The organism is Leucogemmata humicola (assembly GCF_055379415.1).
Map to the genome: position 1 here is coordinate 2,300,541 of NZ_AP040875.1, position 114,807 is coordinate 2,415,347.

The following is a 114,807-nucleotide window of genomic DNA, read 5'->3' on the forward strand; positions in this document are numbered from 1 at the left end:
GTTCAGGAAGCGCTCGACGGCAAGGCGGTCGATTGGATGGAAAAGGTTAGCGACGAACAGTACGCGTCACGGCAATCCAACACACGGACCAACTATGTTGACCACACGAAAGCTTGGAACGCAGGGCCTTACTGTTTCGTCGCTCGGTCTCGGACTGATGGGAATGAGCCACTCGTATGGCACCCCGGAGCAGCGTGACGAAGGCGAGTCGATCGCCACGATCCAACGCGCACTCGAACTCGGAGTGACGTTCTTCGACACGGCCGAAGCATACGGTCCGTATGCGAATGAAGAGCTGTTCGGTCGAGCGCTGAAGCAGCTCAAGGCTGCGCGCGACAGCGTCATCATCGCCACCAAATTCGGCTTCAAGTTCGACGAGAAGGGCATCGCTGGCCTGGACAGCCGACCGTCGCACGTACGCGAAGCGGTCGAAGGTTCGCTGCGCCGACTGCAGACTGATCATATCGATTTGCTCTATCAGCACCGCGTCGATCCCACCGTCCCGATCGAGGACGTCGTTGGTGCGATGGCCGATCTCGTGAGCGAAGGGAAGGTGCGTTTTCTCGGTCTCTCCGAGGCGGGCGAAAAGACGATTCGTCGCGCGCACGCCGTGCATCCGATCTCGGCGCTGCAGAGTGAGTATTCTCTGTGGGAGCGAAACCTCGAGCCGCACATCATCCCGCTGCTCCGTGAGCTCGGGATTGGCCTCGTCCCGTTTGCGCCGCTCGGCCGCGGATTTCTGACAGGCGAAGTGATGCGCGCCGAGGAATATCCGGAGGGCGACTTCCGTCGCAACGATCCACGGTATCAGGGCGAAAACTTCGACGCCAACATGCGAGCCGCGTCCGCTGTGCGCGAAATCGCCGAGCGAAAGCATGCGGCGCCCGGACAGATTGCGCTGGCGTGGCTGCTGCACAAAGGCCCGGACATCGTGCCGATCCCAGGCACGAAGCGCCGACGCTATCTCGAGGAGAATGTCGGCGCAGCGGACCTATCGCTCACTGCCGATGAGGTGGTGACACTCGACGCGACGCTGTCGCCCGAGAAGGTGGCTGGCCCGCGATACAGTGCGAAGCAGATGGCGACGGTGGATCGCTGATGCCGCGAGGCTGGATCGCGATCCTCCAAAGCAACAACGGAGAACTACTGTGAAAGTCGGAATCATTGGGTCAGGGCTGATGGGTGGCAAACTCGGAACAATCTTCGCCCGGACTGGCCGCGATGTCGTGTTCAGCTATGCGCGCGATAGGGAGAAGCTCGAGCGCCTGGCGCGCGAGGCGGGTGGTGCTGCTCGTGCGGGCACTGTGGCCGAGGCTGCGCAAGACGCAGACGTCATACTGCTCGCTGTGCACTGGTCGCGCATCGACGACGTGCTGACGCAGGCGGGCGACCTGACCGGAAAGGTCATCGTGAGCTGTTCGCTCCCGATGAACGATGCGAACACAGAGCTGATCATCGGTCGAACCTCTTCGGGCGCGGAGGAACTGGCGAAGAAGGTTCCTAACGCGCACGTCGTCTCGGCGTTCAACACACTTCCCAGCGAGGTGCTGTTCAGTGTCTTCGAACGCGCTAGCGCCGAGTTGCGGCCCAGCGCGGTGTATTGTGGTGACAATGCGGACGCGAAAGTCGCGGCCGTTCGTCTCATCAGCGATGCCGGTTTCGAGCCGCTGGACGTTGGTCCGCTGCGCATTGCCCGATACACGGAGCCGTTCGCGCTACTCGTCGGGCAACTTGCCTACGAGGGAGAGAAAGGGCCGGCGATGGCGTATCGCTTCGATTGGTTCGAGGAAGTCATCGCTCCCGCCGACGCGCCGAGATAAATAGCATCGCCCCGATCGATCCGACGAGCCATACGACGGACGCCGCCCACCTCCAGTGAGGTGCCGGGAACTCGAGTTGCTCGACCGTCGCCGGCGTCTTCGACGCCGAGTCGCTGGTCGTGACGGTCACGACGTAGGTGTCGCCACCCCAGGTGGTGATCGAATTGGCGGTCGCGTCCTCGTGCTTGTCACCGCTCGATCCGGCGCCGAGCGTTGCCCAGAACAAACCGTAGCGCCCGACGATCGGCGCACCCCATGCTCGGAACAGCCACTTCGGTGCGGAAGCGACCGACATCGGCGCCCACACGAGCGCGTATACAGTGAGGCAGCCGAAGAACCAGCGGGCGGGATGTGCGGAGACGAGCGTGACGACGGAGGCGACGCAGTAGAGCGTCAGGAGTCCAACAGCGTATGCGGCGACGTCGGCGAACGATTCTGCATGGGCCATCATGCCGAGCGGCCAAACGGAGACGTAGTCGCCGACGAGCAGCATTCCGACGACAACCATCAGCCAGAGTCCGCCCGCCGCGATGCGCGCGAGATCGTGGGTGCCGCGCGCCACCGGTAGTGACCAGTGATAGTATCGTCGTCCAAGCGCCTCGCCGCGCCAGAGCAGGGAAGGCCAGATGGCGACGAGCAGCAGGCAGTAGAGAGCCCACTGTGCCCACGATCTCCCACTCCCGCCGCCGTCCCCCCACGCTGGACCGAAGAGCGCGAGCACGTATAGCGCGGCGGTGCCACCAATGAGCTCAACCCAACGCCCGCTGCGCGCAATCAGCTTGAACTGAATGGCAACCAGCCGTAGCCACGACGGAGTTGTACGGGGCGGCGTGCCGAGTGCGATTGATGTCATGCGGCCACCTCGGTGGACAGGAGTGCAACCACGGCGTCGGCGAGCGTGAGCGGTGCAACTGATCGAAGATCGACGCCGGGTGTATCGAGCATCTGTCGGATGGATTCAGGTTCGCCCCAAATCGTCCATTCCTTCTCGGTTCCCGATCCCGCTCGATCTACGACCGCGACCGAGGTGTGCTCAGGAATCTGCCACGAGTCTGGCGCGTCGAAGCGATACCTGTTGAGCGTTCTGCGCAGATGGTCACGCGGCATCTGTCCAATCAGGCGTCCGGCTTTGATGATCCCGACGCAATCGGCGAGACGCTCGACCTCGTGCACGAGATGCGTCGAGATCAACATTGTCGTTGGCGATTCTGCCGCGTGCTCGGCGAGCAGATGAAGTGCGCGCTCTCGTACGACCGGGTCGAGTCCGTCCGTCGGCTCGTCGAGCAGGAGTAACGCAGGACGGTGAGCGAGTGCCAACACGAACGCGATGCGTCGAGCCTGTCCGCGCGACAGGGTGCGCACGCGTGGTGTGAGGTCGATTTGCAGTTCGTGTATCAACTGCGCGGCGTACTGTGCATCCCACGTCGGGAAGTATTGTGCGTGGTGCGCAATCAATGCGCCGACTCTGAGCCAGCCGTACGGGGTGATATCGCCATCCGAGAGGTATCCAATCTCGGCGCGTGCTCGGACAGCGTCACGTCGAACATCATGCCCCAGCACCATGATCGCGCCCGCGTCGGGCTCCTCGAGATGCAGGATGTGGCGAATCGCAGTGCTCTTTCCCGCGCCATTCGGGCCGGCGAGTAGGTAGATGGAGCCGTCTGGCACGGCGAGGTCGAGGCCGTCGAGCGCCACGCGCTTGCGGTAGCGCTTGCAGATTCCGGTCGCACGAATTGCCGTCGGACCATCGATGAACGTCGGCAGTAAGCTCATGACTTTCTCCCACGTGCGTTTCGTTTCGCGGTGCGCTCGAGTGCGTCGATCAATTCATCTGCGGTCAGGCCATTTCTCGTTGCGTCGCGCAATGCTCGCTCAGCGACGCCGGCTGCGAGCGACGCTCGGTCCTCACGCAGGGCGCGGCCACCGGCGACGTACGTTCCGTTGCCGCGCTCGACGTACGTAACGCCGAGTCGTTCGAGCTCCTGATAAGCTTGCTTGACCGTGTTGGGATTCACCCCTAGCTCGCCGGCCAACTGGCGAACCGATGGTATCGGCTCGTCCGGTTTGAGCGTTCCGACGACGACGGCACGCCGCACCTCGTCCACGATCTGGACGTAGATGGGGCGTGGGTCTGAGACGTCGATCGCGATGAGAGGCATGCCGTCGTATAGTGGGCTAGTTAGCTAGTACACTAATTCACCGGTCGTGGGCGTCAAGTGGTGCCGGCCCTTACCTTTCAGGTCGTCCACTGCCAACGGCCCGCATCCCGACCTTTCGCGACCTGGTATGAAGCACGCCGCTCTGAGCACAACCAAAGAGTATTTCGCGACAGTCGTCGACTCGCCAGTCGGCAAGCTTACGCTTGTCGCGGCTGGCGACGCGCTGACGGCGATTCTGTGGGACAACGACCGACCGCACGGGATTCCGCTGGATCTGGTGAACACGCAGCCAGACCATCCCGTGCTCGTCGATACGGCGCGGCAGCTCGAGGAATACTTCTCCGGCGCGCGCACGCGCTTCGACGTGCCATTGGATTTGGTCGGGACGGAATTTCAGCGCAAAGTCTGGAACGCGCTGCTCACCATTCCCTTCGGCGAAACTCGCTCCTACGGGCAGATCGCAACGCAGATCGGACATGCGGATGCTGTTCGTGCCGTCGGCGCGGCCAACGGACGAAATCCGATCTCGATCATCGTGCCCTGTCACCGCGTGATCGGCTCGACGGGGAAGCTGACAGGTTTCGGCGGCGGGCTGCCGGCCAAGGCGCATTTGCTCAGCCTCGAAGGCGCGTATCCTCCGCTCCTCTAGTCGCCTGTGTTCCTATTGACAATCTAGAGGACCGCCCGTAGACTGGCTCCTATTGCCGATCTAGAGGAGCCGATGGCCGAGCGGAAAACGGATCTGTTGCAGGGAACCCTCGACTTGATCGTGCTCAAGATGCTGCGCGCCGGTCCGGCGAACGGCTGGGACCTGACGCAATCCATTCAGGTCGTCTCCAAGGGAACGCTCGACGTCAACTACGGATCCCTCTATCCCGCGCTCCGTCGTCTCGAGGCGCACGGATGGATCAAGGGCCGTTGGGGAATGTCCGAGAACAATCGGCGCGCGCGTTTCTACGATCTCACATCATCTGGCGCGACGCAGCTCGACGCGGAGCGACGCGACTGGGAGCGATTCCAACGCGCCCTGACGTTGATTCTTCAGACTGACTGAGTGCCGATGTTGTCCAAGATGTTGACGCGCCTCGGCGCGCTGGTCCGTCGCGAAGCGACGGATGCAGAGCTCGACGAAGAGATTCGCTATCACCTCGAGCGCGAGATCGATCGAAACGTCGCGAACGGCATGTCCGCAACAGAGGCTCGTGATGCTGCGCGCCGCGCATTCGGAAATGTGTCGGTGGCGACGGAACAGGCACGCGACGCGTCGCGCTGGCGGGCATTCGAAGAATTCCGACAGGACATCGTCTATGCGCTGCGGACGTTCCGCCGCGCGCCGACGTTCGTGCTCACCGTCGTCGTGACGATCGGTCTCGGCCTCGGCCTTCTGTGCTCGGCGTTCACGTTCTTCAACGCGTATGTCCTGCGGCCAATCGCTGTCCGCGATCCGTATTCTCTGTATGATTTGCAGTGGGCGTCCGCAAATGGCAGCGGACACCGTTTCACGTGGAACCAATTCCAGCGGCTCTCGGCGGCGAAAGAGGTATTCGCCGAGGTACACGCGTACAACAGGATTTCTCCGCGCGTCCGTGGTCGGACGACTGGCGCGCAACTCGTCAGCGGGAACTACTTCGACATGCTCGGTGTGACGCCGGCGCTGGGCCGAACGCTCGTTCCGGCTGATGCGGAGCGCGACAGAGCGAATGCCGTGATGGTGCTCAGTCACCAGACTTGGTTGGACATGTTTGGCGGCGATTCGTCGATCATCGGTAAGCGCACGAGTGTGAATGGCGTGTCGCTCGAGATCGTTGGCGTTGCGCGAAAGGGGTTTGGAGGTCTGACGGATTCGCCGTACAACTTCTGGCTGCCGATCACGATGGCTCCAGCAGTCGGGCTCGCGCCAACTCTGTTTCAGCGACGCGATACTGAAGGCGTCGGCATCGTTGCGCGATTGGCGCCGGGGGTCACTGAGGCGCGAGCAAAAACCTGGCTCCGCGAATGGCTGCGCGCAGAGACCGCGGAGCGTGCGGAGCCGGACCGTGCGCAAGGCGTTTGGCTGATGTCGAAAGCGACGTCCATTCCACCGAGCTCGGAGACAACGGGAATCTTCGCTCCGGTCATCGCGGCGTTTCTTCTCGTGATGCTCATTCCGTGCGCGAACGTCGCCAACGTAATGTTGGCGCGTGGCATGGCTCGGCAGCGCGAGATTGGGATTCGCTTGGCGTTGGGTGCCGGCCGAGCCAGAATCGTCCGACAGTTGCTGGCTGAGGCGTTGCTGCTGGCTGTGCCCGCGGGCGTCGCTGGATTGCTGCTGTCGCGATTCACGCTCTGGGGCGCGGTGAAGGTGCTGTTCGCCACCATGCCCGCGGATGCCGCGGCGTTCGTGCACCTGATTCCGCTCGACGTCGACGTCCGCGTCGTCGCCTTTGCGATGCTAACGGTCCTCGCGGCCGCCGTTGGCTTTGGTCTCGTGCCAGCCATCCAGGCGACCCGGCCGAACATCGTGCACGCGTCGCGCGGGGACTTCGATACGCCGTTCCGTCCGTCCAAATTGCGCAACGGCCTTGTCATCGCTCAAGTGGCGATGAGTGTTCTCTTACTCGTGTGCGCCGGTCTACTTCTGTCAGCCGCGCGCAACGTAGCGCGCCTCGACCCGGGCATTCGAACGACTGGCGTCATCCAGCTCGACTTGCTCCCTTCGTTTCGACAGCGCGGCCTCGACGCTCTGCGCAATGAGCCGCTGGTCCGCGAACTGGCCGGCGCGAGCGCCACGGTACTCGATGCATGCTGTCGCAAGGTCTCCGTCACGGCCGGAACTATGTCGATCTCGCGGACGAATGTGCTTTCGGTATCCGACAGCTGGTTCTCGCTGCTCGATCTGCCGATCGTTCGCGGCAGAGGCTTCACCGCAGACGAAGCGAGAGGTCGCGCTCCAGTGGCGGTCATCAGCCAATCGGCGGCAGCTCGTCTCTGGCCCGGGCGCGACCCCATTGGTGAAGCGCTGACGATTCCGCCGACGGATCCGGAAGCGCGCGCCCTCGAATCGTATCGCAACGCGCGCGTGATCGGCGTTGCGCGAGACGCGGTTGTCGGATGGGTAGGGCAGGACAGAAGCACCCCGGTGGTGTTCTTCCCCGAGCCACTCGACTCGAGTACGGCCCACCTCGTGGTTCGCGTGTCTGGTGACGCGGCGGCTGCGAAGGTAACGCTCGATCGAATGCTTGCGACCGTAGATTCCGCGGCCGTGGTCCAGATCCATACGCTCGACGACGCAGCCGCCCTTCAGGGATATCCATTTCGCGCGATGTATTGGGTTGCGTCGGCGCTGGGTGTCATTGCCTTGGTTCTGACGCTGATCGGCGTCTACGGAGTCGTGTCGTACCTCGTCGTACAGCGCCGCCGCGAATTCGGAATTCGGCTCGCACTCGGTGCCGCAAAGCAAACGCTCATCGCCCTCGTGCTCCGGGATGCGATGCGTCTGGCGGCGCTCGGATTGACGGTCGGCGTCGCACTAGCGCTCGGGGTGTCGCGCCTCTTCGCCAGCTTCATTCCGGGTCTCGACACGTACGATCCTATTGGATATCTCATCGGGATCGGGCTCGTGCTCGTCGCATGCGTCATCGCGACGCTTGGTCCATCACGCCGAGCGGGCTCGATCGATCCGGTAGAGGCGCTGCGCGCAGACTCGTAGCGGTGGCGTTTCTGAAATAGGTTTACCGCACGCCAACGCAACCGCCTCCGATCTAGATTGGAGTCTGCTGTTCTCGCGGCCCTCGCTCCCCTATCGACATGGCGACTCAGCGCAAACACGTGACGAAGAAATCAGTTCGCAAGAAGTCCGAGCAGGTCGCGCGGAAGTCGTCGCCAGTCCCTCGGGCCAGGCGCTCTCCCGCGGGGAGGCCTGGCCCTGTGAATCAGTGGATGGAACTCCGCGGCTCTCCAATCGACGGACTCGGGGCATTCGCGGCGAGGGACATTCCCAAGGGCACGCGTGTGATCGAGTATGCGGGCCAGCGAATCTCCAACGCGCTTCTCGAACGGCGATACGGCGATGAGTCGTCGGATAAGCATCATACGTTCATCTTCATTCTGTCGAGCCGAACGTGTATCGACGCGGCGTACAATGGGAACGAGGCGCGCTTCGTCAATCACTCATGCGAGCCGAATTGCGAAACGACGATGCGAGGCAGTCGCATCTGGATCGAAGCGATCAAGGACATTCCCGCAGGGACCGAGCTTGCGTACGACTATATGTACGACGACGATCCGGCATACACAGAGAAGGATCTGCTGTTTCAAGCCTGTCGATGTGGCTCGGCGATGTGTCGCGGCACGATCGTCAATACAGACCGGCTCCGGAAGTAACGTCTCGGCGACAAACGGCATCGAACTAGCAACCGTTCAGGTCGCTAGAGAGATTAGAACTGTCTAATGTAACCGCGCGCGCCTATAGCTCGTCCACGAATTTGTAGCCACCAATTCTACACTTTCGGATGAGCAGTAGAGCCATCTAATGGAATTCCTCAAGAGATTCGCGCGCGCGCTCGAACCGTACGGAGACTACGCACACTCGCGCCTTCGTCGCTTCCTCGTGCCGCTCCTCGCCATCATCGTCGGGTATACGCTCGGTTATCAGGACGCCTTTCGCGGACCGGCCTCGCTCGGATGGAAGCTCAGCGAGTGGGTGGACAAGTTCACGCCGGAATCCGTCATCGACGCGCGGAAGCGCAACGCCGAGGCGATTCGGGCGCGGGCGCAGGAAGGGTTGGCCCTGCCGCAGTAGGGCCGGGGCGCTCGCGGGTCGCGAAATTGGGTGAAGCGATATATTCGTTACGGTATATCGACTCCACATCGACCACAGGTCGGTCTCGAATGAAGCGATTCCTCCTCTGCGTCGCGTTGGCTTTCGCCACGCCGCTCGTTGCTCAGCAGCCCACGCCGTCCCTCGCGGTCACCGGAGCAGTCACTCAGCCGCTGACGCTGACCGCTACTGATCTGGCGGCGATGCCTCGTGCAACGGTCTCGACGAACAGCAATGGCATCGCGACGACGTACGAAGGTGTGTGGATCAGCGACGTCCTGAAAAAGGCTGGCTTGCCGCTCGGATCTGGGATGCGCGGTGCGGCCCTTTCGTACTACGTCGTCGCATCGGCGTCCGACGGCTATCAGGTCCTCTTCTCGCTCGGCGAGCTCGATCCGGATATGACCGACGGCCAGTTCCTCCTCGCCGACAAGGCGAACGGAAAGCCGCTGTTCGGTGAGAATGGTGCGTTTAGGCTGGTCGTGCCAAAAGACAAGCGCGGCGCGCGGTCGATTCGAATGCTCACGGCGCTGAACGTCGTACAGGTCAAGAAATGAGGGGCAGGTGGGCGCCGATCGTCGCGCTCGTATCGGTCGCGCTGCTTGGTGGCGCAGTCGTGCAGGAGTCGGCGTTCCAGTGGGACATTCCGGCGCCTTTTCCAAAGCCACCGGTGCCGTCGGACAATCCGATGAGCGCCGCGAAGGTCGAGCTCGGGCGACGGTTGTTCTACGACAATAGGATGTCCGTCACGCGCGATCACTCGTGCGCCAGCTGCCACCGTCAGGAGTTGGCGTTCACCGACGGACAGCCGCGCTCCGAGGGAGCGACCCGCGAATTGCATCCGCGCGGGAGCATGACCCTCGCGAATGTGGCGTACAATCCGGCGCTGACCTGGGCGAATCCACAGGCCACGTCGCTCGAAGATCAGATGCTCGTGCCGATGCTCGGCGACGATCCCGTAGAGTTAGGACTCGGTGGGAACGAAGCACGGTTTCTCGGCGAGGTCAGTCGCGACACCCTGTATCGCAGGCTGTTCGCGCGCGCCTTTCCCGATGGCGCCAACCGCTACTCGATGACGAATGTCACGCGCGCGATTGCCGCATTCGAGCGGACGATGATCTCGATGCGCTCGGCGTACGATCGATACCGATATGGCGGCGACCAGACCGCCATTTCCGAATCGGCCAAGCGCGGGGAGGCGTTTTTCTTTTCTGGCCAGCATGGCGGCTGCTTCCAATGCCACGGCGGCTGGAACTTTAACGGCGACGTTCGCTACGAAGGCCGGCCTGACGTTCGAGCGGCATTCTTCAATACGGGCTTGTACAACATCGCTGGCGAGTTTTCATATCCGTCGCCAAATACCGGAGTTCATCAGATCACACACCGCGCGGAAGACATCGGAAAGTTTCGAGTGCCGACGCTGCGCAACGTGGCGGTGACCGCTCCCTATATGCACGACGGCAGCATTGCCACGCTCGGAGAGGTCCTCGATCACTATGCGGCAGGTGGCCGCACGATCACAACGGGTGCGCGCGCGGGCGTCGGGCACGACAATCCGAACAAGGCGCCGAACGTACATGGATTCTCAATGACCGCGGCCGAGAAACGCGATCTCATCGCGTTTCTCGAGACCTTGACCGATAGTGCGTTCCTGCGGAATCCCGCGCTATCGAATCCCTGGAAGCCGCTGCCGCCGTGAGGGCGAAGATCACCATCGTGATGCACCACAGCATCCACCCGTGGCGCGCGATCGGAAGTTGATCGGCCCGGGAACTGATATGGCCATCGTGAAGCCGGAGTTCTTCGACTGCCCAGGACCACCATTGGGCGACCGCCAGCCCAGCGCCGGCAGCAAGCGGCGTTAGCACGGCAAGCAGAACAATCGCGATCGCGCGATCTTCCGGGTCGAAACGGCTCCCCACGCGTTGGGCGACGTAACGACTGACGACGACGAACAACACCGTCATCGGGAGGAACACTGCCGCGAGATCGACCCACAGCTCGCGCGATCCTATCAGCGCCTGAACCTCGTCGGCAGACGCGCCGTGCAGCACCATGATTGTGCGCATCGACTGCGACGTACACTCCGATCGCAATCGACTGTGCATGGGCGTGTTGACGTGCCCGGCGACGGCGTCGGCGTGGCGAATGCCGAGTTCTTGCCCGAGTCGAACGTCATCGACCAAATGCGCTCGCCTAGCCGGGGCACCAGGCTGTGAGAGTGCTGCGGAGTCTCCCGTCCAAATGCACGCTTCGTTGAGTCGCTCTGTCGGAATGCAGCCGATCGCGAGAAGACAGAGACCGACAACGAATATGCGATGTATCACTGCGTCGCCCCTCGAAACCGGAGTCGCAGAATCTTGTCGTCGCCTTTCCGCGGTCGGCCGCGACCGTCGCGATTGCTCGTGCTGACGTACACGCTGCCGTTCGGCCCCGCTATCACGTCGCGAAGACGCCCATAGCCGACAAGAACCGAGTCATCCGCCACGGAGATGTGATCGCCATCAATTGCGAGGCGGATCAGCCGCCCGCTGAGAGTCGCCACCAGCATAGAGTGCTGCGCGGATGCACTGTCGCCGACGAAGAGTGCGCCGGTGGGCGCGACATGAAACACTAAGGCCGGGTCGACGAATCGCGAATCGCCGGCTTTCCCTTGGACATTCGGCCAGCCGTAGTTTCCTCCGCGAACGAGAATGTTGATCTCGTCGATGACGCTGTCGCCGTGTTCAGTGAGGTAAGCGGTACCGGATCGCGAATCCCACGCGAGTCCCTGCGGGTTGCGATGCCCGCGAGACCAAACCGGAGAGCCCGGCGTTGGATTGTCAGACGGAATGGAGCCGTCGCGGTTGATGCGCAGAACCTTGCCAGCGAGTGACGAGAGATCCTGCGCCGGTGCTTTGCGATAAGCGTCGCCGGTCGTGACGTACAGCTTTCTGTCTGGCCCAACCTTCACTCGGCAACCGTTGTGATAGTTGCCGCCGGGAATTCCATCGACGAGAATCGTCAAGTCTTCGCCACGGCCATTGTGTTCGCGCAGTCTCGCGACGCGATTCACGAACGTTCCGGATTCCGATCGCTGGGTATAGCAGAAATAGACGTACGGCGTCGATGCAAAGTCGGGATCGAGGGCCAAGCCCATCAACCCGGTTTCCGTGTTGCTCCTAGCTCCGTCGAACGCCTGAATGTTGGCCCAAGGTTCGGCGACGAGACCGTCGTTGGCGACGACACGAATGCGTCCGGGGCGCTCCGCAACGAACAGCCGACCATCAGGCGCCAATGCCATCGACCACGGAGTCGCAAGACCAGTCGCGATCACGTCGACGTGAAGATCTCCCCGCTGCGGGGGCGACGGGTCTGGTGCACACGCAACCGTCGTCACGGCGGTCAGCACGCCGACGTGCCGAGCGACGCGGAGCTTATTCCGCACGAAGACTGCGCACGGGGTCTGATCTCGTCGCGCGCAGGGCCGGCGCCACGCACGCGGCGAGACCAGCGATCGCGAGCGTCGCAATCACGACGGCGATGATGCGGGGATCGTTCGGCTGAACTTCGAACAGCACCGCGCCGGCCAACCGTCCCACGCTGATGCCGAGGAGCGTGCCGAGCGAGACGCCGACAACGAGCTGTATGGCGCCATCACGAAACACCAACCGCACAACGTCCATCGTGGCGGCGCCGAGCGCCATGCGGATTCCCATCTCGCGTTCGCGTCGGCTGACGGAGAAGGCGAGCACCGCGTACAGACCGATCGCGGCTAGCGCGAGCGCGACGATGCCGAACACGACGAACAGGCCGCCGAATACACGTACGTCCCATCTGGCCAACGCCAGAGCGTCCGTCATCGGTGACAGCGCAAAGACCGGAAGATCAGGGTCGAGCGATGCGATCAACGAACGCAGCGGCTGTGCGAGTGCCGTTGGATCGCCATCGGTGCGAATGGAGATCGTCGCAGCGGCGTTCGACTGCTGTCGGAACGAAGTGAGCATCTCGGCGGGCCAAGGCGTTTTCCGATTGATCGAACCCTGGTCAGTCGCGTAGAGATTCGGCATGACGCCGACGATCGTCACCCAAGTCGCGACCGAATCCTCCGGCGTGATGTTGACTCGTCGGCCGATCGGATCCAAGTCGCGGAATTGCAGGTCGGCGAACCGCTGATTGATCACCGCGACCGGCAGCGCACCTGCGCGATCTTCGACGCCAATCGCTCGGCCGCGCGATACGTTGATGTCGAACGTCTTGAAGAACTGGGGCGACACCGCAAGATGTCGAGTCGCTGGAAAGCTGTGCGGGCGAGAGTAATCGCGTCCTTCGATGGCGATGGCGCGTCCGCTCCATCCGCTTCCGAGCGGATTCGAGCTGAGCGCGGCCGAGTTCGCGCCGGGAAGGCGCGAGAGTTCGTCCTCGACGCGATCAAAGAAGGCCGCTTGCTTCGCTGAGTCGCGAACGGAGAGAGCGACTCGTCCAGTGAGGATTCCTGCCGTGCGAAAGCCGGGTTCGATCGAACGGAGATTGAGGACGCTCTTGGTGGTCAGCGCAGCGACGACCAGCAGCGTGGATGCGAGTACGAGCTCGAATACGACGAGACCGCGACTCAGCTTGCCGCCGCGGAGCGAGGACGCTCCGAGCGACTGATCCTTCAGGACGTCGGCAACGTCGCTTCTGGATGCGACGAGGGCCGGAAGCAGTCCGGCGACAAGACTCGCCAGGAGGGCGATGAGTGCAACGAACAGAAATACTTGCGGGTGCAAACGAAAGTCCGCCCAGAACGGAGTCTGTCCCGCAATCGCGCTTCGGAATGCGGTGACTCCCGCCTGCGCGATCAACGCGCCGATGGCGGCCGAGATGACGGCTAGAACGAACGCCTCGACGAGGAATTGCCGAGCGATCGCGCCGCGGGATGCGCCGAGGGCGACGCGAACGGCGACTTCTCGCGTGCGGTGCATGGCGCGAGCGAGCAGCAAGTTGGCGACGTTCGTGCACGCGACGAGAAAGACGAGGCCAACCGCGCCGAACATCGCATACAGCAGCGCGTAGACGCGCGTTGGGATCGTCGCGCGAATGTACGGCTGCACGACAGCACGAACCCCCTTGTTCGACTCGCCGTGCTCGGCTTCGATGCGCTTGGCGATCGCGATCAGATCGGCGTTGGCTTGATTGTACGTCACACCAGCGCGCAATCGGCCGACGCCATTCATGTGCGTTCCCGCACCCCATGGCAACGCCGAGGGATTGAGCCGAAGCGGGACCCACAACTTCGTGTCGCGTGGAAACGCGAAGCGGTCGGGCATCACGCCGACGACCGTCGCCGGTTGCCCATTCACCCGCACGGCGCGCCCCACGATTCCAGAATCGCCGGAGTAATGGCCGCGCCAGAGCGAGTGAGACAGCACCACGACTAACGCACCGCTCGGGACTTCGTCTTCGGCGCGCAACGTGCGACCGAGTTCCGGACGCACCTTCGTAACCTCGAGCGCCGCGGCGGTGACTCGCGCTGCGTCGACGCGTTCGGGACGGTCGTCTCCGCTGATGTTGACCGTCATCGGCGACCACGCGCCGAAGCTCTCGAACGAACGCTGTCCGTCGCGATAGGCAAAAAAGTCGTGCATCGACAGCGAGAGTTCCGGCTCACCCTGTGATGGATTCGCTTCCATGACCATCGCAATGCGCTCGGCCTTCTCGAACGGCAGGCCGCGAATCAGCAAGGCGTAGATGACACTGAACATCACCGTCGTGAGGCCGATGCCGAGCGCCAGCGCGATCGTGGCCATTGCAGTAGTGCTGCGGCTGGTTCGCAGCGAGCGCCAGCCGAATCGAAAGTCGCGAGCGATGGCCGACCATCCACGTGCTCGGGACCGCGAGGCGTCGACCGTTGGTGACGGTCGATGCCGCGGTTCTACCGAGGCGTCGCGAAGCGCCGGATCGTTCACCTGCGCGAGAATACGATCCCGCCCCGCAGCTTCACCAATCCGCGGTTGCAGCTCGGCGAATTCCTCCTCGAGGTGCTGCTCGAGCTCATCGACGATTCCTGCTTGCTCTTCGGGCGACAGACCCCAGCCAGAGACGACGATGCGAAGTCGTGCGCGCCAATCATCCATATCGCACTCCGGTGACTTGGGCGACGGCTGCGGCAAAGGCGAGCCAGCCATCTCGTAGCTCGTCGAGTGCGCGGCGGCCAGCCGCGGTGATTGAATAGAAGCGGCGTCGCCGCTCTCCGGCCTTCTCTACCCATCGGCCCGCGATCCAGCCTCGACTCTCCATGCGATAGAGCAGGGGATAGAGCGAGGCGATGTGAAACGTCAGGACACCGTTGGACCGCGACTCGATGAGCTTGTTGAGCTCATAGCCGTGTCGTCGTTCGTGCTCGAGCAACGACAACACAAGGAATTCGGCGCTTCCTTTCTTGAGATCCGGCGCGAGCATGACGGTATATGTAGTGGTGACGTATATACGGCGCAGACGTATATGCTGTCGCCTGTCGTCGCGGGCAAGACGGGCTCCGTCGACGTAATCGACTCTTAATCCGCCACCGGTCGCGCTTGACGGCGGCTGAACCGAGTGCGAAGCTCGTCGCTTCCAGCGCGGTACGTCTGGCGCCGGCCCCATCTCGACCGTCTTCTCGATCCGGAGTTACACGATGCGCGTACGCCCGTTGCCACTTGCCGTCGCACTGTTGGCGTTCGCCGCGGCGGCGACCTCGGCGCAGCAATCGGCGACCGATCTCGATGCGACGGTCAAGCGAGTCATGGCCGAGCAGCATGTGGTTGGCGCGTCGGTACTCGTGGCGCGCGATGGTCGTGTGCTACTGCATCAAGGCTACGGCGTGGCCGACCTCGGCCTCGAGGTGCCCACGAAGAATGAAACGGTCTACCACATCGTGGGGCCGATGCTGCCATTCACGGGCGTCGCCGTGATGCAGCTCGTCGAGCGGGGCAGCATCAAGCTCGACGACGACATCTCCAAGTACATCCCGGAATTTCCGTTGCAGGGTCGGCGCGTCAGCGTGCGACAGCTACTCGACCATACCTCGGGCATCGTCGACTACCACTACCTCGGCGATCCGATCGAGGCGACGAGCCGGCAACCGAAAGCGCTCGATGAAGTGATGGCGCTTTACGCGGGAAAGACGTGGGTCAACGAACCCGGGGCCAAGTGGGACTGGTCGATCTCCGGATTCCAGCTGCTCGTCACGATCGTGGAGCGCGTGTCGGGTCAACGCTTCGCGGACTACATCCAGAAGAATCTCTTCGCGCCGGCGGGCCTCGAGCACACGACCTACTGCGACGACTACTCGCTCGTGCGCGGGCTATCGCACGCGTATCGCCGATATCAGGACGGGTTCGTGTTGGCGAACGAGAACGACATGGCGTACAACGCGGACCTTCGCATCTGCAGCACCGTCGGCGATTTCTATAAACTGTGGTCGGCGCTCAAGGCCAACAAACTGATTCGCGCCGAGACGTTCAAGATGATGGAGACGCCGCAGGGTGCGGCGGCGCACATGAGCGCAACCGATCCGAAGTCGCAATACGGCCTCGCGCTCACGATCAACCACGAGGACGATCACCGACGGTACGGGCAGAACGGCTCCCTGTTTGGATACAGTGGTAGCCTGTACGAATTCCCCGAAGACCACCTGACGATTGTGGTGTTGAGTAACACCGAGGGGCAGAACGCGTTTGCGATTTCCCGCGCGCTGTCGCGACAGATTCTCGGATTGTCGCCGCTTCCTGCCGGCCCGACGCTCGCATCCTCGCCGCGACCACTCGACGATGCGGCGACCACGCCGGCCGAGCGTCGGCAGCTCGACGGGACGTTTGTTCTCAAGCTCGATCGCTTGTCGGCAGACTTGCACGACTCGTACGCCCAATACCGCCGCACCTTTCGCGTCTTCGACGAGAACGGTCGGCTCATGATTCAGGCGCTCGGCGAAGGGCCGGAGCAGCTACTCAAGCAGTTAGACGGCAGCTTTCTTCGCCGTTCGGCGCCGCGAAATCGGGTCACGATTGCGGTTGAGAACGGTAGAGCAGCGTCGCTGAAGATCGAGTCAGCGTCGATGCCGCTTTCGGGGGCACGAGTTGGAGCCGGAGATCCGGCGACCTTTCATGCGCAGCTGAAGTAGGCCAGCGCGCGTCGAGCTGTTGTACCGCGGAGTCGCTTCTATATAGAAGCGACTCGCCTAGCTCGCGTTGGACGTGCTCGCGCGCTGGTTCGCATCGCCACGCAGACGATCCATCAGCGCTCGCATCGCACGTTTGTGCTGGATGTCGAGCACGCGGGCGTACTGACGAAGCTTCGTTGCCTCCTTCAGGATCTGGAGTGCGAGGCGTTTGTCGGTTGGACGCACCTGCGCAGCTTGATCCTCGAGTCGGTCGGCACTCGCGGCGATTTGTTCGGCGGTATCGAGAGCAAGCCGATTACGCGGCGTGAGCCTGCGCGCCTGGCGCGCGCTGTCTGAATCCATGTTCTCCTCCTTCCAGGCGAAACCCGCGACGGTGTGCCTGGTATGCGTGCGTGGCCGGGGCAGCGTCGTCCGTGCCCGTCGAGCGATCGTATTCGCTCGACGACGCGCATGCGTCAAATCGATCGCGGCAATATGATAAGTTTTATCGCAGCGGCCTGTGCGCGCGATCACGTCATGCGTTCGTTACGGACGAATCCACGGCATTCGACGGAAGATTTCTGCTTCCGTGCTGTACGTGCCGCGTTGTCTTTCGCGATTCGCGCTTTGTTCTGCAGACGTTGGTGGCAACGGCGCGGGATCGGGCGCTCGCTCACTCGTTGTGTGCGGCGCTGGCGCGGGCGTCGTTGCAACGACTGATGCGTGCGGCGCCGGAACTTCAGGCGGCGCGACTGAATGCGTTTCCGCACGCTGCGGAGCCGGATGCGACACTGGCTTCGCGACCGGCGCGTGGGTCGCGCGCGTCGGTGCTGCTTGCGGTCCACCTTCGAGTGCGGAAACGACGACCTGCGAGGGCGCAGCGTGCGGCGCCAACTCGAGGCCAGAGCCCTTTACTGCGGCAAGATCGCGCGCCAATCCATCGTCTCCCGGCGCGCTGCTCTTACTGCACGCGGCCACTGTGATGACCGCTAGTGCTCCGATGAGTCGTCCCGCGGTGTGTTTGGTTGTCATTGTGGTTCCTCCGGGGTCAACATCGTCGCAATGTTCAACACCGCGGCGGTCACAACGATCCGCCTCGACGAGCTCAGCCTTGTTACAGCGGCGGGGCGCGGCTCCCGCGCCCCGCTGAAAGGCATCATCAGTGCGCGACGAACGGGATCGACACGGTACCAAGGCGCGACCCAGAATTCGCGTCAGCGACCTCGACATTGAGCGTAAGCGTCTTCGCGTCGCGATGCAGCGCCTCGAAATAGACGAAGCCCTCCGCGCGACCTCCAGGCGAGAGCACTCCTTCCGGCAAGGCGCGTTGCACCATGTCGGTCGTCGGGAGCGCGACCTGTCGGTACCGCGTCACGTACGGCGAGTAGTACGATGCATCGTAGCCGAAGGTGCCGCCGTAGCGTGAGAAGCGCGGATACCACCGCGACAGATACGGAGCGATCGCGAACCGATTGAACCCATACACCGGATTCTCGACTGTGAATGACTGGCTCACCGTTCCGTCGATATCGTACGGTGGCATCACGGCGAATCGGTGGCCGTCAGCGTCGGTGAGCGTGATGCGGTTGTAGCGAACGAGGACTGGCTGATCGCCATTGTTATCCAACTCGATCAGGATTGGCGTGACCTTGTTCGTGAGGTCAGTCGGCTGCCACTTCCACGCTTGCGCGCGCGCCGTGACGACGACTCCCGCGGCCGACGCCCGTGCCCCGTCGCCGATTCCCGAGACACTGTTCGCCCCGGGTGCGGGGCTCAACGTCGCGATCGTCCGCGAGCACGCTGTTCCGGCAAGGGCGCCGGCGGCGCCGAGTACCATGAGTGTTTTGAGATGCATCTCCCCTCCTTCTCTCTGTGTGATCCGCCGGTGTTGTCGCGGCGGGGAACTTCACAACCACAGGGTGGGATGGTGCTGCACGATCGATACATCGCATCGTCCATGCCCGCCGAGCTGATTCGCGACGACAAGCGGGCGTGTCGCGATCGAATGTGCGGGAGAATTGGTGATTGACAGCGAGGCCTGTCGCGCGGTAGGCTCACGCATCCACTCCCTCCGAATGACATGACGACAAATCGCCGTGACTTCCTCAAGACCGGAGCTGTCGCTGCCGCGGCCCTCGCCGCGCCGCGCGTGCTCTCGGCTGCGGGTTCACCCTCCATTCTTGCGCCGCTTCCGGGCGAGACGTTCGCTGACGATCTCGTTGCGGAGGCGCTCAATGCGGCGCGCGACGCTGGGGCATCGTACGCCGACGTCCGCATTGGCCGATATCGGCGCCAGACCATCAATACACGCGAGCGCCAGATCACGGGCGTCGCCGATACGGAGTCATATGGAATCGGCGTGCGCACGATCATCAACGGCGCGTGGGGGTTTGCGGCCACCAACAACCTGACCAAGGACGGCGTCGTGAAAGTCGCGCGCGAGGCGGCTCGCCTGTCGCGCGCAACGAAGATGAAACGGCCCGTCGAATTGGCGCCAGCGCCCGTGGTCAAGGGCACGTGGATGACGCCGATCACGCGCGACCCGCTCGACGTGCCGATCGAAGAGAAGGTCGCGATGCTGTTCGCAACGAACGAGGCGGCGCTCAAGGTGAAGGGCATTCGCTTCGTGACGTCGGGCTTGCAGCTGCTTCGCGAAGTGAAGCAGTACGCCAACTCCGAGGGCACGGCGACCACGCAGACGTTCGTACGCGTCGGTCCATCCTTCGCGGCCACCGCGGTCGGCAGCAACGGCTTTACGCAGTACGAAGAAGAGCTCGCGCCGCGCGGCGCCGGGTGGGAATACGTCGCGTCGCTCGACATGCCGGGACACGCCGGTGAATGGGCGCAGATTGCCGTCGAGAAGCTCGGCGCGAAGTCCGTCGATCCGGGGCGGTACGACGTCATCATCACTCCGCAGAATCTCTGGCTCACGATCCACGAGTCGATCGGCCATCCCACGGAGCTCGATCGTGCGATGGGCTACGAAGCCAACTTCGCGGGCACGAGCTTCGTTGCACCGCCGGAAAAGATGCTCGGCAAACTCAAGTACGGATCCGAGCTGCTGAACATCCAGTGCGACCGCACGCAGGAGCAGTCGCTGTCGCGCGTGGCGTGGGACGATGAAGGCGTTGCCGCAGACAAGTGGCTCGTGATCGAGAAAGGAATCTTCAAGGATTACCAGACGACGCGCGAGCAGGCCGCATGGATCACAAAGCTGAACGGTGTGAATAAGTCGCACGGCTGTTCGTTCGCCGACTCGTGGGACAGCGTGCAGTTCCAGCGCATGCCGAACGTCTCACTGCTTCCCGGGACGAAGGAGCAGGGACTCGACGACATCATCGCGGCGACCGACCGCGGCATCGTGATCAAGAATCGCGGCTCGTGGTCGATCGATCACCAGCGATACAACTTCTCGTTCTCCGGCCAGGCGTTCTATGAAGTGCGTGGCGGCAAGATCGTCGGGATGTTGAAGGACGTGGCGTATCAGTCGAACACGCTGCAGTTCTGGGGCGCGATGGACATGATCGGCGGACCGAAGTCGTACTGGCTTGGCGGCGCGTTCACCGATGGCAAGGGCGAACCGTCGCAGTCGAACTCGATCAGTCACGGCTGTCCGCCGGCGCGCTTCCGCAACATCAACGTCGTGAACACCGGGAGGGAAGGCTGATGACGAAATCCCTCTTTGCGGCTGATACCGATTTCCTGAGTCGCGAGCAAGCGAAGGCGTTGGCCGATCAGATCCTCGCGCTCGCGAAGGCCGACGAAACGCGTGTGACCATCGCAAGCTCGTGGTCGGGCAACACGCGCTTTGCCGGCAATCAGATCACGACGAACGGCGGAACGACCGACACGATCGTCACCGTCACGTCGACGATCGGGCGTCGGCGCGCGTCGGCGCAGACGAATGTCCTCGACGCCGAGAGCCTCAAGCGCACGGTGGCGTTCGCGGAGTCGCTGGCGAAGTTGAGTCCCGAAGATCCGGAGATCATGCCGGAACTCGGGCCGCAGCAATACGCCACCGTGAACAGCTACTTCGACACGACGGCGAATCTCGGTCCGGAGACGCGCGCGTCGGCCGTCGGTCGCGCGATCGCCGCTGCCGAGCAGAGTGGAAAGGCGGCTGGTGATGTCTTTGTCGCGGGCTTTCTTCAGGCGAATGCAGGCGCGCAAGCGATTGCCACGAGTCGTGGACTATTCGCCTATCATCGTAGCACGACGAGCGACCTCGGCGTGACCGTTCGGACTCCCGATGCAACTGGTTCTGGTTGGGCACGCGGAGGTTCGCGCGACTGGACCACAGTCGATGCGGTGTCCGTTGGTCGCGTCGCAGCGCAGAAGGCTGTGAAGAGTCACGCGCCGAAAGCGGTGGAACCGGGACTGTACACGGTGATCCTCGAACCAGCGGCCGTCGGGCAGCTCATTCCGCAGTTCATTGGCGCATTCAACGCGCGCGCCAACGATGAAGGTCGCGGAACGTTCAGTAAGCAGGGCGGAGGCACCAAGCTCGGTGAGAAGATTGCCGACGAGCGCGTGACGATCTTCTCAGACCCGACCGATCCGGATCTCCTCGCGTCTCCGTTTGCGCCCGACGGCACGCCGATGAGCCGGCTCGTCTACGTCGAAAATGGCATTCTCAAGAACTTCTCGTACGATCGGTACTGGGCGCAGAAGCAAGGCAAGACGCCGACGGGCGGCGGTGGAGGTCGTGGTGGTGGCGGCGGCGGTGGAGGAGGTGGCGGTGGCGGTGCGGGTATCAAGTTCGTCGGCGGCACCAAGTCGGTCGACGAGCTGATCGCCGGGTGTACGCGCGGCATTCTCGTGACGCACTTCTTCTATATCAACTCGCTCGATCCGCGTACCGTGTTGCTCACCGGCCTCACGCGCGACGGAACGTTCCTCATCGAGAAGGGCAAGATCACGCAAGCGGTGAAGAACTTCCGTTGGAATGAGAGCCCGCTGTTCATGCTCAGCAAGATCGAAGAGATCGGTAAGGCTGAGCGTACGGGCGCGGGGCAAGTCATGCCGTCGCTTCGCGTGAAGGATTTCAACTTTGCGTCGCTGTCAGACGCAGTGTGACGTGAGTCACTAGTGCGTGAGGGATCTGCATTTAGAATTCTATATATTGCAGATCCCCACGCCCGGATGATCCATGCTCGTGAAGCAACCAGCCGACAGTCTGAATCGCCCGATCCTCCGCGGCGCGTGTGCGGTTCTCCTCGCCCTTGGAGTCGCTGGATGCGGTCTGATCACCGGGCTCCAGGGATGTAAGGCGTACGCGGCTCCGTCCTTCTCAGTCACGGTGCGGGATTCAATCACCCGCGTGCCGATCGCGTTCGGGGCAGAGGTGTCCTGGACCGGGCCTGTCTCTGGCTCAAGTCAGATTCAGTGGAATGATCCCTCGGGTCAGCCGCCGGCAGCTGGCCTCGATTCCATCTCGATCACTGGTCCGTTCGAGGCCGCTGGGAAATTTGATATCACGGTGCGAAAGACCGGATATCGCGACTGGACTGGGAGTATCAAAGTCACGGACGATGGATGTCACGTTCGACCGGTCTCAGTGACCGCACTGCTTCAGCGCATCCTGTCGTAGCCACCGCATAAGGATTCCTTGATACGCTTAACGGCGCTCCCGAGCGCGCCGTCAAAGTTGGTACCAAGTCGAAGTCCGGCCGCTGTCGATGTCGACGCCACCCGAGCCGGGTCAAGGAAACTTTCTTGTCAGCGGAGGAGTGGCACATGCAGCATCGTACAGTGAGCTCGCGCTCTCTTGGGCGCGCATTTTCGGTCGTCGCCATCAGCATCGTCGCTCTCGCCGGCGCGGCGTGCAGTGATTCGGGCAACACAGAACCGCTCGTCGCGACCAACATCGTTGTCGGCGCTGGCAGCAACGCGCAGACAGGTGTTGTCGGGCAACCGCTCGCGACACCGATCACGGTGACGATCACCGATCAGAATGGAGCGCCAATTCCCAGTGCGGTCGTCGGATGGACTGTTTCGGCGGCCGACGGAACCGTGAGCGTACCGACGTCGCAGACTGACGCCAATGGCGTTGCATCGATCACGTGGACATTGGGCACGACAGCAGGAATCGATTCGCTCATCGTGGCGCTTCCGGGCGGGACGACGACCACGATCACGGCAACCGCGGCGGCCGCAGGTCTCGCGTCGCTCTCTGTTCTGAGCGGCAATGGGCAAAGCGTGACCGCCGGTTCGGCCACGGCACCACTCGTTGTGAAAGCGGTCGACCAGTTCGGCAATCCCGTACCCAACGTGAGCGTCGGATGGATGGTGGCCGGAGGTGGGACGCTGAGTGCATCGACCTCGATCACCGATGCGACTGGCCAAACGCAGGTCACGCTGACCACTGATCCATCTCCTGCGACGTATGCGGTGACCGCGACATCGGGTGGCGCGGCGATCGCTTCGTTCACGATAAGCGGAACCTGAGTCGCGTCGAGAACGCTCGCGACGGAATGGGTCGTATATTCCCCGAAGCCCATTCCGTCCGAGCGTGATATGAAACTCCTTGTCATCAGGCACGGCATCGCTGGCGACGCCGAGGAATTTGCCGCGAGTGGACGCAGCGACGACGAGCGTCCGCTCACGGATGAGGGCATGCGCGAAATGGCGCTCGTGGCAGCAGGGCTCAGGTCGATCATCGATCAAGTCGATATGCTCGTGCCGAGCACACTCGTGCGCGCGCGACAGACGGCAACGATCGTCGCGAACGCCTATCGCATGGACGTCGACGAACCGATCAACATTCTCCAACCCACGAGCCCGCTCGATGGATTCGCGAAGTGGGCGAGTGCGCTATCCTCACGGAATACGATCGCCATCGTCGGACACAATCCGCATCTCTCGCGACTCGTCACCTGGCTGATCAGTGGTGAGGACACCGAGGGCATAGCGCTCAAGAAGGGCGGAGCAGCGCTATTGAAGTTTGATGATACCGTGGCCCCCGGTGCCGCGACGCTGCGCTGGCTCATGACGCCGGCGCAGCTCATCGCGTTTGGCGAACGTGGACGACTAGCGACTAGCGCGCTCAGCTAATAGCGCCTGCGCAGCCTCGATCGCCTGGCTCCGCTCGAGCAGTGCGCGCGCAACATCCGGCGCACGTTGCTGCGCGAGAGCCGTGAGCGCGGCGAGATACTCCATCAGGTCCGACGCTGATAGACCGTGCACGCCGTCTTTCCACAGCGTGACGAGGCGCCAACGTCCCCGCCATGTGCGGTGCGAGAGGATCTTCACCTGATCGTGCTCGTCGAGCACCAGCGCACCGCTGAGTCCGCGAATGCTCGGCGTCTCTGCTTCCGCGAGATGACGGCCGGTCAGCGCCCAATGACCAATGCGTCCCTGTCGCGCGGGAAGCGTATCGGCTGAGACCGGTACGAGCTCGAGCACATTCCGCATTACGAGTACTGCCGCGGCGAGCGCGGCTATTCGCAGCTCTTCAGCCGCGGTGAGCTCGGTGAGATACCGGTTGATCTGCGTGCAGCGCGCGACCAGGTCGGCAAGGGCGCGAGGAGTAGGGGCAAGAACCGGATGCTGCATGACGACTCGGCTGCTAGAAAAAACAGGGGCGCGTCGGCGTACCGTCGCACATCGAAGACACTACCCCGAGGCGCATCATGAGTGCCGCGAGAACAGCGCGCGTCAACGTACCGATCGGGCAGAGCGAGGTCGCGCGTAGGGGTCACAGGGCTCGCGTGACTGATATCACAATCGTGATATCGGTGCTCGCTTTTTGCTTTGTACACGCTCAGACCACTTCCGCCAACCCAATAGAGGAGATTCAACACATGCGTTATCACGGCGGATCGATGCTCGCCTGTGCCGGCACCCTCGCGCTGCTCTCCGGATGTGCGACATCCGGCGCGCTACGTCGCGCCACGGAGCAGCAAGAAGCGGCGCTGAACGCCGAACGGGCGCAACGCGTCGAGAGTGACAGCGCGCTGCGACGAGAGCTCGCGCAACAGTTGGGCGAAGTACGCGGCGACATCGTTGCGCTGCGCAACGAGCTCAAGGCAATGCGTACGGACTTCGGTGCGAAGATCGCCGCGCTCGAGAACGGACTGCAGTTCGCGATGCCGGTGAACTTTGCGTTCAACGATGCGATGGTGCGACCGGAGGACGTCCCGGTACTCACGCGCTTTTCGCAGATCGTGTCGAAGTACTATCCAGGATCGAAGGTCACCATCGAAGGCTTCGCCGATCCGGCGGGATCAGCACGGTACAACGTTGCACTGTCCGAGCGTCGCGCGGTCTCTGTACGTGACTACCTCGTGACCAAGGGCCTGACGAGCAATCAGCTCAACGTCGTCGGCTACGGAAAGACGCGACTCGTCACGCCAGGCGCATCGGGGAATACTCCGGGCGCCGAGTTGAACCGACGTGTCGTGTTCGTGATCGAAACGCGTCCAGTGAAGAGCGTGGCGCTCGCGACGCCGGCTACCAAGTAACAGCCTGCTCGTGTAGCGTGGTCCCGCGCTCACTGCATTGCGCAGTGGGCGCGGTTCGCGTTTACTCGTGTGGCGACGCGCGCTCTGCCGTCCGTCCCCAGTCGGAGACGAAGAACCGATAGGGCGCCGTGGTCGGCATCTGCGTTCCGCGAGCCATCGCTTCGACGACAGGAAGCACGAGCTCGAGGTTGCCTCCTCTCGCGGTCGTTTCCATCACGTTGTGTGGAAGGCGCAGCGCCCCGGGAAACTGATACACCGAAACGAGGGACGGCCCTTCAGTCCAGCGACGCGCAAGATCGAGCGATGCCGCGTCGTTCACCGTGTGATCGTTCTCATTGAGCAGGAACATGATCTGGTGCGCGCCCGCTGGAAATGTCGCCGCATCGGCGCGGATGGCGTCGCCAAGACGAAGTACCTGAGCGAGACCGCGCGTTGTGATGCCTTGGATGTAGTCGGGGCGCTCCGAGTCCGGCGCCTCACTGCGCGTGACATTGGGCAGGCGCGTACCGGCGACGAGGAGCACCCGGGCGATCTCATCTGACACTCGTCCAGGGGCAATCGCGGGCGCAATCAGCACAACGCGATGCACGTCGTCGCGTCGCTGCGCGATCGATGCGGCAACGTTTCCGCCAGCGCTCAGCCCGACGACGATGATCGTATCGCCAAGCCCACGCGCAATGTCGATCGTCGAATCGCCGAACGCTGCGAGCTCGCCGGCCGTGACGCGAGTGAGTGCGCGCATGCGCGCCTGCACTTCTGCGTGATGCGGCAGACGCGGGATGTAGACATTGTCGCCCGTCGCAAAGAGCCGCTGGCCGAGCGCGGCGAATTGTGTTGGCGAATCGGTGAAGCCGTGCAACAGCACGTACACACACGACGTGCGATCGCCATGACCAAGAAGGATCGAGCGCCCGCCGATCGCGACGACGCTGTCGTCCTCTGCCTGTCGAAGCTGCGCTCGCGCGACAGCGGTCGAATAGTCCTGCGCGGGCGACGACGGCCGTTTAGCCGGGCCGAATGCAACGGTACCGAGGAGTGCTGCGCCAGCAACCGCGGAGATGAGGGCGTACATGGTGCGCGTTGAGAGTCGTACAAGAACGGCCGGTCCCTGAGTACTACGGGCCGGCCGTTCCCATGTTTCGCACCCCGAGCTACCCCCGATCAGAAACCGTAGCGAACCGCCAACTGTAGCTGATACGGGTTTCCGCCCTTTTGCAGCACACCGAAGTTCTCATTCACGGTGTACGTGTACTGCTTCGTGGCCTGGTTGAAGCCAACGACGTTGAGCAACGGAATTCGCTGCACCACAGGGTTCTGATTCGAGATCCCGACCGGCAGCTGATATTCGGCGCCCCAGTTCTTGTTGAGCAGGTTGGCAACGTTGAACACGTCGAGGCCAATCTCGGCGTACTGGCCCCGAATCGATTTGATCGTCTTGGCGAAGCGCAGGTCGATTCGTTCGGTCCACGGGGCGAACGCGCCGTTGCGCGATGCAATCTGGCCGAGGTTCGCGCGCAGATAATCGCGGGCGACGTTGTTTGGATTGTCGAGGACTTTGCGCATCGACGCCGCCACGGCCGCCGGAGTCGACGGATCATTCGGATCGAAGACGAACGCGAGGTCGTTGCTCGTCGCTTCGTCGCCGTTGATGTCGCCATTTACGATCGCCGAGAAGGGGCGGCCGTTCGAGCCGACGTATCGTCCGCCAACGAGCACGCCCCAACCGACAGGAATAGAGCCGGCGACGACGAACTTGTGCCGGAAGTCGAGATCCGATGGTCCCCACGAGCCGGAGAGATCGCGCGGATCGCTCTTGATCGCCGTGTACGTCGTCGACGTGCGCGCGAGGCAGCAGCCGAAGCTCGTGTTGTCAACGGCCCGGTTGTGAGTGTACGACGCATCGATCGTCGCGTTCAGCGGAAGCCGTGCTGTGGCTTCGACAATTGCGGCGTTGTCGTGTCCTTCACCCGTGCTCGTCAACTCCAACACACGGCCGAGTGCCGGCGCCGCGAGCGCATTCGCGTTGAGCGTGCGCCCTGCGGCGTCGATCGTCGTTGCCGGAACGAACACGGCGCGATTGCTCTCGTTGCTCAGCGTGAAGGCCGGCGATGTGCGCAGATTGCGATCGACGTACATGTAGTTGTCCGTCGTGCGCGAGTAGAGCAGGGTACCGGTGAGCGTGAGTCGTTCCCCAAGTTGCCGGCGATACGTCGCGTTGGCCTTCCACACGCTCGGCGTGCGGAAGTCGGGGTCGACGAGATTGACGTACGGCGCCGGCGCCGCTGAACCGGCAGGCAATCCCGGGTTAGTCGCCGAGTTGGCGCGATACGATGCGTAGTCGGGGATCGGAATCGCCGCGCCGCTGAGCGTGATGTCGGCGATGCGCGCACCGTTGTTCAGTAGTTGATTGTGCTGCACGTAATAGGGCGCTTGCTCGGCGAACCGTCCCGCGCCAACGCGGATGACGTCGCGCCCCGTACCGTTGATGTCCCACGTGATCTGCGCGCGGGGCTGGAACTTGGTCCAGTCGGTTGGACTGCGATCGGTGCGTTCGCCGAGCACCTGTTCGACGAGCGGAGTGCGCGCCGGCTTTGTGAGGAACGCGGTGCCGTCCCAGCGAAGACCGAGCATGGCGCTGATGTTGGAGCGCGGGCGCCACTCTGCCTGCGTGAACGCGCCCAACTCGAGCACACTCTGATGCGTTGTCGGCTGCGCCTCGGCGAGAGGCAACGTACGGCTGTATCGAAAGGCGCGCTTAGCCTCGAGATCGGCGAGCGAATTGAACTCGAACAGACCGCTCTGCGACTCGGCGATGTAGGTGGACATACGGCTCAGCGTGTTGTCGGTGCCGATTGTCCAAAGGACGTCGCCGCGCTGGATGTAGGCGTGATCGATGAGCTGTGTCTCGAATTCGCGGCTGTCGTCTGGCGCGAGGCGATTGCCGCCGAATTGCACGCGAACGTCGCCGTTGGTGCCGCCGGCGAGCTTGGACTGAATGCGTACGAAGCCGCGCGGCGCCGAGCTGTTCGGCGTGAGCTTACGGTTCGAAGTAGAGACGCCGATCTTGAACTCATTCTGCAGCCCCGACGCGAACGTCGAATGCAGCGACGCGAGCGACAGGTTTTCCGACGTTCGATAGTTCGAGCGTCCGTCGTAGAGCGTGATCGGTTGATCGACGCCGCCGCTGAGCGGACTGTCCCACCCGCTGTAGTCGTTCGTGAGACTCAGCGTATGATGATCATTGAGGCTCCACGTGAGACTTGCGAATGCGGTGTTGGCGACGGGCTGGCGATCGAGTCGCCCGACTTGCGACCGCGTCGTATCGAGTGCGTAGCTGGTGCTCAGGATCTTCACTAGGCGGGCGAGCGAGTCGCGCGCGATGCCACTCGAGACTTCATCGCCCGGCGTCTGCACGAAGCCAGAGAAGAGCGGCTCGTTCGAGTTCCAGCGATCGAGCGCGATGAACATGTGCACCTTGTCGCGCACGATCGGACCGCCGACGCTGCCGCCCCACTGCGTTGCCGAGAATTGGCGCTGCGCACGCGAACGCGATTGAAAGTCCTGGCTCGCCGTGAGGTCGCTCGCGCGATAGTACGTGAACGCCGAGCCCGACCACGTGTTCGTTCCCGTCTTCGTTGCGGCACGCACGGAGCCGCCGCCCTGTCGACCCTGTGTCACGTCGTATACGGACGTCGTGACTTCGAATTCGCGGATCGCTTCCATCGATAACGTGAAAGGCCCCGCGCCGAACTCGCCTGCGCGAAGCATGTTACGCGCTTGCGCTCCGTCGACGCGAATGTCCGTCGACGTCCAACGTTGTCCGAGGAGCGACGACTGAACTCCGGTCGTTGGCGCGAGCGCGGCGAGATCGGTGAAGTTGCGGTTGACGGCCGGCACCGCCTCGAGCTGTTCGCCCGTGATATGCGAATTCGCCCCCATGCTCGGCGCGCGCCGTTCTCCCGCGCTGCCAATGACGACAACGGGCGCGAGTTCGGCGGCCGCACGTCCCATGATCACATCGACGACGATGCGGCGTCCGAGCGTGAGTTGATACCCGCTACGCGTTTCGGAGCGATAGCCGACGTGCCGCATGGTCAGCGTGTACGGTCCGCCGAGCGGAAGTTGGAGAAACGCGAAGCGGCCGGTGGATGTTGTCTGAACGGTCCACGACACGCCGGTTTCGAGATTCTTTGCCGTGACTGCGGCGCCGGTTAATCCCGTGCCGCTGGAATCACGAACGCTGCCGAGAATCGCGGCATCGACGGTTTGTGCACGGCCGATTGTCGGGACGAGGAGGCTGGCGACAGCGACAGCAAGGACAAATACGCGCATTGGGTGGATGCGAGAGGGGAGTGGGGCGCCTTCTATCTTGGCGAGCGATGTACCGGCGTGAATATATCGCGCTGCGGTCTCGCCGCACGCCGCACGCGCCACGCCACACGCCACTCCTGTTGACTTCCTACAGGACGATTTCTACGTTCTGTAGAAACTCGACAGAACCCCATGGGCAACGACCAAGCTGACGTCCTTCGCGGCACGCTCGATCTCCTGATTCTCAAAACTCTGACGCTCGAACCCATGCACGGGTGGGGCATCAGCGCGCGTATTCAACAATTCTCGCGCGGCGTTCTCGACGTCAATCAGGGCTCACTCTATCCAGCCCTGCAGCGCCTCGAGCAGCGCGGTTGCATCGAAAGCGATTGGCGCACGACGGAGAACAACCGTCGCGCCAAGTACTACCAGCTCACGACTGCCGGCCGTCGTGCCGTCGGTGCAGAAACCGCAAGCTGGCGGCGCTACGTCGAAGCCGTCGAACTGATTCTCGATATCGCGTAGAGGGACGTATGGGTGTTCTTAAAGGATTGCGGGCGCGCATTCGCGCGTTGACGCATCCCTTGTCTGCCGATCTCGAGCTCAGCGAAGAAATTCGCTTTCACATCGAGCTCGAGACGGAAAAGAACCGGCGCGCTGGAATGTCGGAGTACGAAGCGAGGCGGGTGGCGATGGTACACTTTGGCGGAGTGCAACGAGTGCGCGAAGAACATCACGATGTCCGCAGACTGCAGTGGCTCGAGGACTTTGCCAGCGACATGCGCTTCGCGTTGCGATCGCTGCGACGCACGCCCGGTCTTGCGATTGCCGCGATTGTCACGCTCGCCCTCGGCATCGGCGCGAACGTCGCCATTTTCTCAGCGGTCAACGCCGTCGTGCTGCAGCCGTTGCCGCTGCCGCAGCAGGATCGCCTCGTGATGATTTCCGAGGAGAATCCAGAAAAGGGATGGCACCTCAACGTTGCCGCGCCGGCGAACTATCTCGATTGGCGTGAGCAGGTGCCGGCGTTTCAAGACGCTGCCGCATATGCTTCGTGGCAATCGCATCCCGTGCTCACGGGCTACGGCGACACGCGTCTCCTCTCTGGCGCTACGGTCACCGGCAACTTCTTCACGACGCTCGGCATCAAGCCGCTGCTCGGCCGTGGACTACGCGATGAGGATACGTGGATCACGCCGACTCCAACGGTCATTAGCTATCGAGCGTGGCGCGACGTATTCGGCGGTGACTCATCAGTAGTTGGACGAACGATTCAGATCAACGGACGCGGCGTTCCAGTGGTCGGCGTCATGCCGCCTGGCGTCGAGTTTCCCTATGAGAAAACCGATCTCTGGTCGTCGATTGGCTGGACACCATCGCAGCGCACTGACGTGTCGTTTCGCCGAGCGCATTGGCTGCGCGTGATTGCGAAATTGAAGCCTGGCATCACCGTCGAAGCCGCCGATGCGCAGTTGCAAACCGTCGTCGAGCGACTCAAGAAGCAGTATCCGGCCACGAATCGCGTGATGGGCGCCGGCCTCATGTCGCTCCATCGCTTCCTTGTCGGCGACACTCGGCTCCCGTTGCTCGTCCTGCTTGCGTCTGTCGCACTGCTTCTATTGATCGCGTGTGCAAACGTTGGAAGTCTCTTGTTGGTGCAGGCCGCAGCGCGTGAGCGCGAAGGTGCGGTGCGTCTCGCGCTCGGCGCCGGAACATTCCGGTTGGTTCGACAGGCATTGGCCGAGAGTCTGGTGCTGTCGCTGGCGGGCGGAGCGTGCGGTCTGTTGCTCGGTTGGGCAGGGACGCACGTCCTTGAAGGAATGCAGCCGCCGAACATGCTCCGCGTCAGTCACTTCAGCGTCGATCGAACAGTGCTGCTGTTCGTCACGCTCATCTCATGCGTGAGCGGAATGCTGTTCGCTGTCGCGCCGGCACTGCGTGCGCGTCGACGCGACCCGGCGGACGCGCTCTCTGGCGGCGCGCGCGGCGGCACGCAGGGCAAACGTGCGCGACGCTGGGGCGACGCACTCGTCATTTCCGAAGTCGCGATCGCGCTGATGCTGACGATTGGCGCGGGTCTGCTCGGGCGCAGTCTGTGGCGCTTGCGACAGGTCGAGCCCGGCTTCGATCCGAATGGTGTAATAGCGGTACAGATCGGACTGAATCGCACTTACGACAGCGCGACGGTCGCGAACGCGTTTTGGAATCAGGTCATGGAGCGCGCCAAGGCGATTCCTGGCGTGACGAAGGCGGCGCACGCGAGCAGCCTGCCGCTCATGGGCTTCTCCTATACGAGCGACTTCATTGCGGCGGATCGTCCGGCCGACGGTTACGGAGTGGAAGTCGCGCATCGCAGCGTGTCGCGCGATTACTTCGCCGCCATGAAGGTGCCGGTCATTCGCGGACGCGCATTCACGGCCGAAGATCGCATCGGAAGTCCGCGCGTCGTGCTGATCAACGAGCGTCTCGCCAAGACGTACTTCAAGAACCAGGATCCGATTGGCCAGCGCGTCACCTTCGACAAGGTGCCGAACGAGCGCTCCACATGGCGGACGATCGTCGGTGTTGTTGGCGACGAGCATCAGGCCGCGCTCGACGCAACGCCGCAGATCGAGTTCCTCGATCCGATCGAGCAGGAGCCGTGGGGCTCGGACTATCTCGTCGTGCGTACGACGGGAGACGTGGCCCAACTGGCGCCGGCAATTCGACGAATCGTCCACGACATCGACGCGTCGCTCGTGATCACGTCGAGCAAGCCGATGACCGAGATTCGTGATGCATCGCTCGCACGCGCGCGCTTCCTCACGACGCTGCTCGCATCGTTCGCCGTCGTGGGGCTCGTGCTGTCGATCGTGGGTGTATACGGCTTGCTCGCGCAGCTCGCCCGCAATCGCACGCGCGAAATGGGCATTCGTCTCGCGCTCGGATCGCCGCGTTCGCGCGTGCGCTGGCTCGTGGTTCGCCGAGGGTTGATCGTCACCGCGGCAGGACTGTGCATTGGTGGCGCCGCCGCGCTGCTTGCGACGCGCGCCATGAGCAAGCTGCTCTTCCAGACGCCGCCGAACGATCCGGCTACAATCGTTGGCGTTGCGCTATTGCTCGCGGCCACGAGCGCGCTGGCGTCGTGGCTGCCGGCAGTGCGCGCCAGCCGTGCCGACCCGGCGAGCGCGCTGCGCGCCGACTAAGTCGGCGGCGGAATTCGATCGTCGGGCGGCACGAAGTTCGAGAGAAACAGCCGCTCCTCGGGTGTGAGACTGTTCAGGCCTTTCGCGCTGATCTTGTCGAGGATGCGGTTGACTTCGTCGCGATTCACTTCGTGGATGGACGTCGTCTTGATCTGCTTGTAGTTCGAGAGAACATCCTTCCCAACGGGCGCAACGGTCTTCGTTCGGAACTTCTTCACACCCGCGCGCCGCTCGATGTACTTGAGGTAGAGCCAACCGCCGACGAATCCGCCGAGGTGAGCGAAGTCGGCGACGCCGCCACGTGAGCCGTTGAAACCGCTCCACAGCGCCATGGCAGCCATGAGCATCACGGCAAAGCGCGCCTGCAGCGGAAGGAAGAAGAAGAACAGGATCTGGACGTCGGGCCAGTAGCGCGCGAAGGCGAGCATCACGCCGAACACGGCCGCTGATGCGCCCACGACTGACGCGAACGGCGCGAAGATGAACGAGAACGCCGCGCCGAAGACGCCGCTGATCAGATACAGCGTGATGAATTTCTGCGATCCCAGCCGCTCCTCCACGCGAGGCCCAAAGAAATACAGGCCGAGCATGTTGAACAGGATGTGCGTGATCCCGTTCGGGTCGTGGAGGAACATGTACGTCAGAATCGTCCACGGCTGATAGAGGACGGCCCGCGGAGTGAACTCCAGCAGGGGCACGAGTCCCCGAACCGTCTGCTCGAGAAAGAAGACGATGACGTTGGCGATGATCAGTCGTTTGACCCAAGGGGTCACGGGCGAGGCTCCTTCAGAGAGGAATCGTCGTTAAATTACCAGCCGTGGCCGAGGGCGTGATCCTGCGGGATCAGGCCCTCGATGCGTTCTACTCCTCCAATGAAGGTAGTTCCGTTGTCGCTCGAGCTCGATAGCCGATTGCAGGAGGCGGTTCGAACCCGCCGGACCTTCGCGATCATCAGCCATCCCGACGCCGGCAAAACGACCCTGACGGAGAAGCTCCTCCTGTACGGCGGAGCCATCCATCTGGCAGGGTCGGTCAAGTCGCGTCGAGCGGCGAGGCATGCGACGTCGGACTGGATGAAGCTCGAGCAGGAACGCGGCATTTCGGTCACGTCGAGCGTGATGCAGTTCGAGTACGAAGGCTACCACATCAATCTGCTCGACACGCCTGGCCACGAGGACTTCTCCGAGGACACCTATCGGACTCTCGTCGCCGCCGATAGCGCGGTCATGCTGCTCGACAACCGCAAGGGTGTGGAAGATCGGACGCGGCAGCTGTTCAACGTCTGCAAACGGCGCCGGACGCCGATCTTCACCTTCGTCAACAAATGCGACCGCGTCGGCGAAGATCCGCTCAAGCTCGTCAGCGACGTCGAGGCGGATCTCGATATCGCCTGTCATCCCATCACGTGGCCGATTCACCGCGACGGTGCGTTCGTCGGCGTGTATGACCGCCGCCTGAAGCAGGTGCACCTGTTCGAGCGCTCCGAGGATCACGGCGCGCGTCGCGCCGAAGAGCACACCGGTTCGCTCGAAGATCCCGCGCTACGCGAACTCCTCGGCGAAGAGGCGCACGCGCGTCTGGTCGCGGATATCGGCTTGCTCGACGAAGCCGGTCATCCGTTCGACGAAGCGGCGGTGCTGTCGGGCGAGCTGTCGCCGGTGTTCTTCGGAAGCGCGCTCACGAACTTCGGCGTCGAGCCGTTTCTGCGCGAGTTTCTCGAGTTGGCGCCCGAACCGGCGCCGCGCGAATCGACGACGGGAACGATCAATCCGACCGACGAACAGTTCACGGGCTTCGTGTTCAAGATCCAGGCGAACATGGACGCAAAGCATCGCGATCGCGTCGCGTTCGTTCGCATCTGTTCGGGGCGGTTCGAGGCGGGAATGCCCGTGAAGCACGTTCGCACCGGCAAGATGATGCGCCTCGCGTCGCCGCAGCAGTTCATGGCGCGCGAACGCACTGCGGTCGAAGAAGCGTGGCCCGGTGACGTGATCGGCGTGATGGACCGCGGCACGCTGCGCATTGGCGACTCACTCTCGACGGGCGCCGATCTCTCGTTCAGCGACATTCCGCGCTTTGCGCCGGAACACTTTGCGCGCATCATCCTGTCCGATCCGATGAAGCGAAAGCAGCTCGACACGGGGCTGCGACAGCTCACCGAAGAAGGTGCGGCGCAGGTGTTCTACACGTCGGGTACGGAGACGTCGGGACCGACGCCAATCGTTGGCGCGGTGGGAATGCTGCAGTTCGACGTCATGCTGCACCGTCTCGAGCACGAGTACGGCGCCGCGTGTCGCATCGAGAAAATCTCAGCGCGCTATCCGCGCTGGGTCACCGGGCCGCAGGATGAAATCGAACGCATCGCGCGCGATCGCGGCCGCATGTTGCTGTACGATGCCAAGGGCTATCCGCTGATCCTGTTCGAGGATTCGTGGGGACTTCGTTGGGCGCTCGAGCGTGAGAAGGACGTCCAGTTCCACGAAGTCTCGCCGTAGGCACCGCGCTCTCACCGTCCCGCGGTGAGTAGGAACTCGAGTTCTTTGCCGTCGCGCCGCACTGTGAGCCGAACCGAGTCCCGCTTGTCGATGCGCGCGAGCGCCAATGCGCCGTCCGCGTCGACGAGCGGTTTCCCGTCGATCTTGAGCAGCACGTCGCCAATCTTGACGCCCGCGCGCTCGGTCGGACTGCCGGGACGAATCGCGGCGATCGACGGCGGCGCGTCGTACCTGTAGTACGTGTAGATCAACGGACCATCGTTGTCAGTTGCCGCGGTGCACGCTGGCTCGCACGACACTGCAAACCCATATCGGCCGATCCTACCCGCGCCAGCACTCGCCCAACTACCGTCCGCTCCGTTCTGCACGACGCCGTCGACGATGATCAGTGGTACTGTATCGATGCGCGCCAGACCGCGAATGGACAGCCGTCTCTCGCCGGCGACTCCAACGAAGCCTCCGCCGCTTGCGCCGCTGCCAACGCTCACTCCGCTTCCTGCGCCGGCGGAACCGGTGGCCGTTCCGACTCCGACGCCCGTACTTGCTCCGACGCCCGTACCGCGGCGCACGGCCCCGCCTAGTCCCTCACACATCGATGCGGATACGATAATACGAATAGTCTGATGCTCCCGCCCACGACGCACCGTGACGTTGTTCTCGCCGAGGGAGGGATACGCGAACAGGTCGCTTCCTCCGCGCGTCGTGATCGGTTGGCCGTTTACCGCTTCGATCACGTCGCCGGCCGCGAGCTTGCTCCCCTCTGCCGCTTCGAGCACCACCGGCTCGGCGAGAAACGAATACGACGGCCGCTGTCCCTTCGCGCGACTGAAGCTACAGTTGGCGCACTGATAGCCAACGATGCCGAAGGGCACGCCCGGGCCCGCTGGGCAGCTCGTGTCCTGCGCGGCGATTGGAGCTGCAGCGAAGACGAACGCCGCTACCTGTAGAACACCAGTGTGCAGTCTCATTGTCAGAACCAGATCACGGGTTTGCGTGTTGCCGACACGGGCGTAACAGCGCCGGGCTGGAGCGCCGACGTGAGTCGCGCCGAGAGTCCGGCGTCGAGGCTGTTGCGAGCGACGGCGTGCGCTGCGCCGATCAACACGCGGCTCGCCACGTCCACAGCGTTCGAATCAACCTTTGCTGTTGCGTCGGCGTAGCTCTGCGCGGCGCGCACGTACGCTGACCCCGCACGCTGGAGCAGCAACACGCGATCGTTCGCCGTGAGATCGCGTCGCGACAGCAACTCTTCGAGCGAGTTGCGCCGAGCATACGAAACACCAACGGCCGTTCCGAGCACGAAGAAGAGAAGGGCAGCGGCGGCTGCGAGGGGCCAGACGAATCGTCGACTGCGCTGCACAAAGAACCCGGCGGATTTGAGCCGTTCGACCGTACGATCCACTTCGCCGGGCGTCAGCGCCGCTTCGCGCGGAAGCTGCGCGAACAGCGCCGACTCGTGGTCGTCGTACGAATGTGGGTTCTGCTCGTCATCGAGTTGCATTTGATACTCCAGTCGTCAACATCTGTCGCAACGCTTGTCGCGCGCGAGAGAGCGCTGCCTTCGACGATCCCGGCGCCATACCGAGTTGCTCGCCGATTTCTTCATGGGTGAAGCCTTCGACATCGTGTAGCACCACGACCAATCGCTGCCGATCGGGAAGCTCGGCCATTGCACGCTCGAGATCGATCGTCGTTGCCGGCGCGGCGTTCGGTGAAGCCACGATATCGTCGTAGAGCGCGACATCGTCATCGACTCGGCGAGTGAGCGACGCATAGGCGGCGCGCACGCCGATGGACGTCAGCCAAGTCGACAGCTTGGCGTCGCCGCGATACTGCTGCAGCGACCGACACGCCGCGAGCCAGGTTTCCTGCAGCACGTCATCCGTGTCGTGCGCGCGGTGTCCGAGCAATCGCCGCACGAGCATCTTCAGTCGCGGCGTGTGTCGATCGTAGAGCGCACGGAAGGCCCGCTCGTCGCCGTCGAGTATGCGGCGCACGAGAGTGAGATCCGACGGTTGGCTGTCCAGCGGGGCAACGGTCACGCGCATTGAGAGGGCCGATATGCGGAAAGGGTTGCAAATCCCTTGATCCGATGATGCGGCGTTGCGCGGGCCGTCGCGAGGGCGCTACATCGAGCGCTCGTCCTCGTAATAGTGCTGGATCGTCCAGGCGATCACGTCGCGATACACCTCGGTTTGGGCGCCAATGGGCGGCCGCGGTTCGGCGGGTGTTGCGTACGTGGCCCGAAGGCCGGCGTCGGCGAGAATCGCCTTGACGCGTAAGACGATCTGTTCAGGCGGAACGCTCTCGCTTCGCCAAAGCGCGACAAGCTCGCGCACCGCCGGTTTGAATCCGTCGCTCGGGCCGGTGCCGTCTGCTGCTGCGGACACCGCAAGGCGCATGCGTTCGGCGGCGCCCTGAAGCCCGGCATTTCCTGGTGTCAACGCGATCGGATTGTCTGGGGTTTTTCCTCGTGACTCCATGGTTGTTTGTCCGTTCTGGTTGTCTCGATTCGTCGATCTAAGTGCCGGTACCGAAAGGTGATCGAGGTCCCCCGCTGCTCGGGTCGGCACCCTGCTAAAAGGCAAGCAGCGGACCAGCGAATCGAATGGTCTCGGAACCAGTGGCGTGATTCTTTCATTCTCGTGATCGGTAGTCACCTCGCTGGAATCGACATGACCTCCCAAATCCAAAAGACAGTACTCCTCGTCGAAGACAACGAGGACAACGCGATCATCTACACCACCATCCTTCGCTACGGCGGGTTCGACGTCATCGTCGCACGCGACGGGCAGGCGGGGATCGAGGCAGCCAAGCTGCATCAGCCGGCGCTCATTCTGATGGACGTTTCCATCCCGATCATCGACGGTTTGGAAGCAACGCGCCGCCTGAAGGCGGATCCCGATACGGCCGACATTCCGATCATTGCGCTCACCGCGCACGCCCTGGCGTCCGATCAGGTGCGGGCGATGGAAGCCGGATGCGACGGGTACATCCCCAAGCCAGCCGAGCCGCGTCTGGTCCTGGATACGGTCGTGCAGTACCTCGGGATGGCCGCGGCGGCATAAAGGCTCCGTGAGACGGGCGTCGCGCCCTTCCACGGCGCGCCGTTTCTAGCCAGCTTGAGTCATCGCTTTCCCCAAGCCGATGACTGATCGCCCAGCTCCACGCTTGTCCACGCTGTCCCAGACCCTTCGCGGCTCCGCGATTCTCGCGATTGCCGGAGAGGTTCGCGCCCTCGTGAAAGAAGGGCGCCCTGTTCTCGACCTGACTGTTGGAGATTTCTCATCCAAACAGTTCAGGATCCCGCGCGAGCTCGAGGACGGTATCGTCGACGCGCTCCGCGCCGGCGAGTCGACCTATCCGCCGCCGATCGGACTCGACTCATTGCGTGCCGCGGTTCGCGAGTTCTACAAGCGACGCCTCGGACTCGACTATCCGATCGAGTCGTTCCTCATGTGCGCCGGCGCGCGCCCAGCGATCTACGCCACGTATCGCGCGCTGATCGATCCAGGTGACGCGGTCGTGTTCGGCGTTCCGTCATGGAACAACGACTACTACTGCGAGATGATGGGCGCCGAGGCGCGCACGGTGGAATGCGATGCGCGCACGCGCTTCCAGCCGACCGCCGACATGCTTCGCCCGCTCGTGCGCGGCGCACGGATGGTCGCGCTCAACTCGCCGCTCAATCCAACCGGCACTCTGTTCGACGCCGCGCAGCTCGGCGAGATCTGCGATCTCGTGCTCGAAGAGAATGCTCGGCGCGGTCCGAACGAGCGTCCGTTGTACATGATGTACGATCAGGTGTACTGGATGCTCACGTCGGGCGACGCCAAACACGTCGACCCGGTCACGCTACGGCCAGCAATGTTGCCGTACACCGTGTACGTCGACGCAATTTCCAAGGCATTTGCCGCGACGGGCCTTCGTGTGGGCTGGGCTGTCGCGCCGCCGGAGATCATTCGGCCCATGAACGCCATTCTCACGCACGTTGGCGCCTGGGCTCCGCGTCCCGAACAGGTCGCGTCGGCAAAGCTGCTCTCGGATCACGCGACCGTCGACGCATACATCGACAACATGCGCCACGAAACCGGTCTGCGTCTCGACGCGGTATACGATGGACTGAGCGCCATGCAGCGTGACGGTCTGCCGGTGGAATGCGTGCGGCCCGAGGGTGCGATTTACGTGAGCGCTCGCTTCGCGCTCCACGGCATGAAGACGCCCGACGGGACGACGATCGAGTCCGATGAAGGCGTTCGAAAGTATCTGCTGAATGCCGTCGGTCTCGCGGCGATTCCGTTCAACGCCTTCGGCTCGCAGAGCGATGCGGGCTGGTTCCGTCTGTCGATCGGCGTGGTGTCGGTCGAACAGATCGAAGCGGTGCTGCCAAAGCTACGACAAGCGATCGAAGCGCTCGAACCAGCGCTCGCCTCTCGCTAGTCGCTGTTAGAAGCTGAAGCTCACGGAAAGAGGAATCGCGCGTCCGGTCACGGGCGCGCGATTCGCTTTTCCGAGAAAGACGCGATCGACCGGCGTGGTCGGGTGCCCGTGCGAGTACTGCACGATGCGCCATCCGTAGAACGTGCCGACCGCGGCGCCGGAGAGAATGTCGCTCGCCCAATGTTGGCCGAGGTACATGCGCGACAGCCCGGGTGTGAGCGCGAAGGCGTACGCCGGAACGCCAACCCACCACGTCGCACCCGGACTGCGCTGGTGCACCTCGGCAACGAGTACCGACGCCGCAGCGAAGCCAGACGATGAGTGGATGGAAGGGAAGGCGCGATTCTGAAAGTGCGTGAATCCCTTCATGAACTGGAAGTCATACTGATTCTCGAATGCCGGTGTCGCATCGCGCGGACGCGTGCGGCCGAGTGGTCCGCGAATCAGTTGATTGGAGATGCTCGCGGCGGCCACGGCTTCCGACACGTGGAACGCCACCGTTGCCACCGTATGCGCCCGAAACACGCGTGCGATCGTGTAAACGGCGAGTCCGCCGACCGTGAGCGTCGACTCGTTGACCCGCGTGAAGATGTCGTCGAAGCGTTCGCCGGCGCGAACGTGCAGGTGCGAGGTGTCCTGGAAGTTGCGGGCGATTCGCGCGTCGAACGCGCTGAGCCCTGCGCTGGCGCCGAGGATTCCGAGGCCGATGAGACCATCGCGCCCGGTGAAGAACGTCTTGTTTCCTCCCGGGTCGTTCGCCTGTGCCGACGCCGAGTGCCACGCCAGCAACAGCGCGAGTACGACCTTCGAGTGCCTTCCGATCACGCCGACGTCCGGGTTTCCGTTGGCGGCGCAGAGTGCAGCGACCGTGCCGACGGCAACCACGACCCCACCGACCGCCAGGCAGCGGCCGGGTTGGTCACATCCAAAAAAAGAGCGCCGCGGTCAACCCGCGGCGCTAATCAGCATCGAGACTCGGTCGCGAACGGCCCGCCCTACTGGCTGGGCAATCCGGCCGGCGATCTCGGGGATTCTCCGGCCCTGCCTCGCGGCGTCCGCCGCCGCAACGAGCAGCGTCCGGAGCTCGCGACGGCGTCCGTCGGCCCCCTCACTTCGATTCGAGCTACTGTGACCGCCAGTTTGATCCCGCATAACGCCCTCTTCCACTTGGCTTGGTTCGGTAGAACTTCTTCGTCCTAGGAACCCCTTGGGCAAACGGAGTGCCGTTTTTTAGTATCGGTTGGTTTGCCCGTGGCTTTAACTTTTCCCTATGAAAAGCCAGGAGAATCCGCGCTCCCACCCCCCTGAGACCCTCGAGGGCTGGTATGCGTTGCATCAACTTTTTACAGTCGACCGCACTTCGCTCGCGCACGAGGGCGACAGTCGTAGTGTGGACGCCACGCCGCACTCTGTGTCGGCGGCCGAGTCACATCCGAATGGCGGCTGGACGGCTTGGGCGCGTGTCATCGGGTCAAAGGTCGACGTCATGGCCGTGCACTTTGCGCCGACGCTCGACGCCATTGGCGCCGTGCAGGATACCTTCCGCGCCTCGGCGGCGGCACAAAGGCTCACGCTGCAATACTCCTTTTTGAGCGTGACCGAGGCGGGCCTCTATCATCTCACCTCCGAGCTCGCGCGCGAAACAACGGAGCGGGGAGGGGTGGTGGGCGACGAGGTGTACGCCGAGGAGCTGGCGCGTCGCGTCGCCAAGGAACGCGAGAACTCGCATGTCCAGCGGCGACTGTATCCGCCCCTTCCTGAGGACATGCCATACATCTGCTTCTATCCAATGTCCAAGCGACGCGGACCGGAGCAGAACTGGTACGCCCTCTCGCTCGCTGAGCGCAGCCGCCTGATGCAGGCGCACGGCAAGACGGGACGACGCTACGCGGGTAAGGTCGTGCAGATCATCAGCGGCGCCATCGGCTTCGACGCGTGGGAGTGGGGCGTCACCCTGTTCGCCAAAGACCCGCTCGACTTCAAAAAGCTCGTAACCGACATGCGCTTCGACGAGGTCAGCGCGAATTACGCCGATTTTGGCGACTTCTACGTCGGCAAGGTCGTGCCGGCCGGCAGCCTGGAAACACTGCTCGAAACCCTCTGAGCCTGGCGCTCGTAGGGCAATCGGAAACAACACCGAGGCAGAGCGATGTGGTCGGCAATTCGTTGGATCGTGTTGCAGTTCGCGGCGATTCGCTGGCTCTTCAAGCTCGGCTGGCTGGGAACGCTCATCCCCATCGTGCTGCTGCTCAAGACGATCGGGCTGCCGCTGCTCGCCATTCTCTCGGTCGTGGCGATCCCGCTGCTCATCCTGCTGTTTCTGTTCGGCCTTCCGATCATCCTGGTGCTCGTCTTCGGCAGCCTGATCATCGGCTTCCTCGGCATGCTCCTCACGCTCGGCGTCGTCGCGCTCAAGTTCGCGCTGTTCGTCGTGCTGCCCATCTGGCTCATGATCGTCGTCGGCCGAAAGCTGTTCTGCTGGATGTTCAAGCGTGGCGACGGAGACACTGGGAGCAGCCCGTCGGCGCCAAGTGAGCCGCCACCGCCCCCGCCGACTCCGGCGATGGATTCGGCAGACGGATTCGACGCAGCCTAAGCTCGTCAACGTCGTTCACAGTCGTCCTACGTCGTCCTCATCGAGGCTGACATGTTTGCCCTACTGCGTGGGCTGTTCTTCGGAGCGCTTTCGCTAGTTCTGCTGATTCCCGTCGCGATCGTTCTGGCGACTGTGGGTCTGCCAATCGCGCTCGTCCTGTGCGTGCTCGCCGCGCCGGTTCTGCTGGTGCTGTTCCTGGTCGGCTTGCCGTTCTTCATCATCTTCGCGACGGTGATCGGCCTGCTCGGCGCCGTGTTCGGCGTTCTGATGGCGTTCCTTTCGGTGGGACTCGTCGCGCTGAAGATCGCGATCGTGGTCCTCATCCCGCTGGCCATTCTCGCGTGGATTGCGCGGCGAGTGTTCGGCGGGCGCGAGGCAGCGCACTACTAAACGGAACGTGAGGCGTGAGGCGTGCCGCACGCCTCACGCGCTCTTACGGATTGAGTCGCGGACCAAAGGCGAGACCGATCGCCGTTCCGGCGACGCACGCGATGACGCTCAGCGCGATATAGGTCAGCGCCTTTCCCCATTCGCCGCCGTTGATCAGGCCTACGGTCTCGAGGCTGAACGTCGAGAACGTGGTGAAGCCGCCGCAGAATCCGACCACCAACGCGGCGCGCGCGTAGGGCTCCGTTTGGCTGTGCAGAAAGAATCGCGTCAGCATGCCGATGGCGATACTGCCAACGACGTTCACGGCGAGCGTGCCGAAGGGAAAGCCGGCGTGCGCTTGCCGGCTGACGAACTGGCCGAAGAGGTACCGAGCGACGCTGCCTACGGCGCCGCCGAGGGCGATCAGTAAGAGAATCATCAAGCGTGTGGGTCGTGAGTCGTCCAAGTCCGGGCCCGCTGCGCCCTGACAGAAGCTACGAGCACCCCCGCGCGGCGACCAGCGTTTGTCGCCATCATTAGCGCGTATGACACTCTCCACGACCACGCTCCTGCTCATCGCCGCGATCGCGGCGGTGCGCATCATGCTCCACTTCTGGCCGCGAATCTTTCCGCGGTCGACGACTGCCCATGTGCTCCGCGCACTCGACGCGGATCGCACGGAGCGCCATGGCGACGTCGAGCTACTGGCTGCGTATCATCGCCTGCGAACACCGCTGGCCGATGACGAGTCGCTCCCCGAACGCACGTGGCGCGACCTCGATCTCGACGACGTCTTCGCGTCGCTCGACTACGCCGAGAGCGAGCCTGGCCGCCAATACCTGAACCACTTGCTGCGGACGCCGACGAACTCCCGCGAGCGGCTGGCAAAACTGGAGCGCGCAGTCGCCAGACTTTCAGCAGACGAGGCGACTGCTGCGGCAGCACGCACGGCACTGCGACGATTGAGCGATCGTCGCGCTGCGCGCCTCGCACACCTCCTCTTCAGCGATCTCCCCGCTCGGCCCAGCGGCTGGTGGATCTTTCCACTGCTGACGGCGACGTCGATTGCTTGTCTCGCACTGATTCCGGTGTGGCCGCGGAGTCTACTGATCTGGGTTGGTGTGTGCGTCGCGAACATCGGCGTGCAGCTCTTCTACAAGCCGCGGGTGAAGGAATTCATTCCGGCGATCCACGAGCTCCCCGCGTTCCTCGCCGCGGCCGACACACTCGGCGCGCTCGATGCCGAGGAGTTGGCCGAGGAAACCTCCGTGCTCCGGCGCAGCGGGCGGCAGTTTGCCGTGCTGCGACGGGCGAGCTGGTGGCTGATGTTCGAGCCCGATCAGGTGAACGCCGAGCTCGCGTCGTTCTTCGAGTACGTGAACATGCTGTTCTTGTTCGACGTCAACGCCTTCGTGTTCGCGACGGGAAGCATTCAGCGCTCGAACGCCGAGTTGCGCGAGATCTTCGAGGCGATTGGCTACATCGATGCGGCGCAGTCGATCGCGAAGTGGCGGTCCACGCTGCAGGAATGGAGCCGGCCGCAGTTCACCGATACGAAGAAGGCGCTCGATGTCGTGGACGTGGTACATCCGCTCCTCGATGAGCCAATCGAGAATTCGCTGCGCGTCGAGCAGAGTGTGCTCATCACGGGCTCGAACATGTCGGGCAAGACGACGTTCGTGCGCACGCTTGGCGTCAACGCGGTGCTCGCACAATCGCTGAACACCGTATGCGCCAAACGATGGTCGGCGCCGATGCTACGCGTGCGCACGTCGATCGGTCGCGCCGACAGCATCATGGAAGGGAAGAGCTACTATCTGGCCGAGGCCGAGTCGGTGTTGGGCCTCGTGCGAGCGGCGGGGAGCGACGTTCAGCATCTCTTCCTGCTCGACGAGATCTTCCGCGGCACGAATACCACCGAGCGCGTTGCGGCGGCGTACGCCGTGCTCGCCCATCTCGATCGCGGCGAGGATATCGTCGTCGTCGCGACGCACGACCTTGAAGTGCTTGACCTCCTCAACGATTCGTATGCAGCGCGTCACTTCCGGGAGCAGATCGAGAACGAGGCGCTCATGTTCGACTATCGCATTCAAGATGGGCGGTCGTCGACGCGGAACGCGATTGCGCTGCTTCGGTTCATGAAGTATCCGGACGACCTGGTTGCCAACGCGCTCGAGCACCTTGACTGGAACGCGCGCAACGCGCTAGACATCTCATGAGAATAATGGAAAGGCCCTTTCTCGTGCGGAGGTCTCGCGTTGATCCTGTTTCGTCAAATTGTTGGGTTCGGTGTTGTGTTGGGGTTGTCGGTCGCTCGGATGGTTGGTGCGCAGAACGCGACGGTCGCTCGGGCTGATTCACATCGTTGGGCAATCGCGCCGGCGCTTGATTTCGGCACGGTGCCCGACGAATACTCGGTTCGCTGCGATGACGGCATTGTCCCGTCGTATGGCGGCGGTGTCGCCGTCCTGTTTCGGCCGAAACGTTGGCTCGTCGTCGAGGGCGATACGCGACTCAGTACGATTCCGCGGATTCGGTGTCGAGTCGTCATCCCTCCTGGCAGTTCGATGTTTCCGCCGGGCTACATCTTTCCGGGCACACAGGAATACCCGGCGCATTCACCGCACCTGTCGCTGATTCGGAGCGCCGCGCGCTTCGGTATTGAGACTCCATCGGACCTCCCGCTCTTTCGTGCGACTGCGGGCGTTGGCGCCATTTGGACTGGCCGAGTTACGCCGTTCGAGACGGTGGCGATCGGCACTGGATCTCGTGGGCCCAACGCGCGGTTCTTCGCCGAGTTCGAGCTGAGCACCAGCCAGTTCCGTCTGTCGGTCGCACGATCTTTACCGCTGGACTCAGTGTCGCACGTCGGATCGACGCGATTTGTGTCCCACGTCGCGCTGCCGACGTGGGCGTCGCTGCGCCTTGGCGTGGAATTCCCACTCGGTCCAAGCGATGACGGCTCACGGTGAGCCGATCCGGGGTGCGACGCAGCTGCCAGAACAGCGTGCCACTGGCGCGTGACCCGCTTAGGTGGCAAATCATTGGAACGTGAAGAAAACAGCACCGTACTCAAAGCCAACTTCAGACTACGCGGCTCCCGCGGAGCACGCGGCCGCCGGGTCGCACGCTCCTGACGCCGGTGGGCGGAAGCGAATCCCAAGGTTGGCGATTGAGAGTTTGCTCATCGTCCTCAGTGTGCTGCTCGGATTCGCCGCGAATCAATGGCGCGACCGTCGTGCGGAGCGAGAGCTGTCGGCGCAGGCGCTGGATAGCTTTCGCCGCGAACTGAGGCGAAACCTCGCGCTACTCGACAGCGTCCAGCCGCGGCACGAAGTGATGGCCGATCGGTTGGATTCAGCTGCGAACGTACGACACGCCGGCGAAACGGCGTTCGCCGCACTCGTCGCTGCAATGCCCGGCGGCGGTGTCTCGACGCCGCTCGTTGGCGACGCGGCTTGGCAGACAGCGGTCAGCACCGGGGCGCTCCGGCTGCTCGGTTACGAGCGGGTCGCGCGCCTGTCGGAGACGTACGAGGCGCAGCGTTCAGCGATCGGGTCGACAGGGCAGCGACTCGAGGATCGGCTTAGCAGTCCGCAGAACTTCGACCCGGCGTATCGCGAGCAGACAGATGTTTCGAGCGCAGAGTCTGATTTTTCGAGAGCTGAGCGGGCAGGAGGGGTTTTTGACGGGCGTGTATCGCAGTACGCTGGCGGCGCTCGATTCGGCGGCGAAGTAGTGGCCGGCTCGGTAAGCCACTGAGGGGCGGCCGGTTGTTCGGGGGCGTTCGGCCGACTATAATCCCTGTTCTGTCCGTGAAAGCGGCGGGCGGGACGTAGCGCAGTCCGGTAGCGCACCTGAATGGGGTTCAGGGGGTCGCGGGTTCAAATCCCGCCGTCCCGATTATGTAAGTTGTTGCCCTGCAGTTATTTAAAAATGTCGACCGATTCTAGGATCGGTCGACATTCTGTTGTTTGGTGCCAAAATGGTGCCGAGATTTGTATCGCCGCAGAGGCACCGCCTCCGCGATATAGTCTCTACTCTGCGTCCGGGACTGACGTAGGACGCCTCAGCGTCGTTGACGGGCCTCCGGCCCTGGGAACGTTCGCCTTACGGCGCGGTCGCCGTTCAGGCTCGCCTCGCTCGCGACCCCGGGTTCATCTTCGCGGAAGAAGCGACCGGGGCGCCCCCCACCCGCGCGGTAAGAAGCTCCTGGCCATCGCTGTGTTCTGTCGCTCATTGCCCGGCGGTCACCGCGCCAGCGTATGGCGAAGCGCTCGTTGTACTCCTCTAATACTGCTATCTTGATGAGCACGGTGTCGTGGCGGGAATAGAGCCGAGGCGCGCCGTCCCTATGGTAGCTCAAATTCCCTCCCATACGAATGCCTGGCGCTCAAAAGCACCCGACCCCATTCCTTGAAGTGCGCGTCAAGGAGTTCGCGCTAGAACCGCCGCTAACGGCTCTGTGCGCCGGGTATGAACTTGGGGAGTGGCGATCCAGGCAACTCTCAAAGCACCTACTTCAGTGGCTTCCGGAATTCGCACTCAAATACAGCGAATGGAAGGGACTTGATGCGAGTACAGCGGTGGAATTGATCGGGAAAGCCGCGCAGTCTGTTTATCAATCCGATCACTACAAGACGCGGGGGGAATTCGGGGAAATCCTCCTACACGCCATCGTTCGCCAATGCGAAGGGTCAGTCCCGGCTATTTCGAAATACTTCTACAAGGACAGCCGCAATGATACGGTGAAGGGGTTTGACGCGGTCCATGTCGTCCCCACTGCGGGTGGTTGGGAATTGTGGCTTGGGGAAGTGAAATTCTATGACGACTTCAAGCGAGCTGCGGCCGATGTGCTCAAGGAGTTAGAAGACCACCTCAAACGCGACTATTTGAGGTCGGAGTTTACGGCAATCACTAACAAACTGGACGATGAATGGGATGGTGCGAAGCCGCTTCGGCAGCTCTTGAGCACGCGCACGTCGTTGGACAAGATTTTTTCCGCAGTGTGCATCCCTGTCCTCCTGACGTACGACAGCGATGCTGTCCAAGGCAATGAGTCGGTGTGCGCCCAATACGAGGCTGCATTCGCGGCGGAAGTAGCGAAACATCGGGAATACTTCGAGCAAAAATATAAGAAACTCACTGCGGCGAATCGGCTTCCCGGAACCCTTCGCGTGCGGCTCTACCTCCTTCCGTTGCGGAGCAAGGCCACGCTTGTTCAGCAGATGGATGAGGCGCTCAAGCAATGCCAGGCGATTATATGACCTTTGAGGAACTGAAGCGGCGTCTAATCGATAAGGCAGAAGTACAAAGCTCCAGCTTCGAAATCATGCATGCATTATGTGAGTACGCGAATACCCGCCCGGCGGACGCGGACTTGCAGGAGCTGGTGCTACGAGCGCTTGAGCACCGCGAGGTGCTCGGGGGCAGCCGTCCAATTCTAGATGCCCTCGTACGGGAAGTCGGGCTGTTTCCCTATCTCGACGATCCGGACCGACTAGGGCTAGCCGATCGTCTCGCGTACGAGTTTCATCGCCCCGCCAACATGGAAGATCGTGGCATCGTCTTCCACCGGCCGCAGGCTCACGTATATCGCGAGTTGATGGCCGGGCGAAGCGTCGTTCTCAGCGCGCCAACGAGTTTCGGGAAGAGCTTAGTTATCGACGCGGTTATAGCGTCCGGTAAGTACAAGAATATACTCATCATCGTACCGTCTATCGCCCTCATCGATGAAACGCGTAGGCGCTTGGCGTCATTCGCGCGACAGTACAAGTTGATAACGCATCCATTTCAGCGTGCGGACGAACGCAATATCTATATCCTCACGCAGGAGCGGGTGCTCGATCACCCTGATCTGAACGCCATCGAATTCTTTGTCGTGGACGAGTTCTACAAGTTGTCGCCAGCTACGGGCGACGATGACCGGTCCGCGTTGCTCAATCAAGCGTTCTATGAGCTAGCAAAGCGTCGAAAGCCATTCTACATGCTTGGTCCTAGTATCACCGGGGTGATGCCCGAGCTGAAGAATCGGCTTGAATTCACGTGGATGCATGAGCCGTACAATACTGTCGTATCGGAACTCCATCGTGTGAATGTCGGTGAAGACGAGATGGCGACGCTCGCTGAGTTGTGTTCCAACCTTGAGGGCCAGACTATTATTTTTTGCCGGTCCGTTCCGCGTGCCACCGAGGTGGCGCAGGCGCTGGTTGAGCGCGGCGTGGGTGCTTCCGTTCCGGATCTCGACGCGGCGGCGAATTGGATCGCCACAAACTATCACGAGGAGTGGCATTTCGTTCAGGCGTTGCGGAACGGCATCGGCGTTCATCACGGCCGCATTCCACGCGCGTTGGCTCAATTCGTCGTGCGAGCCTTCGATTCAGGCCTGTTGAAAGTGCTCGTGTGTACGTCAACGCTAATCGAGGGCGTGAATACAAAGGCCGAGAACATGGTCATTCTTGACAACAAGATTGACCGAACGCGATACGACTTTTTTACATTCAACAATATTCGTGGCCGCTCTGGCCGAATGTTTCAACACTTCATCGGCCACGTCTATCTCTTCCATGACCCGCCGGAGGAGGCGCTACCGCTGGTAGATATTCCGGCATTCTCCCAAGCAGAAACGGCCCCTGACCGCTTGCTCGTCCAGCTAGATGACGCGGACCTCGAAGAGCGGTCAAAGGAGCGACTTCAGAAGTACCGCAACGATCCATTGCTCTCCTACTCTGTTCTTCGGGAAAATGTTGGAATCGAGCCCGAAGCACAGCTAGCGATCGCTCGTCGAATAACGAGCGACCTTCAGAGCTGGCATGGGCTGCTGTACTGGAGGCAGTTTCCTAAGTACGAGCAACTAAAGGCAACGTGCCAACTCATATGGGAGGAGTTCGGCGGCGGGCGTCTTGGGGCGAGCAGCATACGCAGCTACTCTCAGTTGGCATATCAAATCAACGCGTTGAGGAATTCGCCGCGGCCGCGAGATATGATTCGCGAAAGGGTGGAGCGAGGTACGACAGCCGACGAGGCAGTTCAGAGCGTCCTCGATTTCTTGCGGTTGTGGGCCAATTTCCACTTTCCGCGACTCCTCCGCGCAGTCGATCGCATTCAAGGCGATGTGTTTGAGCGGGTCGGACTGCGATCAGGCAGCTATGAAGTCTATGCGGCGCGCGTGGAGAGCTACTTCCTCGACCCGGCTTTGGTCGCGCTCGACGAGTACGGAGTTCCAATAGAGCTTGGTCGACGACTTGCGAAGCCCCTTCATGCGGATGGCGATCTTGACGCAGTACTGGAACGACTGAGAGAACTCAACGTTGGCGCCTTGGACGTCAGCGCGTTTGAGAAGGAGCTATTGCTAGACGCGAAACGGCATCTATAGCCCCAGTTAGTTGGCCGGGTTTTCGATGCGCCGCCATCGGCGCCAAGCCCGTGTGTGTCGCTTCCGCAGCGTCACATACATCGAAGGTAAGTTGCGGGCGAGTCGCGCTCCCAAATGCGCTCATTAGACGAGTTAGCCCGTTCGTAACTTGCGCCAGAGTCGCACCAATCGTCGGATGGGAGGCTATGGGTCTACCGTTTAAGCTGGATTTAAGCCTTCTAACGCGGTTTACGCCACCCGGCGTATTCACGCGCATCGATCCGCAAATTGCTGCGCAACTTGCTCCATTGCCGGAAGTGGAGGAGCGAGTCAATGGCTGCGTGACCTTCTGCCATGCAATCGGAGCGTCCATCAATGCGGACGATATGCGCGACGTAGCGTACCGTAGGAGGTACCTTCGCGCGGCTCTCTCTGAGTTTGCTTCGCTGGACGACGCAGCGCAGCTCGATTTTGCCCGCAACGGCCGATCTGATCCACCGCGAATGCGGGACTCGCTCGATCCGCGCATCCATTCGGTGCGATTGCTCAGGCACGCCAACGTTCATCTGTCGGCGTCAACGTTGACGAGTGAGCAGCGCGAAGCCGCATGGAACGGTCCTTTGGGCCGTCAGGACTTTATCTATCACATGATTCTAGTGAACGACCTCCCTGCGTCCGTTCGGGGAGTGAGGGACGCCAGCTCATACGGCGACTCTACTCTGGCCTCACTGATTGATTGGCTGGACTACGAGCAGCACCAGTGGGGGATAAACAATGTCGTTCTTCGGACGGCCGAACTATACGTGCGCGCGATTGTGGACGCACTCTAGCTGCTGCTCGACTGGAGGCGCTCCGAGCGACTGGGCTCGGAACTGGGGATCGCCGCTCGCTCGGCAATGCCTTCGGCGCCAGAACCACCGATTAAAGGAGCCAAGAAATGAGAGTCATCTTTGATACGAACGTTGTCGGGCCGTTGGTGGCGCCTACCCGATATCCTGATCACCTCCATGCGGAAACTCTCGCTGCCATCCATCCTCGAATTGCATCCGGTGCGATACAGGGTTTCGTGTCACAGAGTACATATGGCCTTGAAGCGTTGGAGCGCCACGTCAGAATTGACGAATTCTTTCGTGCGTGGGCCAAGAACTCTGGTAACGTCAAGCTGCCGAGCCCCGAGCCAGTGCGCGTTGCAATCCTTGAGGAGTCTATAAAACTAGGCCTAAAAGTGTTGCGCGTACCGCGAGTTGCCCTTGGGCCGTTCATAGATGTTCCAGAATCAGCGTGGGCCGAAGACACTGAGGTTTCTCGCGAGCAACGACAAGCGCGAACGTCTGCCTTTGCTCAGATATTTGCGCACAAGGGACCGTACGCGATCAAGACGCTCGGTTCCGATCTTGTCAAGTTGCATACCCTTGACACGTCATCGATTCCTTCGTTCCCAGGATTGCCCCCCGCCGAAGATGTTCTATGGCTTGACGGGCTAGTTGCGGAGTATGACAACCCGAAGAGATTTCCAACAGCCGAAAAATTCTCTCGCGCGCTCCGGGACCTTATGGGCGAGTGGGCCGATGTCGACGCATTGGCCTCAGCATACGGGTACGATATTCACCTGTTCTGCACGCTTGATCGATCTGCGAACTCGGGCACTGGCGGACTGCTTCACCCGGTCAATGCGCCTTTCCTCCTCAGCCGGTTCGGAATCGTCGCGGTGACGCCAGACGAGCTTCTGGCCCGGTGTGGGTAGTGACGGTCAAACCCAATGGCGATGCGCGGAGGCGTTATCCTCATTCGGAGCGGGACAACCCGAAGGCTTCGCTGAGCGTTTGCGTGGCTTCATCCTGCATCGTCGGTAGAACGTGCGAGTAAGTGTCGAGCGTTTGCTTGATGCTGGAATGACCTAGTCGCTCAGCGGAGACTTTCGGGTTCACGCCACGTGACATTAGTGTCGTCGCCATCGTGTGTCTCAAATCGTAGAGCCTTATATCTGGTAGCTGAGCCTTTTTCAGTAACGGGCGAAAGTGACGCCGCTTGAGATTGCGCGCGTCGAGCGGGTCGCCGGTTTGATCCGCAAACACGAGTGAGTTTGGCGCGTAGGATTTCCCGCTGCGGACTGTCTCGGCAATGAAGGCATCTTGGTTCCGGCGATGAACGGCCAACGCGTCGCCGACTGGGGCATCGAGAGGCACCGTGCGGCGACTGTTCGTTGTCTTGGGTTCGTTGAAACTCCAAGCTTTGCCGACCCATGAGAGCGAACGCTGGATGCGAACGCGACCGCCTTCGATATCGGACCATTTGAGCGCCATCGCCTCACCTGGCCGCATTCCGGTCGTGAGGAGCACCAACCACAGGGCGTATGTCATTTCAGCGGTTGCCTGAAGATGCCGTTGATGCCGGGCAGACGATTCGAGTCGCTTTGCTGCGTCTTCTCGTCGCTCAGCGATCGCAGCCTGTCCGCCGTTGCGAAATTGTTGAGCTGCGCCTCTCAAGATCTCGGCGCGTCGCTCGCGCGTTGTGGCTTCGGCGGACAACTCCTCGACTTGCTTCCGCGCCGTTGCGACTAGCTTCGCAGACTGTTCTTCAGTCAGCGCGTGCATCTCCTTCCGCTGCTGTCTTGGCAACTCTACATCTTCTGCGGGATTGCGAAGGATTAGCCCGCGACGCACCGCCCGCTTTAACGCCTTATTGAGGAGTGCATGGATTATGTGGATCGTACGCGCCGACAAAGGGTGCGTGCGGTCGTCCGATCGCAATGAGGCGTAAAGGCGGGAAATGTCCCCCTCACTGACACGTGCGAGGGGTATTGAGCCAAACGATGTCTTTCCGATGTGTCGCGCGAGAAGGGAACGGTAGTCCGCGAACGTGCGCGGACGCACAGAGTCGGCAGCTTTCAATTCATCGAGCCAGGAATCGACGTATTCCCAAACCGTCTTGCGACTAGGTGCGCTGGGCAATCCCCCTTCTACGGCCTTGAGTCGTTCGCGCAATACACGCTGCGCGTCTCGCTTTGCGCCATGCACGACTTCGGACGGATAGACTCGCTTCCCGAGTTGATTGCTTGTGATAGGATCGAACCAACGGACGCGAAATCGTCTCGGACCCAGCTCCGTGATGCTGCCATTAGAACGGCCCGCCATAGCGTCTCCTGTCGTGGTCTCCGAGAAAATTAGGGATCGCCGTGATGCTTCGCACCGGTTCTCGCACCATACCGGGATGTGTTGTCAGTTAAGCTATTGGTGAAACGTCGGTTACAAATCAACGACCCCCTGAAGTCCTATCAGAGGCTAAGCTCTCGATCGTCCGGCGAACTGTACCGTGGCCAGCGAAGACAGAGTCTGCTACCACTGGGGCCGAATCCAGTGATAGACAGAGCGGCACCCAAACCGCACGCGGGAGAAGGACCGCGCCCCTTTTACGTCTCACAGCTACCACGCCTCGGTCTCGTCGTACGTGACGAAGCTCGATGCCAGCGGAACCGAAAACGCTGCGACGATCAGCGGTGAATCGGGAATCCCAATCCCGTCACCCAGTGCGAGCACCAGCGCATCGGCACGGTCCGGTGAACGGCCCAGACGTCGTCTTGCTTCGTCCTTCGCTTCGATCAACACCTTTCCGGATTGATCGAACGTGTAGCGGATAGCGGCGAGGTCGGTAATCAGTTCGTCGTCGTCGGGAAGTGCGACCGTTCCGGCTTCCAGTAGTTCGCGGAGCGTCCAGTACATTTCTGCCCGCTTGTTTCGGAATCGAGTCGGGTCCTTCGCCGCACCACCGAAGTGAACTTCTTCCACGTCGAAGCGAAGTTGTCGTAGTCGATCGACTACACCGCCGCCGACGCCACCAGCATCGACGTAGACGCGTTTTGGTTTCGGATTCGCGCTGGACGCCTCGTGGACAACGCGTGCGGTGGTCGCCATCAGATCAGGCGATCGCCAGAGCGAAAAGCGCTCTACGCGACCATTGCGAGCGATGCACACGCAATTCTGGTCACCTGCAACGCTGCGCGCGACATCGACACCTAGCTTGGTAACGCCTTCGCCGCTGATCGTTCGTTGAGTCGCTGCTTCCAGTAGTGAGAGACCGAAAAGCTGTCCGTCGGCCGCGTCAGCGAAGATCCCTTGCACCCTAGTCTGATACAGCGCCGAAGTCGGAGACCATTCCGCTTTACGGTCCTCGATCCATTCCGGCGAGACGAGTGAACTGTCCTCGCTCGATAGGTGGATAACGTTCCAGCGGTGCGTCGTATCGCTACATGCTCGATAGAATGGTCCGCTTGGTCCGCCGGGAGTGCTCGCAACGACAAGCCGCGAGTCATCACCACCCGTCAATGCTCCTTGCAGCGCGTCGAATACATCTTGGGGCACAGCCTTCGTCTCATCGAGTACGAGAAGCAGGCCGCCAACCGCGTGCATTCCTTCGATTCGCCCGGGTTCTGTGGCAGGCAGGCCGGTTAGTGACCAATCCGCACCGTAGCCGTTAACGACGACGCTACCCGTTTGCACGTCGACCGGTAGTCTGGTCTTGGCTTTCCGAACGAGTCGACGAAGCTCGGCGAAGATCACGCCTCGGATTTGCCGGTCGAACTGTGGTGCGACGATCGCCACCTTGGACTCTGGACGTGTCACGAGCCACCACAGGCCGAGCGCCGCGAGCGTTCGAGATTTTCCAACACCGTGTCCGGCTACGATCGCTGTTCGCGGGTTGTTCTGCGCCGAGACAAGAATCTCGTCCTGATACGCTGAGCCGTCAGAACGTCGCGCTGCAGAGGGAAATCCTAGAACATCCTCACGGAATCCGACTGGATTGTCTCGGTAGACCGTGAAGTCGAACGCCTCAACGGTCTCGACGTTCTTCTCTGTGAGTCGGGCAAGTCGCTTCTCGGCGGCCAAGATTCGACGGTCGTCCTTCATCGGCGCGTCACTGACAGCTGTTTCTCAAGCTCGCCGATCTGTCGTTCGAGTTCGCGCATACGGGTGCGGTCGGCTTCGGCCGCGTTCGCACGAATCCAAATGTCGATTGCCTTCACAGCTGCACCGGCTTGCGAGCCTGTCAAAACTCCCGCGACAGCCAGCCACTGAATGACGGCGAGATTGTGTTTCGCATCGTCTAGCGTGTTCAGCTCGTGAAGTTCCATCGCGCCGGTCAGCATATCGGCGTTCCTGTTATCCCGTTTAGCGAGGCCACCCAATCGGCCAGCGGCTGCTTTGTCGTTGTCGGTCATCGGTCATTTCCTCCTGCTATATCGTTCACGCGCGGGGACGCGCGTTTGAGTCGGGGGTTTGGGCTCTCATTCGGAGCCTGAAAGGCGGTGTCCTAGGATGCATCATTTATCGAGTAGCGTCGTCTTCCGCCTCGGCGGATAGGTAGTCATCGTATTCCGTCGCACTGAAGGTGTCGGCGAACGCGCGTTCCGTCGTGATATCTGCAGCACGATTCGCAATCGACTTCGCGCGGTCGAGTGCCTTCCTCACGAGTGGATCACTCTTTCTTCGGGCGCGAGGTTCTGGCTTTTCGCGGTCGTCACCGGGTTTGACGCGCAGGCTCGCTTCGTAAAGTGTTCGTCCCTCTTCGGTCTGAAGCGCGGCGACGATGGATTGAGCATCCGTCAGTGCTGCGTTCCGCTGTCTGAGGGTTTCGGCAATCTCTTTGATCGCGGTGGTGAACTGTTCTGCCGTCAGATGGTCCGGCACCCTGTCGGCCTTCAGGACGGCTTTGGCGACTGCGATAGTCAATGCTGTCGTCATGGTCTAGTTCTCCGCTGCTAGGTGTTTCACGATCGTCAGTTGCTCGGCGAAGGTGTCGTAGCAAACCGGCTTGAGGTCACATCGCTCAATAATCGTTCGGCCGTGCGCAGCAAGCGCTGCGGATACGCTCCATCGGGGATCCAGAGTTTCGTGCGACATGGCGTGCACGTCGGTGTAGGCCGCGAGCAATCGGCGGATTTCAACGACCTGAGTGACGTAGTTCGCCAAGTCACGCGCTGCCTTATCGGCTCGATGCGAAACGGTTGTTAGATCGCGAACAAGCGTCGCGACCTCGCTCTTTCGTTGGGCATGGCGAGTGGCGGCTACCTGTTTAAGCGCACTCGCCTCGTGGCGCTCGGCCGCTCCAATGGCATCGTGAATCGCAGCCTGTCGTTCCTTCGTGATCCGGATTTCGTTTGCAACGTCTTCGAGCGCTTCAGCGGCTGCGGCGTCACCGTTAGCCGCGCGGTATGCCAACTCTCCCCTCTGAAGCTCTAGACTCGTGATGCGTGAGGCAGTTGTGAGTGCGGATTGGCGGAATTTTTCGAGAACGCGCGCCGGTTCAGAAGTCGGCGTCGCCTCGTCGGTCGGCGTTGTTCGGGTCTTGGTCATAAGGCTCCTTCGGATATCAATTGGTCGATTGCCGAACGCAGGAAGCGCGGACGGCCACTAATGCGGTACGAGGGGAGAGTCCCGTCTTTCGAGAGACGATAGGCTCGCCACGTCAGACGTTGACGTTCACTCGCATTGGTCGCCCGCCAAACGGAACGAGCAATCAGATACGAGACGAGTTGTGCGATAGTGAGGCTGGTGTCCGTGTCAGGCATTGTGCACCGGCGAGTCCGATGTGAATCAGTGTGCAACAAAGGTTTCACCAATTGGTAAACGGCGCCACGATCACGTTAGGCGAACAATGAGTGATGTCATACAGCGATGAACGCGGTAGCGAAATGCGCGTTGTTGCACTCCGTTCGACGATGAAGCGGCGGCTATTCACGTCGCGTATACGAAAACGGGCGCCCCGTAACAGGGCGCCCTTTTTCGGACGATGGTCTCGTGCGAAATCTGAATCAGTACGCGTCTCTAACTATCGACGCCAACCGCCTCCGCTTCCTCATGGTACTCTTCGCTTCGTTGAAACTCACGAATGATCTCCCACTCCTCCTCGGTAAGCGTATCCGTGGACGGCTCACCCCCACCACGATCTTCCCCTTTAGGGGGAAGATCGGCGGTGGTGACCGAGATCCTTCCGTCTGAGGCCGTTATTGAGTCGCCCCCACTGGGGGTTACCGATGATTTGGCAGAATCACCAAGGAAATACCGTTTCAGCTTCTTTTCTCCTGTCGAAGAAACCAAGCCACTCTTGACGAGTGATTGTGCTACCCGATCAAACGTGGAATCCGCGAGTCCGGAACGACGCCGCCACTCGATGTTGGACAAGCCGTTGGGATCTTCTGCATCTACGAGAATGGTCAGTGCTTGACGTTCGTTGTTCGACAAGCCGGTCGCCGCGACCTCACACGGAACTAGCACGCACGACCCGTCGATGGCTTCGAGCCGACAGGTAACGTCAGGGCATTCCGCAGCATCGCGCTGTTTCTGCCAACAAAACGATACTTCGCCGCCCTTCTTGCGTACGCGGATAACCGTATCAGCCGCACCTCGGAGCGCGCTTGATCCGCGCTCCGACGTGCCACCCTTTCCTGAGTGGTGCACAATGAGAATGCAGGCGCCGTGATCGGTGCGCAGCGGATCCAGGTTGGAGATCAACTTACTGATGTCGCGCGCATCGTTCTCATCGACGTCGGCTCCGAGGCAACGAGCGAGGGTGTCGATGACGAGAAGGGAGAATCCGCCTCGGCCGTTGCTCCGTGATTCCTCGAACAGCTGCGAGATCGCCTCTGCTACGGCTGTAGTGTGAAGGGGCAGTGCACGCCCAACGAAATTGAGCTTATCGATGGCCCGCCCAGCGATACCGTGATAAGTCTTCCAAGCGTCGCACCGCTGCTGTAAGCCCCCGACGCCTTCCGCCGAGATGTACAACACGTTTCCGGCTTCCTTATGTACCGAGCGGCCAAGAAACGCGCCGCGCGTCGCGATGCCGAGAGCCAGATCAAGCGCCGCGAAGCTCTTGGCCGACGCGGGCTCTCCGTACATAAGTGCCAGCGATCCAGAGGGTAGCATGTTGTCGACGAGCCAACTGGGCGCTGCGAGGCTCCCGAGCTTAGACTCGGGCACCATGAGCCGTTGCAGCTCCGCAGCGCCAAACGTATTAGTCATTGCTCTCGGTCTCGGCTTTGATCTGCCGCCACAGTTCGGGATCACGAACGTCGCGTAGCAGTGTTGCTTCTTCGGCTCGAAACCGATCAAACGTCGTTTGCTCGACTGGAAGTGCTTCGGTGGCAATCGCGTCTCCGGCTTCTGCGTCGACGATGTCACTCCCGATGGATTGAGCGAGCACTCGAATCGCTACCTGCTTTTGTTTGAGATCGATGAGCAATTGATGAAGCCGCGAGTTAGCTGCGGCCGGGCTGGTCAAGCGCATGAGGCCTCCTTCTTCCAGCCGCCAGGGAATGCTTTGCCGCCGTCAGCTATCCACTTCTCTAAAGCGGAGCGTCGGAACATGACTCGGCGACCGAGCCGAAAACTCGGAATAATGTCCATGTGTGCGTACCTGTAGACGGTCTTGTGCGCACGGCGCGCGGCCGTGTCGTCGTCGGCATCGAAACCCATGCCGGGGAATTCCACCGCTAACAGCCTACGGACGTCTTCGACGTCTCCGGCTTGCCAGCGGTCAGTGCGTAAGCGATCCATTCTCGAAAAACTCAGGGTTAGGGGATAAAAAAAACTGGACACGAACAGGCGTCGCGCATTTGCGAGACGTGTTCGACCCAGGTTGATTTCAGTGCATGTCTCCGTTCATCTCCGGCGGAGTACCGGCGTTGTCATCGTTGGCTACATGGGAGGACTCTCAGAGTTTGGGTCAAAACGCTCGGGCGGGCAGCCACCGACGTCGATCGCTGCAGCCCTCTGAGAGTTAGACGCGGCAAGCATAGAAAGGTCACAAATCTGCTTGCGGATTTCGTGGCAGAGACCGCACAATCGCCGAATTTCGCGTCCTGTCTCGACACATCGCAAGCCAGCAGGCAACGCCACGAGGGACAGTGATGAGTAAACGCGAAAATGTCAGGATGTCGAGGATCGGCGCCGGTCGTGTTCCTTCGGTGCTTGAGGATATCCAACCGGCTCGCTATGGGGTGAATGAGTCGCCGCGTGAATACCTTGCAGCGGTCCTCGGTCATTCGGTCGCGATTCTGTGCGGGAGCGCGCTTGCGCTCGCACTTCTATTGTACGGCCTGCTGTCTCGCCAGAGCGTTCCGCTCTGGATCGGCGTTCCGTCACTTGCGATTACGCTAGTCGCCGCGCCGTATCGCGCATGGCGTGAAGAGCGCCGCCGACGTGAGGCAATTCGGAGCAACGCGATCATGGCAATTGGAGAACGCGATGCGCTGATTGCACAGTATGAGGATTTGACACCGACGATGGTTATCGAGGGAATCAACGTGCGCGAGTCTCGCATGGCGTACGTGCGGTTCAGAATCAACAATCCTGACGGCGTACGTGTCGCATTTCAGGAGTCTCGATTGAGAGTGGAACGGGACGATATTCTACCGTTCGATGTCGTGGGATCGTCTGCCCCCGGCCCTGTTGACACCGGGATTCACGGCAAGGCAGCCGGCTTTCTTTACGACGGGTCCTTCTCAGGGCCCAACGTGCTGGAGAATGCGAAGCTGACGCTTACTCTCGTCGATGGCCGTCGCCGTTCCATCATCGGAACGTACGAAACTGCTTCGATTACGAACGGAGAGCTGTGAGAACCCGAATGGTGCGAAAGATGGTGCGAAACTCGCCGGACGTCCCTTGAACTGTGCGAGACTCGTCGAGACCGGTCGTTGGTCGCTCTCAGCTTAAGGCGCAGAGTCATAAGGAGTTCCGACGACTTGCTAGGACTGGCGCTGATTCGCTAGAAAATTGAAAAAAGAAATGGGGTTCAGGGGGTCGCGGGTTCAAATCCCGCCGTCCCGATGGCGTAAGAGATTGAAAAATCGTAATTTACGGGAGCGGTGTCGGGATTGCCCGGCACCGCTCTTTGCATCGGGGACCACATAGGGACCACGCCTCCATATTCAGCCACCCGGGATTCCTCGACCGTGATTGGATCGCGCGTGAATGTCTGGACGCCGCCAGGTTTTGTGTGCGGTGACATCAGCGGTGACGAAGACGGCATTCTTACTGCCGGCTGCTACCTCGGCCTAGATGATCAATGGGCGCGGGCCGTCGAAACCTGGAACGCGATCCTTGCCGACGCCGGCGTCAGCGTGTTTCACGCAACCGACTTCTACAACGCTCGGGGTGCGTTCAACGACGACCGGTGGAGAACGGAGGTTCCGGGTCGAGGGGTGGTGGTCGGTGGTCCGCTGCACGTGGAATTCTCGCAGCGGTTTTCGTCCGCAGCGGTAGATGCTGGCCTTATAGGCTTCGCGTTCGGGATGGACTCGCCGTCTTTCCGCGGAATCCTCGCGCCAGAGTTGGCGCGGGAGGACAGGTTCTACCGGTCGACTCACCCAAGGACGCACGCCGTCATGAGCGGTCTGGCTGCGGTGTCGGACTACCTGACCGGCACGAGCTATAGGTTCGATGGCCGCATCCCTGTCATTTTTGAACACGAACAAGGCGCCGGAAAGTTCAAGGATTTCTTTGAGGAATCTCGAAATCGACGCGAGCGATGGACCTATTGGTTCATGAATTTCACCACCATTGGAAAGGACTTCGCGCCCGTTCAGATGGCTGACCTATTGGCCCACGAGGCGTGGAGGCGGGTCAAAGAGCACGTCGCCGAGACTCCGCGGCCTCTTCGTAAAAGCTTTGTACGGATGCTTGCGGGACAGCAGATCGACGTAAGGTGGCACGGTCCCGATTACGCCAGCCGTAACGCACAACACGTTCGAGATCTGCTTACGCGCTACCCCGATGGGCGGATTCCGCCAGAGGAAGTGCGCGAGGTCTAGCGACAATCGCCTGACTCGCCTTAGCATCTCCGTATCGGCGACGCGCCTCTCCGCTAACGATGCGCCGCTTAGTTCACGGACGCCAATCAGCAATTCATGACGCAGACACCAGCGCCAAAGGCGTTTCTCTCCTACAGCTGGTCGTCGGAGGAGCACGCAGAGCGGGTCGTGCAGCTGGCGAATCGTCTACGGGTCGATGGCATCGACGTAGTCCTTGATCGCGCGCACCTAACGGAGGGCCACGACATCGACGCCTTCATGGAGCGCTCGGTCAATGACCCCACGGTTACTCATGTTCTGCTCCTTTGCGATCCACTGTATGTAGAGAAGGCCGACGGTCGCTCTGGGGGTGTTGGTAAGGAGACGATGATCGTTTCGTCCGAGGTATATGCGTCGGCGACACAGTCGAAGTTCATTCCCGTAATCCTGGCACGAAGAGACGATGGGAGTGTCCCACGGCCCGCGTATCTAAGAACGCGCCTCTACTTCGACTTGTCGGATCCACTCACTGAGGAAGAGCAGTATCAGCGTCTCAAGCGGCGGTTGCATGGGAAACCCGATCTCGAGCTCGCGCCCCTCGGCAAGCGACCGGCGGATCTTGACGATACCGCGCCGCTCAAGTTGACCGCACACACCGCGAAGGCCTTCATGGCTGCGGCGGTTGGCCACCGACCGCAGCGATGGGCGCTTCTTGAGGATTATTCAAACAAGGTTGTGGAAGCTGTTAGCAGTCAGCGCATCGGGCCTGGCCTCAAGAACGCCGAGGAGATACGGACTCTCCATTTCGTAAGCATCGAGTCATTTCGCCCGTACCGCGATGAATTCTTCGAGGTCATGCGAACAATCGCACGCCATTGCGACGACAGCGAGGCCTACGACCGACTGCATCGCCTATTCGAAGAGCTCGCGGTTGTCGTCTGGGACGAGCGCGTCAATGACTATCGGGAGGAGTTTGCGCGCGCCAATCTCGTGTTTATCGTGCGCGAGCTCTTTATGTATGCCGTTGCAGTCCTCCTAGAGGCATCGCGACTGGACGGAGTGCGTCGCTTGCTGTCAAGGTACTACGTCGCGTCGACTCTCCACGACGGTGGCACCTTGCGCACCGTTGAGGTCTTTGACCCGGCACCAGGATGCCTCGAGCGGTCACACAGCGGGAGCGAGAACAACACCGCAAGGTTGCTCCGCGAGCGCGCCACTCTCCCGCGCGTCGATATTGCCGCGCTGCGCGACGTTGAATTTGTCTGCGCTGTCCGCGCGCGGCTTGACACATCGTACGACAGTGGGCAACCCGTGCGTGCCAAGCTCTGGTGGCCGCGACTGCAAAACGACTTTGGCTTCGCGGGTGGTGAGTTGCGGCTAGTCACGCGACTTAGAGATCCAGACTTTCGCGAGCGTCTTGCGCGAGTCTTCGATGCCGATTCGGCTGACGCGTTGCGATTGCGAATCACTGCACTGCCGGACTTGCCGTCCGGGCTGAGTTCTTTCGCGTGGATGAACGCGACAACGCTTCTCGCGTTGTTCGGCTTCGGCGAGGGGCGCAGGTGATTTTCGTCGGGTGTGAAGCGTGAATCGAGCAGGAACCTAGAGGCCGGCAAGGTCGGTCAACCGGCTTTCGATATGCGCATCGTTTGGTGCCGTCCCTCCCCGGTGGCACGTCGGGTTTTGCGCGTGAGGGCGTTACCATCCTGGTCGTGGGTTTCATTCACGGTCGGTGCAGCCTTCTTCCCGACTTCACACCCAATGCCTCAAATGCTCTAGTCGCGCGAGTTCGGCGCCGCGGTGCTTCCTATTCCGAGAATCGTTCAGGTTTTTTGCGAAATTGGCCAAGCAGGTTCATTCCCGCCGTCGTGAGGAAGTTCGCTACGACCCCTGTGGCAACGGCGACTACCAACGGCATGTTCCCGTAAAGACTGTACAGCACCGCGAAGGCGACCAGAGTCAGCCCAACTTGGAGCCAGACTTTATGAGAATAGTACTGAAGCCTCTGCTCGATAGAGCTGATGACCGGTCCGTAGCTCTCCTCTACCTGCGCAACGTCATAGTTTCCCAATAAGCTGCGTTTTAGGCCCTCGTCCGCGTAAAGATGCGTCGGGACTGGCCAAATCTTCGTCGCGTATCCGTGCTGTCCGTTGTATGGCCTGTCAACGTGCTTCGGGAGGACTGTGAATTCGATCTTTGCAATTGGTTCTCCAGGACGGATGATTACGGACCGATGCGAGACGTTGCAAAGTGTTATCCCCAGCTGACCATCAAATCCAGGATCGGCATACGTGTTTACGGGGAGAATGCCAACGGAAAAGAGCTGCCCTTTGGTGAGGACGCGCGCTAAGACGTTCGATGGAAGCTGAATGCTCTCCTGCACGATGCACGTGACGTATGTGTGAGGATGTAAGACGTAGCCATTGCCCGGATCGGTTATCTGTATCCGCCGTTCCTCCTCGCGTGCTCTGGTGTTGAAGAATGTTTGGCTCGCGCGGAGCTCGTAGCATGCCTGTTTCACTCCTGCTGGCGCGAAGCCCTCGGGAATCAACTCGCCAGCCGCTACCAACGCTCTAATGTCGGAGTCCACCAGAGTTCCGGGGCCGATGCCGGCCCATGGTGATACGCGTGCGGTCGTCATGAGCCTAGATGTTGGGGTTGACCGCGCATTCTAGATGGGCGGCACCGCGGCTGAAGTAATGACACTTGTTACGGAGCTCGCAATGAACAACGTCTTCGGACTGGCCGCTGAAACTTTTCTCGGCCACTCTAGGATCAGCAATGAGCGGGCGGCCAAGCGCTATGAGGATTCGCGGATCCAGAGGCACATCGAGTTGCTCGAGATTTGTTATTCGGCCTGCGATGATGAACAATGCGTCTAGTCCATCCATAAGCGCCGGCAAAAAACCGGGCGTAGACTGGTCGACTGTGTTCGGCTCCTGGGTAGATCAGACGCCGATCTAAGGTGTAGAACCCCGAGGAATAGTCGACAGCGTCGAAGCCCTCACTGACAAAACGTTGGGCGAGCGTATGTGTTTGCTCTACCTCATCAAGAGGATCGCCTAGGCCCGTGAGCACACTGAGGCGGACGCTTAGCAGCGACGATGGCACTATCGCGCGGGTTGCGGCTGCGAATGCTTGAATCCACGCGCCATCCCAACGGTATGCATCGGGTCGCGAGTTGGTTAGCGGATGCGTTAGTAGGGACAGTAAATACCCGTGCGCGGCATGAACTTGAACCACGCTGAAGCCTGCATCGCTAGCCAACCGGCAGCTTCGCGTGATTCGCTCGAGTTGTGCGGCGATCTCCTCACGTGATAAGGTGCGAATCAAGGAGCGAAGGCGCTCAATCTCCTGTTGTTTGTCCTTTGGTTTCCAACCACGCGGCGGGTTCAACGAGGGGAGGGAATGCGCCAGTTGGATACCCGCGAGACTCCCAGCTCGCTCGATCGCTCGAGCGAGTGCTGCAAACCGGGGACAGTCGGCCGCGTCGCGCAACATTGGTGTATTGGGGTTGCTCCGCGCGCCTTCGTGGACGGCAACGTTGCCGACCATACTAATTCCGATTGATCGTCCGGAGCGCTCCTTGTGAAAAGCGAGGAGGCGCCCCGTCGGAACGCCATGTCTCGCGAACCCGGTGTTGATCGGCGCAAGAGTAATACGCGACGGAATGGTCCAGCCGCGGCGAGAAACGGGTTGCATCGCCCACCGAATTGCGTCAGTCAGCATTTTGTTATCCTTAGGCAGAACGCTGGTTGGCCGAGGTGCCCGATCGGCTATGCCGACCCGGTGCTGCCCATTCCGCCCGACCGACCAGTATCTTGGGCGACTGCGCCCGCGCTCCAACGGACTTGAGGTACCTCCGCGAAAACGATTTGGGCGAACCGTTCATTGTGTCGAATGGTGGCTCCACGGACGCCGGCGTTCAGAACCACTACCTGCCACTCGCCACGGTAGTCCGGGTCAATGGTGCCTGGGGCATTGGGAATTGTGAGTCCGCTACGGAACGCAATTGAGCTGCGCAGCCGTATTTGGGCCTCCAGGCCGCTCGGCAGCGCAGCCCGAAAGCCGAATGGTATAATGGCCCGATGGCCGGGCGCGATATACATCGAGTCGTCGCCGTGCAGGGCCGCTCCTTGGGTGGTGTCCACACCGTCCGTAATCATGACGGCTCCGGACTTCAAGTAGGCTCGCACGTCAAAGCCAACGGAGCCGACGGTGGCTCGCTGCGGTATTTCTACCTCGTCGTACAGAGGTTCGAATACAACATTCCAGCTAGACATTGAATCTCCGCATCGCGTGTTGTCCGGGGAGGCCTCGATTTTCTACATAGGTGCATTCGATCGGGCGTACGGTGCCTCAAAGAAATTTCGATCGGCGGCAGTTCACGAGTAGCACGTTCTGACCCGTGTACGAAAGATCGGTTAGATAGAAACCCCCGCGGCGCCAATAACGATTACGGACTGGCGCAATCGCAGCCTTTTTCACTCGGCATGGGGGAGGGGAACCAGCCAAGCGGACGCTTGGAATGCGCGAAGGCGCTGCCGGAGTCGGCTGATGATACTTCTAGCCAGGGCCGCAGCTTCCCCTGCAGTCGGGTTGCTCGTCATAAAACGATGGACTTAGCTTTTTGCGGATCAGCACCTGTCATTTTTTCCCACGGAACGTACGATGAAGCCAGAAGAAGCCCACGTCCGGAAGTACCTGGAGGGCCTCAAGATGGGATCGGTCGACTATGAGCCGATCAAGAATGAAACGCCAGACTTTCTCGTCGGTGGCCGAATCGCCGTCGAGGTGCGGCGTCTCAACCAGAACCACTCATCGGGCCCCGCCGCCAAGGCCGAAGGGTTGGAGGTCCAATCGATTCCCTTGTTGCAGCGCTTGCGCAAACTTTTGGAATCGTATGGACCTCCCGTTGGAGGTAGCGCCTCCGTGATCGTCCGTTTTAGCCGACCATGGAACTGGAAGGCCCTCGAACCAAAGCTTCGCACGGAATTGGAACGGTTCCTGGCGAACGAGCCGCGGGTCGTAGTTCGTGCGCAGATAGATTCATCATTCTATGTCGGGATTCAACCTCTATCCGTGCCGCTGGCGAGCCAGTTTCGACTTCACGTCACATCCGATCAGGAGTCTGGTGGGATGGTAGTCGATCTCGTAAAGCGAAATCTGGAAATCGTCATTCCCGAAAAGGAACGGAAGATCACAAAGAACCGCGCCCTCTACCCCGAATGGTGGCTTGTTCTGGTCGACTACATCGGGCTCGGCTCCGATCCGATTGAGCGATCTAGCCTTCGTGAGGCGTTCGACCTGCCGCACTCGTTTGACAAACTGGTTATTCTCGACGCCGCTAACGCCGAGAGCGCGTTCGAGCTCTAGTGAAAAGCGGGCCGTCGTCGACGCGCGTCAATGGAGAACGGGCGGATCGACGTATGGTCTTTATCGAGGCCGTTGAGTCGAATCGTCGTGCTATGGTTACGAATCGGCGAGCGCGCCACCGTGTGATTCTAGAATGCGCTTAAATCGTTGGGGTCGGACTTCTCGTACCGATGTCGATGCACAGTGTATGCGTGAGTTATGAAATCGACGCGCGCGATTTCGTGAACCACGACAGAGTCGAGAGCGACCCGCAGTGACTCGAATCGAGGATCGACTCGTTCGACCGGCCACCAATCCCGCGGATCTGGGTTAAGCAGCGAGTTCTTGGGCGAAGCGGCATCGACCTCGGGTGCCGGTGAGCTGCGAGGCACTTCTTCCCAGACCGAGTAGTACGGTTCCCACCCGTCTTCGGTCGTCAAGCTTGTATCAGCCGTTATTTCTGTTCCGTCAGGGATCTCTAACTGCTGAACTCTCGACGCCTTATGAAAAAGGACGACATTCACTGCGCCGTTCGCCGCCTGAACCGATGGAAACATGATGCCGTCCAACGTCGGGGCTTCCTGTGCAGCGAGGAAATCGGAAATCGCTTGTGTTGGTAGATAGTCGAATGCCTCATCGTCGGGCATCACCGGTTTGCTCAAGCGGTCAGAGAGTGATCCCAAGAATGTTTCGCGTTCGAGCCGACGAGAGAATTCGGGATCAAAGATGCTCCCGCTACTGCTAACGCCGCTCAGTGCTGCAAGGTCCAGCAGCTTCAGCTCCCGAAGGAGGTCGAATCGCGCGACGATGACGCGGCTACCTACTGGCGGGCGAACTTCCGCGATGGCGACCTTCGGGTCGTTCGAGCCGTAGAAGACCGAAATGCCGCTTGGATTCATCCGACCGGCCGTCGCGAGGCGCGTGGGCGGAGGGCCGACATGTAAGTCGGGGCGGCAGAGTGCTTCGGTTAGCGGATCTTCTGATTGAAAAACTCGAGCGCGGTAAATGGCCGCGATCGTTTGCCCGGGGCCGGCGGCCGCAATCACCGGCCGGTCGTCCAGCGTTGCCATGTTCTCTATCCCGTCAAAAGCAGCAGCGAGATGAGTCGATGCAGCTTGGCCAAAGAACCGGGCTTCGGTTTTCAGGGAGTGTTCGAACGAATCCCACTCTTCGTGCCAGGTCCGGCCGTCGGGGCGCTTCTCGGCGTAGTACGATGTCTCGGCGAATTCTGTCTCGTCGCCCATCTTCGCCGCTTCGAAGTCGTCGTAGCGGTCCTCGAGAATCCGTTGTACGTCTCCCGCCACTTCCTCAGTGATGTCGGCGGCGTCCATGATCGCTTGCACCACCTCGGTACCTTCTCGCTCCCGGTCTGATCCTCGCCATCCGGAAGGCTGGTCTGACGTGCGATAGTAGTGTTCACCAAAAGCGGTATCGATCCGATCGGCCAGTTCGCATAGTCGATAGGTGCGTCGAGTCTTCTTACAGTAGGTGCACTTGCGCCGACTGCCCATCCGCTTGATCTCGTCACTGAGAAACGGCTCACCGACGCACTGGAAGCAAACGTTCCTTGCGTTCAGGTCATCGATGTCGTCGGAACTCGCAGACGTGAGCTTCCGATGCCAACTCATGGGGATCCGGGTTCGAACGAGGGCGTGTCGCCGGCTCGGCCAAGACGCCGTTGCGAAGAGGCGTCGCGCTCAATCTCGGCGAACCTCGAAGCCGGCCGTTCGCCGAGGTGAAGCGCTTCACCGTCGTCCGATCCGCGCGAGCGAGGTTCGCTTCTCGTTAACCCCATACGTGCGATAGCGGGATGCGGTTTGCGCCAGCCAGGTTGACGAATGCACGGCCGGCAACGATCAGCTGAGTGCGAACCGATAACGATTTGTTCAGAAGGGTGATGAACGGCTCGACCAAGTAATTCTCCTCGTCCGTCAATTCGCTATCATCGGCAAGGGTTGGCGGGAAGTCGACTATTGCCAAGCCGGGATAGTTGCATCCACTGCGACCCGACAGCGACATCAGCGCGTAGTGATATGCGTTCAAGAAGAAGCATCCGAGTGTCGCACCAAGCTTGGTGTGCCACTCGGCGTCGTTCAGAGTGATTCGGAAGTCTCGCTTCCCGAGACGGACGGCGACTTGACCCTCGGGCCAGCGTCCGAGGCTCCCCGTGTTCAGGGCGTTGAAGTATGTGTTGAAGCCATCAGCCAGTGTTGTTGCTGCGCGCTCGAATTTTACCATGCGTGTCCGTGCCTCAACCTCGACCTCTAGTGCTCCAGCCTCAGTTTCGATCCTTTCGATTCGCTCGGTCAGTGCATCGCGCTGGGCCAATACTTTCGCGACGCCGTCGAGTGTGCCGAGTCGCTCCTCGATTCCGCCCACCATTTGATCGAGCAAGCTCAAGTCCGGAGGGAGCACCGCAGCCGCGGCAACCTGTGTAGGCCGAAGTAGGGTCTCGATCCGATGAATGCTCTCGTCGACTTCGCTCAATCGAAGTTGCAGCTCATCGCGGCTTCGCTGGTGACGAGCGAGGACCTCCCCCAGTTCGTCTGCTTCGACCCGAAGCTGTTCGGTCTCAAAGGCGATGCGTCGTGATCCCGCAGCGCCAGCCACATCGAGCTCGCGATGCGGCTGGAGGCAAAGGTAGCATTCCTGCGCGCTCGTCCGTCCCTGTTTGACACTTTGATCACAAACGGGGCAGTGGGTGACTTTGAGCTCAGATAGCTCGGCGCCGGCGACGCTCGCACGCTCGAGACGGTCCCTCTCGCGATCGACGGAGGCGCGGTAGTCCGCCAGTTCGCGGATACGCTCATCGGTTTGTCTGACTTCGTCGCGAAGGCCCTCCCGCTCACGTCGGGCCGAGGTTAACGCGGTGCCGTGCTCCTCGACCAGGCTACGATGGTGCTTTTGTGCTTCGGTATGCGACGCACCAGCCGCGTCGGCGAGGTCGCGCAGGATGGCGAGACGACGCGCACCGGCCTCATCCCGCTCGGCTCTCAAGCGCGCGCGCGCCGCTTCGAGTGACTCAGGCGTAATGGAGACTGAAAGCTCCGCGAATCGGTCGAGTTCAGTCGTGACTCGATGAAGCATTTCTAAATACGATGCCTTTTCGGCCTGCAACCGCTGTATCTCACGTCGTTTCTCGACGAGTTCTCCGTACTCTGTGGAGAACAGGGCTTCTGCTACCCCGAGGAACTGCATGAGCGCAGCATGCTGTTCGCTCTCAAACTGCTTGTCGGCAAGATCGGACCAGAAGCGCTCTTCCCGATAGATGTGTCGGAACAGAGAGCGCCATGAAAGCACTGGCCACGCGCGGGGAGCGTATGGGTCGCCTCGCGGATAGTGCACGAGAGGGATACCCAGTAGCCCAAGGAGATGCTGACCAAAGTCTTCCGCCGACATCGCATTGCCGTCAACCAACACCTTGCTCCGCATTCCCGGCTCCTTCCACTGACGCTCGAGATGCACCACGCGATCGAGCGCGTTACCGTCGTCGTCTGCGTCTATCGGGTCTTGCTCGCCAACGGCCGCCTCATCTAGTGGGTTGGCGACGCCGTCCGGGGGCGACGCGCCCTCGGGTAGTGCGGACACCTTGTCGTTGCGCGCTGTCATCTCACATATGCGGAGCTGCATGTCAGCGCTCTTATACTTTGCCGTGAGTTCCGGACTCAGCGTGGCGTCCGGGTTGTCCGTGTCGCCCAATAAGAAGTCAATAAAGCGGATCCATTTCGATTTCCCCGTGTTCGGCGGTCCGACAAGCAGATTGACGCCGGCGACGAAGTCCAGGCGTTCTGCCTCTCCTACCTCGGGGACTCGCCGCACGTAGTCAATGACGAGTGTTCGTCTGGGCCGCTGGAAATCGTTGACGTTGTCCGGCGCGTCACCTAAACGTCGCATCTTTTGTGAGGCGGCCGACTCGTTTTCGTCACCGAACTCCAGTGGAATCTGGCCCTGTCCGTCTTGGCGAGAAGTCACCGAATGACCTCGCCTAGCAATCGACGGGCGACTTCCCGATCGAACTGCTCATAAATGAATCGCTTCAAAGTGTCGCCGGATTTGGCGCCGAAAACACGCTTCAAGTGAGCCATCTGATCGACAAGCGGCGTGAACGCCGCACTACCACGAAGGGATTCGGCTTTGACGACACCATCTTGCGTGAGTGTGAAGCGGTACGCGCCGTTAGGCTGCACTTGGACGGTTAACAAACGCGTGCCCTCCAGAAAACCGAGAATGTGGTAGTAACGCTTGTCCCATGGTCCGTAGTGGTGTCGAACCATTGGCGCCTCAATCCCGTCTCGGACGGGTGGAGCGCTGACGCCGACGGCCGCACAGGCAGCCGCGTAGAAAGCCGGGTACCGCACGAAGAAATCGAGCTTCGCGAGCTTCGTCAGACCGTCGATTCGATTCTTGACGCCGCAGACGCGATGAAGCAGCAGAAGGCGCGCCGCGTGAAACTCGAGAAGATCCTCGGCGAGCAACGCAGTTCCGGCGGGGAAGGCGCGCAAGTTCCTGATAGATTTCACGCGGCCTCGCCGGGAGGCGTATCGCCGGAAGACGGAAGCTCTCCAATAGAGAGCCTGGTGAATCGATGTTGACCGCGAGCCGTGATGTCGTACATCGCGCCCTGGATCCAGCCGAGTGGGGCTCGCGGCACGAGGGTCTGCAGACCGCGAACCGCGGACAGGCAACGGCCATGAAACTGTGTCGGCGTGTCGCTGAACCCGTCGGCGAGATAGGTCGAGAGGAGTTCGTGTAATAGAGCGCGTACCTCGGTCTCAAGTAGCTCATGCTCGTCCAACCGCAGGAACTCAGGGCGAAGCCTATCCTGTCTGTACTTGCGACGTAGCTCCCATGCCGAGTCAATCTGCTCGTCGCTTAGTCCGGCATCCCGAAGCCGCGAGCGCAGATCGATGGAGCTTGCGCCGCGCGACGGATGTTCGGCGCGCTGAATCTCATCGCGCATGTACTGGAGCAGCCTTGCGCGAGCCTGCTTCTTTTTTTCCGGGTCGGGCTGCCATGGCGCGTCGGCGGCCGCCTTCGCTCGAACAAGCAGTTTGGTGTAGAGGTCCACACGTTGATCGGGGGCTAGATGACTGCCGTGAGACGCCACGAATTCATCAAGCGCAATGAGATTGTGACTGCGAATCGAGGCTTCGGATTCGCGGACTTCCCATAAGAGTCGTCGTACCCAGGATCGTGCGTCACTTCCCTTGGCGGATACGAACCGGCGGCGACGTTCAGCGCTCGCTGCAATAAGGGCGACCAACTCGTCAAACGCCGCCTTTCCCTCCGCCCGATCACTGTGGCCTACAGGAAAGGTGAGCAGGGCAAGTGAGCTGTCGATCGGGATGGACGTGATGAGCCGAAACGTACACGGTTCCGCGCATCGCTCGTGGGCGAGGGATTTCTCCAACACCGTCAGTGGCCGTTGTTCCACTGGGTCCCCCTCTTCGTCCGGAGCCGCGCCATCGAGGCGGCAGAGGAGGGCGGCCGTCCACAGCTGGCCGGGGTTCTCGCTCTTTACCTGGACGAACTCGATGGACTCGACTGCGCTTCGCCAAATCAAGACGACATCGTCCTCGGCTTCGCACCATACCGAGGCTAACGTCTCATCGGTAAGCATCTGCAGGTAGAAGGCGACGGCCACGTGGTCCTGATACGAAAAACCACGTCGCGCGACAGGCCCGCCTTGTTCGCCGGGGGCCAGGGCGTGAATGGACGGGAGTTCTTGTGACAAGAGCGAAGAAAAGTAGTGAGCAATCCAGCATGTGCCGCGCGCGCAAAGAAAGTAGTTGTACCCTGTTGTCTCCGCGAGGGCGGCGCAACAAGACGTAAATAAGAGAGCGTTAATGAACGGATGACTTACTCGCGGAGCGACACCGGCGGTCCACGTGACGGGAGGAACTCCATCCGGTTTTCGGCCAGCGACATTTCCACGCATCGGCTGGACCGGGAAGTCGGAAGTTGTCCGTCAGGATCTCGACCGGCGCGCGCGGCCCGGGAGTGCCGTGAGGGTTGTCATCGAGACGCCTTCGTCAGACTCGTGACTCGCAATGTCCGCGCGGATTCGGCTCGCCGACGGAAGGGTATTGAGATCGGCTGGAATCGCCCCGACATGCCGTGATCGCCGCCGGGAGACCCATCGACCCACAGGAGCTCGCAGCTTGACAGACGCCGGCTTGGTTTCGGTGGCTGCACACACGGCCGATCCCGACGAGGCAGCGAGCCCTCCGTCATCGCTTAGCTGATGGCGGGCTTTCTGTATTCGCGACCGGTTCGCTGTTGCCACGTCTGTACTGCTACGAGGCGACCATCGCGGCGGCGTGATGGTCGCCTCGTGCTGCTTCCGCGTTTCCTCGTCGCTGCGAGGATGTCCTCAGCCTCGCGGTAGTCGTAGTATGTATGGATCGTTTGATGCTCTGTGAACACGCCGGCAGCCGCCACAGCTGTGACAGGATCGTGTCGGCGCTCGGCACGCCAATTCCTTGGGTAGGGGTGAGTCGCGCCCTGGCCAGCTCGGCAACCCGCGATAGCTTCTGCCGCTGCGGCCAGGGCGCGTGTCCAAATACCTGCTTTCGTGAGCCACCCCTGATCGCGGGCGCTCTTCATGCGAGGAGCTGTAAGTCCGCCTCACCGGCCCAGCAGGGACTGAGCATTCTCGGGGTCACACAGGCTGATACAGACTGTCGAGCAACAGATGGTGGCCTGTAGCGCCTTCTAAGATCACTCACGTGCACAAGCCAACGACGCTCACGTCCGGCCTCTTCGAGTCGCCTCGTGCGAGTGCGCTAGCGAATCGCCTAGCTATGGAGCAGTTCAGCACGCACCGCGGACAGGACGACGGAACCGGCGACAGGTGTCGTCGCGCACGTGAGAATGTGGCGCGCCGGCGAGATTCCGAACGCGTTAACAGAAACCACCAAAGTCTTTCTCAGATCCCTCTCGCCACCCGCCTTCTTTCGCTCCGCCTGAATTCGACTCTTCGTCCCTTTCGCGCACATGATTTTCCATGTCACGACGTTGCTGTTCGTCGCGCTGCTTCAGCATTTCCCCGTAGGCCCGGTACATGTCTCGGCAGGCTATTGAGTCGTGGCCGCAGGTGTCGCAGATGTGATCGAGGATGGCCTTTTCCTGTGGAGTCAACTGTCCCGCATCGAGTTGCGCTTGGAACTTCTGGCGTGTCTCCTGGAGGTTGGCATCGAACGCGGCGAGTTTGCTCTCCGACATGTCGAAGCGTCGATCCTGACCGCCGACGTTCAGAATACCTGTGAAACCCTGCGCAGCGGATCCTTCGAGCCGCCAATATGCCTTGTCGGAGAAATACGCGACGATGTCAGCGAAGGATCGCAGACCAATGAGGAACGAATCAGCGTCGGTCCACGGTACTGAGAGGAAAGCGCGGGCGGATTCGGGAACGGAAGCAGCGACATCGTAGAAATCCGCGACTTGGCTTAACCCCGATGCATCGCCCTCTCCATGGCGAAGCGTGCGTGCGATTCGCTCATAGGCCTGAGCATCGACGAGGACAGTCCGCGTGATCGTGACGTCAACAACAGCAACGGGCTCGCCCATGATTGTGCGTACTTTTGCCTTCCATTGATCCGCCATTGCAGCTCTCCAGGGAAGTTGTGGAGCGGGAAGCTGGGGCCGATTCAGGGTCGGCGCTATACCCCCGACACTGTCGTTGCGAAATCGACACAAGACGAGAATCAGACGCTATTCTCTGTGTTCCGAGAAGGCGCGGCAATTAACGAGGTTCGTATCACGGATGCTCTTTTACGAGTGCTCAGTTTCTTGGAATTCGGTCAACGGTGATGTTGTCGCTACGCAGTCGATTAGGCGTTTCGAGTTTCCGCTGGCCCTACCGTTTCGATGTTTGCCCGCTACGCGGCCGGCTGATTGGCCGTTACATCTGCCGCGGCGCGAACAGGATCGTCGAACACGTGCGCATACTTAGCTGTGGTCGCTGTTTCTCGATGCTCGAGGAGCTCGCCGATCACCAGGGGCGATCCCGCTTGTGACGCAGCCACGGACGCGAAAGAGTGCCGGACATTGTGAAGCCGCACGTCATCGAGTTTCGGGGCATAGCGAACGGCATACCAGACACGATTGATTTCGAGCAGCGCCTCGGTGCGCCGTCTCGCTTCTCAGACAGTTGGTCAGGGAACACGTAAGGTGATTTCCCGCCCGAGGCACTTCGGGCGGAAGAAAAGCGGCCCAATCGCGCGCACTCTCTTTCTAGTCCTGGTATCAGTCAGGGTTACCGGCCATGCTCAAGGTCGAGGTCCGGCCAACTGAGCGTCAACGCTGGGACCCACCATGGATCACGGGCGGACGCTATGCGCCTCGTTCAACTGCGATCAAAGACAAGCGATTGTGCATGTGGCTTCGCTCCCGTCGCCTTTCGACTTCGCGGAACCGCGATTCGCTAGATGGAGTGAATCTGGGCCTGCGAAGGAATGATGCATATCGAATTGGAGGACATCAATGGTGAGTTGCTTAGGCATTGCAACAGGTCCAATAAGCGCGGAGGGAAATGGTGATGTTTCCTATGGAAATTATTTGTGGTTGCGTATATTATCGTGCCAGTGAGAGCAGACTAGCATTAAAGACCGTATATATTGAAACATCCTCAAGGCAAGCCCATGTATGGTCGCGTGAGCCGAGTCGGTGCAGAGATCACCGCCCTTATGATGGCGTTGTCGCTTTCTGCGCCGTTGGCCCTTGCCCAAGCTCCTGCGCCTCGGGCAGTGCCAATCACGCCGGCGCGACTAGTCCGGGCGTGCAGTTTCGAAGCGCTTCGGGCGGCGCGAGAGCGAGCGCTCGATGAGAGGGAGGCGCTTGGGGCGGTTGCCGTCGCCGACACGTCAACGAAGCAGACGATGGTCAGGGAGTTAGTGACTTCAAAGACGTCTAACGCCAATCGTGACCAGTTGGTTCAGTTCTGTGCCTCGGCACCCGTCGATTCGCTTAAGCGACTTGGAATAATCGGATATTCCAAAGTGTGGCTGCGAGGGATCACGCCGCCATCGGCGATCGTCGTGAATGCCTACGCGGACAGTGCGTTGGAACTTGCCAAATTGGCGCAGGAGGTCACGGTTCATCGTGCTCAGATCCGATTCGATGTAGGAAAGTCGAGACTCACAGTGGCGGATTCAGCGCGCATAAGAATATTCGTTGATTTATTGCGCGAGCGAAGCGCCCTTGACGCACCAGATACGATCCAGGTCAAGGGCTACGCCGATGCCGTTGGACCGGACAGCTTGAACACGCGATTGTCTCTTGCTCGAGCGGAAGTGGTCGCACTATATCTTGTCGATCTAGGCGTTCCATACCGTCGGATTGCCGTTTCTGGTCAGTGGGCGAACAATCCGAGCGCTAATCAATCCGAGCTTGCGCGCTCGACCAATCGCTCCGTGGAGATCGCGTCAGCTTTTAAAGCTGCAGATGTCGAGGCGATCCAGACCGCGTCTGCGCTAGGCGCTTATGGGCAGTCGAGCATTGCTAGGCAACTGACAAAAGATGGTCCGGCTTTCGCCGAGTCGCCACCGACGGATGCCGCGAAGCGGGCCAGTTCGGTCGCCGATATCGCTGCTGACCTCGTGATCAACAAGGCAGAAGAGCAATTGCTCACCTGGTTGATGCGAGATGCCACACAGCAGTTGTGCGGCGATTCTACGTCACTGCCAGAAGTAGTTACGTATGACCGTCATCTCAGGGAGGTGCGAAGCAAGATCGCCGCTGGAAGGATGACGCAACCCCAAGGCGCTGAAGAACTCCTTCTCGATCGAAAGAAGGCCGAGGACGCGCGGGCCAAGATCATAGTCTTGCCAGCCACTTGCCAACTCTTTCGTCGGTTTGCCCGCGATGACTACATCCCGAGCGTCGCCACCTTGCGAGAGATCGTGAGGCAAGACCTTCGCGCCGTTCCCGAGCAGTTGGCCATGCGTACGTTGGCACGGGCGGTCAAGGACACGAGTCACGGTATCGCCGAGGCATCAGCGACCGTCCTCTTGACGCTATATGCCGTTCGTGCGATCGACGAAGGACAAACTCTCGAAGATGTTCTCGGCGCCTATCCAACGTTGCGTGAGCGCATCGGGATTAACGCTGACGCGCTTGGGAACGCCGACCGCGCGTTGCTTCGTTTTGCTCAGTTCGCGTCTCTGTATCAGGATGCGTCGCGCGAGCTTGCTCTTCCGAGCGGCAATCGTCCAAGCATCGATAGTCTCGCCGTCATCTCGCTCAAGACGCTTGCCGTCAGATCCCCGAAAATGCTCGACTCGACGCAGGCTGCCGTCGTACTCGAAACGGTGCGAGACCTCGAGAATCTTCGAGGATCCATCGCTGCCATTCGATCCGACCTCGTGGCGCCGAACTCCAACAAGTCTGACAGCTCAGGCGATCGCGTCAAGCAATACGCGCAACTCGTTGCGTCCGTGACGGACATTGCGACGATGGTGCTAAAGCATGATCCGGCTCTTCAGGACTCTAGTTACTATCGACTCTGGAACGCCGTGAACGTAGTGCATTCGCTCTCGCTAGCTATTGCTGCGAACGACTACCGGGACGTCCTGTTCGGACTAGTATCGCTTCAGCTAACGTTAGCGCCCGAGTTCGAGCCCCTCATCCCGGTTTTTGGTCCTATCGCCGCCGTTGAATCGAAGGAACTCTTCCCGGTAATGCTGGCGGCGGAAACGCGACCGCCGGATCTGGCTGCGCTGGTGATGTCGGATCTTCAGCAGACTGCCGTCCGGCTGCGATCGAGCCCGGCAATCGTCAGCAATCCTCAGTTGCGAACGTTCCTCGTCCTCGCGGATGTGGCGATGGCGAAGAGCGAGGCTGATGTGCAGGCCGCCTTCAAGCGGTACGACGGCGGGAGTTGGGGATATCGCGAGAAGCGGACCGGCGGCAGGTACCTTGCGCTCAACGCCTACCTCGGTGGCGCGGCGGGCGCGGATATCGGTGCGGGACGGACCGTCTCCGCGTACGCAAAGCCCTTCGTTCCCGTCGGGTTCGAGTATGGTTGGACTACGCGTGGGATTTCCAACGGAATTCTGATCGACTTTCTCGACGTCGGAGCCATTGCGGTTTCTCACCTGACGAAATCGCCAATTGATGATTCGAAGGACCGGTTTGCGCGTATCCCAGTGCTCGGCGCGTTCTACGTCTGGGGCTTTCGCAAGACGCCGTTCAGCGCGGGCCTGGGCGTTCAGTGGACGGCGACTCCGATCAAGGATGGCGGAAGTGCGAATCTCGCGAGGTTCGGTATGATCGCCGGGATTGACGCGCCTCTCCTCCATCTGAAGGACTGGCGCTAAATGGCGGCTTTTCAGGAACCGTTCGCGGAAGTTACTCGTGAAACAGTTCTGTAGGGCTCTCGGGAAGGCGTACGTCGTTTCGAATCAGCAATGACTGCTTCCGAAGTCTTGGACACGCCAGGGAGGTTGCGAATGCGGTGCACGTTAGAGATTGGTCGTTGTCTTTCGCGCGCATGTCGCGGGGGTGAAATCCCGCCGCCCGACCAATTAACGACCAGAAATCGACGCTGATAAAACGACGCCCCGTCCTCTGAAACGGGGGAATGGGGTGCTCTCACCCTGCATTCTCCTGCAACGCAAAACGGCTCAATTTCGATTTGCAACATCTTTCAGCGCCACGAACGCCTCGTTGCCACGATCGCACTTCTCGCTGACATGTGCGACGTGTTCGTCACGGGGAGAAAATTGCAGCCGCGATAGCCAGTGTAGCTCGCGCTTTCATGCACCCGAAAGTCGATTCGGCGGCGAGCAATTCACCCCGTCGTGAAACCGGTGACGCGGCATCTGCTGCTCCTCCGCGGATGTGGCGATCACTCGAACGTGCCAACGGCGCCGAAATCGTCGGGGCCTTTGAATATCGGGGTGTGATTCATCAGTCAGCCCGCGCATCCGAACCGTCGGTGCTTGGTGTTGTTCGTGACTCTAGGTCTCCACGACGTTTCGCGCGATACACGGTGGTTCGGTGAACCCCGAGGAGGCGGGCTGCACCTCCGATCGTTCCGGCCTTCGCAAACGCCGCATCGACATCAGTCTCTGTAATGGCTTCCGTTGGCGACCGTGTGGGTCGGGCAAGGTATTCTAGTCCGTCGGCACAATGGTCAAGTGTGAGTTCTGATGATCCGTTCGCATCGAGGAGAAGCCGATGTATCGTTGCGTCGAGTTGCCTCAAATTATTCGGCCAAGGAGCGGCCTGCAGTGCGTTCATGAGTTCGGGCGACACACTCGGCTCCGACACCCCGATTCTTCGCGCGTGCGAGCGAAGGTAGGCTTCGACAAGGATCGGGATATCCGCGCGACGTTCCCTGAGCGCCGGGAGTCGAACGCGAAATACCTGTAGTCGCGCGAAAAGGTCTGACAGGAACGCGCCTTGTTCAGACAAACTTTCAAGAGGCTCATTCGCGGCCGCGACGAGCCGAACGTCAACGCGAACATCGCGATCCGACCCGACCGGTCGCAACTCGCCGTACTCAATCACATGTAGGAGTTTGTGCTGCACCGCCCGTGAGCATTTGCCAATCTCATCCAGGAAGAGGGTTCCACCATTGGCGCTGGCGAACAGGCCGGCACGTGACGACCGCGCGTCAGTAAATGCACCCGCCACGTGACCGAAGAGTTCAGATGCTGCAAGGCCATCGTCGAGTGCCGAGAGCGTGAGTTGATAGAATGGACCAGAGTTTCGCGGCGAAAGGCGGTGAACATGGCGTGCGAGCCGTGTCTTCCCTGTCCCGGACGCCCCCTCGATCAGAATGGTTGCGGTATCATCGCGTGCGAATCGTTCGATGTATGAGAGTGCTCTGAGGAATGAAGAACTCTGAAAGGTGTCGAGGGGAATGCCCGCGTCTGGCAACGCGCCTCGAGGCGTCGCGCGGTATCCGCGGTCCTTACTTGGTGAAGACACAGATTGCGGGGCGGATGTCAGTCCCGGGTGGCCTAGCGACGGCCAAATGGTAGGGGGCGAAAGTGTGGACAGCATAGCGCCCGTCTGCAAGGTCCCGAACCCCGGACGATTGAACGCGAATGATTAGAGCGCTCTAATCTGCAGGTGTCGACGCCCTCCGCCTCGGGTGCGAGCCAATCGTCCCGCCGATGTTGCGCATCGTTCGACTGGCTTTTTCGCGAGGTTGCGCAACGTGCGGCTAGTCGTACCAGTGCGCGCAAGGCCAGCAGTCGCAACGCGTTAGATGAGCAAGGTCATCGGTCTAGTCCTTGCCATCGTCGGGTGAAATGGAAACGCCAATCAGTCCCCAGTTCGCGCTGCCAGACTCGGTGTCGCGCGAGTACCTCATCCACCATCGTGTGTGCCCCGTCCGGTTGTTGGACGATGGGCGCGTCGTTGTCGCTGTTACAGAGCGTGCGCGGGCGGAAACCCTGGACGAAATCGCCGCCGCCTGTCGTGCTCCGATTGCTGTCGAGCGAGTCACGGACGCGGACCTTGATCAGTTGATCGAGCGGATCACGGGACAGCGCGAACGTCAACTCGAAATGGCAGCGGCGACGGATGACGGCAGTGGGTCGACAGACATTCGCGAACTCGCAAGTCAGGCGCCGGTTGTCCGCTATGTGAACATGCTCGTCCGCGAAGCGCATGATCTCGGGGCGAGCGATGTTCACCTCGAAGCGACGGCCGATGGTCTTGCCGCGCGCTTCAGGCTGGATGGTGTCCTGTGTCCGGCGCCGGAGCCAGCGGCTCAGTTGCATCACGCCGTCGTATCGAGAATAAAGTTGCTCGCCGACCTCGATATCGCGGAGCGTCGACGTCCTCAGGACGGCCGTATCCGCGTGAGATTAGAGAAGCGTGAACTCGATTTACGCGTCTCGACGGTTCCGACCATTCATGGAGAGAGCGTAGTCTTGCGATTGCTGGACCGTGGTGGTCAGCCAGTATCCCTGGCCGAACTCGGACTCTCTTCGTCGATGCTCGAATCGTTTGAGCGCCTAACGCAACGATCTCACGGGATGATTTTGGTCAGTGGTCCGACAGGCAGCGGCAAGACGACCACGCTGAACGCTGCCGTCCAATCGCGGATGCGTGCGGTAGAGAAGATCATTACAGTCGAAGATCCGGTGGAATACCGCCTGACGGGAATCACCCAAGTGCCGATTCACCGGCAAACCGGTGTGACGTTTGCCAGCGCGCTCCGCGCGATCCTTCGTCAGGATCCAGATGTGCTAATGGTCGGCGAAATGCGCGACGACGAAACGGCAGAAATCGCGGTGCAAGCAGCAATGACCGGCCATCTAGTCTTTAGTACTCTGCACACAAACGATGCTCCGAGCGCGATACCGCGATTGGTCGACTTAGGCGTCCCACCATACCTCGTCGCCGCGACTCTGGAAGCGGTGCTAGCCCAAAGGCTGGTGCGCAGAACCTGTTCCCACTGTCGCACGACCTATGAGCCAGCGCATTCGATCGCTGCTGCGCGCGCCGCCGGTCACGGGCTTGACGGTCCTTTCACCCGAGGAGCTGGATGTACGGCGTGTCGTGGCACCGGGTACCGAGGGCGAGTTGGCATTTTCGAGCTGCTTGTGGTTACCGAGAATCTCAAACACGCGATTTCCAGGAATGCGACAAGAGCAGAACTCCGTGAGGCCGCCACATCTGACGGCCTGGTCCCACTTCGTATCGATGGATGGAACAAGGCAAAGGCAGGAATCACGACGGTTGAGGAGGTCCTTCGTGTCGCGTCGGAATAGTCGCAGCTCTGAGCGTCGTGCCTTCACATTGATTGAACTCCTCGTCACGCTTGCGATTGTCGCCGTGCTCGCCTCGGTGATCGCGCCGTCGCTCTTTGGCAATATCGGCGATGCACGAGTGAAGGCAGCGAAAAGCCAAATCGAGGTTCTCGCTTTGGCACTCGATGCGTATCGCGTTGACATGGGAGATGTTCCTACAACTGAGGAAGGGCTTCAGGCTTTGCGCGTTCCTCCATCGGGGGCAATATCAGACCGCTGGCGCGGACCATACTTGCGCCAAGAGGTTCCAGTTGACCCGTGGGGTAGGCCGTACACGTACGTCGCGCCGGGCATAGAGAATCTCGACTCTTACGATCTGTTCACGCTTGGCAAGGATGGCCGGCCCGGCGGAGACGGTGAAAACGGCGACATCACGTCTTGGAATGGGCCGATTCGCCAATGAATTCTCGACGCTCCCGCCAAACCTTCCGGTATGCCGCGCTCACGAAGACTGGCAATGTCGAGCAGGGCGAACTAGTCGCGGTGGACGAGGATAGTGCGCGACGAGAGTTGGCCGCACAAGGTTACCTAATTTTGGAGTGGCGCCTCGTCAGATCGTGGAATGGGCACGCGCGACTGAATGCTCGCGATCTCGCCCTCGGCCTTCGCATCCTGGCGAACCTGGTCGACTGCGGAATGCCAGTGAACGAAGCGCTCGCCACGTTTGTGGATCTCGCTCCACCAACCTGGTCAGCGGAGGCATCGCAGATGTCCAAAGCCGTCGGGGAAGGGAGTTCCATCTCGCAATCTCTGATCGATTGCTTGGATACTAGAATCCCGTCAACGGTGATAGGGCTCATTCGGGCAGGCGAAGCAGGTGCCGGACTCGCCGTTGGCCTCAAAGAGGCGGCAGAATGGGCCGAGAATCGCGCTCGCGATCGAATGGCACTGCGAAATGCATTGGCCTATCCGACAGTGGTCGCGGCGGTAGGCGTCGTATCGATCGGCGTCATGGTGCAGGTTGTACTCCCTCGATTCGCACGAATGCTGTCCGACCTTGATCAGGCGATGCCGCCCCTCACGTCCGCAATACTCTCAGTTACGGATGCATTGCGCCGCGGGGCGCTGCCGGGTGTGCTGATCGTGAGCGCACTGTTCGTGTTTGTTCGTACAAGCATCGATAACTCGAGCGAGGGATCTCGATGGGATGAGCTGATGCTGCGTATTCCTGTTGTGGGTCCTCTGCGCTTTGCGTCCGTTTCGTCGCATACATTGGCGTCGCTCGCCGCACTGCTTCGCAACGGGGTTTCCTTGCCCACTGCACTACCACTTGCGGGCAAGGCGTCGGGCGATGCTGCGATAGAGCGGCGGTTGGCTATCGCGGCGGGCCTGGTCAGCGCCGGACAATCGCTTGCGAAGTCGCTTGCAGAAGTGGGTGCCGTCTCAGCGACAGCGGCACGTCTGGTCGCCGCAGGAGAACGATCCGGTCGACTCGCAGAAATGTCGGCGCATGCCGCCGCGCTTGAGCGAACGCGAGCGGCGGCGTTGACCGGCCAACTGCTCCGAATCCTTGAACCGGTGCTTCTCTTTTCCGTTGCCGGCGTCGTTGCCCTGATCGCCGTGGCGATGTTGCAAGCGGTCTACAGCATTAGGCCGGCACCGTGAGCGCGCGCCGCAGGGGATTCACGCTCGTTGAATTGCTCATTGTGCTCTGCATTCTCGGCCTCATTCTGGCTGTGGCCACGCCTACATCATCTCCGCGCCCCCTACAAACTGATTCGCCGGTTGATGCAATTGAAAACGCTCGGCATTCAGCGATTCATGATGGTAGGGCAGTGTTTCTTCGTTTGAACATCGCGGGAGCGTGGTGCGTTATTATCGCCCAACCTGATGGCAGCATCTTGGCGGATTCCACAGCTGGATTCGATCGGTCTTCAGGAGCTAGACGCAAGTATGCGACAACGCACTAAGACTGCCGGATTCGCCCTCGTGGAGGTGCTTGCAGCGACGGTCTTGCTCGCGCTCGCAAGCGCGGGCTTCGTCAGCCTCCTTGTTCAATCCGGCGCGGTTGTGGCAAGGAGCAGACGCGCAGAAACTGACGTTGCCGCTGCCACTGAGGCACTGACTAGAGTCTCATTGTGGACACGAGAACATCTGCAGGCCGAACACGGTTCGATTCTCGTCGGCGGTGCGACAATCGTCATCACTGAGGTGCAACCGAACCTGTTCGAGATTGTCGCCGCCGATCGAAGTGGCAGGGCGCTCCTAAGAACATCATTGCTGCGGCGGGCCGATGTCCCATAGTCACAAAAACGGATTCACAATCCTCGAAGCTATCATCGCGATCACGCTCGCAGCAGTTATCCTCGTAAGCGCGCGGTCGCTCTTCGATCAAATCTCCGAAACGACATCGCGTTTTCGCAGATCGGCGATTCGGAGTGATCAGGCGGCGAACGGACTTCGCCTAGCGCGGCGTCTGTTTCAAAACGCCTACCAAGATGCAGATTCCACGGTTCAATTTGCCGGTTCATCGGAGCGCGCCACATGGAGTAGTTGGTGTGATGCTCCGGGTGTGGGACTACGGCGCTGCCGCGTGGCCGCCTTTATCCGCCAATCCGCAGCCGCGACGAATCTCTACCTTCGCGATGTCTCAACTGATTCAGTGCTCGTTGCATCCTTACCCGGCAACGCACAACTGCTGTTTTGGGATGCCACAACCGTGCGTGGTTTTCTCTCGACCTGGGATGGCCGTCGGGATCTACCAAGCGCGGTCGCATTCGCCAGCAGTCGCGATACGCTGACATTCGCCCTATCCCTCCGATGACGCGCGAGGCGAGCCGTCGTGGTTTTATCCTTCTGACGATTGTCTGGGCTGTCGCATCTGCTGCCGCGCTGGTCGGAGTCGCAATTGCGATCGCAACCAATTCGGCTGGCGCTAGCCGCAACCGCGTTGCGGCCGAGCGTGCGCACTGGGCAGTTACTGATTGCATGAACCGCACGATTGTCATGCTTGATAGCGCTTTGCGGGACACTCCGACAGACCGCAGCCGTCGCGCGCTGACGGTGGATCTCGGTGCCCGGCTGTCGAGTCAGGCGTCTGTTGCCAGTCTCCATTGTGCGATTGAAATTGAGCCAGCAGGAACACGGCTTGATGTCAACAGCATGAGCCTCGATCAATTGCACCGGTTGGTTTCAGCGATCGGAGTGCAACGAAATGCAGATGCGCTCTGTGATTCGATAGTGGAACTATTGAATGCAACGGAGAAGTGGCGAACCAGCGACGTGGATTCCGCAGGTTCCCACGAAGGCGTGATGCCGCCACGCGCTGTCATCGAAGATCAACAGCAAATCCGTCGCGTCGCGGAAGCGGCGAATCTCTTGCGGTTGGCCGACTTACTTGGAACGGAGTCGGCGCCTGTAAGTCTGCGTTTCGCCAGTGCGGAGCTTCTATCTGTCCTACCCGGATTAACGCCCAGCGCGATAGCCGCCATCGTACGCTTGCGGTCACGCGACTCTCTTCCAGAGGAGCTCGTCGCCCTACTTAGCCTGCTTCCTTCGCGCGCGGCTGATACCCTGCTGTCGAAGTTTCCCGAGTTCTCGCGTAGTGCCGTCGTCGATCCGAGCGTGTGGACTCTTCGGTTCGAGGTGGTTGACAAATCGCGCCCCAGCGTTGCCCACATTGAAATGGTGGCTGCGTTTCGCAGACGATTACTCGTGCAACGTTTACGGAGCGAGTGGTGACCACTATTGCCGAAGTCTCCATCGCGCCGGACGCCGTGCACCTCGTTGCGATGAATGGGCGCCGCAACCTTGGCACGTGGGCGGCGTCTCGCGCGGTAGGGCAACTCGCGGATGACCTAAGCAGTCTAATTCAGAATGTGCCGAAGCCGCGGTTCGGTCGGCTTCGCCTGGTCGTCATGCTCGGGGGCACCGACGTTCAGATCAAGCGCATCGAGGGGCTGCCACCTGTCAAGAGTAGCGCAGTGATCAGGCAAATAGTCGAACAACAGGCCAGGCGATTCTTCGTCATCCAAGCCGCAAGAACGCCTCGAGTAACGGCCCAGGTACGTGGTGGGCTCGCCATCGCCGCCCTATACGACGATCTAACCATCCAGGCGATAGTGGAGGCGGCGGCCCGCACTCGAGTGAAGCTGATCGCCGTTGTTCCGGAGTCGGTCGTCGAGCGAGGGCCTAATCATGGTCTGTCCGGTTCTACTCTCGGAGCCGCCGCCACTTCGCTTGCGTGGCGGCCATCGGCGGTACGCTACAAGAAGCAGACAGCCTTAAAGGTCTGCCGCTCCGCCGCGATGATTGTCGCGCTTGCGCTTATCGCCGCCGCGCGCGGCATCCGAGCGACTCTCGATGAACGAGCAACGGACAGGCGAATGGCGGTATTGAGTCACGACGCAGTGAGTATTGAAGCGGTTAAGAACGAGCTACATGAACTTGAGACCCGGGATTCCGAGGTGGATCATTTCAAATCGGGACGACGGTACGTTTCCGAGCTGCTTGCCCTTCTGGCAACAAATCTTCCTGAGTCGACCGCTGTTGTCACACTGCGTGCCGACAGCGCAAGCGTGACTCTCTCTGTTATCTCGAGCGACACGCGAGCGATAGTCGAGGCGTTGCTCGATGATTCATTTTTCGCCGATATTCGATTGCAGGGAGGTGTCGTTGAACAAACGATAGGAACAGCGCACTTTGAGCGAGCAACTATAGTCCTTTCGACTCGGTATTCGGCGCGACGCGCCCCCCGCCAGCGATGAGACTTTCTGGATCACGCGTCCGTGATGCGCGCCCCGTTGCGCTTGCAGCCACGGCAATCCTCGTTCTCACAGTCCTCCTTCGCGGCGTTCCCGCAGTGCATTTGTGGGAAGAGACAAAAATCATGTCGGCGACCGCAGCCCGCCAACGTTGGGTTGAATTGCGAGCCGCTAGTGCCGAACGGCATGTTCTCGAAGCGAACCTCACCTTGGCTCGTCAACGAGACGCCAGGAACGACTCGTTGGTGCTTGAGGGGAGCAGTGATGGCTTGTTGGCTGCACGCCTTGTGGCGATAGTCCGCGAGATCGCGGACACCGACGAGATTGCGCTTCACTCCATTCAACCGCGGATCGAGGCGATGTCTGGGCGAGGCGCGCGGTTAGCGACTGCCCGAGTGAGTCTCACGGCGGACGTGCAGTCATTCTCGGCCTTTGTGAAGGACGTTGAGAGCGCTTCGCCGCTGATGCGGATCGCCGAGCTGTCTATCGCGGCGCAAGATGTGATGGCGCCGGTGGACCGGATGGAAATTCTGAACGTCGAGCTCACGATACAGGGAATCGCAGTTCCTCGTCGGACGCCACCTCAGATACAGCGATGACCTCGCGGCTTCAGATACTTCTCCTTGTCTCGCTGGTCGCGGTCGGTTTGGCGAGAGGACTCTCCGTTCGCCTGTACCCGAGCACCTCATTGGTGATCTCAAAACGCGCGCGGCCCTCTATCCATTCTGTGTCCACGGACTCGCTCGAATCACTTGCGGATGCAACCATTCGCAACGACCCGTTTCGCCTTTCGAACCAACCATCGTCGACGCGATTCACGGGAGGTACCGCCGAGGGTGCTGCATCGACTCCGCCTGCGCGCCACATCAAGCCGCCGCAGCCGACGCTCGTATTGCGCGGAATCGTTGGCGGGCCACCATGGCGGGCCATCATTGATGGCTTGCCCGGCGCGCCGTCGGCGACTGTGGTACGGGCCGGAGAGCGGATCGGCCCACTGGTCGTGCGAGAAATTCGTGCGAACAGTGTTGTGGTCGGTGGCTCAGACACTACGTGGCACCTTTCCTTGCAATCCTGGGCCAAATGATCCGTACGTCGTTATTGCTCGCTCTCATCCTCGGCTTCGGTGCTGGATCTGTGTCGTCACAGACTCCACTAATGACGCGAGCCGATTTACTCCCCGGCGACAGCATCACCGTCCGTATCGTGAGCGCGGATCTCCGCGCTGCTGTCCAGGCGATAGGTCAGTACTTGGATCGGCCCGTGATATTCGTGCCTGGCGGAAGTTCGCCGGTCGTGACGGTCGAGACGCCGAAACCGATTCCACGTCATGACGCGGCGCGCCTTCTCCGTGGCGTGCTCGAATCACACGGTTTCGAACTAGTCGAGGACACCGTCGCCCGAATCTTTCGCGCGCGACCTCGCGAAGTTCGTGCACAGCCTCCGCTGGTCCCGCCCGGGCTCGATGCCGGCAGACGTCAATCCGCCGGTCCCGAGCTCTTTGTCATCGAGCTACACCATGCGCGCGCATTGGACGTCGCCGCGACAGTCAATCTGCTATTTGGTCGGGGCGCTGGATCGGATTCGCCGGTGCCGCGCCCGGCTACGCTGTCGGACGAACTTCGTGCCTCTCAGATCCCACCAGTCGGTTCGGCAATTCCGCAAGCGATACCGGGTACGAGTGGGCGCATTGCGACACTAACAGGGGACGTCACGATCGTCGCGGATCCACGGGCCAATAGCCTCTTAGTCCGTGCCAATCGCATGGACTTTGAACTCATATCCGCGGCCGTGGCGCAGGTCGACGTTCGTCCGCTGCAGGTACTAATTGAACTGCTGATCGTGGAGGTCAGTCGCAATCAAAGCCTTGAGTTTGGTGTCGACGTAACCGTGCCCCTTCAACATGTGAAAGGAACGGTCAACACCCAAGTCGGTGGCTCCCAGATTATGACGGCCGGGTTGGGCGATTTCGCGCTAACCGTGATGGGGGTGGGCGGAATTGATTTGGCAGCGACGATCAAAGCGGCAAGCAGTCGTGGCGAAGCAAGAATCGTAAGCCGCCCGGTCGTGCTCACGGCGAACAATACGCAGGCTGAAGTGGTCGTCGGGAGTCAACGACCCTTTGTTCAGGTCTCACGTGCCCTCCCAACGGACGCGGCCGCCAGAGACGAGGTGGTTCAGTACAAGGACGTTGGAACGAAGCTGGTTGTCAGGCCGACGATTAGCACTGATGGATCGGTCCAACTCGAGGTGGTTCAGGAGGTCAGCAGTGCGACTAACGAGACAGCCTTCAATGCACCGGTAATTGCGACGCGATCTGTCCGCACGAGTCTCCTCGTGCAGGACGGTCAGACGGTCGCGCTGGGAGGACTCACTGATCGACAACGCGAGTCGATTCGCGGAGGAGTCCCGTTTCTGTCAAGTATCCCCGTGATCGGCGCATTATTTAGCCACACGAGCAATCAGGCGATAGAGACTGAACTATTCCTGTTCATCACGCCTCGCGTGATTAGAAGCCAGGAGGACGCGACGGGCCTCACTGATTCGCTACGAAAACGAACGGGGGAGATCCGGCCATGAGTGCCGCCGCGCGCCTGTTGATCGGAGATTCTCAAGCAATGAGTCGGCTTCGCGAACTCATTCGCGTTGTTTCGCCGACTCGTCTGCCAATTCTCATCAGCGGAGAGACTGGAACGGGGAAAGAGCTCGTTGCGAGAGCTATTCATGAGGATAGCCGGCGAAAAGGAGCTCTCGTTTCATTTAATGTCTGTGCCATTGCCGAGACAATGTTTGAGGATTCCTTGTTCGGCCATGTCCGCGGAGCCTTTACAGGAGCGACTTCCGACTCGCTCGGGTTGCTACGCGAGGCTCATGGTGGCTCGGCATTTTTCGACGAAGTGAGCGGGCTCCCAGGCTCGTTGCAGGCGAAGCTGTTGCGGGTCGTCGAAACCGGTATCGTTCGCCCGGTCGGCGCGTCGCGCGATGTCCACAGCGATTTTCGCCTAATCTCGGCCACCAACGAGGCGCTTTCTCAGCTTGTTGGCGAAGGTCGTTTTCGATCTGACTTGGCGCACCGGTTGTCGGGGGTCGTGCTCGACGTTCCGCCGCTGCGATCACGGGCCGAGGACATTCCGATCCTGGTGCGCCACTTCGTGGGGATGTTTGCGCCTGGTTCCATCACAAAAGTCGACGCGTCAGTGTTGTCGCTGATGATGCAGCGTGAATGGCGTGGCAACGTTCGTGAGTTGCGGCAGGTCGTCGAAGCGGCTGCGGTCTTGGGCTCGAATGTAATCGACCGAGACAGCTACGCGCTCGCTCTGTCGAGTCGGGACCGAACCACTTCGGATGTCTTGCCCCCTCGCGTATCGGCGCGCGGACGCCTCTTGGCCGAGTTGGAACGCTATGAGTGGGATACGAGGATTGTCGCTCAGCGTCTTGGAATCCACCGCACCACGGTCTATCGGTGGATGCGTCGATTCAACTTGGATATTCGAGGAACGCCACTCGAGAGAGCTGCCCTAGGCGATTAACTAGCATCCGAGCGATGACCAAAGCGACGGCGCGGCGAGAATCGGCGGCGACAATGCCGCATCCTGGGTCGTTCGAAGATCCTTCCTTTCGCGGCCGATCTGCGGGCGGTTGACCGCTCCGGCAACAGCTGATTCCACAGCACGCTTTTTGAGCGCCGTTCGTAGAAGCTCACACCGATAGTGGGATGATGAGTGATAGGTGCATCGACGATCGTACGCCCACGTTTACCGTGGTCAGGAATCGCATGCGTCGGGCGCTTGGGCCTAGCACCCATGGTCAGCAGTGCCTTGCTCATTGGAGACCGCTTGCACGAGGGAAGACGCGAAGCTGCCCCGTGCCGCGTTGTTCGGCACAGCGACAAGTCTTTAGAGTCTTCCGCGCAGTTAGTGTTTGCACATTCGCACGAGTTCGCATCACATTAGCACCGCGATGCAAAAAAGGAGAATCGTAGGTCAGTATGCATATTGTAAATATAGAAGTAGCAAGGACATAGAAAAAAACTAGACCGGCTCGGTCTCTGCTTTTGGGTCAAGTGTGCGATGCTCTCTCCTCGCTCAACGCCCATCAAGAGGCCACCATGCATCTCAGAGTTGTGAGTCGGTCAACTGTTCGTGCGTCTGCAATACTCCTCGTCATTGTCAGTTCTCTGGTCACGGCAGCGGTTCAAGTCCGCGCGCTGCGCAGTGAGGAGAGCCCACACCCGATCCGTACGCGGAACACCGGGTCGCCATCGGCGGTACGCGTGGCAACCGCGAATGGTCGAGGGGCGACGACAACGCTGTCCCTGCAGGGCATGAACCCAGGCCCGGCAGTGGATAAGAGTCGGTGCCTCACGCTTCCCGCAGGACGATTCGGCACATATCAGTGTGGCTACCTTCGTTTGACCTACCAACTTCCATCGACGACTACGCTCGGCCGTACGTGGTCACCTACGCTGGTGTACAATAGCGATCAAATCGCGTCAGCGATTCGACTCGCCGCCGACGTGAGTTTGCAGTCGTCGTCGAGTATCGATTCAGTTCAGCTGAAGGCCTACTGGGGCACAGCGGACACGATTTTTCGAAGCGTCTCGGTGCCTGCAGACGGCGCGACTCGTAGAGTCGTGCTTGAGTTATTGAGAGATAGTGCACTGGCGTTTCCGGCAACCGGTGCGTTTCCGTACACAATTAAGGCGATAGCCTGGTCTGGGTATTCGCAGCTTGCCGTTGCGACTGACACCGGCACGTTCGTCGTCGTTGATCGGCGCGATGCGTACGGGAACACCAATGGGCCGGGATGGTGGCTTGCCGGGTTAGAGCGCCTCGCTGGTGTCGGGAGTACTAAGACGCTATGGATTGGCGGAGACGGTAGCACTCGCCTCTTCAAGCAAGTGGGCACCTCCGACGTCTGGATCGCGACGCCAGCGGTTGACCGCCCCGATACCTTGATGCGAGTAACTAGCATATCGATGTGGGGCGATACGACCACGACCTGGCAGCATCACCTCGGTGATGCGGCGTTCACCGAATTTGACAACGCTGGTCGACATACCGCCACAGTCAATCGACGCGGCTATCGCACTCGCTTTACATACTCCGCGGGTGCCTTTCCCGATAGCCTCGTTCTTCCAGTACCATCCGGTTCGACGGCCAAGCGCGCCTACAAGTTCGAGTTCACGACAGACACCGGGTATGCGATACCTGGTGGTGTCTACTACACTCGACACCTGCGCGTTCGGGCGCCTACGGTCAACGGGACAGCACGAATAACGCACGTTTTGCGCGGAATTAGTTTCCTTGACGGATCAGTCAGCGCCAGCGCAAGGGTGGTAAACCCGAGAGGCGATACTATCTCGTACATCTTGCCGGGCACTTTTTGGACCGGCTCTCAGGTAAGGGTCATCGACCGGGTCGGCAACAGCGAGTTCTTTACCATGCAAGCCGATGGCCTGTTGCGGTCTGTAAGTGATGTTGTCGCCCTCTCGTTAGCCGATACGGCGACTGACTCAACGTCGTTTTGCCCGACAGAAATGGTTTCGCTCGGCGGCTGCGGCGGTGGAGTGCAATTATCCTCGACCGTCCGGACGATTGTCGACGGGCCTCGCACCGACGTAAGCGATACCACACGCTTTGCAATCAATCGCTTCGGCGCGCCGACGCTTGTCAGAGATGCGTTGGGCAACGAGACGTCAATTTCATACGGCGATACGCGTTTCCCCGCTCTCGTGACATCGGTGGTTCATCCGGGAGGGTTCACCGAGCAACAAGCCTACAATAGTCGTGGTCTCGTTGATTCAAGCGTTGCGGTCAGCCCGTATGGCGGAGCCAATGCGGTGACAAAATACAGCTGGCATTCTTGGAGGCCTCAACTCACAAGCCGCAGGGATCCCACCGGAGGGTCGACGCAGTTCAGCTACGACACGTCTGGGAATCGCGTGTGGCAGCAAGTCGCTTCGAACTCAGCAACGCGGGTCAACTATACGTATGATGGCGACAATCGGGTCACGTACGTTCAGTTGCCAAATCACACAACATCGCAGCGGGAACACGTCGAATACGACTCACTTCTCGGCAATGTCTTGCGCGTAACCTCGCCAATTGGTTTTTACTCCGAATATTCCACGGATTCGATCGGCCGCGTTTTCCTAACGTCATCGCCATTCGACTCGGCAAACACGCTGCGGCGTCGAGATACGGTAGTGTATGATATCTTGGATCGCGTCGTGTTAAGGCGTTCCGACCAGGGGTCCATATCATACTCGTTTCCTGCGACGTCGGGCACCGTGTATGGTGGGGTCATGTACGATACGACGATCTACGATCGCGAGGGGCGTGCGACACAGCGCCTTCAACGCTACGCTGGCGCCTCCGGTGACGTGACGAATTCGTACAGCTGGGCGTACGATGCCGAAGGGCGAGTAAGTCGAGAGACCGGACCTGGCGGCGACCATTTCTTCACAAGAGATATTCTTGGAAATATCGTCGGGACCGATGGCGTTTCGCGGGAGTACGACGCGGTAGGTCGTGTGACAAGACAGGTTACGACCGGAACCCAGTCTGGTGCAACGTGTCACCCGATGATCGCCAGCGTATTTGGTGGAAGCTGTTCAGCCAGCGATCTTCATTTTCCGATGTATGGCGGCAGCCAGTTTGTTGTGCCGACGGATACAGCGTCGTTCACCTACGATGCCCGCGGCAATATTCTGACAGCCGACAATATCGATGGTCGAGTCAAGCGATCGTACTACCCGAATGGACAGATCAAGACGGACACGCTTCGTATTCGTACCTATGCGCGCACATCGAACGCGAATACTGATTTCGGCGTGCATGCTTATGCACTACAGTATGAATATGATCTTAGCGGTAGACGAAAGAAGATGTACCATCCGGCGTCCCTCGCGTTTGGCTGCGGTTCGAGCTGTTCGCAGACCTATACTTACGATACACTCACCACGCACCTGACCGCAGTCGCCGATGTTCGAGGGCATTCGTTTGCCTTCGGATACGATGACGAGGGTCGGTTGGCAACGAGTTCTGCCCCGGGCGGAGTTCAGCAGACGCTGACGTATGATCTCGACGGTCGACTGATTCAGCGGCTTGATCGGCGTGGCCTCGGAACGGTCGATACCGTGCATCACGACTTTACGTCGTTCGATGCCGCAGGACGCGTTCTGCGAGATACGACGACCGGGCTCGCAGCGTTTCAACAGGTGACGCGGAATGCGTACAATCTGAACGGCCAACTCATCGCGACCGAGTACGACCAAGTATCGCCAGCGAAGACCGTAGTCGAGAAGTGGACTCTCGATCCGATCGGGAACGCCACCGACTATCAGCGGAATTCAGGAACACGTGCGAACACGTTCGAGGATGGGACTGCGCGTTTGTTAAGCGCCACTGGCGGTGGTTCTGGACCGACAACAGATCAGGTGACGTATCACTACGACGCGCGCGGTCGCCAAGACCAAAATGCGACGTATCGCCATTTCGCGTCCGGCCTGAACACCTTTTTCTATACGTGGAGCTGGTACGCCGGAAACGGAACTATGTACGGTTTCCAACGGCAGGGTGCTGACACTGCGGCAGATACGCGGTCGGTGCTGGAGGAGTATCGCTATGATGCATTCGGTCGACGCATCTTACTCCGGTCGCGGTCAGATTCGAGTTGTTCGGCGAGCTTGTGCAAGTCGGCGATCCAACGATTTGTGTACGATGGGGATCAGCTCCTCTATGAGATACGCGTCCCGGGAGCAAATAGCATTTCCTCAAGCGCGCTCGAAGTCGATACCGCGTCCGGTCCCTATTACGGCCGAATCGGTTATACACAAACCGTCGGAGCTGTCGGCCCGCTCTCTCTCGATCGCGACGGCCTGGTTATCGTGCCGCACACTAACTGGCGGGGTCTCTACGATGCTGGAACGGATACGCTCGGCGTCGCCTGCTGCTCCACAATCGATTGGATCGGCAAGAATTTTGGGGCGTATCTGGATGGCGCCATTGTGAATAGCCCGACTGGATGGGGAGGAAGCGTCATTACGGGAACTCGCGACGAGTCGGGCCTCATGTATCGGATGAATCGATACTACGACCCTTCCACGGGACGGTTTGCGGAGACTGACCCTATCGGGATCGCGGGTGGCCTCAACGCGTATGGATATGCCGGAGCGGATCCGATCAACTATCATGACCCGTATGGGCTGCTACAAGCCGACCGGGGGGCGTGCACGATTCTGGCCCGCTCGTGCGGCGATAGCTATTATGATTCGGTTATGGAGGACGTTACCGGGGGCGGACCGGGTGATCCCAAGGTTTCAGCCGGTTGGGCTGCATGTGTGATGGCCTTCGGGCTTTGGATTACGAGCGCGCAAGTCACGCCTGGGTCAGATTTCGTCAACCAACTTAACGACTGTAAAGCAGCTCTCGCAGAGGTTGAAAAAAGAAAGAATCAAGTTCAGCAAATAATCAAGGACTACGAGCAGATGGATTTCTTCACTAACGGCGGCTCGGGGTTCAACTTGACCCTCACTCTCTTGATCAATCCTTGTGCGGTGGCCAAGAGTCTGCCACCTGGGAGCCCGCAGCTCAAGGACCTTCCGAACCCGGCTACTTGCAGCCTGTTCGGCAATCCGTCGGTCCCCAAACCGCCGCCGGCCCACTGAACTAATTTGCACGGTATGGCACTCTAACACTCGATGCAGGGCGTCGTGAAATCCGGAAGACAGTTAGTTCGGATGAAGTTTGAGATCGAGTAGTGCACATTCATCGAACCCGGCGTACCGGCCATTTACGTCGATTGGGCCGGTGCGTCGGGAACGCGCCGTCAATCGCTGGGATTCGGTTCGCTACACTTAAACACCTCAATTCGATGGACGAATTAAACCCGACGCCAGAGGAGATGGATGCAGCGCGCCGAACTCTCAGTTCTAGCGCAGTTGTCACCGCAATTTCAATCGTCAGCTCCGTCAATTCTGGCATGTTTGAATTCGATGTAACGTATTCATTTACTCAATTCGGTCCCGTGGATGGGCGACCGATTGCATTCGTGTTCAATTCTCTCCTCCGCCTCAGTCAGATGGTAGCGGATAACGCGAGACTATCGCGGCCTGAGGTCGACGCCAATGCCGAGCTGGCGAACGCCCCGTTAGTCGTGGTCGAACCCGACGTCGGTATTGAGTGGAGTGCCATCAGAGTTCGGCTGCACCTTATTTGGGCGACGGGCGGTCACCCGTTGAAATTCGAAGCGCTCACCATTCCCGGACACCTTCCTGTCGTTGTCACGGCAGAGACGGCGCCGGCGAGCATTCGGCCGATCCGACGCCTTACGTTGACGGCCGAGGCATCCGCGCGGGCGGGTCTCGCGAGTTGGACGGCTTCGGGAGTAGACCTGCTGTCGGATAGTCCGGCGGAGATCCAAAGCGCTGTGTTCGTTTCGCCGAGCTCTCCAGTGTTCCCGATGACCGTTCCGCCTGCCATCGCGGATAGAGTCCGTCATCAAATCGCCTGCACCGCGAGTGTGCTCGCTGAGTCGACCGAAGAAGAACGCCTATCGTTCGTTCGCACGGTGATGCGGGCGCATGCGATGGGTGAACGGATATACGGTGAAAAGACAACATCACGGTTTCTCGTCGTAAGCCCCGAGCAATACACAGAAATGCTTCCGACCGGCAACGTTGTCCGATTCGATAGCCCCGATTCGTTTAGGGAAGGAACTGGGTGGTTATTGTTGCTCCACCTCTACAATTCGGTTGCCTTCGGGTGGTGGGGTGAAGGCGTCACGGTCAGCGGTCCACGAAGTCTTTCGATAACTCGCGCCATCTGCGGTTCAACGGCTCTGCGATGTTTGCAAGCGGACTCGCAGGGCCCTCTTGACGCGAACGAAATGTTCTCGTTTCAGTCAGGTGATACTCGCCGGACCAGTGCAGGCGATCCGATACGTGCTTCGCTGATGATCGCGCTCTTCGTACGATTGCGCTTCGATCCGGCGCTTCAGGAAGAATTTCGCGCGCTCACGCAAAGACTCTGGAAGAAGGTTGTTCCAGAGTGGGAGTTTTTGGGGTGGTGCCGTCGACATGGCGTCGTCTTGTCCGAAGAGTTATCGTCAGACACTAGTCTATCAAACGGCCCCACCCGCTAACCTCGCGAGAAGGCCGACGTGACGATTGCATACGTTTGGCCCTGCCAGATCAGCGGACATTGGTCGAGCGTACTTCCACCGTATTCTGGGGACGTGGTTCCTGATGGCGGCGTGCGCCCAGAACTCATCCGGATTTATGCGGTACCGGTCGGCGTACGCGCCCTGAACATAGGCCGTGCGAAACAAGCGCCTCGCAACTCATCGCACTGGATCGCCACGCGATAGTCGCCGACCTTGCGCCCGCGGTTGCGACGCTTCGGTTCCTTCGGCACAGGTTGGGGACGACGCGCGAGTAAAGGTTCAACGGGCCCACGCACCCCCCTCGCCCAAGATGGTGGACCTCATCGACTTTCGTCTCGCGGACTTCGGCGGCATTGAGGCGTATTTCTGAACCAACCATCCTGGTGTAATACAAACCCAAGGATCACGCCTGCGATAGTACTGCTCTCGACTAAGTGGTGGCGGTCGAGGTTGGAACTCGGACTGCAACAATACTCTGGTGTGCGGCGTGAGAGACAGCGGCCGCGGAGAAGCGTTATTTGTGACGACCACATCATTAGTGTTTTAATGATCACTGCGCGCGAGTTCCTCGAGTGAGGATGACGCGGCCATGACGCCACGATCGTAGAGTTGGGCTTTCGCCATCCCACTCTTCAACGATGACGAGTTACGTGGAGTGCGTCGACGGCCCGTACTGCGGCTATTTCGCTCACGTCAAGGACGGCCAAGCGTTCGTGATGATCCGCCCGCGATACGGTGACTTCCCACCGTTGCGATACAGCGTGATTGCGCAGGCCGACGCAGAGCCAATCTTGCGTTACGCCCCCGAGATCGACCCGAGGCTTTCGGCCGAGAAGTAGCGGAGGGATCGCGGCGAAGATGTGAATCGAGCCCGGCAACGCGAACGTTGCCGGGCTCGAAGTGCATCACGTCAGACCAGCTACGTCCAGCTGATGACCAGATTCCAGCTCACGCTGCCGGCCAGAATGCAAATAGCAAATTCAATCATGAGATCCTAAGTAGAAGTGAAGGGCACCGCGGCGTGTACCGACGCGCGCGGAGATACGACGGCGATGATGCGTGCCGCTCAGAGTGTGATTCCCGTTCCGACGAACCAGCCCCAGTAGCCGGACCCGTTCCATCGAACGATCCGGCCGGCGCCGATGACGAGCGGTTTGAATTGCAGACGTCGCCCTGCCTTCGCGCGGAGTAGCGCTGGCGACGCGCATAGATCCGGCGATTGCTCGAGTCGATCGAATCGCACGGTTGCCCACAACGGGGCTGTGGCGGCAAGCGCCGCGGTGCGAATGCCGTCCTCGTTCGGCGGCGAGCAACTCATCCGCGCATCGAGGTGGATCGGATCGAGCGCAACGCGCAGGTTGATTCGCGCTGTGTCGGTCCGCATCGACAAGCCGACATCCGCCGCGATCGTGTACGGTGCCTGACGCAGCGCAAATTGAGCGCGCCGCTCATCGCTCGTCGAGTCGTAGTGTTCGAGAGCAACGGTCGATTGAATCAACGAGTCGATCGCCGTCGAAAGCGTGTAGCGTGCGCGCCGCTCGCGACCGAGTGCGTTGTCGATCGCGTCGCGGCTCTGCTCCGGTTGCATGGCTCGCCGTTCCACGAGATGTAGCGAGTCGCCGAGTAGTGCTGCGGTCCTGCGATCAGTCACTGCAACGGCGCGCGTGCTATCGCGTTCCGCGGCGGTGTTGGCTTCCCTGAGCGCCATCGCCGAGACGCGTGACCGTTCGGCGTGAATGCGGTGCTGCTCCACCGCGAGTGTGCATGCCAGCGCGGCCGCGAGCACGACGATTATCCTCAGGGCTGTCATTCGGACCATTCCGGTCCTCCAAGTGAGTGTTGGATGTGTCGCGTGATCAGGGCGATGTCGACAATCGGCTTCCCATCCGGGCGGCGCCCGGTCGGGTCGACCTTGCGACCGACCGTGCCCCACAGCTCACGCCGTGATGTGTATGCGCGTGTCCAGACGGCCTGCGCGTCGTGCCCAACGATCCGCGCCGCTACCGAATCCGCAGTCCATCCATGGAAACGCACGACGGCTGTCGCGATGGCGATCATGGCTGTGAGCTGACATTCTGTCGCCGGAACGAGTGAGTTCGTCGCCGCGGCTATTCCATAGAAGGCGGAGTTGGCGTTCGGGGTCAGACACGGGCCAGCGTGGGGCGTACGCATCGCCGGGTCAGCGAGCTCGATGACGCGTCCGTCATCGAGCACCAACCAGGTGTAGCCGTTCGTGCAGCGTGGATCGTGGAACCACTCGACGGCCCAATCGTCGCTCGACGAATCGTCGTAGTGCAGCATGATGCCGCGGCGCGGCGCTGCGAGCGGTGCCTGAAGGACACGCGAATGCTGTCGATCGTCGACGACGAGCTCGGGAATACGAAGCGTGTTGGCGTTCACGCCTTGTCGTCTCGATGATCATCGAACTTCGACGGCTCCTGCGAGAACACACTTCCTGCTGGACGTACGTCACCCGCGCCCAACCGAGAGACGATAGACTTCGCGAGATCCAGCGCCTCCGTCGGACTGAGGCGTTCGAACGCGCCGAGGATCGGGAGCGCGAGGACGATCGCCATTGAGAGTGTGGCGTCGGGCCAACCCGCGACCCCGGCGTGCCAGATCTGGCGGAACAACGCGATCGCGAATGCGAGCACGATGACACGGCTCATCGAGAAGACCACTGGAATGTCCAGTGACAGTGTCTTGAGGACATTCTTCTCGAGCAACGGCGTCACAGCAGCGAGCGCGATGTTCTTGGCAATGCGCGTTGCGGAGCGATGGCGTGAGGAAACGCTCATTGGCCACGCTCCGCGTCGTTTGTGGCGTCGACGTTTGCCTCCAACCGGTCGAGTCGGCGATCGGTGCGTGACTGCCAGCGCGCCATCCGAGCTCGATGCTCCGACGAAATGGATACGACGTGGTCGATTGCCTCGAGGCGGCGTTCCATCCGATCGAAGTTCGCCGTCGACTCCTCGCGATGGGCCTTCACCTCGGCAGCAACATTGTCCCGCGTGTTCTGCATCTCCTGTCGCCAGACTCCGAGCCGGTAGATGAGGACTGTGAGCGTTCCAAAGACGCTGGCACTGGCCAGGAGTCGAACTCCGGTATCGACCGTCGGCGTGACAGGGGCTCCGATTGCTTGGAGCGCTCCAAGCCAGCCGACGTACACGAGCAGGGCACCGCGCATTGCTACCTCCGCGGCGGAAATGGATCGACGCCGTGGCTATCACGGAGTCGAATGCGGCCGAGCCGGTCCTGCACGATCAACTCGCTCCGATTCGCGCGTGCGATCAGGCGCGCGATCTTCACCGCCGTCCGTTGGGGCACGGGCGGAAGCAGAAGGGTCGGCGAGCCCTCCTCACGCACCGAGAACTGCCGGGCGTGTCGAACGACCCAGACGTTCGGTCCAAGCTTGCACGATCGCACTCGCTGCTGCTGAGGCATGCGGCCTCCAATGGAAGAAACGATCAACTGGCCGCAGGTAGCGCGGGCGCCGGTGTCGGTGCCGGCGTGGGACTCGGAGTCGTTGTTGGAGTGGGAGTCGTCGTGGGAGTCGTTGGAGTTGCACGAACAGGTACGCGCTGCACGCGCATCACCATGCTCCAGTTGGCGAGCAACGACGGATCGTCCTTCAGCGCACTCTTCACGAACGCGTCGAGCACGCGGACGATCTTCCGGCCCTTGCGCAGCTTCTCCTTGAGCCCCGTCGTGGCGCCTCCACGCTTACCGCGGCTCTGCGTTCGGTCGTTGATCGCCAAGAGCATTCCGTCCGCCGCGCCGTTGAGCTGCGCAACGAAGTCCTGCGGTAGGCCAGCGGCGATGAACTCAGCGGAGAAGGGAGTCGCCGCCTGCGCCATACCATATGCGAGCGCAGCCAACGTCTCCGCTGCCGGCTTACCTCTCGGCATCTTGAGTGGTTCGACCTCCGGCGAAGCCGGGAGTTCCGCCGCCGCGATGCGAGCGATCGGAGCCATGTGATCGCGGAGGAGCGAAGCGCGAAGCGACGCCTTCTTTTGTGTCGCGCTCTGTGCCGCGAGATTGTGGCCCGTTTGATCCGACGCGTGGGTCGACAATTGTGCGATCGCGTCATCCAGCCGTTGCCGGGCTCCCGTGTTGACTACACCCGTGAGCTTGGCCGCGTTCTCATCGAGGAACGCGTGTACTGCGCGCAGTGATTGTAGCATGTTGCCCTGCGCTGTTTGCATCAAAACCTCCGTCGTCAAGTGTGTGGCGCGCGGTGGTGCGACGGTTGGCGTGCGCGCCTCGGCGCCATTTGGTGGCAATGGCTTTCGTTTTGTGGGCAGTGCCTCCTGTTTTGCGGTCGGTGTCGTCGAATTGTGCGGCGGTCGACCGAAGGGTCGAGAACAGTTCTTTCGCTGCGCGGTATGGTGATGTGCCCGTTCGCGCCAGCGTCCCGATCACCGATGCGCGACGTCTCTGCGCGACAACTCAGTTAGCGCGCCAATTCATTCTGCTCGAGTGCACCGCAGGCGCCGCGAACTCCACGATGCGGCGCCGCTGGCGCACGCATCGCTCAGCCAAGTGCACGCGCGAACACGTCACCTCTCAGATCGGGACTGTTGGCGCGCCGAGTGGTTCTCCTACATGAATGACCAAGGCGATCGTCGTCGCGACGCGACCGCTCAACGGCTTCGCCGAGCGAATGCCATCGTGAACTGCGCCAAGGATCTAGACGTGGCGGCGGACGAGCTGCGCGACCAGGCCAAGCACGTGATGTCCGCGGCGCGGATTCCTACTGCGAACTAGCCGGTCGCCTGAACGAGGCGACCGATGATGTCGCGCGATGGGCGACTCGCGTATACGCCGAGCGTCGCCCATTCGTCGCTCAGTCACCTCGTCTCTGCGATCGTTTGCGTCAGCTCCACACGAAACGCGATCCGCATCGCGTATTTCCTATTCGCCACCGAGCACGGAATGCACACCCGTCAACTGCGAACGCAGTGAAAGTGCGGTCTGCTCGTCATGCGCCGAATGACGCAGACATGACACGGCCCGGTTATTAATCTCCGCGAATGAGAGTTACCGAGTTGCAACCAGCGGTAAAGAAATTTTCCACGTGAGCATTGTGAGAACCTCGGCGAATTGGTTAGTGCGGCCGCACGCGAGTGCGGCACCCACCCGCCCGCATCCTCGGAGCCGTACATGGACACACCCACCCCGCACGCGACCTCGGCCAACGACACGCTTCTCATCGAGATCTCGATCCTTGCTCGCCGCTACGCCGGCGACATCGTCACGCGCGACGTCGCGGACGACATCGCACAAGACGTGGTCCTCGAGTGTCTCCTCAAGATGCGCGCTGGTGCGTGGCGCGTCGACCGCGACGCACTCGGGGCATTCGTACGCAGCGTGGTGCGACGGCGAGCTGTGGACTGGTTGCGTCGAAGTCAGCGCCGCTCGGAACGGAACGCCGAGCATGCGCGTGAGATCAACGAGAGCACGCATGCGTGGATGTCGCCGGAGTTGGCAAGTGAAGAGCGCGACCTAGCTGAGTTTCACGATCAAGCGTTGGCGAGTCTGCCGCGCGCGTGTCGTCGCGCCTACGTCATGGTGCGCGAAGAGCACGTCACCTATGACGATGTTGCGCAGCGACTCGGTGTCACGCGCAGCGCGGTGAGCTCTTTCGTGGTCAAGGCACAGCGGCGGTTCCGACATCAATTGTCGGAACGGGGAATTGAGGCGCCGATGGGAACAAAGAGGAAGGGAAGGCAGGAGCCGCGAAAGGCCACGCGGTGATTCCTACAGAAAGCGACGACCCGCATCGCGGTGCTATGCCGGCCTTCACGAGCTCACGCATCTGATCGCATAGGCGAACGATCTCGTGCAGCCGCACAGTCTGCGAGTCGAAACCCGTCGGACTGATCAGCGGTCGCGATCGCAATCGAGATACCGCTGGATGCTTTGTTGATCTGCTGCTTACGCTTGGCAATCTTGCCCGCCGTCTAGTTTTTCTCGCGGCTGTTCACGGCTTTGAACTTGCTTCCGCCGTTTGCGACCATGTCGCTCGACGAGCGTCAGTTCGCTACACAACTCGACGAAACGTCGGCGAACGTTGCATATGGCAGCACCGCCGTCGCGGCGGAAGTCAGCGATCATCTTGAAATCTGGCGCCAGACGTCCCGTCAACCACGTGGGTTCAAAACGCGCGTTTGCTTTCAACGCCACAGCGCTTCCTCGTGCTCGCCAAGCAAACGCGCCGGTATATGCGGTATCGCGTGCATCAGACGGCGAAGTGTAGGGCAAGAGGACTAGCCTTCGCAGACACAAGTTTTGGGCAAATGAAAGGACGGCCTATGGCTACCGCACTTTTGTGTCGTCGTTGATCACCATAGCTGCGTGTTCTTGTGGAATCACGACCTCTTCGGAACTTGTGTGGTCCAGCTCGATCAGCCTTGCAGCTCTTGGTCTGTCATAGGCCGATTCTTGTGCTCGATGCGTTAAAGCGCCGGGAGCAGGGGCGTCGCGCCGACGGACATTTGGAGATCCATCGCAGCGTTGTCGGAGTGCGCCCCGCTCGCACGTTTTCAGAGACTTCGAAAGAAGCCGCTAGCAGCATTCGCGATGCCTCGCGGAGTACCGGCACTTCAATCAATCACTTGTAGGAGGTACCAGCGATGCCTACGATCACCACTCCGGACGGCGTAGAGATCTTCTACAAGGACTGGGGGGCCGGTCAGCCGATCGTTTTCAGTCACGGCTGGCCCCTGTCGGCCGACGACTGGGACGCCCAGATGATGTTTTTCCTTGACCACGGCTACCGAGTGATCGCCCATGACCGGCGTGGGCACAGTCGGTCCGAGCAAGTCGGCACCGGCAACAACATGGACCACTGGGTCGCCGACCTTGCTGCACTGACCGAACACCTGGGCGTCCGCGACGCGATCCACATCGGGCACTCCACCGGCGGCGGTGAGGTGGCCCGCTACGTCGCTCGCCACCAAGAGCGGGTCGCCAAGGCAGTGCTGGTGGCCTCGTTGACGCCTAACATGGTGAAATCCGACGCGAACCCTGCAGGTCAGCCGCCGGAGTGGTTCGACGCGGTTAAGTCGGGCGTGCGTGGCAACCGGTCGGAGTTTTACCGGGCAGTCCCGGAGGGTCCGTTCTATGGGTTCAACCGTCCGGGCGCCAAGCCGTCTGAGGCCGTGATCGCGAACTGGTGGCGTCAAGCCATGGCCGGCAGCGCCCAGGCCCACTACGAGACCGTATTCTCCTGGCTGGAGGACTACACGGAAGATCTGAAGAAGATCACCGTGCCGGTGCTGGTCATGCATGGCGAAGACGATCAGATCGTCCCGTTCGCCAGTTCGGTGCCCCGCGCGGTCGAGCTGCTCGCGAACGGGGTGTTGAAGACATACTCTGGCTTCCCGCACGGCATGCTGACCACCCACGCGGACGTCCTTAACCCTGACCTCCTCGAGTTCATCAAATCCTGACGGGACGCCAGCCCCCAACAGAAGTAGGCAATTTGACTGGCGCGCTGCAAGGGTACGCCACTCGACCTACGTGGCCGCTCAGGGTCGTCAACATTCATCGCTCCCTAACGCGCGAATCCCGCTGACAGCGCCTCATTGAAAGCGCGCGGCACAATCGCTCCGACGTTGAGAGACTGCTGACCACTCGTCGATCGTTCCTGGCACGATCGAGATGCTCGGGCGGATCGAAGCAGGTTTGCAAATCGCCGTCTTGAGGCATCGCCAGCGCTTTGGCACAACGAGGCGCCGCGCGTCCCAATCCTACGGTTTAAGATTCCGCTTCTCGACGATCAGCTTTAGTGCGGTGGTGAGCGCGTCTGGAGCCGGAACCTTCACGTCGGGCTCGACACCGGTGCCTTCCCAGTTCGTCTTCGTGATCGGGTTGATCGCGCGGGCGAAGGGAACGCCAATCATGAAATGCTCATTGATGCGCTGGCCAGCGACCGGATGCGCGCCGCCGCCCGTCGTTTCGCCGACGATCGTCGCGCGCTTGAGCGCCTTGAGATTGTTCGTGAACTCTTCACCGCCGGAGAACGTGCGTATCGACGTCAACACGTACACGGGCTTGTCGTCGGGAATGCGCTTCCCGCTGACGTCGGTGTTCGTCCAGTACTCTCTCGTCTCGTTAGTGCGGCGCGTCCACAGGTCGTTGAGGTGGGTCCGCTTCGAGAAGAGATACGAGGTGATGTATGCGACCATCGCCGGGTCGCCGCCACCGTTGTCGCGAAGGTCGATGACGAGTGCATCGACGTTGGCGAGGAAGTTCATCGCGGCGCTTGCGGTCGCTCCGCAGACCTCCGGATCGGCGAACATGTTGAACTTGAGATACCCGACGTTGCTCGCGAGTTGCTCGGCCTTCACGAACCCGCAATTGATCGACTCCATCTGCCGCTGATATCGCGCGACGGCGTCCGGCGACGGCGCGGCGGATGCCGCCGGCTCGGGCGGGAGCGTGCCCGGAAAGAAGTTGACGCGCAGGTGTTTGTCGCGGCTGACGTCCTGAAAGTGCTCGGTGAGCTTCGCGGCGAAAGCGACGCCGTTCGTCACGTCCTCGTATTCGCCACGTTTGAGGCGGCCCCGGACCGCTTCGGCCATCTTCTTCGCGACTTCGGGAAAGACGTATGACTCGTCGAGCTTCGTGATCGCGCCTTCGATCGCGCTTGCGCGCGCCGCCGCGTCGATCTTGAAGTCGGCAACGCGGGCGCCGGGCGGAAGCGCCGCGAGTACGCTCGCCGCGCTGCCATTGTCGTTGATGTCGAGCTGACCGAACCCGAGCGTGCCGTGGTTACGCTCTTTCAGCACATACTCGATGTGCCGCGGCTGATTCTTCTCGATGCTGACGAGATCGAACCCGCGCGCAGTGAGACCGAACGACACCTGGTTATCTACGTTCTTGTGCGGCTCGTTCGTGCGGATGTACGCAGCGATCTTCGTCGAGTCGACGCTGTTGAAGGCTTCGAGCCAGGCCGAGAGCATCTTGCCGGCCGGGCTGTCCGGGATGGCAACCGGCGTTTTCTGTTGCGCGACGACCTGCGCGTGTGTGATGGCGAGTGGGATGACGATCGCCAGGGTGGCCGCGACAGGAGCGAACCGTTTCATGTGACCCTCGATCTGTTGTGGGACGCGGGAGCCAAACGAAGATCATGTAGTAACGCTCGTGGGTTCGCAACAGAAATGCGAGTCGTTAACCGACTCATCCGCGACTAGCGCCCGTTGGTCGACCGGGACGATAGCGACCGAGCGTCACGTGACATAAACCCGGGAGGGCCACCCACCGAGGCCTGGGAACAACGAATCTCATGGTCGATTGCGCAACGGAACTGTGCGGTTGGTCAAGCCTCGACTGTACGCTCTAACCAAATGGGCTGCAATCCGTTGCCGGTCGCGCACTCGCGATCCTCAGCCTGAGAAGTGGCGCAACAGGGCTTTTCGGCGCAGTTTTGCGGGCGGTTCTCCTCGCCCTTGCTTCGAACCGGCGCATGCACCTTCCCGAGCAGCCGACCTCCGGCCTTTCACCCGGCTACACCCAAATCACGTCGGCACTCGGCGACCGTTACCGCGTTGAGCGAGAGCTTGGACGCGGGGGCATGGCGACCGTCTACCTCGCGCACGACCTCAAGCACGATCGCAAAGTCGCGATCAAAGTTCTCAAACCAGAACTTGCCGCCGTTCTCGGCGCCGAGCGGTTCGTGGTCGAGATCAAGACGACCGCGGCGCTTCAGCATCCTCATATCCTCCCGCTGTTCGACTCGGGCACAGCGGACGGGCTGCTCTACTACGTCATGCCCTACATCGAGGGCGAGACGATCCGCGAGAAGCTGAACCGCGAGACGCAGTTCGGGGTCGAGGAGGCGATTCGTATCGCGCGTGGGGTGGCCGACGCATTAGACTATGCTCATCGGCACGGCGTGATCCACCGCGACATCAAGCCCGAGAACATCCTGCTGCACGACGGCCGCGCGATGGTGATGGACTTCGGCATCGCGCTCGCCGTGAGTGCCGCCGCGGGCGGACGGATGACCGAGACCGGGTTGAGCCTCGGCACGCCGCACTACATGTCGCCCGAGCAAGCGACGGCCGAGAAGGACATCACGCCGCGATCGGATATCTATTCGCTCGCGAGCGTTCTCTATGAAATGCTGGCGGGGAGTCCGCCGCACACCGGGGCCTCGGCGCAACAGGTGATCATGAAGATCATCACCGAATCCGCCAAGCCCCTTACGAGTTTACGAAAGTCGGTGCCGGACCAGGTCTCTGCCGCCGTCGACAAAGCGCTCGAGAAGCTTCCCGCTGACCGATTCGCGAGTGCGCGTGAGTTCAGCGATGCGCTCGGGAACCCAGCGTTCACCGCTGCCAGGAGTTCGGCCGCGGGAGCACCGAGCTTCGCGCGCGTCCGCCGGCGCGAAGTTGCCGCGTGGGTAATGGTGATGGCCCTGGCCGGCATTGCGGGTTGGGCGTACCGCTCCCGTCCGGTCGTCGAGCCCTCCGGCCACGCGATGAAGTTCGAGCTGACGTTCCCGAGCATGCAGCCCCGACTACTGTCGTCCGGCAGACACCTTTCCATCTCCGCGGACGGGACGACGCTGCTGTACGAGACGGTCGGACCGGTAGGCATTCCGCAGTACGCGAGCCGCCGCATCGACGAGACGGTGCCGACGCTGATCGCCGGCACCGAGAACGCGACGTTTGCCACGTTGTCACCCGACGGCCGCTGGCTTGCCTTCTTCCGGGACGGCATGCTCAGGAAGGTGCGGATCTCCGGGGGATCGCCTACGACGCTCGCGACCACCGCGCCCGGATTCATGAGCTGGGGATGGAACGATACGATCGTCGTCGGTGCTGCGGTCACGGACGCGGGGCGCGGACTTTCACTCGTCTCGGCCGCGGGCGGTTCCGTGCGCGACCTCGTCCGGCCTGATTCCGCGAGCCGCATTATCCGATACCTGAACCCGCGCGCGGTCGGCGAGGGCGATGTCGTCCTGTTTACGGCGCTGTTGACGTCCGGAGAACAGCGCATCGGGGTCACGTCCTCCAGAACTGGTGCAACGACGATTCTCAATCTCGTCGGAGTCCCGCTCGGCATGCTCGACGACCGCCTGGTCTTCTCGCGTCCCGACGGATCGATCGCCGCGATCCCGTTCGACGCTGCGAAGCGCCACGTGTCAGGTGAGGCGGTGATCGTCGTCGATGCGGCGATGCCGACGGGTGCGTCACTCTCGGATGACGGCACGCTCGTATACGAGACCGGGACCGCCGCCGCGAGGCTCGTGCTGGTCGACCAGCAAGGAATGTCGCGGCCGTTGATTCCAGCGCCGAAACCGTTCAGTCATCCGCGATTCGCGCCCGACGGGAAACGGATCGCCGTAGCCGTCGGCCTGACGCCCGCGAACACCGACATCTGGGTCTACGACATCAGCGTCACCGGCGCGCCCCCGACGGCGATTCGCCTCGCGTCGCAGGAGGGCGTCAATCACCTCAAGCCCGAGTGGACGCCGGACGGAAAGCGCATCCTCTTCGCGCTGACGCGGCCGGACTTTGGGGACATCAACAGCATCTGGTGGCAGGTAGCCGATGGCAGCGCACCGCCCGAACCGCTGTTGCGCATCCCCAATCGGCCGGTGCCGGAGGCGATTCTTTCGCGGGACGGTAAGTGGCTGGTGGTCCGTACCGGAGGCAGGGGCAACGGCACCAGCATGGACATCCGCTATCGATCGCTGCTCGGCGACACGACGCTCAAGCCACTCGTCGCAAGCCCCGCGGCCAGGAGTCTCGAGCCGACGCTGTCACCCGACGGCAAGTGGCTCGCGTACGTGTCGGATGAGTCCGGGCAACGTGAAGTATACGTGCGCGCATTCCCGGGCCCGGACTCGAAGTGGCCGGTATCGTCCGGCGGTGGCACCGAGCCAATGTGGGCTCCCGATGGCCGTCATCTCTACTACCGCGCACCGGCGAAGATCATGTCGGCGACGGTCGCGGCCAACGGTGCGACCTTCGCGGTCGCGGCCCGCGAGGCGCTATTCGACGATCGGTTCCTGCGCAACACCGTCCACGCGAACTACGACGTCGCGCCGGACGGTAAGAGTTTCCTCATGGTCCAGCGGGCAGACTCCGCATCTACCATCATCCTGGTGGCGAACCTTGGCGCCGAGCTGCGGAAGCGCGGGAAATAGGACGCCGATGCGATACCGTTCCCCCCGCGGCCTCGAGCCGATCGTGCGCGAGGTGATAGCTGTCCTTCGGCTTGGATCGTACCTTCACCGCCTTGACCACTCTCGATAGGAGATCACGATGAAGAATTACGTCACGGAATTCATCGGCACGTTTTTCCTGGTGCTCACCATCGGGCTCACCGTGCTCCAGGGTTCGCAGTTCGCCCCGCTCGCGATTGGCGCATCGCTCATGATCATGGTGTATGCGGGAGGGCACGTCTCGGGTGGTCACTACAACCCGGCCGTCTCACTCGCCGCGATGTTGCGTGGCGCGCTGGCGAAGAGTGAGTACCTCCCGTACGTCGCGAGCCAGTTGGCCGGCGCGACCGTCGCCGCGTACATCGCCTACCTGATCTTTGGGAAGACGTTCGCCCCCACGCCGGGTGCGGGCCATTCCGCCGGGCACGCCGTGCTCGTCGAATTCCTCTTTACGTTCGCGCTGTGCTACGTGGTGCTGAACTCCGCGGTGGCGAAGAAAACCCAGGGGAATTCGTTCTACGGACTCGCCATCGGGTTCACGATCGTCGTGGCGGCGTTTGCCGGCGGCGGCGTCTCGGGTGGCGCGTTCAACCCGGCGGTTGGCATCGGTCCGACAATCATCAATGCGACCGTCGGCGGCGGCTCGTGGAGCGCGCTGTGGATCTACTTAGTCGGTCCGCTGGCGGGGGCGGTCGTTGCCGCGAGCGTGTTCGGTGTACAAGAAGGGGTCAGCTCAACGGATGTCAGCGCTGCGCCGGCGCCGTCCCCCGCGAAGTCGTGATCACAGCGACGTCTTTCCAATCCGGGAGAGATCGTTGAGCTACACCCAGCTGTCGTCGGCGCTCGCCAGCCGCTATCGCATCGAGCGCGAGCTCGGCGCGGGCGGCATGGCGACCGTCTATCTCGCGCACGACGAGCGGCACGATCGCAAGGTCGCGATCAAAGTTTTGAAACCGGAGCTCGCCGCCGTGTTGGGCGCCGAGCGGTTTGTGGTCGAGATCAAGACCACGGCGGCACTTCAGCATCCTCATATCCTCCCGCTGTTCGACTCGGGCACGGCGGACGGGCTGCTCTACTACGTCATGCCCTACATCGAGGGCGAGACGATCCGCGAGAAGCTGAACCGCGAGACGCAGTTCGGGGTCGAAGAAGCCGTCCGCATCGCGCGTGAAGTGGCCGACGCGTTAGACTATGCTCATCGGCACGGCGTGATCCACCGGGACATCAAGCCCGAGAACATCCTGCTGCACGATGGCCGCGCGATGGTGATGGACTTCGGGATCGCGCTCGCTGTCAGCGCGGCCGCTGGCGGTCGGATGACCGAGACCGGCCTCTCGCTCGGCACGCCGCACTACATGTCGCCCGAGCAAGCGACCGCGGAAAAAGAGATCACGCCGCGCTCGGACATCTACTCGTTGGCCAGCGTGTTGTACGAGATGCTCGCCGGACAACCGCCGCACATCGGCGGTCCAGCGCAGCAGGTCATCATGCGCATCATCACCGAGCCCGCGCGGCCGGTGAACGAGTTCCGAAAGAACGTCCCGCCCAATGTCGTCGCGGCGATCGCGCGAGCGCTCGAGAAGCTGCCGGCCGATCGGTTCGATTCGGCGAGAGCGTTTGGCGATGCGCTCGCCAACGCGGGTTTCTCGCATGCGATACTGTCGGCGCCGATCGGAACGGTGACGCCGCGTGACACGCGCCGCGGATGGAGCGCCCGTGAGCTCGTCGCCTGGAGCGTGGCCGCCGTCGCGCTTGTTGGCGTGACGTGGTACGCCACGCGAAAGTCATCGGTGCCAATCGCTGGCCGCTTCACCGTCGATCTTCCCGACAGCGTTTCTCTCGGACCGACTGGCACGAGCCATGGACGGATTGCCATTTCGCGCGATGGCTCGGCGCTCGCGATTGTCGCCCGGGGCCCCGGGTCAGGCTACCGCAACATGCTCTATCTCCGCCGCGCGAGCGATCCGACGGCAACACCGATTCGCGGCACCGAGGATGCCATCTCTCCGAGTTTCTCGCCGTCGGGCGACGCAATCGTGTTTGCCGCGAAGACAGGTCTCAAGCGGGTGCCGATCAACGGCGGAGCACCACAGACCCTCGCACCGGCCGGGGATTCAGGGTTTTCATACAGCAGTTGGGGCGACGATGGCCGGATCATTTACCAACCCGCCAACGGCTTCGGGCGGTTGATGATCGTCTCCGCGAATGGCGGCGATTCGCGACCGGTTGCGGCTCCCGATACTACGAAGCGGATCTTTCAGCTCCGGCAGCCTGAGATGCTCCCGGGAAGCAAGCACGCGCTCGTGTCGTTCGTGCGAGGATCGCGGACAGCCAATGCCGCGCCGGACTCGATCCGCCTCGGCGTAATCTCGCTGGCCGATGGTTCGCTCACGGACCTCGAGATGCAAGGCGCTGAACCGCACTATGTCGCGCCGGGATATGTGTTGTTCAATCGAGGATCGGTCGTGCTGGCGGCGCCCTTCTCGCTTCGCAAGCGGGCATTCACCGGTCCGGCCGTGCGCGTTCTCGAAGATGTGGCGGGCGTGAATCCGGTGACCGCCGATTTCGCGGTTTCGCAGAACGGTTGGCTCGCCTATCAGGGCGGCGGGACGAATTTGACTGCGATGTCCGCGCTCTGGGTGGTCGACTTGCATGGCGTCGGACATGCGCTCGAGACGGAGGGCAGGAGCGTCGAGTCGCCCGCGGTCTCGCCAGACGGGAAACGCGTTGCCCTCGCGATCCGCCGCTCGCGAACGACTATTGACATCTGGACCATGGATCTCGCGAGCGGGGCACTCCGTCCACTCACCAGCGGTGGCAGAGACTTCAGGCCGACATGGTCACGCGACGGATCCCGCATCTACTATGCAGCGAACTCCCCAGATCCATCCGTGATGGTCCGAGCGTCGGATGGAACGGGCACGTCGTCCACGGTCGCGCCCTCCACCCCGGCGGCTGACTTCGCCCCTGGCCCCGCGCATGGCTACTCCGTGTTCCGGACGCCGGGCGCTAGCGGCGATCTCGTCATCGCGCCGACGGATTCGCTCATCGCGACGCGGGCTTTCCTCACGACGCCGGGCGCCGAGGTCGCTCCCGCCATTTCGCCGAACGGGCGTTGGGTTGCCTACATGTCGGATGCTTCGGGGCGCTATGAAGTCGTCGTGCGCGCCCTGCCAGGTCCGGGTGGAGAAGCGGCGGTGTCGGTCGGCGGCGGCGAGCGACCACAGTGGTCACCGGACGGAAAGACGCTGTACTACCGAGGTCCGCGACACATGATCGCCGCACGAATCGTGGAACAACCACAATTCGCGGTCACGAAGCGTGACACTCTCTTCATCGATACGTTCGCCCGTGGACCGGGCAACGAGTTCAGCATCTTTCCGAGCGGCCAGCAGTTCCTCATGGTGCAGCGCGGGCAGACGAAGGCACAGCTGTTCATGGTGGTCAACTGGCAGCAGTTGATCGGCCTATCGGCATCGAGCACAGATCTCGGTTCGACACCACCGTGACTGCCCCAGTGTCGTCCTTGTCCGCGGCGCTCGCGGACCGCTATCGCATCGAACGCGAGATTGGTCGCGGTGGGATGGCGACCGTCTATCTCGCGCACGATGTGAAGCACGATCGGAAAGTCGCCATCAAGGTCCTCGATCCGGAGCTCGGCGCGGTCATCGGCGCCGAACGATTCCTGAGCGAGATCAAAGTCACGGCGAACCTGCAGCATCCGAATCTGCTTCCGTTGTTCGACTCAGGATCGATTCCGGGTGATCCTCACCGAACCGATGGATCTGCTGTCCTCTACTACGTCATGCCCTTCGTCGAGGGCGAGAGCCTTCGCGCGCGCCTCGAGCGCGAAAAACAGTTGCCGGTCGATGAGGCCGTACGAATCTCGACGGCGATCGCCGCCGCGCTCGACTATGCGCATCGCAAAGGCGTCATCCATCGCGATCTCAAACCGGAGAACATTCTTCTCCACGAGGGGCAGCCGCTGGTTGCGGACTTCGGCATCGCATTAGCAATCTCGAATGCCGGTGGCGCGCGGATCACGCAAACGGGTTTGTCGCTTGGGACGCCGCAGTACATGTCGCCCGAGCAAGCGACCGGCGACCGCGTGATCGACGCGCGTACCGACATCTACTCACTCGGCGCGTTGGCCTACGAGCTGTTGGTCGGTGAGCCGCCGCACACCGGTGGGACGTCGCAGGCGATCATTGCCCGCGTGTTGACCGAAGCGCCGCGCTCCATTCGTGCGACTCGCCCCAGCGTGCCCGAGCACGTCGAAGCCGCCATCGGGCGCGCCCTCGCGAAGGTTCCTGCCGATCGTTTCGCGACGTCGAAAGAGCTCGCGGACGCACTGAACGGCCGCGCGTTCCCGTCGATGCAGTCATCGATCGCGTTCTCGGGAGCGGAGACTCGCTATTCAAGCCGAGAGCGTCGCTTCGCGATCGTCGCCGGCGTGCTCGGCGCGGTGGCCCTCACGATGGCCGGCCTTGCCTGGCGCTCCAAAGCTACGAACAACGCCACGCTGCCGCTCGTGCGCTTCACTTTCGACACGCCGAAGCGCTCATCGCTGCAATTGGCGATAGCGCCGGACGGTCATGCCGTCGCATACATCGCTCTGACGCCGGCTTCCATTCGCACCATCGTGCTGCGACAGTTCGGATCGCTCGTGCCGGACACGATCAAAGGCACCGACGACGTGTTCGGACTCTCATGGTCGCCGGACAGTCGAGAGCTTGTCTTTCACGCCAAGGGAAAACTCAAGCGGGCGAACATCGCGGACCGAAGCGTTCGAGTGATCGTCGACTCGGCGCTGTCCGGACAGGCGCCCGCAACGACGTGGAGCTCCACCGGCGTGATCGTCTTTACGGGTCCCGGAGGACAGCTCTTTCAAGTGCCAGAGAATGGAGGAGCCGCCGTCAGGATCGGCAATACATCTCCTGCGGTTCGATGGCGCGCGCCGAGCTTTCTTCCTGATGGGCGACATATCCTCGCGCTTCGGTACTCGGCCAGCGCGTCGGCGGACAGCTCCGGTCTATTCGTCATTCCGCTCGACGGAAGCCAGCCGATCCGCGTGGCGGCGCAGGCGTCGCGCGCGACGTTCGTCGCACCAAACCAGTTGCTCTTCGTTCGTGATCGCGCGCTTTACGCGCAACGATTCAACCTCACGAACTTCCGACTCGAGGGAGAACCGCAGTCGATTCTCGAACCTGTCGGCGAGAATACGGCGAATGGCGCGGCCGGCTTCAGTGTCTCGGACAACGGAATCCTCGTCGCATCCGGCGGAGACGCGGCGGGACTTTCGCGGCTCGCGTGGTATTCGCGAGCCGGCGCGAGGCTGTCGTCGTTGGGCGACAGCGCTCGCATCCTGGAGCTCTCACTGTCGCCCGATGATCGTTGGGCCGCCGTAGCCGGTGCCACGAGCGACCGAGAGATCCGATTGATCGACATCGCCCGCGGCGTCTCGAGCTTGCTGACACAGAGCTCGAGGAATGTGGTGTGGAGCCCGGATTCCCGCTCCCTGACTTATCCCATCAAGGGTTCCAGCGAGCTTCGTCGAATGCGACTCGGGGCGGGGCAGGACTCGCTCTTGTTCCGGGGAAGCGATGGAATGTGGCCACAGGACCACCTTGCGGATGGTTCCTTTCTGTTTGTTCGCCGGGACTCATTGTTTTCCCTGCCCGCGGCGCCGGCCGCGGCGCCGCGATTCCTGGCGAGCATAGCGGGCATCAACAAGGTTCGACTGTCCCCCGACGCGAAGCAGATCGCGTATCAATCGACTGAATCGGGAACGTGGCAGGTGTTCGTCGCGCGATATCCCGCAATGGACGAACGACACCAGATCTCGGCCGCCGGGGGAGTGCAGCCGCGATGGCGAAGCGACGGCCGCGAGTTGTTGTTCCTCGATTTGCAGGGGCGCGTCATGACCGCACCGCTTCGCGCTGGAAGCTCGACGGAGTTTCTCGCCCCGGCGATGCTCTTCCAGTCACCTGAGGCGCGGCCGCCCGTGACGTTCGACCAGTGGGCTATGACCCGAGACGGTCAGCGGTTCTTGTTCTTGGAGAACATCTCACGGGACGATCCGGCGTGGTCGTCGGTGAGCGTCGTGATGAACTGGTCGAGCCTGTTGAAGCGATGACGCCTGCGGCGCCGGCGAGCAGGGCTCATCGCCAGCACGCTTGAAGAACGATGATCTGACGCTGCTACGGAAAAAGTAGTTGACGGACCGCGAGGAGGCCTTTAGTCTACTGGATAACCCGTAGATAGAGCGTCATGGACCTCGAGGCGGTGTCCGGACGGCAACGCGTCGTTGCGTCCGCCGATCGCCCGCGTTCGCCGGCGATGAGACAATGCGAATAGTACGCCGCTCTATGTACGCCGGCCTTCGCGTCGGCCTCGCCGCGTTCATACGTTCCGACTCTCACCAGTCCCCGAGGATTCGCGAATGCGTCATCACATGAGTCGTGCGATCCGCGTGGTCGTGCTGGCCATGGCGTTGCGCGCGCCGTCGATGCTTGCGCAGGGAGTGCCGTCGATGGCGCCGGTCGCGGCCGTCGATCCAAAGGACGTTGTTTCTCCGGACGCTATCGTCGGCGCGCTGTACGATGTGCTGTCCGGCGCGGGAACCCAACAGCGGAATTGGGATCGATTCCGGTCGCTATTCATCGCCGGCGGCCGGCTGATGCCCACGAACGTCAACGCGCAGGGAAGCAAGCTGCTTCGCGTCTTCACCGCCGATGAATACGCGAAGATCGTGGATCCA

General features: G+C 61.3%; 103 protein-coding genes, 1 tRNA gene and 4 pseudogenes (2 of these 108 running past the window's edge). 62 read left to right on the plus strand and 46 right to left on the minus strand.

All coding sequences use genetic code 11. The features are described 5' to 3' along the window. The 3 genes and pseudogenes from AC6H4Z_RS09535 to AC6H4Z_RS09545 form a co-directional block, all read left to right on the plus strand. Positions 1-63, plus strand: a pseudogene (locus AC6H4Z_RS09535) (cupin domain-containing protein) (its annotated part extends 216 nt beyond the left edge of the window); the annotation flags it as partial. 31 nt (positions 64-94) lie between these two features. Next, positions 95-1,099, plus strand: coding sequence for an aldo/keto reductase (locus tag AC6H4Z_RS09540; protein WP_497546518.1), 1,005 nt, complete (start codon positions 95-97; stop codon positions 1,097-1,099). Continuing rightward, positions 1,068-1,820, plus strand: coding sequence for an NADPH-dependent F420 reductase (locus tag AC6H4Z_RS09545; protein WP_497546519.1), 753 nt, complete (start codon positions 1,068-1,070; stop codon positions 1,818-1,820). The genes AC6H4Z_RS09540 and AC6H4Z_RS09545 overlap by 32 nt, the downstream gene beginning before the upstream one ends. On the opposite strand, the gene AC6H4Z_RS09550 is transcribed toward AC6H4Z_RS09545, so the two are convergent. The 3 genes from AC6H4Z_RS09550 to AC6H4Z_RS09560 are packed head-to-tail and all read right to left on the minus strand — an operon-like array spanning position 1,792 to position 3,979. After that, complete coding sequence (locus AC6H4Z_RS09550; RefSeq protein WP_497546520.1) at positions 1,792-2,673, minus strand: hypothetical protein; 882 nt, start codon at positions 2,671-2,673, stop codon at positions 1,792-1,794. The genes AC6H4Z_RS09545 and AC6H4Z_RS09550 overlap by 29 nt on opposite strands. After that, positions 2,670-3,593 (minus strand): ABC transporter ATP-binding protein, encoded by a 924-nt coding sequence (locus tag AC6H4Z_RS09555; protein WP_497546521.1) that lies wholly within the window; start codon positions 3,591-3,593, stop codon positions 2,670-2,672. Before AC6H4Z_RS09555 ends, AC6H4Z_RS09550 begins: the two co-directional genes overlap by 4 nt. Further along, entirely contained in the window at positions 3,590-3,979 is a 390-nt protein-coding gene (locus AC6H4Z_RS09560; RefSeq protein ID WP_497546522.1) for a GntR family transcriptional regulator, read from the minus strand. Before AC6H4Z_RS09560 ends, AC6H4Z_RS09555 begins: the two co-directional genes overlap by 4 nt. A gap of 127 nt (positions 3,980-4,106) precedes the next feature. Between AC6H4Z_RS09560 and AC6H4Z_RS09565 the strand changes: the two genes are divergently transcribed. From AC6H4Z_RS09565 to AC6H4Z_RS09595, 7 genes are all read left to right on the plus strand, one after another. Then, complete coding sequence (locus tag AC6H4Z_RS09565; RefSeq protein WP_497546523.1) at positions 4,107-4,628, plus strand: methylated-DNA--[protein]-cysteine S-methyltransferase; 522 nt, start codon at positions 4,107-4,109, stop codon at positions 4,626-4,628. Positions 4,629-4,700: 72 nt separating this feature from the next. Beyond that, the gene (locus AC6H4Z_RS09570) at positions 4,701-5,033 is read left to right on the plus strand and encodes a PadR family transcriptional regulator (RefSeq protein ID WP_497546524.1); all 333 of its coding nucleotides are present in this window, start codon (positions 4,701-4,703) and stop codon (positions 5,031-5,033) included. Between the two features lie 6 nt (positions 5,034-5,039). Continuing rightward, complete coding sequence (locus AC6H4Z_RS09575) at positions 5,040-7,667, plus strand: ADOP family duplicated permease (RefSeq protein ID WP_497546525.1); 2,628 nt, start codon at positions 5,040-5,042, stop codon at positions 7,665-7,667. Between the two features lie 98 nt (positions 7,668-7,765). Further along, the gene (locus AC6H4Z_RS09580; protein WP_497546526.1) at positions 7,766-8,341 is read left to right on the plus strand and encodes an SET domain-containing protein; all 576 of its coding nucleotides are present in this window, start codon (positions 7,766-7,768) and stop codon (positions 8,339-8,341) included. Positions 8,342-8,489: 148 nt separating this feature from the next. Further along, entirely contained in the window at positions 8,490-8,759 is a 270-nt protein-coding gene (locus AC6H4Z_RS09585) for a hypothetical protein (RefSeq protein ID WP_497546527.1), read from the plus strand. Positions 8,760-8,848: 89 nt separating this feature from the next. Further along, the gene (locus AC6H4Z_RS09590; RefSeq protein ID WP_497546528.1) at positions 8,849-9,334 is read left to right on the plus strand and encodes a molybdopterin-dependent oxidoreductase; all 486 of its coding nucleotides are present in this window, start codon (positions 8,849-8,851) and stop codon (positions 9,332-9,334) included. Next, positions 9,331-10,476, plus strand: coding sequence for an MbnH family di-heme enzyme (locus AC6H4Z_RS09595; protein ID WP_497546529.1), 1,146 nt, complete (start codon positions 9,331-9,333; stop codon positions 10,474-10,476). Before AC6H4Z_RS09590 ends, AC6H4Z_RS09595 begins: the two co-directional genes overlap by 4 nt. On the opposite strand, the gene AC6H4Z_RS09600 is transcribed toward AC6H4Z_RS09595, so the two are convergent. From AC6H4Z_RS09600 to AC6H4Z_RS09615, 4 genes are read right to left on the minus strand one after another with little or no spacing between them, the layout of a single operon-like run. Further along, positions 10,391-11,104 carry a hypothetical protein gene (locus tag AC6H4Z_RS09600; RefSeq protein WP_497546530.1) on the minus strand — a complete coding sequence of 238 codons (714 nt, stop codon included), beginning with the start codon at positions 11,102-11,104 and terminating at the stop codon, positions 10,391-10,393. The two genes, AC6H4Z_RS09595 and AC6H4Z_RS09600, sit on opposite strands and share 86 nt — an antisense overlap. Further along, positions 11,101-12,204, minus strand: coding sequence for a PQQ-dependent sugar dehydrogenase (locus AC6H4Z_RS09605; protein WP_497546531.1), 1,104 nt, complete (start codon positions 12,202-12,204; stop codon positions 11,101-11,103). Before AC6H4Z_RS09605 ends, AC6H4Z_RS09600 begins: the two co-directional genes overlap by 4 nt. After that, positions 12,194-14,872 (minus strand): ABC transporter permease, encoded by a 2,679-nt coding sequence (locus AC6H4Z_RS09610; protein WP_497546532.1) that lies wholly within the window; start codon positions 14,870-14,872, stop codon positions 12,194-12,196. The genes AC6H4Z_RS09605 and AC6H4Z_RS09610 overlap by 11 nt, the downstream gene beginning before the upstream one ends. Further along, positions 14,865-15,197, minus strand: coding sequence for a PadR family transcriptional regulator (locus AC6H4Z_RS09615; protein WP_497546533.1), 333 nt, complete (start codon positions 15,195-15,197; stop codon positions 14,865-14,867). The genes AC6H4Z_RS09610 and AC6H4Z_RS09615 overlap by 8 nt, the downstream gene beginning before the upstream one ends. 214 nt (positions 15,198-15,411) lie before the next feature. On the opposite strand from AC6H4Z_RS09615, the gene AC6H4Z_RS09620 reads away from it, so the two are divergent. Then, positions 15,412-16,896, plus strand: a complete 1,485-nt coding sequence (locus AC6H4Z_RS09620) for a serine hydrolase domain-containing protein (RefSeq protein WP_497546534.1) — start codon at positions 15,412-15,414, stop codon at positions 16,894-16,896. Positions 16,897-16,953: 57 nt separating this feature from the next. Here the strand turns inward: AC6H4Z_RS09620 and AC6H4Z_RS09625 are convergent, their stop codons facing one another. The 3 genes from AC6H4Z_RS09625 to AC6H4Z_RS09635 all read right to left on the minus strand — a co-directional run bounded on the left by AC6H4Z_RS09625 (position 16,954) and on the right by AC6H4Z_RS09635 (position 18,730). Continuing rightward, entirely contained in the window at positions 16,954-17,238 is a 285-nt protein-coding gene (locus AC6H4Z_RS09625) for a hypothetical protein (RefSeq protein ID WP_497546535.1), read from the minus strand. A 183-nt stretch (positions 17,239-17,421) separates the two neighbouring features. Continuing rightward, positions 17,422-17,907, minus strand: coding sequence for a hypothetical protein (locus AC6H4Z_RS09630; RefSeq protein WP_497546536.1), 486 nt, complete (start codon positions 17,905-17,907; stop codon positions 17,422-17,424). Between the two features lie 127 nt (positions 17,908-18,034). Further along, complete coding sequence (locus tag AC6H4Z_RS09635; protein ID WP_497546537.1) at positions 18,035-18,730, minus strand: hypothetical protein; 696 nt, start codon at positions 18,728-18,730, stop codon at positions 18,035-18,037. A 225-nt stretch (positions 18,731-18,955) separates the two neighbouring features. On the opposite strand from AC6H4Z_RS09635, the gene AC6H4Z_RS09640 reads away from it, so the two are divergent. From AC6H4Z_RS09640 to sixA, 5 genes are all read left to right on the plus strand, one after another. Beyond that, positions 18,956-20,542 carry a TldD/PmbA family protein gene (locus tag AC6H4Z_RS09640; protein ID WP_497546538.1) on the plus strand — a complete coding sequence of 529 codons (1,587 nt, stop codon included), beginning with the start codon at positions 18,956-18,958 and terminating at the stop codon, positions 20,540-20,542. Continuing rightward, positions 20,542-21,951 (plus strand): TldD/PmbA family protein, encoded by a 1,410-nt coding sequence (locus AC6H4Z_RS09645; RefSeq protein ID WP_497546539.1) that lies wholly within the window; start codon positions 20,542-20,544, stop codon positions 21,949-21,951. Before AC6H4Z_RS09640 ends, AC6H4Z_RS09645 begins: the two co-directional genes overlap by 1 nt. 73 nt (positions 21,952-22,024) lie before the next feature. Continuing rightward, complete coding sequence (locus AC6H4Z_RS09650) at positions 22,025-22,465, plus strand: hypothetical protein (RefSeq protein ID WP_497546540.1); 441 nt, start codon at positions 22,025-22,027, stop codon at positions 22,463-22,465. A gap of 146 nt (positions 22,466-22,611) precedes the next feature. Beyond that, a complete protein-coding gene (locus AC6H4Z_RS09655) occupies positions 22,612-23,322 on the plus strand; it encodes an Ig-like domain-containing protein (protein ID WP_497546541.1) in 711 nt (236 codons plus the stop codon). A gap of 69 nt (positions 23,323-23,391) precedes the next feature. After that, positions 23,392-23,928, plus strand: coding sequence for a phosphohistidine phosphatase SixA (sixA, locus tag AC6H4Z_RS09660; protein ID WP_497546542.1), 537 nt, complete (start codon positions 23,392-23,394; stop codon positions 23,926-23,928). Here the strand turns inward: sixA and AC6H4Z_RS09665 are convergent. Next, the gene (locus AC6H4Z_RS09665) at positions 23,905-24,429 is read right to left on the minus strand and encodes a hypothetical protein (RefSeq protein ID WP_497546543.1); all 525 of its coding nucleotides are present in this window, start codon (positions 24,427-24,429) and stop codon (positions 23,905-23,907) included. The two genes, sixA and AC6H4Z_RS09665, sit on opposite strands and share 24 nt — an antisense overlap. A gap of 248 nt (positions 24,430-24,677) precedes the next feature. Between AC6H4Z_RS09665 and AC6H4Z_RS09670 the strand changes: the two genes are divergently transcribed. Continuing rightward, the gene (locus tag AC6H4Z_RS09670; RefSeq protein ID WP_497546544.1) at positions 24,678-25,337 is read left to right on the plus strand and encodes an OmpA family protein; all 660 of its coding nucleotides are present in this window, start codon (positions 24,678-24,680) and stop codon (positions 25,335-25,337) included. Positions 25,338-25,398: 61 nt separating this feature from the next. Here AC6H4Z_RS09670 and AC6H4Z_RS09675 read toward each other — a convergent pair whose 3' ends face one another. Both AC6H4Z_RS09675 and AC6H4Z_RS09680 read right to left on the minus strand, forming a co-directional pair. After that, positions 25,399-26,409, minus strand: a complete 1,011-nt coding sequence (locus AC6H4Z_RS09675) for an alpha/beta hydrolase (protein ID WP_497546545.1) — start codon at positions 26,407-26,409, stop codon at positions 25,399-25,401. Between the two features lie 89 nt (positions 26,410-26,498). Next, the gene (locus AC6H4Z_RS09680) at positions 26,499-29,669 is read right to left on the minus strand and encodes a TonB-dependent receptor (RefSeq protein ID WP_497546546.1); all 3,171 of its coding nucleotides are present in this window, start codon (positions 29,667-29,669) and stop codon (positions 26,499-26,501) included. A gap of 171 nt (positions 29,670-29,840) precedes the next feature. Here AC6H4Z_RS09680 and AC6H4Z_RS09685 point away from each other — a divergent pair, with 171 nt between their 5' ends. Then, positions 29,841-30,173, plus strand: a complete 333-nt coding sequence (locus AC6H4Z_RS09685) for a PadR family transcriptional regulator (RefSeq protein ID WP_497546547.1) — start codon at positions 29,841-29,843, stop codon at positions 30,171-30,173. 8 nt (positions 30,174-30,181) lie between these two features. Beyond that, on the plus strand, positions 30,182-32,833 hold the full coding sequence (locus AC6H4Z_RS09690) for an ABC transporter permease (protein ID WP_497546548.1): 2,652 nt from the start codon (positions 30,182-30,184) through the stop codon (positions 32,831-32,833). On the opposite strand, the gene AC6H4Z_RS09695 is transcribed toward AC6H4Z_RS09690, so the two are convergent. Further along, on the minus strand, positions 32,830-33,606 hold the full coding sequence (locus AC6H4Z_RS09695) for a rhomboid family intramembrane serine protease (RefSeq protein WP_497546549.1): 777 nt from the start codon (positions 33,604-33,606) through the stop codon (positions 32,830-32,832). The genes AC6H4Z_RS09690 and AC6H4Z_RS09695 overlap by 4 nt on opposite strands. A 99-nt stretch (positions 33,607-33,705) precedes the next feature. Here AC6H4Z_RS09695 and AC6H4Z_RS09700 point away from each other — a divergent pair, with 99 nt between their 5' ends. Further along, positions 33,706-35,328 carry a peptide chain release factor 3 gene (locus tag AC6H4Z_RS09700; protein ID WP_497546550.1) on the plus strand — a complete coding sequence of 541 codons (1,623 nt, stop codon included), beginning with the start codon at positions 33,706-33,708 and terminating at the stop codon, positions 35,326-35,328. Positions 35,329-35,339: 11 nt separating this feature from the next. Here the strand turns inward: AC6H4Z_RS09700 and AC6H4Z_RS09705 are convergent, their stop codons facing one another. The 4 genes from AC6H4Z_RS09705 to AC6H4Z_RS09720 form a co-directional block, all read right to left on the minus strand. Next, positions 35,340-36,296: a PDZ domain-containing protein gene (locus tag AC6H4Z_RS09705; RefSeq protein WP_497546551.1), complete on the minus strand. Its 957-nt coding sequence runs from the start codon at positions 36,294-36,296 to the stop codon at positions 35,340-35,342. A 2-nt stretch (positions 36,297-36,298) separates the two neighbouring features. Continuing rightward, a complete protein-coding gene (locus AC6H4Z_RS09710) occupies positions 36,299-36,829 on the minus strand; it encodes a hypothetical protein (protein ID WP_497546552.1) in 531 nt (176 codons plus the stop codon). Further along, complete coding sequence (locus tag AC6H4Z_RS09715; RefSeq protein ID WP_497546553.1) at positions 36,816-37,325, minus strand: RNA polymerase sigma factor; 510 nt, start codon at positions 37,323-37,325, stop codon at positions 36,816-36,818. The genes AC6H4Z_RS09710 and AC6H4Z_RS09715 overlap by 14 nt, the downstream gene beginning before the upstream one ends. Before the next feature lie 129 nt (positions 37,326-37,454). Next, a complete protein-coding gene (locus tag AC6H4Z_RS09720; protein ID WP_497546554.1) occupies positions 37,455-37,811 on the minus strand; it encodes a hypothetical protein in 357 nt (118 codons plus the stop codon). 192 nt (positions 37,812-38,003) lie between these two features. Here AC6H4Z_RS09720 and AC6H4Z_RS09725 point away from each other — a divergent pair, with 192 nt between their 5' ends. Together AC6H4Z_RS09725 and AC6H4Z_RS09730 are read left to right on the plus strand one after the other, a co-directional pair. Continuing rightward, positions 38,004-38,396, plus strand: a complete 393-nt coding sequence (locus AC6H4Z_RS09725; RefSeq protein ID WP_497546555.1) for a response regulator — start codon at positions 38,004-38,006, stop codon at positions 38,394-38,396. A 79-nt stretch (positions 38,397-38,475) separates the two neighbouring features. Next, positions 38,476-39,768, plus strand: a complete 1,293-nt coding sequence (locus AC6H4Z_RS09730) for a pyridoxal phosphate-dependent aminotransferase (protein WP_497546556.1) — start codon at positions 38,476-38,478, stop codon at positions 39,766-39,768. Between the two features lie 6 nt (positions 39,769-39,774). Here AC6H4Z_RS09730 and AC6H4Z_RS09735 read toward each other — a convergent pair whose 3' ends face one another. Beyond that, positions 39,775-40,653, minus strand: coding sequence for a phosphatase PAP2 family protein (locus AC6H4Z_RS09735; protein ID WP_497546557.1), 879 nt, complete (start codon positions 40,651-40,653; stop codon positions 39,775-39,777). A gap of 385 nt (positions 40,654-41,038) precedes the next feature. Here AC6H4Z_RS09735 and hemQ point away from each other — a divergent pair, with 385 nt between their 5' ends. Genes hemQ through AC6H4Z_RS09750 form a run of 3 tightly spaced genes read left to right on the plus strand, consistent with a single transcriptional unit; the run spans position 41,039 to position 42,754 of the window. Next, on the plus strand, positions 41,039-41,872 hold the full coding sequence (gene hemQ, locus AC6H4Z_RS09740) for a hydrogen peroxide-dependent heme synthase (protein ID WP_497546558.1): 834 nt from the start codon (positions 41,039-41,041) through the stop codon (positions 41,870-41,872). A gap of 45 nt (positions 41,873-41,917) precedes the next feature. Next, the gene (locus tag AC6H4Z_RS09745; protein ID WP_497546559.1) at positions 41,918-42,364 is read left to right on the plus strand and encodes a hypothetical protein; all 447 of its coding nucleotides are present in this window, start codon (positions 41,918-41,920) and stop codon (positions 42,362-42,364) included. 51 nt (positions 42,365-42,415) lie between these two features. Beyond that, the gene (locus tag AC6H4Z_RS09750; RefSeq protein WP_497546560.1) at positions 42,416-42,754 is read left to right on the plus strand and encodes a hypothetical protein; all 339 of its coding nucleotides are present in this window, start codon (positions 42,416-42,418) and stop codon (positions 42,752-42,754) included. A 43-nt stretch (positions 42,755-42,797) separates the two neighbouring features. Here the strand turns inward: AC6H4Z_RS09750 and crcB are convergent, their stop codons facing one another. Continuing rightward, positions 42,798-43,172 (minus strand): fluoride efflux transporter CrcB, encoded by a 375-nt coding sequence (crcB, locus tag AC6H4Z_RS09755; RefSeq protein WP_497546561.1) that lies wholly within the window; start codon positions 43,170-43,172, stop codon positions 42,798-42,800. Positions 43,173-43,278: 106 nt separating this feature from the next. On the opposite strand from crcB, the gene AC6H4Z_RS09760 reads away from it, so the two are divergent. The 8 genes from AC6H4Z_RS09760 (at position 43,279) to AC6H4Z_RS09795 (ending at position 51,831) form a co-directional block, all read left to right on the plus strand. Continuing rightward, positions 43,279-44,952, plus strand: a complete 1,674-nt coding sequence (locus AC6H4Z_RS09760; protein ID WP_497546562.1) for a MutS-related protein — start codon at positions 43,279-43,281, stop codon at positions 44,950-44,952. Positions 44,953-44,991: 39 nt separating this feature from the next. After that, complete coding sequence (locus AC6H4Z_RS09765; RefSeq protein WP_497546563.1) at positions 44,992-45,705, plus strand: hypothetical protein; 714 nt, start codon at positions 44,992-44,994, stop codon at positions 45,703-45,705. Positions 45,706-45,913: 208 nt separating this feature from the next. Continuing rightward, on the plus strand, positions 45,914-46,495 hold the full coding sequence (locus AC6H4Z_RS09770) for a hypothetical protein (protein WP_497546564.1): 582 nt from the start codon (positions 45,914-45,916) through the stop codon (positions 46,493-46,495). 67 nt (positions 46,496-46,562) lie between these two features. After that, positions 46,563-46,636: transfer RNA gene (locus AC6H4Z_RS09775), tRNA-Pro, on the plus strand. A 518-nt stretch (positions 46,637-47,154) separates the two neighbouring features. Further along, positions 47,155-48,000 carry a HamA C-terminal domain-containing protein gene (locus tag AC6H4Z_RS09780; RefSeq protein WP_497546565.1) on the plus strand — a complete coding sequence of 282 codons (846 nt, stop codon included), beginning with the start codon at positions 47,155-47,157 and terminating at the stop codon, positions 47,998-48,000. Continuing rightward, on the plus strand, positions 47,997-50,108 hold the full coding sequence (locus AC6H4Z_RS09785; protein WP_497546566.1) for a DEAD/DEAH box helicase: 2,112 nt from the start codon (positions 47,997-47,999) through the stop codon (positions 50,106-50,108). Before AC6H4Z_RS09780 ends, AC6H4Z_RS09785 begins: the two co-directional genes overlap by 4 nt. Before the next feature lie 185 nt (positions 50,109-50,293). Further along, positions 50,294-50,917 carry a hypothetical protein gene (locus AC6H4Z_RS09790; protein ID WP_497546567.1) on the plus strand — a complete coding sequence of 208 codons (624 nt, stop codon included), beginning with the start codon at positions 50,294-50,296 and terminating at the stop codon, positions 50,915-50,917. 107 nt (positions 50,918-51,024) lie between these two features. Further along, a complete protein-coding gene (locus tag AC6H4Z_RS09795; RefSeq protein WP_497546568.1) occupies positions 51,025-51,831 on the plus strand; it encodes a hypothetical protein in 807 nt (268 codons plus the stop codon). 40 nt (positions 51,832-51,871) lie between these two features. Here AC6H4Z_RS09795 and AC6H4Z_RS09800 read toward each other — a convergent pair whose 3' ends face one another. The 8 genes from AC6H4Z_RS09800 to AC6H4Z_RS09835 form a co-directional block, all read right to left on the minus strand. Next, the gene (locus AC6H4Z_RS09800; RefSeq protein ID WP_497546569.1) at positions 51,872-53,221 is read right to left on the minus strand and encodes a tyrosine-type recombinase/integrase; all 1,350 of its coding nucleotides are present in this window, start codon (positions 53,219-53,221) and stop codon (positions 51,872-51,874) included. Between the two features lie 288 nt (positions 53,222-53,509). Beyond that, entirely contained in the window at positions 53,510-54,991 is a 1,482-nt protein-coding gene (locus tag AC6H4Z_RS09805) for a phage terminase large subunit family protein (RefSeq protein WP_497546570.1), read from the minus strand. Next, positions 54,988-55,302, minus strand: coding sequence for a hypothetical protein (locus AC6H4Z_RS09810; protein ID WP_497546571.1), 315 nt, complete (start codon positions 55,300-55,302; stop codon positions 54,988-54,990). The genes AC6H4Z_RS09805 and AC6H4Z_RS09810 overlap by 4 nt, the downstream gene beginning before the upstream one ends. Positions 55,303-55,408: 106 nt before the next feature. After that, complete coding sequence (locus AC6H4Z_RS09815; RefSeq protein ID WP_497546572.1) at positions 55,409-55,825, minus strand: hypothetical protein; 417 nt, start codon at positions 55,823-55,825, stop codon at positions 55,409-55,411. A gap of 3 nt (positions 55,826-55,828) precedes the next feature. Continuing rightward, positions 55,829-56,437: a hypothetical protein gene (locus AC6H4Z_RS09820; protein WP_497546573.1), complete on the minus strand. Its 609-nt coding sequence runs from the start codon at positions 56,435-56,437 to the stop codon at positions 55,829-55,831. Positions 56,438-56,908: 471 nt separating this feature from the next. Next, positions 56,909-58,105 (minus strand): AAA family ATPase, encoded by a 1,197-nt coding sequence (locus AC6H4Z_RS09825; RefSeq protein WP_497547026.1) that lies wholly within the window; start codon positions 58,103-58,105, stop codon positions 56,909-56,911. Next, a complete protein-coding gene (locus AC6H4Z_RS09830) occupies positions 58,098-58,370 on the minus strand; it encodes a hypothetical protein (RefSeq protein ID WP_497546574.1) in 273 nt (90 codons plus the stop codon). Before AC6H4Z_RS09830 ends, AC6H4Z_RS09825 begins: the two co-directional genes overlap by 8 nt. Beyond that, positions 58,361-58,639, minus strand: coding sequence for a helix-turn-helix domain-containing protein (locus AC6H4Z_RS09835; protein ID WP_497546575.1), 279 nt, complete (start codon positions 58,637-58,639; stop codon positions 58,361-58,363). The genes AC6H4Z_RS09830 and AC6H4Z_RS09835 overlap by 10 nt, the downstream gene beginning before the upstream one ends. Positions 58,640-59,049: 410 nt before the next feature. Here AC6H4Z_RS09835 and AC6H4Z_RS09840 point away from each other — a divergent pair, with 410 nt between their 5' ends. From AC6H4Z_RS09840 to AC6H4Z_RS09850, 3 genes are all read left to right on the plus strand, one after another. Further along, entirely contained in the window at positions 59,050-59,700 is a 651-nt protein-coding gene (locus tag AC6H4Z_RS09840) for a hypothetical protein (protein WP_497546576.1), read from the plus strand. Positions 59,701-60,036: 336 nt separating this feature from the next. Next, the gene (locus tag AC6H4Z_RS09845; protein WP_497546577.1) at positions 60,037-60,894 is read left to right on the plus strand and encodes a hypothetical protein; all 858 of its coding nucleotides are present in this window, start codon (positions 60,037-60,039) and stop codon (positions 60,892-60,894) included. Positions 60,895-60,990: 96 nt separating this feature from the next. Continuing rightward, positions 60,991-62,439, plus strand: coding sequence for a TIR domain-containing protein (locus tag AC6H4Z_RS09850; RefSeq protein ID WP_497546578.1), 1,449 nt, complete (start codon positions 60,991-60,993; stop codon positions 62,437-62,439). A gap of 241 nt (positions 62,440-62,680) precedes the next feature. Here the strand turns inward: AC6H4Z_RS09850 and AC6H4Z_RS09855 are convergent, their stop codons facing one another. Beyond that, positions 62,681-63,514: a dCTP deaminase domain-containing protein gene (locus AC6H4Z_RS09855; protein ID WP_497546579.1), complete on the minus strand. Its 834-nt coding sequence runs from the start codon at positions 63,512-63,514 to the stop codon at positions 62,681-62,683. 82 nt (positions 63,515-63,596) lie between these two features. On the opposite strand from AC6H4Z_RS09855, the gene AC6H4Z_RS09860 reads away from it, so the two are divergent. Continuing rightward, positions 63,597-63,755 carry a hypothetical protein gene (locus tag AC6H4Z_RS09860; RefSeq protein WP_497547092.1) on the plus strand — a complete coding sequence of 53 codons (159 nt, stop codon included), beginning with the start codon at positions 63,597-63,599 and terminating at the stop codon, positions 63,753-63,755. A gap of 166 nt (positions 63,756-63,921) precedes the next feature. On the opposite strand, the pseudogene AC6H4Z_RS09865 reads toward AC6H4Z_RS09860, so the two are convergent. Beyond that, positions 63,922-64,602: pseudogene (locus AC6H4Z_RS09865) on the minus strand (oxidoreductase); the annotation flags it as partial. Positions 64,603-64,649: 47 nt separating this feature from the next. Next, positions 64,650-65,156 (minus strand): dUTP diphosphatase, encoded by a 507-nt coding sequence (dut, locus tag AC6H4Z_RS09870; RefSeq protein WP_497546580.1) that lies wholly within the window; start codon positions 65,154-65,156, stop codon positions 64,650-64,652. Between the two features lie 649 nt (positions 65,157-65,805). Here dut and AC6H4Z_RS09875 point away from each other — a divergent pair. Further along, complete coding sequence (locus AC6H4Z_RS09875) at positions 65,806-66,249, plus strand: hypothetical protein (protein WP_497546581.1); 444 nt, start codon at positions 65,806-65,808, stop codon at positions 66,247-66,249. Positions 66,250-66,377: 128 nt separating this feature from the next. Here the strand turns inward: AC6H4Z_RS09875 and AC6H4Z_RS09880 are convergent, their stop codons facing one another. From AC6H4Z_RS09880 to AC6H4Z_RS09905, 6 genes are all read right to left on the minus strand, one after another. Next, positions 66,378-67,856: an RES family NAD+ phosphorylase gene (locus tag AC6H4Z_RS09880; protein WP_497546582.1), complete on the minus strand. Its 1,479-nt coding sequence runs from the start codon at positions 67,854-67,856 to the stop codon at positions 66,378-66,380. 157 nt (positions 67,857-68,013) lie between these two features. Continuing rightward, the gene (locus tag AC6H4Z_RS09885; protein WP_497546583.1) at positions 68,014-70,200 is read right to left on the minus strand and encodes a hypothetical protein; all 2,187 of its coding nucleotides are present in this window, start codon (positions 70,198-70,200) and stop codon (positions 68,014-68,016) included. Next, complete coding sequence (locus AC6H4Z_RS09890) at positions 70,197-70,748, minus strand: hypothetical protein (RefSeq protein WP_497546584.1); 552 nt, start codon at positions 70,746-70,748, stop codon at positions 70,197-70,199. The genes AC6H4Z_RS09885 and AC6H4Z_RS09890 overlap by 4 nt, the downstream gene beginning before the upstream one ends. Further along, positions 70,745-72,166 carry a dsDNA nuclease domain-containing protein gene (locus tag AC6H4Z_RS09895; protein WP_497546585.1) on the minus strand — a complete coding sequence of 474 codons (1,422 nt, stop codon included), beginning with the start codon at positions 72,164-72,166 and terminating at the stop codon, positions 70,745-70,747. Before AC6H4Z_RS09895 ends, AC6H4Z_RS09890 begins: the two co-directional genes overlap by 4 nt. A gap of 965 nt (positions 72,167-73,131) precedes the next feature. After that, a complete protein-coding gene (locus AC6H4Z_RS09900) occupies positions 73,132-73,833 on the minus strand; it encodes a hypothetical protein (RefSeq protein WP_497546586.1) in 702 nt (233 codons plus the stop codon). Between the two features lie 275 nt (positions 73,834-74,108). Beyond that, positions 74,109-74,255, minus strand: coding sequence for a hypothetical protein (locus AC6H4Z_RS09905; protein ID WP_497546587.1), 147 nt, complete (start codon positions 74,253-74,255; stop codon positions 74,109-74,111). An 852-nt stretch (positions 74,256-75,107) separates the two neighbouring features. Between AC6H4Z_RS09905 and AC6H4Z_RS09910 the strand changes: the two are divergent. Further along, positions 75,108-75,611: pseudogene (locus AC6H4Z_RS09910) on the plus strand (OmpA family protein); the annotation flags it as partial. Positions 75,612-75,974: 363 nt separating this feature from the next. After that, a complete protein-coding gene (locus tag AC6H4Z_RS09915; protein ID WP_497547093.1) occupies positions 75,975-77,546 on the plus strand; it encodes a hypothetical protein in 1,572 nt (523 codons plus the stop codon). Positions 77,547-78,138: 592 nt separating this feature from the next. On the opposite strand, the gene AC6H4Z_RS09920 is transcribed toward AC6H4Z_RS09915, so the two are convergent. Beyond that, positions 78,139-79,239, minus strand: coding sequence for a sigma 54-interacting transcriptional regulator (locus AC6H4Z_RS09920; protein ID WP_497546588.1), 1,101 nt, complete (start codon positions 79,237-79,239; stop codon positions 78,139-78,141). Between the two features lie 251 nt (positions 79,240-79,490). Here AC6H4Z_RS09920 and AC6H4Z_RS09925 point away from each other — a divergent pair, with 251 nt between their 5' ends. From AC6H4Z_RS09925 to AC6H4Z_RS09985, 13 genes are all read left to right on the plus strand, one after another. Next, positions 79,491-80,960: a GspE/PulE family protein gene (locus tag AC6H4Z_RS09925; protein WP_497546589.1), complete on the plus strand. Its 1,470-nt coding sequence runs from the start codon at positions 79,491-79,493 to the stop codon at positions 80,958-80,960. Further along, positions 80,944-81,402 carry a type II secretion system major pseudopilin GspG gene (gene gspG / locus AC6H4Z_RS09930; RefSeq protein ID WP_497546590.1) on the plus strand — a complete coding sequence of 153 codons (459 nt, stop codon included), beginning with the start codon at positions 80,944-80,946 and terminating at the stop codon, positions 81,400-81,402. Before AC6H4Z_RS09925 ends, gspG begins: the two co-directional genes overlap by 17 nt. Then, complete coding sequence (locus AC6H4Z_RS09935; RefSeq protein WP_497546591.1) at positions 81,399-82,604, plus strand: type II secretion system F family protein; 1,206 nt, start codon at positions 81,399-81,401, stop codon at positions 82,602-82,604. Before gspG ends, AC6H4Z_RS09935 begins: the two co-directional genes overlap by 4 nt. Next, positions 82,601-82,909 carry a pilus assembly FimT family protein gene (locus AC6H4Z_RS09940; RefSeq protein WP_497546592.1) on the plus strand — a complete coding sequence of 103 codons (309 nt, stop codon included), beginning with the start codon at positions 82,601-82,603 and terminating at the stop codon, positions 82,907-82,909. The genes AC6H4Z_RS09935 and AC6H4Z_RS09940 overlap by 4 nt, the downstream gene beginning before the upstream one ends. A 323-nt stretch (positions 82,910-83,232) precedes the next feature. Further along, positions 83,233-83,763 carry a PulJ/GspJ family protein gene (locus AC6H4Z_RS09945; protein WP_497546593.1) on the plus strand — a complete coding sequence of 177 codons (531 nt, stop codon included), beginning with the start codon at positions 83,233-83,235 and terminating at the stop codon, positions 83,761-83,763. After that, positions 83,760-84,680, plus strand: coding sequence for a hypothetical protein (locus tag AC6H4Z_RS09950; protein WP_497546594.1), 921 nt, complete (start codon positions 83,760-83,762; stop codon positions 84,678-84,680). Before AC6H4Z_RS09945 ends, AC6H4Z_RS09950 begins: the two co-directional genes overlap by 4 nt. Continuing rightward, complete coding sequence (locus tag AC6H4Z_RS09955; RefSeq protein ID WP_497546595.1) at positions 84,677-85,705, plus strand: hypothetical protein; 1,029 nt, start codon at positions 84,677-84,679, stop codon at positions 85,703-85,705. The genes AC6H4Z_RS09950 and AC6H4Z_RS09955 overlap by 4 nt, the downstream gene beginning before the upstream one ends. Further along, positions 85,702-86,301: a type II secretion system protein GspM gene (gene gspM, locus AC6H4Z_RS09960; RefSeq protein WP_497546596.1), complete on the plus strand. Its 600-nt coding sequence runs from the start codon at positions 85,702-85,704 to the stop codon at positions 86,299-86,301. The genes AC6H4Z_RS09955 and gspM overlap by 4 nt, the downstream gene beginning before the upstream one ends. 556 nt (positions 86,302-86,857) lie before the next feature. Continuing rightward, positions 86,858-88,279, plus strand: coding sequence for a type II secretion system protein GspD (locus AC6H4Z_RS09965; protein WP_497547027.1), 1,422 nt, complete (start codon positions 86,858-86,860; stop codon positions 88,277-88,279). Next, positions 88,276-89,229: a sigma 54-interacting transcriptional regulator gene (locus AC6H4Z_RS09970; RefSeq protein WP_497546597.1), complete on the plus strand. Its 954-nt coding sequence runs from the start codon at positions 88,276-88,278 to the stop codon at positions 89,227-89,229. Before AC6H4Z_RS09965 ends, AC6H4Z_RS09970 begins: the two co-directional genes overlap by 4 nt. A gap of 1,103 nt (positions 89,230-90,332) precedes the next feature. Continuing rightward, on the plus strand, positions 90,333-94,370 hold the full coding sequence (locus AC6H4Z_RS09975; RefSeq protein WP_497546598.1) for an RHS repeat-associated core domain-containing protein: 4,038 nt from the start codon (positions 90,333-90,335) through the stop codon (positions 94,368-94,370). 206 nt (positions 94,371-94,576) lie between these two features. Beyond that, positions 94,577-95,845, plus strand: coding sequence for a hypothetical protein (locus tag AC6H4Z_RS09980; protein ID WP_497546599.1), 1,269 nt, complete (start codon positions 94,577-94,579; stop codon positions 95,843-95,845). Between the two features lie 659 nt (positions 95,846-96,504). Beyond that, entirely contained in the window at positions 96,505-96,705 is a 201-nt protein-coding gene (locus AC6H4Z_RS09985; protein ID WP_497546600.1) for a hypothetical protein, read from the plus strand. Positions 96,706-96,932: 227 nt separating this feature from the next. Here AC6H4Z_RS09985 and AC6H4Z_RS09990 read toward each other — a convergent pair whose 3' ends face one another. The 6 genes from AC6H4Z_RS09990 to AC6H4Z_RS10015 are packed head-to-tail and all read right to left on the minus strand — an operon-like array spanning position 96,933 to position 100,071. Next, positions 96,933-97,685, minus strand: coding sequence for a hypothetical protein (locus AC6H4Z_RS09990; RefSeq protein ID WP_497546601.1), 753 nt, complete (start codon positions 97,683-97,685; stop codon positions 96,933-96,935). Beyond that, on the minus strand, positions 97,673-98,266 hold the full coding sequence (locus tag AC6H4Z_RS09995) for a peptidoglycan recognition protein family protein (RefSeq protein ID WP_497546602.1): 594 nt from the start codon (positions 98,264-98,266) through the stop codon (positions 97,673-97,675). The genes AC6H4Z_RS09990 and AC6H4Z_RS09995 overlap by 13 nt, the downstream gene beginning before the upstream one ends. Next, entirely contained in the window at positions 98,263-98,664 is a 402-nt protein-coding gene (locus AC6H4Z_RS10000) for a hypothetical protein (protein ID WP_497546603.1), read from the minus strand. Before AC6H4Z_RS10000 ends, AC6H4Z_RS09995 begins: the two co-directional genes overlap by 4 nt. After that, positions 98,661-99,053, minus strand: a complete 393-nt coding sequence (locus AC6H4Z_RS10005; protein WP_497546604.1) for a hypothetical protein — start codon at positions 99,051-99,053, stop codon at positions 98,661-98,663. Before AC6H4Z_RS10005 ends, AC6H4Z_RS10000 begins: the two co-directional genes overlap by 4 nt. Positions 99,054-99,055: 2 nt before the next feature. Then, on the minus strand, positions 99,056-99,310 hold the full coding sequence (locus tag AC6H4Z_RS10010; protein WP_497546605.1) for a DUF2188 domain-containing protein: 255 nt from the start codon (positions 99,308-99,310) through the stop codon (positions 99,056-99,058). Positions 99,311-99,333: 23 nt separating this feature from the next. Further along, positions 99,334-100,071 (minus strand): hypothetical protein, encoded by a 738-nt coding sequence (locus AC6H4Z_RS10015; RefSeq protein ID WP_497546606.1) that lies wholly within the window; start codon positions 100,069-100,071, stop codon positions 99,334-99,336. Positions 100,072-100,345: 274 nt separating this feature from the next. Between AC6H4Z_RS10015 and AC6H4Z_RS10020 the strand changes: the two genes are divergently transcribed. The 3 genes from AC6H4Z_RS10020 to AC6H4Z_RS10030 all read left to right on the plus strand — a co-directional run bounded on the left by AC6H4Z_RS10020 (position 100,346) and on the right by AC6H4Z_RS10030 (position 101,623). After that, complete coding sequence (locus AC6H4Z_RS10020; RefSeq protein WP_497546607.1) at positions 100,346-100,633, plus strand: hypothetical protein; 288 nt, start codon at positions 100,346-100,348, stop codon at positions 100,631-100,633. 24 nt (positions 100,634-100,657) lie between these two features. Next, positions 100,658-100,831 carry a hypothetical protein gene (locus tag AC6H4Z_RS10025; protein ID WP_497546608.1) on the plus strand — a complete coding sequence of 58 codons (174 nt, stop codon included), beginning with the start codon at positions 100,658-100,660 and terminating at the stop codon, positions 100,829-100,831. Between the two features lie 198 nt (positions 100,832-101,029). Next, positions 101,030-101,623, plus strand: coding sequence for an RNA polymerase sigma factor (locus AC6H4Z_RS10030; RefSeq protein ID WP_497546609.1), 594 nt, complete (start codon positions 101,030-101,032; stop codon positions 101,621-101,623). Between the two features lie 49 nt (positions 101,624-101,672). On the opposite strand, the pseudogene AC6H4Z_RS10035 reads toward AC6H4Z_RS10030, so the two are convergent. Next, positions 101,673-102,025 (minus strand): annotated as a pseudogene (locus AC6H4Z_RS10035) (transposase); the annotation flags it as partial. A 476-nt stretch (positions 102,026-102,501) separates the two neighbouring features. Between AC6H4Z_RS10035 and AC6H4Z_RS10040 the strand changes: the two are divergent. After that, complete coding sequence (locus tag AC6H4Z_RS10040) at positions 102,502-103,320, plus strand: alpha/beta fold hydrolase (RefSeq protein WP_497546610.1); 819 nt, start codon at positions 102,502-102,504, stop codon at positions 103,318-103,320. Positions 103,321-103,620: 300 nt separating this feature from the next. Here the strand turns inward: AC6H4Z_RS10040 and AC6H4Z_RS10045 are convergent, their stop codons facing one another. Then, the gene (locus AC6H4Z_RS10045) at positions 103,621-104,958 is read right to left on the minus strand and encodes a S41 family peptidase (RefSeq protein WP_497546611.1); all 1,338 of its coding nucleotides are present in this window, start codon (positions 104,956-104,958) and stop codon (positions 103,621-103,623) included. Positions 104,959-105,338: 380 nt separating this feature from the next. Between AC6H4Z_RS10045 and AC6H4Z_RS10050 the strand changes: the two genes are divergently transcribed. From AC6H4Z_RS10050 to AC6H4Z_RS10070, 5 genes are all read left to right on the plus strand, one after another. Continuing rightward, positions 105,339-108,029 carry a protein kinase domain-containing protein gene (locus AC6H4Z_RS10050; protein ID WP_497546612.1) on the plus strand — a complete coding sequence of 897 codons (2,691 nt, stop codon included), beginning with the start codon at positions 105,339-105,341 and terminating at the stop codon, positions 108,027-108,029. Positions 108,030-108,147: 118 nt separating this feature from the next. Continuing rightward, positions 108,148-108,828 (plus strand): MIP/aquaporin family protein, encoded by a 681-nt coding sequence (locus AC6H4Z_RS10055; RefSeq protein WP_497546613.1) that lies wholly within the window; start codon positions 108,148-108,150, stop codon positions 108,826-108,828. Between the two features lie 34 nt (positions 108,829-108,862). Beyond that, on the plus strand, positions 108,863-111,556 hold the full coding sequence (locus AC6H4Z_RS10060) for a protein kinase domain-containing protein (protein WP_497546614.1): 2,694 nt from the start codon (positions 108,863-108,865) through the stop codon (positions 111,554-111,556). Positions 111,557-111,564: 8 nt separating this feature from the next. Then, positions 111,565-114,183 carry a protein kinase domain-containing protein gene (locus AC6H4Z_RS10065; protein WP_497546615.1) on the plus strand — a complete coding sequence of 873 codons (2,619 nt, stop codon included), beginning with the start codon at positions 111,565-111,567 and terminating at the stop codon, positions 114,181-114,183. A gap of 306 nt (positions 114,184-114,489) precedes the next feature. Then, on the plus strand, positions 114,490-114,807 hold the 5' portion of the coding sequence (locus AC6H4Z_RS10070; RefSeq protein WP_497546616.1) for a hypothetical protein. Its footprint extends 255 nt past the window's final position; the window shows 318 of its 573 coding nt (coding positions 1-318); it begins with the start codon at positions 114,490-114,492; its stop codon lies off the right edge, out of view.

Excerpts from the sequence above, each read along its gene's own strand:
- AC6H4Z_RS09670 (WP_497546544.1), top strand. The coding sequence starts at position 24,678 with ATGCGTTATCACGGCGGATCGATGCTCGCCTGTGCCGGCACCCTCGCG.
- AC6H4Z_RS09700 (WP_497546550.1), top strand. The coding sequence starts at position 33,706 with ATGAAGGTAGTTCCGTTGTCGCTCGAGCTCGATAGCCGATTGCAGGAG.
- crcB (WP_497546561.1), bottom strand. The coding sequence starts at position 43,172 with ATGATTCTCTTACTGATCGCCCTCGGCGGCGCCGTAGGCAGCGTCGCT.
- AC6H4Z_RS09915 (WP_497547093.1), top strand. The coding sequence starts at position 75,975 with ATGACGCAACCCCAAGGCGCTGAAGAACTCCTTCTCGATCGAAAGAAG.
- AC6H4Z_RS09790 (WP_497546567.1), top strand. The coding sequence starts at position 50,294 with ATGGGTCTACCGTTTAAGCTGGATTTAAGCCTTCTAACGCGGTTTACG.
- AC6H4Z_RS09785 (WP_497546566.1), top strand. The coding sequence starts at position 47,997 with ATGACCTTTGAGGAACTGAAGCGGCGTCTAATCGATAAGGCAGAAGTA.
- AC6H4Z_RS09650 (WP_497546540.1), top strand. The coding sequence starts at position 22,025 with ATGCTCGTGAAGCAACCAGCCGACAGTCTGAATCGCCCGATCCTCCGC.
- AC6H4Z_RS09615 (WP_497546533.1), bottom strand. The coding sequence starts at position 15,197 with ATGCTCGCGCCGGATCTCAAGAAAGGAAGCGCCGAATTCCTTGTGTTG.
- AC6H4Z_RS09990 (WP_497546601.1), bottom strand. The coding sequence starts at position 97,685 with ATGGTCCGAATGACAGCCCTGAGGATAATCGTCGTGCTCGCGGCCGCG.
- AC6H4Z_RS09680 (WP_497546546.1), bottom strand. The coding sequence starts at position 29,669 with ATGCGCGTATTTGTCCTTGCTGTCGCTGTCGCCAGCCTCCTCGTCCCG.
- AC6H4Z_RS09805 (WP_497546570.1), bottom strand. The coding sequence starts at position 54,991 with ATGAAGGACGACCGTCGAATCTTGGCCGCCGAGAAGCGACTTGCCCGA.
- AC6H4Z_RS09800 (WP_497546569.1), bottom strand. The coding sequence starts at position 53,221 with ATGGCGGGCCGTTCTAATGGCAGCATCACGGAGCTGGGTCCGAGACGA.
- AC6H4Z_RS09635 (WP_497546537.1), bottom strand. The coding sequence starts at position 18,730 with ATGCATCTCAAAACACTCATGGTACTCGGCGCCGCCGGCGCCCTTGCC.
- AC6H4Z_RS09880 (WP_497546582.1), bottom strand. The coding sequence starts at position 67,856 with ATGAGTTGGCATCGGAAGCTCACGTCTGCGAGTTCCGACGACATCGAT.
- AC6H4Z_RS10045 (WP_497546611.1), bottom strand. The coding sequence starts at position 104,958 with ATGAAACGGTTCGCTCCTGTCGCGGCCACCCTGGCGATCGTCATCCCA.
- AC6H4Z_RS09830 (WP_497546574.1), bottom strand. The coding sequence starts at position 58,370 with ATGCGCTTGACCAGCCCGGCCGCAGCTAACTCGCGGCTTCATCAATTG.
- hemQ (WP_497546558.1), top strand. The coding sequence starts at position 41,039 with ATGAAAAGCCAGGAGAATCCGCGCTCCCACCCCCCTGAGACCCTCGAG.
- dut (WP_497546580.1), bottom strand. The coding sequence starts at position 65,156 with ATGTCTAGCTGGAATGTTGTATTCGAACCTCTGTACGACGAGGTAGAA.
- AC6H4Z_RS09925 (WP_497546589.1), top strand. The coding sequence starts at position 79,491 with ATGGAAACGCCAATCAGTCCCCAGTTCGCGCTGCCAGACTCGGTGTCG.
- AC6H4Z_RS09580 (WP_497546526.1), top strand. The coding sequence starts at position 7,766 with ATGGCGACTCAGCGCAAACACGTGACGAAGAAATCAGTTCGCAAGAAG.
- AC6H4Z_RS09980 (WP_497546599.1), top strand. The coding sequence starts at position 94,577 with ATGGACGAATTAAACCCGACGCCAGAGGAGATGGATGCAGCGCGCCGA.
- AC6H4Z_RS09675 (WP_497546545.1), bottom strand. The coding sequence starts at position 26,409 with ATGTACGCCCTCATCTCCGCGGTTGCTGGCGCAGCACTCCTCGGTACC.
- AC6H4Z_RS09895 (WP_497546585.1), bottom strand. The coding sequence starts at position 72,166 with ATGCGTGGAAATGTCGCTGGCCGAAAACCGGATGGAGTTCCTCCCGTC.
- sixA (WP_497546542.1), top strand. The coding sequence starts at position 23,392 with ATGAAACTCCTTGTCATCAGGCACGGCATCGCTGGCGACGCCGAGGAA.
- AC6H4Z_RS09690 (WP_497546548.1), top strand. The coding sequence starts at position 30,182 with ATGGGTGTTCTTAAAGGATTGCGGGCGCGCATTCGCGCGTTGACGCAT.
- AC6H4Z_RS09640 (WP_497546538.1), top strand. The coding sequence starts at position 18,956 with ATGACGACAAATCGCCGTGACTTCCTCAAGACCGGAGCTGTCGCTGCC.
- AC6H4Z_RS09620 (WP_497546534.1), top strand. The coding sequence starts at position 15,412 with ATGCGCGTACGCCCGTTGCCACTTGCCGTCGCACTGTTGGCGTTCGCC.
- AC6H4Z_RS09610 (WP_497546532.1), bottom strand. The coding sequence starts at position 14,872 with ATGGATGATTGGCGCGCACGACTTCGCATCGTCGTCTCTGGCTGGGGT.
- AC6H4Z_RS10040 (WP_497546610.1), top strand. The coding sequence starts at position 102,502 with ATGCCTACGATCACCACTCCGGACGGCGTAGAGATCTTCTACAAGGAC.
- AC6H4Z_RS09965 (WP_497547027.1), top strand. The coding sequence starts at position 86,858 with ATGACGCGAGCCGATTTACTCCCCGGCGACAGCATCACCGTCCGTATC.
- AC6H4Z_RS09625 (WP_497546535.1), bottom strand. The coding sequence starts at position 17,238 with ATGGATTCAGACAGCGCGCGCCAGGCGCGCAGGCTCACGCCGCGTAAT.
- AC6H4Z_RS09855 (WP_497546579.1), bottom strand. The coding sequence starts at position 63,514 with ATGACGACCGCACGCGTATCACCATGGGCCGGCATCGGCCCCGGAACT.
- AC6H4Z_RS09935 (WP_497546591.1), top strand. The coding sequence starts at position 81,399 with ATGAATTCTCGACGCTCCCGCCAAACCTTCCGGTATGCCGCGCTCACG.
- AC6H4Z_RS10025 (WP_497546608.1), top strand. The coding sequence starts at position 100,658 with ATGATGTCGCGCGATGGGCGACTCGCGTATACGCCGAGCGTCGCCCAT.
- AC6H4Z_RS09900 (WP_497546586.1), bottom strand. The coding sequence starts at position 73,833 with ATGGCGGATCAATGGAAGGCAAAAGTACGCACAATCATGGGCGAGCCC.
- AC6H4Z_RS09595 (WP_497546529.1), top strand. The coding sequence starts at position 9,331 with ATGAGGGGCAGGTGGGCGCCGATCGTCGCGCTCGTATCGGTCGCGCTG.
- AC6H4Z_RS10055 (WP_497546613.1), top strand. The coding sequence starts at position 108,148 with ATGAAGAATTACGTCACGGAATTCATCGGCACGTTTTTCCTGGTGCTC.
- AC6H4Z_RS09945 (WP_497546593.1), top strand. The coding sequence starts at position 83,233 with ATGTCCCATAGTCACAAAAACGGATTCACAATCCTCGAAGCTATCATC.
- AC6H4Z_RS10000 (WP_497546603.1), bottom strand. The coding sequence starts at position 98,664 with ATGAGCGTTTCCTCACGCCATCGCTCCGCAACGCGCATTGCCAAGAAC.
- AC6H4Z_RS09565 (WP_497546523.1), top strand. The coding sequence starts at position 4,107 with ATGAAGCACGCCGCTCTGAGCACAACCAAAGAGTATTTCGCGACAGTC.
- AC6H4Z_RS09835 (WP_497546575.1), bottom strand. The coding sequence starts at position 58,639 with ATGGATCGCTTACGCACTGACCGCTGGCAAGCCGGAGACGTCGAAGAC.
- AC6H4Z_RS09950 (WP_497546594.1), top strand. The coding sequence starts at position 83,760 with ATGACGCGCGAGGCGAGCCGTCGTGGTTTTATCCTTCTGACGATTGTC.
- AC6H4Z_RS09820 (WP_497546573.1), bottom strand. The coding sequence starts at position 56,437 with ATGACCAAGACCCGAACAACGCCGACCGACGAGGCGACGCCGACTTCT.
- AC6H4Z_RS09555 (WP_497546521.1), bottom strand. The coding sequence starts at position 3,593 with ATGAGCTTACTGCCGACGTTCATCGATGGTCCGACGGCAATTCGTGCG.
- AC6H4Z_RS09725 (WP_497546555.1), top strand. The coding sequence starts at position 38,004 with ATGACCTCCCAAATCCAAAAGACAGTACTCCTCGTCGAAGACAACGAG.
- AC6H4Z_RS09540 (WP_497546518.1), top strand. The coding sequence starts at position 95 with ATGTTGACCACACGAAAGCTTGGAACGCAGGGCCTTACTGTTTCGTCG.
- AC6H4Z_RS09985 (WP_497546600.1), top strand. The coding sequence starts at position 96,505 with ATGACGAGTTACGTGGAGTGCGTCGACGGCCCGTACTGCGGCTATTTC.
- AC6H4Z_RS09665 (WP_497546543.1), bottom strand. The coding sequence starts at position 24,429 with ATGCAGCATCCGGTTCTTGCCCCTACTCCTCGCGCCCTTGCCGACCTG.
- AC6H4Z_RS09750 (WP_497546560.1), top strand. The coding sequence starts at position 42,416 with ATGTTTGCCCTACTGCGTGGGCTGTTCTTCGGAGCGCTTTCGCTAGTT.
- AC6H4Z_RS09730 (WP_497546556.1), top strand. The coding sequence starts at position 38,476 with ATGACTGATCGCCCAGCTCCACGCTTGTCCACGCTGTCCCAGACCCTT.
- AC6H4Z_RS09810 (WP_497546571.1), bottom strand. The coding sequence starts at position 55,302 with ATGACCGACAACGACAAAGCAGCCGCTGGCCGATTGGGTGGCCTCGCT.
- AC6H4Z_RS09655 (WP_497546541.1), top strand. The coding sequence starts at position 22,612 with ATGCAGCATCGTACAGTGAGCTCGCGCTCTCTTGGGCGCGCATTTTCG.
- AC6H4Z_RS09815 (WP_497546572.1), bottom strand. The coding sequence starts at position 55,825 with ATGACGACAGCATTGACTATCGCAGTCGCCAAAGCCGTCCTGAAGGCC.
- AC6H4Z_RS09795 (WP_497546568.1), top strand. The coding sequence starts at position 51,025 with ATGAGAGTCATCTTTGATACGAACGTTGTCGGGCCGTTGGTGGCGCCT.
- AC6H4Z_RS09920 (WP_497546588.1), bottom strand. The coding sequence starts at position 79,239 with ATGCTGTCCACACTTTCGCCCCCTACCATTTGGCCGTCGCTAGGCCAC.
- AC6H4Z_RS10005 (WP_497546604.1), bottom strand. The coding sequence starts at position 99,053 with ATGCGCGGTGCCCTGCTCGTGTACGTCGGCTGGCTTGGAGCGCTCCAA.
- AC6H4Z_RS09850 (WP_497546578.1), top strand. The coding sequence starts at position 60,991 with ATGACGCAGACACCAGCGCCAAAGGCGTTTCTCTCCTACAGCTGGTCG.
- AC6H4Z_RS09630 (WP_497546536.1), bottom strand. The coding sequence starts at position 17,907 with ATGACAACCAAACACACCGCGGGACGACTCATCGGAGCACTAGCGGTC.
- AC6H4Z_RS09825 (WP_497547026.1), bottom strand. The coding sequence starts at position 58,105 with ATGACTAATACGTTTGGCGCTGCGGAGCTGCAACGGCTCATGGTGCCC.
- AC6H4Z_RS09550 (WP_497546520.1), bottom strand. The coding sequence starts at position 2,673 with ATGACATCAATCGCACTCGGCACGCCGCCCCGTACAACTCCGTCGTGG.
- AC6H4Z_RS09705 (WP_497546551.1), bottom strand. The coding sequence starts at position 36,296 with ATGAGACTGCACACTGGTGTTCTACAGGTAGCGGCGTTCGTCTTCGCT.
- AC6H4Z_RS09585 (WP_497546527.1), top strand. The coding sequence starts at position 8,490 with ATGGAATTCCTCAAGAGATTCGCGCGCGCGCTCGAACCGTACGGAGAC.
- AC6H4Z_RS09570 (WP_497546524.1), top strand. The coding sequence starts at position 4,701 with ATGGCCGAGCGGAAAACGGATCTGTTGCAGGGAACCCTCGACTTGATC.
- AC6H4Z_RS10030 (WP_497546609.1), top strand. The coding sequence starts at position 101,030 with ATGGACACACCCACCCCGCACGCGACCTCGGCCAACGACACGCTTCTC.
- AC6H4Z_RS09685 (WP_497546547.1), top strand. The coding sequence starts at position 29,841 with ATGGGCAACGACCAAGCTGACGTCCTTCGCGGCACGCTCGATCTCCTG.
- AC6H4Z_RS09970 (WP_497546597.1), top strand. The coding sequence starts at position 88,276 with ATGAGTGCCGCCGCGCGCCTGTTGATCGGAGATTCTCAAGCAATGAGT.
- AC6H4Z_RS09645 (WP_497546539.1), top strand. The coding sequence starts at position 20,542 with ATGACGAAATCCCTCTTTGCGGCTGATACCGATTTCCTGAGTCGCGAG.
- AC6H4Z_RS09720 (WP_497546554.1), bottom strand. The coding sequence starts at position 37,811 with ATGGAGTCACGAGGAAAAACCCCAGACAATCCGATCGCGTTGACACCA.
- AC6H4Z_RS09760 (WP_497546562.1), top strand. The coding sequence starts at position 43,279 with ATGACACTCTCCACGACCACGCTCCTGCTCATCGCCGCGATCGCGGCG.
- AC6H4Z_RS10010 (WP_497546605.1), bottom strand. The coding sequence starts at position 99,310 with ATGCCTCAGCAGCAGCGAGTGCGATCGTGCAAGCTTGGACCGAACGTC.
- AC6H4Z_RS09860 (WP_497547092.1), top strand. The coding sequence starts at position 63,597 with ATGAACAACGTCTTCGGACTGGCCGCTGAAACTTTTCTCGGCCACTCT.
- AC6H4Z_RS09575 (WP_497546525.1), top strand. The coding sequence starts at position 5,040 with ATGTTGTCCAAGATGTTGACGCGCCTCGGCGCGCTGGTCCGTCGCGAA.
- gspM (WP_497546596.1), top strand. The coding sequence starts at position 85,702 with ATGAGACTTTCTGGATCACGCGTCCGTGATGCGCGCCCCGTTGCGCTT.
- AC6H4Z_RS09560 (WP_497546522.1), bottom strand. The coding sequence starts at position 3,979 with ATGCCTCTCATCGCGATCGACGTCTCAGACCCACGCCCCATCTACGTC.
- AC6H4Z_RS09590 (WP_497546528.1), top strand. The coding sequence starts at position 8,849 with ATGAAGCGATTCCTCCTCTGCGTCGCGTTGGCTTTCGCCACGCCGCTC.
- AC6H4Z_RS10050 (WP_497546612.1), top strand. The coding sequence starts at position 105,339 with ATGCACCTTCCCGAGCAGCCGACCTCCGGCCTTTCACCCGGCTACACC.
- AC6H4Z_RS09745 (WP_497546559.1), top strand. The coding sequence starts at position 41,918 with ATGTGGTCGGCAATTCGTTGGATCGTGTTGCAGTTCGCGGCGATTCGC.
- AC6H4Z_RS09710 (WP_497546552.1), bottom strand. The coding sequence starts at position 36,829 with ATGCAACTCGATGACGAGCAGAACCCACATTCGTACGACGACCACGAG.
- AC6H4Z_RS10015 (WP_497546606.1), bottom strand. The coding sequence starts at position 100,071 with ATGCAAACAGCGCAGGGCAACATGCTACAATCACTGCGCGCAGTACAC.